Below are 115,343 nucleotides of genomic sequence, written 5' to 3' on the forward strand. Positions count from 1 at the left end.
TAGAAACTGAACATAAAGAAACACCCTTCAAAGCATCATAAAACTGCTTTGAAGGGTAAACAAATCATTCAATATTGATCGACGAAAATTCATCACCAACGTCATTTGACAAAGAGCCAATTAAAAGTGCGATTTAGCTTTGCGTAAGTAAAAAAGACATCCATGAGGCCTGTGCTTCATAGGATGTCTTTTTACTGTATATATTCTTCTATATCGGCTAATAAACTATTAATTAGTATTTCCTTGTCTCCTATAACCTGATAGCAGAGCCAAGTGCTTGTAATGCATCGCCTTGAATTTGTGCTTCGATTAATAGTTGTTGTTCATCTGTTAAAGTTTGTGTCGTTTGTCCAATAGCTGTGAGTCCTTGGCCAACAGTCATAATCCACTGTCCAACTACGTTTGTAAGCTCACCACTTGTTTCTGGCTGAATGGCGGAGAGTTGGGATAGATAAATCGCATTAGCCAATTGGCCAATAAATTGAATCCATTGTGAAATAGTTATTTTCTGATTGAGCTCCTGGATTAATTCATTTTGCCTTGTCTCCTCGACATTAGGTTGTGATTGCTTCTTCACCATAAATCTCACCTCAATTAATCCTGCCACTTGCTAATGTTATATTATATTTCGATTTTTATATTTTGCAATGGAAATTAGGGTAGGTTGGTGAAAAATAGGCATAAAGGACAGTTCAATGCCTTCTAAATAAATGAAATAGGTATGATAGGGCTGGGTGAAGCAAATATTATATAGATAAGATTGATAAAGTGAGGATGATCATAAATGTTTCATAAAAAAAATTCCGGTTGATAAGGGAATCGATCATACGTTGGCATTACTTAAAGAGGGTTATTTATATATGGCTAATCGGTTTGAACGGTTTGATAGTAATATCTTTGCAACACGTCTGTTAGGTGGTCAAAAAGTTATTTGTATGACTGGTAAAGAAGCGGCTAAGGTCTTTTATGACAATGCAAGGATGATAAGATCAGGTGCCGCACCAAAGCGATTTCGACAAACCTTATTAGGTGAAAAGGGAATCCAAACGATTGATGGATTTAACCATGAAAATAGAAAAAGAATGTTTATCTCATTGATGACGGAAAAGCGGATTCAGGATATCGTGAGAATTTATAGAAGAGAATGGGAATCGGCAATTTTCCGATGGGAGAATCAAAAAGAGGTTTTGCTATATGATGATGTGACAGTCATCCTGACGAAAACAGCCTGTGAGTGGGCGGGTATCCCAATAGCTGAAGATGAAATAGTGGAAAGGGCAGGTCAATTGAGCTCCTTATTTCAATCCGGTGCTAAGATTGGCCCAAAGCATTGGCAAGGACGGATAAACCGCAACCTGTTGGAGAATTGGATTCAAAAATTAGTTGAAGATGTCCGCGATAAAAAATTGGAGCCCAAAGAAGAGACAGCCCTATACCAAATTAGCTGGTTTCAGGACGGGAATGGTAAGCTCCTAAATACTGAAGTTGCTGCTGTTGAGGTGTTAAATGTTATTCGGCCAATTGTAGCGATCGCTATTTATATTGTTTTTATTGCATTGTCCCTATATAATTATCCTGCAGAAAAGAATAAGCTATTAACAGGTGATCGTACATTATATGAGATGTTTGTCCAAGAGGTGCGTCGTTACTATCCGTTTTTTCCATTTGTAGCTGCTAGGGTAAGGAAAGATTTCCTTTTGGAGTACTATCCTTTTAAAGCAGGGACACTTGTTTTGTTAGATCTTTATGGAACAAACCACCATCCGGACCTTTGGGACAAACCTGATCAGTTTCTTCCACAGCGTTTTAAGGCCAGGAGGGAAAATCCTTTTGATTTCATCCCCCAGGGTGGTGGGGATTATATTAAAGGCCATCGATGTCCAGGTGAACAATTGACGGTTGAGATGATGAAAGCAAGTTTAGATTTATTGGTTAACAAGATGGATTACCAGGTGCCAGCGCAAAATTTAACGCTTGACATGGCTAAGATCCCAAGTTTCCCAAACAGCAAGTTTCTGATCACCCGAATAAAATCTCGCATACACGAATAGGTATTTAAGCAGATATAAATATTCTTGCCCTATCGCAGATGAATGGACTATGAGTTCCCTCCTTCAATAGTAAAAAGAAAACAATCTGACGATAGGAGGTTGTTAAATAGCTTGTAAAAAGTCAATTCGTTTAACCAACACTGAGTGGGTGAGGGGACTCTGACTGAGTGTAAGTTTACTTTAGGTAAAAGTATTTTGATGAAGGTGACGATTATGAAATATATGAGAAATATTCTTTTTATTGTGCCTGGCTTTATATCATTTGGCATTGGAGTTGCTGGGGTAGTTCTACCAGTAATACCGGGTCTGCCCTTTTTCTTAGTATCTTCTTATTGCTTCGCAAAGAGTTCACAGCGAATTGAGAACTGGTTTAAAGAGACAAAAGCCTATAAGAAGTATGTGTTAGCTTTTCGAGAGAAGAAAGGGATGTATTTAAAGGAGAAGATCCGAATTAATTTAATTGCGGATAGTTGTATTATCTATTCAATTTTTATAGTGGAGTTCCTTTGGGTTAGATGTCTAATGGTTGCACTGGGTTTATATAAGCACTATTACTTTTTCTTTAAAATGAAGACGATTAAGCCAAAGATGATTAATAATGATTAAATAGGTTTGCTTAAGCATTTTTAATATGAATATAACTTAGCCATCAATCTTATTTTAAAACTAATTTTATCGCAGATTAACTGACTATGACCTATTGGGTGAAGCCTCACTTTATTAAAGCATAGTTATCTGATTTTCACCAGAAGACTCCTAACTGAAATTTTTTTAGAAATTAAGTGGTGACTCGTTTAATGATTAAAAAAGTTGTTATATAGCACTTTTTTACTGAACGTGTTAAGCTAAAGAATGAATTTAGTCTTCTAGGATGTGAGAAAAATGGCAACTATTTTAGTCGTAGATGATGACCCGAATATTCGTCAGCTAATCACCTTATATTTATCAAATAGTCACTTTGATGTGATTGAAGCTAGAGATGGTCTTGAAGCAATAGATAAACTTGAAAAGGAGCCGATCGATTTAGCGATTATTGATATTATGATGCCTAAAATGGATGGGATTTCTTTGACAAAGGAGATAAGGGACTTTTATAAAATTCCAATTTTAATGGTAACGGCTAAGGGGACCTCCCAGGATAAAGTAAAAGGATTCGAGGCAGGGACGGATGATTATTTGGTCAAACCGTTTGATCCAATAGAATTAATTTTAAGAGTACGCGCTCTGCTTAAACGTTATAATGTCTTAACAGAGAAAAAGAATAAGATTGGTTCAGTTGAAGTTGATCTTGACCGATTAACTGTATCTAATGGACAGGTTGTCATTGACCTAAAAAGAAAAGAGTGTGAGCTTCTATTTGAGTTATCTACTGAACCTGGCCGGATATTTACAAGGACGCAATTAGTCGAAAAAATTTGGGGCTTTGATTATGAAGGTGATGAAAGAACGGTTGATGTTCATATAAAACGCCTACGAGAGAAGTTAAAGCCTTTCGAAGAAATTAACATTACCACCGTTAGAGGGTTAGGTTATCGGTTAGAGGATGTGTCTTAGTTGCGGCGGAGTTTATATTGGAAATTTGTTGTTACTTTTATTACTGGGGTAATCATTAGTTTGTTAGCTTCTTATTTTATTACTTCGCTGTTCTTTCAAGAGGATATAATTTTTGAACGTGAGTTGGAACAGGCATCAAGTTATGCAGAAGATTTACTAAGGATTATTGACACAGAGGACCTCCCGCAGTTACTTAACTTATTCCGTGAATTTGGAATTGATGCTGTTGTGCTTAATCAAGATGATGAGCCGATTTTATCTGAAATGGATCCTTCGTTTATCAGTGAAGAAATGATTGATGAAGTTAAGACCTTGCAAGGAAAAGAAGTGGTGTCGTTTGTTCCGAGTCGTAGAGGGACAGTACGTTACATTGGGACAAGTTTAAATGGTGAGCACGATGCTCAAACATTATTTTTAAAAATTGACGTTTCAAATGAATTAGCCGATACTAGGCAACTCACAATGCATGTCTTATTATTGGTTCTATTAATCGGAAGTCTGTTTATCATTCTTATTTCACGCTATTTTGTGGGGAGTATTCGTTCTGTAACAAAAGCAAGTGAACAGCTGGCAACAGGGGACTTTTCCGTTCGTTTACAAACTGAACGCCAAGATGAGGTTGGTCGTTTAATGAGGAGCTTTAATGATCTGGCACAAGCACTAGGAAATATGGATGAGGTGCGTGAGAGCTTTGTCAGTAACGTATCACATGAAATCCAGTCCCCATTGACGTCGATTAAGGGCTATGCGAGGGCAATTCAGGATGGCTTGATACCTATAGAAGATCAAGCGGAATATATTGCTGTTATTTATCGAGAAGCAGATCGATTGTCAAGGTTATCAAATAGTTTATTAAAAATGGCTTCATTAGATGCAGAAGAACATTTGATTAAATTAGAGCATTATCGATTAGATGAACAGATCAGGCGTGTCACCTTATCTACCGAGCCGTTTTGGCGAGAAAAAAACATTACCTTTGATCTTGATCTGACCAAAATATATATTTATGCTGATCAAGACTTATTGGAACAAGCCTGGTTGAATTTGATTACAAATGCGATTAAATATAACCGTGAGAATGGAGAAATTCACATTTCCTTTTATAAAGATGAAGAATATCATATTATTCGCATAAATGATACGGGAATCGGAATTAGCCAATCCTCAATTCCTTATTTATTTGATCGTTTTTATAAAGAGGATCAATCACGGTCGGAATTCAGCGGTGGTAATGGTTTAGGTCTCTCCATTACAAAGAAAATTATTTTGCTACATGGTGGCACAATTGATGTCGTTAGTGAAAAAGGTGTTGGCACGACTTTCTTTGTTCGATTACCAATTCGTTAAAAAAGTTTAGCACAGTTCATATTCAGTTCATAATGTTTGGCTATACTAAGATCAAACATAAGGTGAATCTTTAATTGATGAGGCGAGTAATTGTCCTAGGATAGTTAGTGGATGAATACTTTTAGTCTGAATTCTAGTCCGAGTCATAAACATAATTTAGACGTTTATGCCTCTGCTGAGATGAACAAATTGGACCTTTGCTGGCTTTAGTTTCCTAGCTGATCTAACAAGTTCAAGTAAGGGATACTTATAGCTAGTTAAATGGTAAAAAATTGAGGTGACTAACTTTTGAGTAATCGAAACTCAAATGTAGAACTGGAGAAGAATGAAGTGGCTAACTTAAAGACTAAACGAAAGTCAATTATGAATCAACTCGTAGCTTCACTATGTGCAGAAGGCATCGATGCGAAGCTAGTTAAAAAAATTAATTATCAATAGAGGTGAGTTTGACAATGTTTTTATATCATCCAATGATGGATTTATTAATCTTGCTTGCTTTTGGAATTGCTGTATGGGCACAATCTAGTGTCCAAAATAACTTTCATAAATATTCACGAATAGAATCAAATGCCCAAATCACAGGTTTACAAGTAGCACGTCGAATTTTGGATCATAACGGGCTATATGATGTTACAATTGAACGTTCAAATCGTGGCGATTTATCTGACCATTATGATCCACGGACGAAGACTGTTCGTTTGTCAGGACCTGTCTATAGTGGCTCTTCGATTTCATCCTTAGCAGTTGCTGCTCACGAAGTTGGTCACGCAATTCAACATGCTCAAGGATATGCCTTTTTATCATTCAGAACTGCACTTTTACCGGTGGCTAGTCTTGGTTCTAGTATGGCCCCGATCCTCTTGATTATGGGTTTTCTATTTAGTTACGGACCATTAGTCGGTGTCGGTATTGGCTTATTTGCTGCCGCGGTATTGTTTCAGTTGGTGACATTACCTGTGGAATATGATGCGAGTGCACGAGCGAGAAATGAGTTATTAACGCTAGGCATTGTGACAAACAACGAGGAAAGAGGCGTTGGCAAAGTATTGAATGCTGCGGCATTAACTTATGTTGCAAGTACATTAATTGCCGTTCTGCAATTATTTAAATTTATTTCAATTTTTGCTGGCCGTCGTGATTGAGAGAAGTGAACATATGCTTGATACATTGAAAAGCCTAACAGAATATATTTTGTTAGGCTATTTTATTTATATTTTATTAACTGGAGTTATTTTGTTTTCATTCTCCCCACAAACGGGATCCTTAGCTAGTGATTTGATCAACCCTTGGATCAAAGAAACAACAGAGAAGGCAGTATTAATAGAAGATCGTGCGGAGGCACTAAAAGTTCGTTTGGATCTAATGAATGAAGCGGAAGAAACCCTAGATATTGCTTACTATTCAATGCAAGGTGGAGAAACTGTTGATCTTTTTTATGCACATATTTTACAAGCGGCTGATCGGGGAGTAAAAGTTCGCTTTTTAGCTGATGGACTTTTTCATAATATGCGTTTTGGCCATCGGGATGTCATTCGCTTATTTACAGAACATCCAAATATTGAATTGAGTTTCTATGAACCCCTTGATTTAATTCGACCATGGACCTGGCATAATCGCCTTCATGATAAATTTATGATTGCTGATCAGTCGACAGCATTGATGGGTGGACGAAATATTGGTGATAAATATTTTGCCCCTGATCAATATCAAGGTGTAAGCAATGATCGGGATCTTTTATTACTAGGTCAAAGTCAGAACGAAACACCGATAATTGGTCAAATGCAAACATATTTTGATTTTTTATGGTCACACGATTATACAGAGCAACAAACAGATCGAAGGCTAAATGCTGTGGAGAAAAAACGGGCACAGCGGATCAAAACGAAGATAATGGCTACATATCAAGATTATTTCGACACGAATCAAGATTTCTTTACTGAATCTATCGACTGGGAAGAACGCTCACATGAAATTAATGGAGGCTTTATTGCTCATAATTCTGTTGAACGTTTATTTAAACAGCCACAAGTTTGGTGGCAATTACTTGAATTATTTGCGGAGGCTGAGGAACAAGTTGTTATTCAGAGTCCTTACATCATCCCAAGTCGTTTAATGCGTGAGGATATGAAACAATTTGAATTGGACTTAAATCAAGGGCTTATTTTAACAAATGGGCTGGCAGCAACACCAAACATAATTGCCCATAGTGGTTATCGTAATCATCGAGAGGGTTTGGCCCAAACATATTTTGATTTATATGAATACCAGGATGATAATCAATCACTCCATATGAAATCGATAGTTATTGATCAACAAGTAACAATAGTTGGATCATTTAATCTTGATCCAAGAAGTGTTTATTTGAATACTGAATCCATGCTAATTATTGATAGTCCAACATTATCACAAGAAATAATCGCTACGATAGAGGAAGAATATTTGCCGGAAAGTTTGTTAATTGAAGAAACTGATCACGTAAGAGAAATGAATAAGTATGTCTCTGTCCTTAAAAAGATGCTTGTCCTCATACTAAGACCATTAACACGATTAGTTGAATTTTTACTTTAGAATAATCAGATATTGAGAAAAAGTGAAAAAGCAGTTAAATACTTTTATTTCTTGCCGATATAAAAGGAAAGAAAATCTATAGAGGAGTTGGCATGGGCATGGATGTCAGTAAAGTTATCTCTGGATCAAGTTATGCTCCACAAACAAACAGTGGTGAAGTGAATATAGGAACGGAAAACAAAACCCTTCAACAAAAAACCTTATATACACAGGCACGGAAGTCAGGGGTTCAACAAGGTAGCGAACTTGTCAATAAAGCTGATATTGAAGGAATGGTAGAAGGGTTAAACGAATTTTTACAACCGATTAATACGTCGATTAAATTTGAGTTTCATGATAAGCTCGATCGCTATTATGTTAAAGTTATTGATTCCGTAACAAAAGAATTAATCAGAGAAATTCCACCAAAGCAAATGTTAGATATGTATGCAGCGATGGCAGAATTTATGGGATTAATTGTAGATGAGAAAATTTAAAAGGAGTGGTGGATAATGGGGATGAGAATCGGTGGTTTGGCGACTGGAATGGATATTGATGGTATCGTTAATGATTTAATGAAAGCGGAACGGATTCCTTTAGATAAGCTCCAACAAGATAAAACCAAATTGGAGTGGCAACGTGATGCATTTCGTGAGGTTAATACCTTGTTCCTTGAATTAGATAAGATGATGCTTGATATGAAATTAAGCAAAACATACAATACAAAAACAGCGACATCATCTAACTCAGCCGTAACGGCGACAGCAACTTCTACCGCCTCAAATGGTAGTTATAATATTGCGGTAAAAAGCCTAGCAACGAGTGCGATTAATGCTACATCAGGAACGGTCTCAGCTTCAGCGGAGAATAAGATTGATCCATTTGCTTCATTGAGTAGTCAAGTGGACAAGTTAGCTGGTCAATTTGATGGTGAATTTCCAACGACGATAAAATTTAAAACCTATCATAATGGTGAGGAAGTTCATGAAATTGAAGTGACTGAAGAAGATACTTTAAATAGTGTCTTAACAAAGATTACGAATCAAGATAATGGTGTTCGGGCTTTTTACGATGTCCAATCTGATCGTGTAATTATGGAACGGACGAGTGCAGGCCAATTTAATCCGAATGGACCGGAAATTGACTTTAGTGTAGATGATTCTGGTTTCTTTACAGGAGTATTTGGTTTGACAGGTGAGGAAACAGGTGGAACGGATGCCGTATTTGATTATAATGGTGTTGAGTTAACATCTAAAACAAACACAACAACTTTAAATGGGATTACATTTACCTTTAATGATGTAACAGATGGAACTTATGTAAATATTACAAATGACACAGAGGCAGCCTTCGATAGTATTATGAATTTCGTTAATAAGTACAACGAAATTGTTGAAAAGGTAAATGGAAAGGTAACTGAAGAAGTTTATCGTGATTACCCTCCATTAACATCAGAACAAATGGAGGAAATGTCTGATCGTGAGATTGAATTGTGGGAAGAGAAAGCAAGAAGTGGTTTACTTAAAAGTGACCCAATCCTAAATAATTCTTTATCACAAATGCGCCTTGCATGGACGGGACGAGTTGATAATGATGGACCATACTCTCATTTTTCTGAAATTGGAATCTCCACGTCAGCTAATTACTTAGACGGTGGGAAATTAGAGGTAAATGAAGATAAATTAAGAGCAGCACTTGAAAAGGATTCTACCGCTGTTTATAATTTGTTTTCTAACAGTAGTGAGGGTGCAGAACGTGGGATCATGAATCGATTGGAAGATGCGATTGATCAAACGACTAATCGAATTAGTCAACAGGCCGGTCGAACAACCTTACAACCTCATCAATATGCGATGGGGCGTCGATTGGAAAGTATGGACGATCGCATTGCTGATTTCCAACGTCGTTTGCAACAAGTAGAAGACCGCTATTGGCGTCAGTTCACTGCAATGGAAACAGCGATACAACGGATGAATGAGCAATCCAATTATTTATTTTCCCAGTTTAATCAACAATAGGGAGTAAGGGATTAAAAGTAAGGGGTGCTAAAGATGAGTCAGCAATATTATCAAGCATATAAGAATAATTCAGTTAATACAGCTTCACCAGGTGAACTTACCCTAATGCTTTATAATGGTTGCCTAAAATTTATCAAATATGGTAAAAAGGGAATCGAAGATAATAATATGGAGTTTAAAAACACTAATATTCAAAAAGCACAAAATATTATTAATGAATTAATCGTTACATTAGACCAAGAGTCACCGATAGCAAAAGAATTGCTATCACTTTATGACTATATCAATCGATTGCTAATTGAGGCCAATATTAAAAATGATCTTGATAAATTAACGGATGCCTATGGTTTAGTTGAAGAATTCAGGGATACATGGAAAGAAGTCGTTAAACAAACACGAACACAAGAATATAAACAAGGTGTTCAAGCCTAATGAGTGTCTTAAATGAATTAAAACTAGTAACGGAAGAATTTCTTGAATTAATTGAACAGCCAATCACAGCTAAAAATCGTGAACAAGTATTAGAAGAAGTTGATCAATTTTTGAATAAACGTTCACAACTATTAGCAGAAGTAAGGCCCCCTTTTTCGGAAGCAGAAACTGAATTGGGAACACTAATAATGGAAAAGGATAAGGAAATTCAGTTAAAACTCAATCATTTATTTTTAGAGTTAAAAAAGGAATTACGTGATGTTAAGAAACAACAAATATCAACGGAGAAGTATCTCGATCCATACCGACAAGTTGCATCAAATGATGGCTCTTATTGGGATAAAAAACAATAAGGAAACTTTCACTCAATAGGAGCCCTTTCGTCCCTTAATCATTTTTAGTGTTCCTTGATTATTATTTTAAATGAATGTCTTAGGTGGAGTTGAGATTAGAGAAAATAAATGGACTCCTTAAGTTTATCTTAGTGAAACTCAAGGAGTTTTTTGTTATACTATAGGTAAGCGCTTTATTTACTCTTTAATCCTTTTTTTCTAGTTTACTCGAAGTGAAATTAGGGTATTAAAGAATTATAGATATAGAAAGGAGGACACTTTTATGAACTATAACATTCGTGGAGAAAATGTAGAGGTGACTGGTGCGATTAAAAGTTATATTGAAAAGAAAATTAATAAATTAGAACGCTACTTTGATACACCTCAAACTTCAGATGTCAATGTTAACTTAAGTGTCTATAATGAAGAGCAAAGAATAGAAGTTACGATTCCGATGACAAATCTATTACTAAGAGCGGAGGAGAAAAATCCAGATCTATATGCAGCGATAGATTTAGTGGTAGACAAGCTTGAACGTCAAATTCGAAAATATAAAACAAAAATCAACCGAAGAACTCGCCAAAAAGGTGCACCTAAGCATGTTCTTGCGGAGATGGAAACAAACTCTTTTGATCAGACAGAGGAAGAAGATGATGGTCTAGAGATTGTTCGTACTAAACGTTTTAATTTAAAACCAATGGATTCAGAAGAAGCAATCTTACAAATGGATATGTTAGGCCACAGCTTCTTTGTCTTTACTAACGCTGAATCTGGTGATACAAATGTTGTTTATCGCCGTCACGATGGTAAATATGGCTTAATTGAACCGAATTAATGAGCGAGATAATTTAACTTTAATATACAATAAAAATGGATGTAGAAACTATTGTTTTCTACATCTATTTTTATCGTCTGCACAGATATTACAATCTTTGGCGTGTCAAGTATTTTTCATAAAAATTAAGTGTCGTAAACAAAGAGATCATCCTATTCTTGAGTTGTTTTCCTATCAAAGAGAAAACCTTCGATGACAAAGGCGGCCATCCCTGAAACAGGTGAATAAATTCCAAGCTTGGCTGAATCAATTTTCAACTTGTTTTGGTGAAAACCAATGGCATGGTCATGAATGTAAGCTTCGATTACTGGATAAATCCATTCTTTTGCCTTCATTAGTTTATTACCAATTATAACGTGTTCAGGGTTAAATATATTGATACAGTTTGTTAATCCAATCGCAATATAGGTTCCGATTTCCTCAAATAGTTTTATTACTTCTTTATCTCCTGCTGCAGCAAGTTTAATTAGTTCATCAAGGGGTTCGGCTTGATCATTTGTAATTAATTGGCGGTTTAGCCCTTCATCAATCAATGCTTGTTCTGAGGCGTATCTTTCCCAACAGCCATGATTACCGCAACGACAGCTTCGTCCATCCTTAATGATTGTCATATGTCCTAATTCTCCAGCAAAACCACTTAAGCCGTGGTATAGTTTACCATCTAGAATCATTCCGGTACCAATCCCAATCCCTAAACTAGTATAAATCATATGTTTTGATTCTTGGCTTGATCCATAGCGCATTTCCCCATAGGCACCAGCATTAGCTTCGTTTTCCACATAGATTGGTAAGTGGAATATTTCACTTAGCTTTTCTTTTAAATTGATATTTTTCCAATCTAAGTTTGGTGCTAATAATATTTCGCCTTTTTGACTGACGACAGCTGGGACCCCAATCCCAAGACCGACAATACCGTAACGGCTTTTAGGAGCTTGTTGGATTAGTTTTTTTATTAGCTGAGTCATGATCGGAAAGATTGTATTAAAATCAGTCGTTTGTAATGGGATATTTTCTTCATTAACAATTTGACCATTTAGGTCGGTAATCACACCTAGGATATTGCCGATTGCTAGTTCAATTGAAATAGAGTAACCTGCATTTCCATTGAACAGAAGCATTACCGGCCTCCTTCCACCACTTGATTCACCTGGACCTAATTCTTTTACTAATTCTTCATCGATTAATTCACTTACAAGGGAAGAAACGGTTCCTTTATTCAAACCTGTTACTTGGGCAACATTGGCTCTTGATATGGGCATATGATTAATAATAGTTGTTAAAACAAGGGTTTTGTTTTCCCGTTTAACAACATATTGATTCCATGTTCGATTCATCCTTCTACACTCTCTCTAGGTTAGAAATTACCTGTTCATTTTAGTCTAGATATACTTTATCATAATTGTTTTCACATTGCTATTGAGTTTGTTTAATAATTAGACAAACTTGTTTTACGCTGATATAATTTGACATAAATAGAGCCCAGCCCTCATCTTCGCGGAATAACAGACTGTTAGCCCCGCTAAGTGAAGGTAGGTTTTGTATTGTAAGCGTTATCGTATTTGAACTAATCATCTAGTATCTTGATTAAAGAGGTTCAACTAAAAGAAAAGCAGTGACGATGACCTTTAGTTTTTAAGATCCAACTAAATTAATTTAAGGAAGAACGATTCATTTAGTAGAACATCTATTGTTAGATAACAGGCTATAAAACTCGTATATCAAGGACGGATTTCAAACCAAACGATCTAAGTAAAAAAGGAGTTAATTAAATGAATATAGAAAAAAGCAATCATCCATCAAGAGGAATATGGCATGATCAACCTGCGACAAAGTGGGAAGAAGCTTATTTATCAGGAAATGGTGAACTAGGTATGATGGTCTTTGGTGACCCGACCAATGAAACAATTATCGGTAATCACGCAAGCCTATTTTTGCCGATGGGAACTAAATTTAAAGTACCTGATTTGAGAGAAGATTTACCGGAATTTAGAAAGATCATTAGAGAAGAGGGTTATGAGAAAGCCTTATCTTTTCATTATCAAAAAGCGTTAGAAAAAGGCTATCCTGGTTTAACGATGAGTGACCCGTATCATCCAGCCTTTCACCTTCGAGTAAGAACAGGGGTCACAGATATTATCGAGTACTCCAAAAGTATCAATTACCAAACTGGCGAGATTACCGTTCAATACCAAGGTGATCACCATTTCTATCAAAGTCGATCATTCGTTTCTAGAGCGGATTCACTAATTGTGTATCAAATGAAAAGTGAGAATAGTGCTCTTTCCGTAAAAGTGGAACCGGAAATCTATCAAGTTCCGCAATTAGATGGTGATCTAACTTTTTTTGATGATGGTTTCCGTTTAAGATATCATTATACAAAAGAAGATGGTGGCTACACGGTAATCGGGAAAGTCATTTTACCATGTGGATCAATTATCAAAAGTAATCAGGATTTAACGATTACAAATACTGATCAATTTCTTTTAGTCATTAAGATTAGCCCAAATTTAGATGAGGAAACGATTGAAGAGACAGATTTAAGTTATCAACAGTTATATAATCGACATTTTCCTCTTCACCAGGAGTTATTTGATCGGGTACAATTAAAGTTAACAAGTGATCAAGAAAGGCAAAGAAGTTTCCAATCTTTAATGGATGAAGCTCAAAGACAAGAACAGTTGCCAAAAACATTAATTGAAAAAATCTATGATGCTAGTCGATATATGTATATTTGTAGTTCAGGTGCTGCTACTCCTAATCTTCAAGGGATCTGGAGTGGAACTTTTCATCCCGCATGGAGTGGGGATTATACTTTTGACACAAATGTACAACTTTCGATTGCATCAGCCTTATCAAGTCATTTAGAAGAAGGGCTCCACGGCTTATTTGATTTAATTAAATCATTGTTACCAGGATTCCGGGAAAATGCTAAGCATTATTATGGTTGCCGTGGAATAATGGCGCCAGCTCATGCTAGTAGGTTCGGTCAACACCTTCATTGGAATGAAGACTGGCCATTACAGACTTGGACATGTGGGGCTGGTTGGTTGGGACATTGGTATTTTCAATATTATCGCTATACAGGTGATCGAGATTTTCTGAAAAATGTAGCTCTTCCTTATTTAGAAGAAGTGGCTCTATTTTATCAAGATTTCTTAGTTGAAGACCACGATGGTACTTATCGTTTTACACCTTCTTATTCAGCGGAGAATGGTTGTGCTGATAATGCGACTCAAGACGTTGCCGTAGCAAAAGAGGTCTTAACAAATTTAATTGAAAGTTACCGAATCTTGAACATAGCTTCTGATAAAATTGAACGATGGCAAGATATGATTGAGCGATTACCAAAATACCAAATAAATGAAGACGGTGCTTTAAAGGAGTGGTTAACGCCTGAAAAAGGGGAGAATTATAATCATCGTCATTTTTCACATTTATATCCGATTTTTCAAAGCCGTGAGTTTACTGAAGAAATGGATCCAGTGATGTTTAAGGCAAGTCGGCTGGCTTTTGAAAAACGTTTGGAAGCCTGGTTATTGAATGAAGATGGGGATACGACTTCAACACATGGACGCATGCATACTGCTTTATGCGCAACTCAATTTCATATGCCTGAGTTAATCAAAGAAGTGATCATGCTAGTGATAAAAAATAACTGTTTTTATCCATCGCTAATGATGAGTCATTATAATCATTTAGAGGTCTTTAATGTCGATGGTAACGGTGCTTTTCCACAGGTTATTCATGAGTCATTAGTTGACTATCACCATAAAACACTGTACTTGATGCAGTCCCTACCTAAGGAACTAGACCAAGGTGAACTAAGTGGTGTTCGTTTACCAGAACAGATTGTCGTTGAACACATGGGCTGGAATCTAACTGAAAAAGTAGTTAGGTTAACTTTAAATAGTAAATTTGATCAGCAGATTAAAGTGAAATTACCCTTATTTCCAGACGGAAAAATAAACAACCAATCACAACAAGACTTTAGCCTTAAGCTAGTGGCAAATCAGCCATACTTATTAGAAGTAAGATTATAAGCTTAATCAGTCTAAGGCCGATTAACTAACTGTAAGCTCCACCTTTAATCAGTTAAGAGGTAGGGTTGAATGAAAGATGGGACTCAACAGGTAGTATAGCCCCGAATGATTTAACTAACATACAGTTGGGGAAAGATAGAGTGGCTGAATCCAGGTTTACCTTATTTCATTTTTTGATCCCTACTAATCCGAGGAGGTAAGGTCATGAACTCGCTAAGGGATAGAATACTAGATTTGAAAATTAGTCATAAGTTAATGGGTGTCTACCTCCTCGTAACAGCTATACCAATTATGGTCGTGGGGATTTATTTAAATGTTGCTGTAAGAGATGTGTTGATTAATAATGCTATTTTTGAAACAGAGTCGAATCTAGATAAGATTGGAATTCGCTTGGAAACAATTTTAAATCGAGTAACTCAAATATCAGACTTAATCTATATTAGTCGTGACATCGATCGCCTTTTAAGCGAAAATTACCAAACAACTTTAGATATGTATAATGCTTATTCGAGTTATCCAATTTTTGATGATTACTTAAAATATTATGATGAAGTTGAAACGATCCAATTTTATATGACGAAACCAATGATTACAAACTCTTATTTTATTCATGCTGATGAGGAAATGCAGGAAAAGAAATGGTATCAAGAAGCGGTGGATAAGCGTGGTCGTATTAGTTGGATCGTCAAAGAAGAGCAATGGACAGGTGAGCGATACTTAACTTTAACGCGATCTGTCTATAATCAACAAGATCAATTATTAGGTGTATTAGCTATATACTTATCACAAGAGAAATTAAAAGAGATCATTGATAGTGAAATACATGATGTCTTTATTACACTCGATGAATCACAAGTTATTTATAATCATAATCAGGATTTACTGTTTACCTATCCAAGTTTTCTAAAGGGATTACCGGGGGACAGTGAAGAAAATGAACTCTATGATTATCGCTACAAGGATAAAGACGTCAAGATTAATCTACATCGCTTGAGACCGCATAAAAGTTTATCTAATGAATTGCAAATTGTTACCATTATTCCGATTGAAGACTTAATGAAACAATCTAATGCAATTTTTAAGCGGGGGTATTGGATAATCACCATTGCACTTATGAGCTCAATATTGGCCTTTTGGATATTTAGTAAGATATTCAATTCAAGAATTAATCTATTAAAGCATGCGATGACAAAAGTCGCACGCGGGAAATTTAATATTAAACCTACGATTAGAGGGTCTGATGAAATCGGTGAGGCATATGGAGAACTTTACCAGACATCACAGAGCCTGCAGAAGTTGATTGACGAGGTCTATGTTCATAAAATAAAAGAGGAACGATGGCGCAGGCAGCAGAAGGAATCTGAATTCAAAATGCTTTCAAGTCAAATCAACCCACATTTTCTATACAATACATTAGAAATGATTCGTATGAAGGCGATTGTAAACAAAGATAAAGAAGTGGCTACACTGATTCAAAAGTTAAGTAAAATGATGCGGTCTGCACTTGAGCGCACTGATCGTCCTGTTCCATTAACAGATGAACTCGATTTAATTAAAACCTATTTAGAAATTCAAAAGATGCGTTTTGGTGATAAGCTAGACTATGAGATTAATATTCAAACTGACCTATCAGACTATCGAATATTTCCGCTTCTTATTCAGCCACTAGTGGAAAATGCCATTATCCATGGTTTGGAGCCAAAAATTGACTTGGGTAAATTATCAATCACAGTTGTGGAAAAACAAGGCCAATTAAAAATCGTCGTTTGTGATGACGGTGTCGGCATGGATGCCAACCGTTTATCAGAGGTCAGAAAGCATTTGAATACATTAGATGACAAAGAAGGGAAACGAATAGGGATTCGGAATGTCCATCAGCGAATAAAATTATATTATGGAGACTTATATGGTGTAAACATTTCAAGTCAGTTAAATCAAGGCACAAGGATTACGATTACTTTGCCTATAGATGAAATGAACTGATTGCCAAATCAGGGTGTGTTGAAGACGGGTCAGCTAATTTACAGAAAAAAATAATAAGGAAATAATGTTGAGTCCTATATGTAATATCAGGACAGCTCTAATTCTAACTCTGAGTCTTTAAGTTTCAGTGGGATGAGTAACCGAAAAGCCAAGTTCTGGTCTCAAAATGTCAATCCCTAAGTTAGACGGGTAGTTAAGTTAGGATAAATAATTACTAAAGGAAGGGATTTAACATGTATAATGTATTGCTTATTGATGATGAGCCGATTATTCGGGATGGAATGAAACATGTCATCGATTGGGGGAAATATGGATTTACAATCTGTGGCGACAGTGAAAATGGCCAAGAGGGTCTCCATTTGATCCGTACACTAGAACCCGATCTTGTTTTTGTGGATATTCGGATGCCTGGCATGTCAGGAATTGAATTAGTGGAACAAGCAAAAAAGGAAGGTTTTGAAGGGAAATTCGTTATTCTATCAGGCTATTCAAGCTTTAGCTATGCCCAGGAGTTAATTAAGCTAGGGATTCATTCATATTTGCTAAAACCGATCGATGAAGAAGAATTAGTTGAAATATTAATTGAAATTAAACAAATAATCGATGAAGAACGGATGATCTATTCAGAATTAACAGCCTATTATGACTTAACTGAAGAAAAGGCATGGAGAGCAGTTATTGATGGGAGAATCGATGATTGGCAACACTCCGTTTATGTTAAAAATCAACGGGGTCCTTTCAGATTAGCAGGTATTAAATTTAGGGAAAATGTTAAAAGGTTAAAAATAGAGGAACGATTGTTTAAAGCAAATCAACCGAATGTAAAGGTAATCTTAAAGGATCAAATCATTTATCGCCTTTACCTTGATTTTAAATTGAAAGAGATGGAAGAAGACCTTCAAGCTATTTTAAGCAGTTTTCAAACTGAGGTTGACCCTTACGCTTGTGCTTGTTTATCTGAAGAATTTGATGAACTTGAAGAAACGATGAAGGCGATCGAACAAATTAATGATACACAAGATCGTGCTTTCAGCTTTTCAAATAAACAAATTTTCCAGTTCCCAATTCAAAGATCAGAAACAAATAGGGATCCCCTTAACTTTGAAGCGTTTGGTGCAAAAGTTATCCAAGCTCTCGAATTTAAAGATCGTATCCTCCTGACTGAACAGGGAGAGAAAATGATGGACTATTTCCAAAAGTCAGCACTGGAAAAGGCGAGAGTTCAAATTGAGGTAACCGAGTTAGTCTTATCAGTCGCACGAATGATAAAAAGTCAATATCCAGATATTCCGATGCTGAGCAAAAATGAATGGCTCGATCACATTTATCACCAATATAATTTAAGAGAGCTGGTTGATTATTTAATTGAGGAATGGTGGTCTTTATCTAAGGAAATCAAGGGTTTTGCTACTTCAGGAGAAGAAGATAGTATGGAGAAAATCATCAACTATATTGATCAATATTATGCTCAAGATTTAAGTTTAAAAGTTTTAGCGGATTTATTTAATTACAACAGTTCTTATTTAGGGAAGAAATTTAAAAAGCATACCAATAAATATTTCCATGAATATTTAGAGCAAGTTAGAATTGAAAAGGCTAAGTTTTTACTTGCGAATAGCCAAGAGAAAGTATATGTGATTTCAGAATTAGTCGGTTACAGTAATATGGACTATTTTTATAAGAAATTTAAAAGTTATGTAGGAAAGAGTCCAAAAGAATATCAAAAATATTTGCAAGAACAAGAAGTGCAAAATTAGCAATCTATGTTTTCCTAAATTGCATCCTACTAATTAAGTCATGTAAAATATGTTGTTTAGTTCATGACTGGAATGAGAACTGTTAAATAACTCTTCCTTCAGCTAACTTATAAAGGGACAAATCATTCATCACAGGAATAAAGGTGTGATGCATGTTTGGATAGTGAATTTAAATATAACGAAGGTGAAATCATGAGTAAATCAATTATGGAACGCCCTATTTATCGAATTACAAGCTATATCTACGCTTTTTTTATCACAAATCTATACTTTTTATTACTTATCAGTCCATTTATTATTGTTTATTATCTGGCGGAATTTACGGTTCAGAATATTCTACTGTATTATGTAACTTTAATTCCTTTTGGCCCGGCACTGGCAGCTCTTCTAAAAACGATGGACAAATTAGTTATTGATAAGATCATTCAACCAACCGCTGATTTTTGGCACTATTTTGTCCAGAACTTTAAAGTATCAATGAAATATTGGTTGATTCAGTGGACAATCTTTGTCATATTAATCATAGATATTTACTATGCGAATTTAAATTTTTCATCTATCTCAATCATCTTTTTGATTTTTATTCTTTTCTTCTTAATCCTGATGCTCTATGCCTTTCCGATTTTAACTCGATTTGAAGTTAAGATGAAAAATTTATTTGTGATATCATTCTATTCAATGTTTCGTTACATAAAGAAAACATTCTTAAATGCCTCAACTCTTGTGGCTTTTGCTATCATTTACTATGCCTTTCCAGGCGTTTTTGTTCTTTTCTTTATGAGTTTGCTTTGCTTTTTTCTTATGTATAACTTACAGCCTGTTTTTAAACAATTGCAAGAACAGTTTTTAAAACAAGAGGAATAATGAGGTGTTGTGGATGAAGCGATTAAGTAAAAAGACAAATCTATTGATTATAGGGTGTCTCGTAATTTTGACAGTCATTCTGTTCTGGGTACTTCGTTTTGAAAAAAATACGGTAGAGGATGAATACCAATTTATTGACCAAATAGATCAGATTGAGTCAATTTCAATACAAAGCGACCAGGGTTTTACGATAGAAAAGGAAAATCAAAACTGGCAGGTTGTTGATCGACTTGAAGTGACTGATCAAGAAGCAGTTGATCAGGGATTAGCAGCCTTGGGGCAATGGGTTGGTAAAGAGGTAGATGTGAAACGGAAGGATGTTGGTTTAGAATTTCCAATTTTAAGTCTTAAAATTAATTACAATGACGAGACGGCTAATCGTTTGATGATTGGTCATTTAGATTCGGCAGGGACAGGATATTACATTGAAGATCGCGAACAAGGCAATATTTATTTGGTCAAGCGTTCTTTAGTTGAGGCTTTTTCTTTTTATCCCCAGGCATATCTTGATAGTAAAATACTTCCTTGGCCAATAAATGAGATTGAGAGTATTTTGATCGATAATGGTACAGAAAAAATTCATTTAACAAAAAACAGCCCATATCCTGAGGAAGAGACACGGGCTAATATAACGGGTTGGTTTATTGAAGCGCCTTATCATCATTATTACCATACGGCCTATTCAAAAATGGAGGAAGTTTTACAAGGTCTTCAATCATTCGAAATGTTAGAATTAGTTGCAGAAGATGTTTCTGATTGGGAGGAATATGGTTTAGATTCAAGTGAATTCACCATTGAATTTGTTACGAATAATGACCGAATAACCTTGATGATGGGCACGCCAGCAACAAGCCAAAGTTATTACGCGCGTATCGATGGTGAAGACCAAGTATTCACTTTATCAAATCAACTATTGGAGGCATTTAGTTATCCAGCCAGCGATTATCATGATGGATATGTAAAGCTCCTAGCGCTTGATGTGATGAGTCAATTGGAAATCAAATCTGATCAATTATCTTTTGATATGACGATCGATCAGATTGATGACGAGACTAGAGATTTTATAGTTGATGGGAAGAAAATTGATGAAGAAACTTGGCGTAAAGCATATTTATCACTAGCTGGTTTAACCGCATCAGGGATTGCAGAGGATGCAAGTTATCAGGAACCGGAAGTTGTGATCAAATCAACAATTATTCATGAAAAAGGTGAGAAAGAAATTACTTTGTCACTTGTAGATTATAATGAAGATCAATATGCGGCATTTATTGATCAAGAGAGTGATTTTTTGGTAGATAAAGCTGATGTAGAAGAGATGCTTACGACAATTGAAGAGGCTATAAAGTAACCTTCACAGGCAAAAGTAATTTGTTCTAAACACCACCTTTGATGGCCAGCTCCTCTAAAAGGTAGATATGCAGTTGGTGAGGAGAGACAGAATGGAAGGGTATCTAATGCTGAGTGAGACTTGTCTAGGTTGCTAGTCAGTGAGAGATAAGGAATTAGGCGACTCCGTCAATCATCTATGACTCCTAAGAAGGATTGATTTGGGAGCATTACAGTCAGTTAAACCGAGGTAAAGGGGAAAATTCGATTTAGGTATGGAAAAACAAGTTTGTTTTTCCATACTTTTTTTAGTGTAGCCCTCTTTAATTAGGGATTCTATAGTGATCAACTCTAATTTTGAATGGTTTTTATGTCTTAAAATGCAGGTTTTATATGAAAGCGTTTACTTATATAATTAAAGTAACAAAGTTAGAGAGAAATCCAGTTTACAAGAGGGAGAGAGAAAAAATGAGCGATAATTTAGCACCAGTCTCGCAACAAGTAGGTAGACCAGTCGCTCCGACGATTGGTCAAACTGGTAAGAAGGGGAACAAACCACAATACTCGCCGGGTGAAAAAAGCTTTTGGAAAAAAGTTAAAAATCAGAAAGCCCTCATCTTTATGTCATTACCCTTCGTCATCTGGCTCATTATCTTTAGATATGTGCCTGTTTTTGGCTGGACGATGGCATTTCAAGATTATAAACCACAGACCCCCTTTTTTGAGCAGGAATGGGTTGGTTTTAAACATTTCAGAGACTTATTCAATGAACAAACTTTTTATCGGGCACTTGAAAATACATTGGGCATGGGAATTTTAGGTTTAATCTTTGGTACCTTAGCTGCTATCCTCTTTGCCTTATTATTAAATGAAATGCGTTTTAATAAGTTTAAGAAGTTTACTCAAACCGTTTCATATTTACCTCATTTCGTTTCATGGGTAATCGTTGCTAATATTGTGATTACAATGTTATCGATTAGCGGTCCAGTCAATAATTTATTAATGTCGATTGGAATCATTGATAATCCAATTAATTTCATGGCACGACCAAACATGTTTTGGGGTGTTGTTACAGCTGCTGAAGTTTGGAAGTCAACAGGTTGGAACGCAATTATTTATTTTGCCGCTATGGCGGGAATTGACCCTCAACTCTATGAAGCTGCTAAAGTAGACGGTGCTTCCAGATGGCGACAGATGTGGCATATTACCTTACCAAGTATTCGACCAGTGATCATCGTTCTGTTAATATTAAATATCGGTAATCTAATCAATATTGGTTTTGAAAAACAAATGCTACTCGGGAATAATATTGTTTCTGAACGAGCCTTAGTTATTGATCTATACGCCCTGAATTATGGGATTGGTATGTTCCGTTATTCATTTGGTACGGCGATCGGGATCTTTAAATCTGTTATTAGCGTCGTCTTAATTTTAATTGCCAATACTTTTGCCCGTAAAATAGGAGAAGGTCGTGTATTTTAGGCAAGGTCAAATCGACGCGTAGATAAATTGAACAGAAGGGGCGAAATGCGATGAAAAAACGTAAATTTACTTTATTTGATATCTTTTTATTAATATTAATGACTGGAGTCATTATCATTACGCTTTATCCATTCTTAAATATATTAGCCATTTCATTAAATGATGCGACAGATACTGCCCGTGGTGGACTTCATATCTTTCCAAGACAGTTTACTTGGGCGAATTATCAAGAGATTTTCGGTGGGACAGCCGATCTATGGTCAGCTTTTGGTATGTCAGTGTTAAGGACAGTTGTTGGAACGATTACTGGGATTATTGCCAGTGCAATGTTAGCGTATACATTGAGCCGAAGAGATTTTATCTTTAATGGGCCAATCAGTTTTATTCTTGTTCTCACCATGTTTATCAGTGGTGGTATGATTCCGGAATATATGTTGATTCGAAATTTAGGGTTAATGAATAATTTTCTTGTTTATATTCTACCTATGCTATTAAATGCATTTAATGTAATTGTGATTCGATCATTTATGGACAATATCCCAATTGCTTTAACAGAGTCAGCAAAAATTGATGGGGCAAGTGATTTTACGATTTTCTGGAAGATTATTATCCCCTTAAGTTTACCTGTTATTGCAACTGTTTCCCTATTCTTAGCTGTTGGCCAATGGAATAGTTGGTTTGATACTTACCTATATGCACGTGGAAGTTCAAACTTATCCACATTACAATTTGAATTGATGAAAATATTAGATAATACAAATATTTCATCAGGGGATGTCACTTCAGCCAATGCGGAAGTCATTGCGAGAAAAACGAATCCACAGTCTATTCAAATGGCGATAACGATCATTGCCACTGTTCCTATTTTGCTAGTTTATCCATTTTTACAACGTTATTTTGTTACTGGATTAACTTTGGGTGCAGTTAAATCATGATATTAATGAAAATTAATATAATATTTTTTAAAAATGGAGGGGTATAATTATGAAGAAACGTTTATTGGTATTATGGCTACTGCTAGTTGCAGGATTACTTGTTTTCACTGCTTGCGGAAGTGATGATGGCACAGTGGACAGCGATAATGGCGGTGATTCAGATACAACAGAGGGACAAACAGAGAAACCTGATGAACCAGTTACATTGACTTTCTATAGTGAGGATGGATCAGAAAAAACATTTGATGATCCAGTCGCTCAAAAAATTACTGAAGCAACAGGAGTTATCCTAGAAATGGATTATCCAGTTGGTGGTAGTGATGAAACAATTCCATTGATGATTGGAAGTGGAGATTATCCTGATTTAATTTTTGCTAAAGGTGATCTTGGCATGTTAATTGATGCTGGTGGTGTCATTAAGCTAGACGATTTGATTGAAGAACGTGGTGATAACTTAAAAGCGATGTATGGCGATCAACTCGATCGTTTACGTAATTCAATTGATGATCCAAGTATTTACCAAGTAGGGACCTATGGTGTTCATGATCAACCATTAGAGACATCAGGTACCTTCCAAATTCAATTAGATGTTTTAAGAGAATTAGGTTACCCTGAAATCACAACTTTAGAAGAGTTTGAAGATGCTTTAACACAATATGTTGAGAAGTATCCTGAAATTAATGGTGAGAAGACTTTACCACTATCATTATTAGGAAGTGATTGGCGCTGGTTAATCACAGTAGGTAACCCGGCTGGTTTTGCAGGTGGTTTCCCGGATGATGGTCAGTGGTCTGTTGATACAAATACAGGTGAAACGGTTTATAAATTCCTTGAACCTGAATACCGCGAATACTTTAAATGGTTAAACGGAATGAATGCCAAAGGATTACTAGATCCGGAATCATTTACTCATACGTATGATACGTATATTTCTAAACTTTCATCTGGTCGTGTTTTAAGTGTTGCAGACCAAGATTGGAATATAACTGATGCACGTTATGCATTGATTGATGCAGGTATGGAAGAACGTACTTTTGCACCACTTCCAGTAACCCTAGGTGAAGAATATGTCCATCAAGGACTAAAAGATTATGGTTTTGCTGGTGGTTGGGGAATTGCCATTTCTTCAACGTGTGAATACCCTGAATTAGCTTTTGACTTCCTTGATTGGATGGCTTCTGAAGAGGCGCAAATTCTAATTAACTGGGGAATCGAAGGTGAACACTACGAAATCGTTGATGGCGAGCGTGTCTTATTTGAAGAAGTCCGCAATAGTTTGAATACTGATGCTGATTATTCTAAAGAGTCTGGTGTAGGTTATTATATTTATCCATTCCCGAATTGGGGGACTGCTGCAGTCGACTCAAATGGACAATCAATTACAGTTAATACGAGAGAACAGGTCATTGAAAATCAATTAGATGTCGAAAAAGAGGTATTAGATGAGTATGGTATGGAACTCTGGATTGACTGGTTCCCACAACAAGATGAATTGGAACAATCAAACCATGGTGCCGCATATAACTTCTCAATTCCAGCAGGGTCAGATATTCAAGTCATCCAGCAAAGAGCTGATGATATCACTGAGACAAGAATTACTCAAGCTGTCCTAGCTGATCCATCTGAGTTTGATGACCTCTGGGATGCAATGCTAGTTGAATTAGAAGAAGCTGGCGTTGATAAACTAAATGAAGAGATGACTGGCCTAACACAAGATATTCTTAAATTGTGGAGTGGTGAAGTCGAATAGACTGACAGAGTAAGTCCTAATTGAATGGGATTTGGTCAAATAAGTAAATCGAATTTTCATTCATCACTAGGAGTCAATCGATATTTTGTAATATTTAAGTAGCTATAAGATGAAAAAGCATTCTAATTAAATCTTAATTTGAGCCTGTTTTCCTACCCGAAATCAGGCTCGAATTATTCAATACTTTTCAGCACTTAACTAATGGTTTGGTTTGAAGAGGTTTAACTTATGCAAATACATAGGATATGAGGGGGAGAGCTAATGTTAAGTAAGAAATTGAATAAAATTTGGTATGGCGGAGATTACAATCCTGAGCAATGGGATGAGGAAGTTTGGAAAGAAGATAATCGCTTATTTAAGCTTGCAGGAATCGATCTAGCATCAGTCAATATTTTTGCATGGGCTTTGATTCAACCTAATGAAACCACTTACGATTTTACAAGTCTTGACCAAACGATTGACCGTTTGTATCAAGATGGAATTTATGTATGTTTAGCAACAAGTACAGCTGCTCATCCGGCTTGGATGGCTAAAAGGTATCCCGATATTAGACGGGTTGATTTTGAAGGGCGAAAACGGAAATTTGGTGGGCGTCATAATTCTTGTCCGAATAGTCCAACTTATTTAAAATATGCAAGTCAATTAGCTGGGAAGTTAGCTGAGCGTTATAAAGATCATCCGGCTGTTTTAGCCTGGCACGTTTCAAATGAATATAGTGGATATTGTTATTGTGATCATTGTGAAAAGGCTTTTCGTGTTTGGTTAAAAAAGAAATATGCTAGAATTGAACACTTAAATCAAGCGTGGAATACAGCTTTTTGGGGCCATACATTTTACGATTGGGATGAAATTGTTGTTCCAAATGGGCTAAGTGAAGAATGGGAAAACGGCAATAATACCAATTTTCAAGGGATTTCTCTTGATTATCGTCGCTTCCAATCCGATTCATTATTGGAGACCTTTAAATTAGAACGTGATCAAATTAAAAAGCACACGCCTGATATCCCAGTAACTACGAATTTAATGGGATTATATCCTGAATTAGATTATTTTAAATGGGGTAAAGAAATGGATGTTGTCTCGTGGGATAATTATCCTCAAATTGATACGCCAGTTAGTAAAACAGCAATGACTCATGAGCTGATGCGAGGATTAAGAAATGGGCAACCATTTATGTTGATGGAACAAACGCCTTCCCAACAAAACTGGCAGGCCTATAATGCCCTTAAGCGCCCAGGCGTAATGAGGTTATGGAGTTATCAAGCCATTGCGCATGGTGCGGATACAGTTCAGTTTTTCCAACTCCGTCGTTCACGTGGTGCAACAGAGAAATACCACGGTGCAGTGATTGAGCATGTTGGACATGAACATACAAGAGTTTTTAATGAAGTAAAACAATTAGGTGAAGAGCTACAGTTATTAGGTGACCAAATTATTGATAGTCGAACAAATGCTAAGGTTGCGATTGTTTTTGACTATGAAAACCGTTGGGCAATCCAGCTTTCAAGTGGTCCATCGGTTGCTCTTGATTACGAAGAGGAGGTCCATAAATACTATCGTGCATTTTATGACCGAAATGTTCCAGTTGATATGATTGGTGTTGATGCAGACTTAAGCCAGTATGATCTTGTCATCGCCCCAGTTCTGTATATGATGAAAGCCGGTCATGCTGATCGTTTGAAGGCTTTTGTTAAACAAGGGGGAACTTTTGTCACCACATTTTTTAGTGGGATTGTCGATGAAAATGATCTTGTCACTTTAGGAGGGTATCCCGGTGAACTAAGGGAACTTGTCGGTATTTGGGCGGAAGAAATTGATGCTCTAGAACCTTCAATAAAAAACCAAATCGTTTTTAATGAAGACTATGGTCATTTATCAGGCGAGTATCAATGTAGCACATTATTTGATTTGATTCACGCTGAACATGCAGAAGTTTTAGCTAGCTACGGTAAAGACTTTTATCAAGGTATGCCTGTGCTAACTAAAAACAAATTTGGGCAGGGCACAGCTTATTATGTCGCATCGAGCCCTGAACAAGATTTTATCACTGACTTTGTTGCTACACTTATGACTGAAAATAAATTGACCCCTTTGCTTGATTCTGATCAAGGGGTAGAGGTAGCCGTAAGAGAAAAAGAAGGAAAACGCTATCTATTCGTATTGAATCACAATCATACTGAGGCGAAATTCTATTTGCCGGAAACATCTTATCGTAATTTGATTAAAGGAAATGAGTATCACGGTGAATCAAGAATAGCTGGGCATGATGTTTTAATTTTAGTTGAAAAATAAATGACAAGCGAAGGAGAATCATAATGAAATTTACTGATGGAAACTGGTTAGTGAGGGAAGGATATCAGATCCATTTCCCTAAAATTGTCTATGATGTCAAGCAAGAAGAGAAAGCATTAACATTATATGCTCCATGTAAGTATATTAATCATCGTGGGGACACGCTGGATGGCCCTCTATTGACGGTTAAACTAACTGCGCCACTCGAGGATGTCATACGTGTTGAAACCTGGCATTACCAAGGTGAGAAACCAAAGTATCCGAATTTTGCTGTGGCGAATGAAGATCAAGATTTAGATATTGTGGAGACAGACCAACAGCTGACCTTTCAAAGTGGTGAACTGAAATTAACGATTGATAAGGATCACTTCAATATAATATTTGAAAATGGACTGGGTGAATTAACAGTTCTTGATCAAAAAGGCTTGGCATGGATTGAAGGACCGGAAGATAAGACTTATATGCGTGGTCAGTTAAAACTATCTGTTGGCGAACATTTATATGGTTTAGGTGAACGATTCACTCCATTTGTTAAAAATGGCCAGTCTGTTGATATTTGGAATGAAGATGGTGGAACAAGTTCAGAGCAATCTTATAAGAATGTCCCTTTCTACTTGTCTAGCAAAGGCTATGGTGTCTTTATCAATCATCCAGAGAAAATCAGTTTAGAATTAGGTTCAGAGCTTGTATCACGGTCACAGTTTAGTGTAGCTGGTGAAAAATTAGACTACTACTTGATTAATGGTCCGACGCCAAAAGAAGTTGTCCGTCGTTATACAAAATTAACCGGTCGTCCAGCATTACCACCAGCTTGGTCATTTGGATTGTGGTTATCCACTTCCTTTACAACCAATTATAATGAAGAAACAGTCAATCATTTTGTTGATGGAATGGCGGAACGTGGTATTCCCTTAAGTGTTTTCCACTTCGATTGTTTTTGGATGGATGCTTTTGAATGGACGAGTTTTATCTGGGATCGCAAAAATTTCCCTGATCCAGAGGGCATGTTAAAACGATTAAAAGCGAAGGATTTAAAAATTTCTGTTTGGATTAATCCTTATATTGGTCAAAAATCACCGCTATTTGCAGAAGGACATGAGAAAGGTTATTTAATCAAGAAGGCAAATGGCGATACATGGCAATGGGATCGTTGGCAGGCAGGCATGGGAATTGTTGATTTTACCAATCCTGCTGCTGTTAAATGGTATCAAGATCATTTAAGAACTTTAATCGCAATGGGAGTAGATTCATTCAAGACAGACTTTGGTGAGCGTATTCCGACAGATGTCGTTTATCATGATGGATCAAATCCAGAGAAAATGCATAATTACTATGCTTACCTATTTAATAAGGTTGTCTTTGATCTATTGAAAGAGGTAAAAGGAGAAAATGAGGCGGTTTTATTTGCTCGTTCTTCAACGACAGGTGGTCAACAGTTCCCAGTTCACTGGGGTGGAGATTGCGATTCAACCTATGAAGCGATGGCTGAAAGTTTACGTGGCGGTCTTTCATTAACGACGTCAGGTTTTGGCTATTGGAGTCACGATATTGGTGGTTTTGAAAATACAGCTTCACCAGATGTCTTTAAACGATGGACGGCTTTCGGCTTATTATCTAGTCATAGTCGCTTCCATGGAAGTACATCATATCGCGTACCTTGGGCATTCGATGAAGAAGCCGTTGATGTTGCTCGTCATTTTACAAAACTGAAAAACCGCTTAATGCCTTATCTCTATCGCCATGCTGTGGCAAATAACCAAACAGGTATTTCAGTGATGCGTCCGATGATTTTTGATTTCCCAGATGATCCACTTTGTGAAACTTTAGATCGTCAATATATGCTTGGTGATGATATTGTCGTCGCACCAATTTTTAACGAAGAAGGCCTAGGCTCATTCTACTTACCAAAAGGAAAGTGGACACACTTATTAACAGGTGAGGTGGTTGAAGGCGGAACCTGGATTAAAGAACATTATGATTACTTCAGCTTGCCATTATTTGTGCGTGAAAATACAGTTTTACCAATTGGCTCAAATGATTTAAAACCGGTCTATAATTATACAGATCATGTTACCTTGCGCCTCTATCAAATTCAGCAAGGCGTCCGAGTAGAAACACCTATTTATAACTCTACAGGCAAATTAGCAAAAACATTTACGGTAACAAGAGAAGATGATACAATTGAAATAGTTGTTGATCAGCCAGCTGAACCATTTACGGTTGAATTAGTAGGAATTCAATCAATTAAAAATTCATCAGTCGGAGAATTTGAATCCTCTGAAAATGGTATTAAGCTAAAGATACCAGCTGAAGAAAAAACGATAACTATAGCACTTGAATAAATGAACTAGATTAAAAAGCGGGCATTTAATTTTAATTGCTCGCTTTTTCTACTTTTATTATTAAACACAATTAAGCAAAGTTGAGAGCAAAATGTGAAAGTTGAGAGCAAATTCGAAAAGTTGAGAGCAAAACGCGAAAGTTGAGAGCAAATTCGAAAAGTTGAGAGCAAATCGCGAAAGTTAAGAGCAAATCGCGAAAGTTAAGAGCAAATCGGAGAAGTTGAGAGCAAATCTCGGAAGTTGAGAGCAAATCGCGAAAGTTGAGAGCAAATTCGAAAAGTTGAGAGCAAATTTGAAAAGTTGAGAGCAAAACGCGGAAGTTGAGAGCAAAACGTGGAAGTTGAGAGCAAATCCGGAAAGTTGAGAGCAAATCGCGAAAGTTGAGAGCAATTTCGAAAAGTTGAGAGCAAATCTCGGAAGTTGAGAGCAAATTCGAAAAATTGAGAGCAATTTCGAAAAGTTGAGAGCAAATCGCAGAAGTTGAGAGCAAATCTGAAATTAGGTTTTTCTAACCGTAAACAACGAGGTGGATCATGGCAAAATTAAGAGAAGTATTAAAGGGTATGTCAAGAAAAGAGCAATTAGATTATATTTGGGAGTATTATAAACTCCACATCATTGGTTTTATTCTTTTAATCATATTCGGATGGTTAATGATTGATGGATTTATGAATAAAGGGAATGAACCGGTTGGGATTACCGTTGTCAGTGAAGCGACGATAGAAGTAATTGATGAACTAGAATTATCGATTAACTCACTTGAATTTACTGATTTTGATCTGTTTTTTGAGCATATCTATCATCAAGGTGGATTAATCGAAAATAATGCTTACGATATGATGGAACGGCTATCGATGAGGATTGCCGTTGGACAAGTTGATATAATGGTGACCGATGATCTGTTTGCTGAGCAACTAATCAACGAGGATATTTTTCTACCTTTAAAAGAGGTAATCGAACCTGATCAAATTGATTCTTTTGAAGAGGAGGGACTTGTTGTCAATGGTGTTTTATATGGGATAAAAACAGCCGACTTAAAGATATTTGATCAATACGATGTTTATCAGGATACTTACCTTTTAGTTCCTGCATCAGGGAGACACAGAGAAGAAGCCAAACAGGTGATTGAATATTTGACTGAGTAATGAGTTCGTGATAATTGGTTAAATCTTGTACTATATAAATCCAAGTGTTATTATAGAGGATAGATATTTAGCTCAAGGGAGCTATTTTGGGAAGTAGAGGAGCGTATAAGATGCAAGGATTATTAAAAAGGGTATTTGATGGTAATGAACGTAGACTAAAAAAACTTCAAGTAACTGTTGATCAAATTGAAGCCCTAGAGCCTGAATATGAACAATTGTCAGATCAAGAGTTGCGAGCAAAAACAGATGAATTTAAAAAACGATATCAAGCTGGTGAAACACTTGATGAATTATTAGTAGAAGCATACGCAGTGATCAGAGAAGGATCGAAGCGGGTTTTAAATATGCGTCCATTCCCTGTCCAATTGTTAGGAGCCATCGTTTTACATGGTGGCGATATTGCTGAAATGAAAACGGGGGAAGGAAAAACGTTAGCTTCAACGATGCCAGCCTACCTAAATGCTTTAACTGGGAAAGGTGTACACATTATTACAGTGAACGAATATCTAGCTGATCGTGATGCTCGTGAAATGGGTGAACTTTTTGAATTTCTCGGTTTGACCGTTGGATTAAACCTAAACAGCATGTCTAAAGAGGAAAAAAGAAAAGCGTATGAAGCGGATATCACTTATGGAACAAATAATGAATTTGGTTTTGATTATTTGAGAGATAATATGGTCTTATATAAAGAGCAAATGGTACAGCGACCACTTCATTTTGCCATTATTGATGAAGTTGACTCCATATTAATTGATGAGGCTCGAACACCGTTAATCATTTCAGGTTCGGCACGGAAGTCTGCATCGCTCTATCAACAAGCAAACTCTTTTGTTCGTACACTTAATAAAGAAGTAGATTATACTTACGACGAAAAGACAAAAGGTGTACAACTTAATGAAGAAGGTATTACAAAAGCGGAGAACTTCTTCAGTGTTGAAAACTTATTTGATTTAAATCATGTTACGCTAACACATCATATTAATCAAGCGCTTAAAGCACATGCCTCGATGCACCGTGATACAGATTATGTTGTTGAAGAAGGAAAGGTCGTTATTGTCGATCAATTTACTGGACGTTTAATGGAAGGACGCCGTTATAGTGACGGACTCCATCAGGCAATTGAAGCAAAAGAAAATTTACCAATTCAAAATGAAAGTATGACCTTAGCATCAATTACTTTTCAAAACTTATTCCGAATGTATGATAAATTAGCTGGTATGACTGGTACAGCTAAGACTGAAGAAGAAGAGTTTAGAAATATTTATAATATGAATGTTGTAGCAATTCCAACAAACAAACCTATTATTCGTGAAGATAGACCTGACTTAATTTATAAAACAATGAATGCAAAATTTAAGGCAGTTGTTGAGGAAATTAAGGAAAGACATGAAAATGGCCAACCTGTTCTAGTGGGTACAGTTGCCGTTGAGACGTCAGAATTAATTTCTCAAATGTTGAAAAAAGCAGGCATCAAGCATAATGTACTTAATGCTAAAAATCACTTCCGCGAAGCTGAAATCATTGAAAATGCTGGTGAGAAAAATGCCGTTACGATTGCTACAAACATGGCCGGTCGTGGAACGGATATCAAATTAGGCGAAGGGGTAAAGGAACTTGGCGGTCTTGCTGTTGTAGGTACTGAACGACATGAGTCACGTCGAATTGATAACCAACTTCGTGGACGTTCTGGACGTCAAGGTGATCCAGGTGTAACACAATTTTATTTATCAATGGAAGACGATTTGATGCGCCGATTTGGCTCAGATAATATGAAGGCAATGATGGATCGCTTTAAAATAGATGATTCACAGGCGATTGAAAGTAAAATGGTTTCAAAAGCTGTTGAATCATCACAAAAACGTGTTGAAGGAAACAACTTTGATGCACGTAAAAATGTTCTCGCCTATGATGATGTTTTAAGAGAACAACGTGAAATTATTTACAAGCAACGCTATGATGTAATTGCTTCGGATAACTTATATGAGATTATTATCAATATGATTGAAACGGTCGTTAATGATACTGTTTCATTGCATACTCAAGACGATGATGAGACATTATGGGATCTAGATGCGATTATTGATTATGTACATGCTAATTTAGTTGAAGATAATTATCTAATTAAAGCAGATTTAGAAAATAAATCGCCTGAAGAAATTCAAGAATTGATTATGGATAAGGTGATTCAGAAATATAAAGCGAAAGAAACGGATCTTGGTTCTGAGCAAATGCGTGAATTTGAAAAGGTTATTTTGCTAAGAACAGTTGATACTAAATGGATGGACCATATTGATCAAATGGATCAGCTTCGTCAAGGAATTCATTTACGTGCCTATGGTCAAGATGACCCACTCCGCGAATATCAGATTGAAGGTTTTGCCATGTTTGAAGCCATGGTTGATTCGATTAATGAAGAAGTCGCGCGTTATATTATGAAGGCACAAGTTCGTGAAAACCTGCAACGACAAGAAGTAGCTAAAAATGTAACGGCAGTTACTGGTGATCAATCGAAAAAGGAAAAGAAAAAAACACCTTATGTTAAAGGCGAAACGGTAGGAAGAAACGATCCATGTCCATGTGGAAGTGGTAAGAAATATAAGCACTGCCATGGAAAATAACGAGACAGTGGATTAAACAGGTATGAATGGACATCCAGATCAAGGGTGTCCATTCTAATGAGAAAAAGATTTTATTAAGAGGTGAAAAAGTATGGAATTAGTAGAAATCAGACAAGAATTAACACAGATGAATACCCGTATGGATGAATTTAGGGGGTCTCTTTGACTTAGAAGAAAAGAGAACTCGTATTGCAGAACTTGAGACAGAAATGACCGATCCTGATTTTTGGAATGATCAAAAAGCTGCTCAAAAGATAATCGATGAAGCAAATGACTTAAAAGAATTGGTTCAGACTTTTGATAAACATGTTGTTTCATTAGAGGACCTAGAGGTAAGCTACGAACTTGTTAAAGAAGAAGAAGATCAAGAATTGCAAATGGAACTTGAAGAGGAGTTAAGCCAACTAGCTGAAGCCCTCAACCAATTTGAACTGTATATGTTGCTAAGTGATCCTTATGACAAGAGCAACGCTATTCTAGAGCTTCATCCTGGAGCAGGTGGTACAGAATCACAAGACTGGGCGAGTATCTTGTTACGGATGTACACACGTTGGGCAGAAAAAAAGAATTTTAAAATAGAAACATTAAGTTATTTACCAGGTGAAGAAGCTGGGGTGAAAAGCGTTACCTTATTAATTAAAGGGCATAATGCTTACGGCTATCTAAAAGCTGAGAAAGGTGTTCATCGCCTCGTGCGAATTTCACCATTCGATTCATCTGGACGTCGTCATACATCTTTTGTTTCCTGTGAAGTAACTCCGGAAATAGATGATGATATTGATATTGAAATTAAAAGCGAAGATATAAAAATAGATACCTATCGAGCAAGTGGGGCAGGAGGACAACACGTTAATAAAACGGATTCAGCAGTAAGAATGACCCATATCCCAACAAACACGGTTGTCACTTGTCAATCGGAACGGTCGCAAATTAAAAACCGCGAGCAAGCATTAAAACTTCTCAAATCAAAGCTCTATCAAATTGAAATAGAAAAAAAACGAGCAGAAATGAACGAAATTCGCGGTGAACAAAAGGAAATCGGTTGGGGAAGTCAGATTAGATCATACGTATTCCATCCATACTCAATGATTAAAGATCACAGAACAGACCTTGAAATCGGTAATACTCAAAGTGTCATGGATGGAGATATCGATCCGTTTATTGATGCTTATCTCCGCCAACATTTGCATTAAAACAAACAGATTTCTAAACAGTCACTAAGAAAATAGGTGTAGAAAAGGAGCCTCCCTTTCTATACCTATTTTTTTGAGAATCTAGAATTATTATCAATGATCGAATACAAAAGTTGAGAGCAAATCGCGGAAGTTGAGAGCAAATCGTGAAAGTTGAGAGTAAATCTGGGAAGTTGAGAGCAAAACGCGGAAGTTGAGAGGAAATCCGGAAAGTTGAGAGCAAATTGGAAAAGTTGAGAGTAAATCGCGGAAGTTGAGAGTAAATCCGGGAAGTTGAGAGCAAATCTGGAAAGTTGAGAGCAAATCGCGAAAGTTGAGAGCAAATCCGGAAAGTTGAGAGCAAATCCGGGAAGTTGAGAGCAAATCCGGGAAGTTGAGAGCAAATCGTGAAAGTTGAGAGCAAATCCGGAAAGTTGAGAGCAAATCGCGGAAGTTGAGAGCAAATCGCGGAAGTTGAGAGCAAATCGCGGAAGTTGAGAGCAAATCGCGGAAGTTGAGAGCAAATCTGGGAAGTTGAGAGCAAATCGCGAAAGTTGAGAGCAAAATCGAAAAGTTGAGAGCAAAACGCGAAAGTTGAGAGCAAAACGCGAAAGTTGAGAGCAAATCTGGAAAGTTGAGAGCAAATCCGGGAAGTTGAGAGCAAATCGTGAAAGTTGAGAGCAAATCCGGAAAGTTGAGAGCAAATCGCGGAAGTTGAGAGCAAAACGCGGAAGTTGCGAAGAAATTATCATATAGATTCAATTCTCTCTATTCTTGTTAGATTAGTTTAAAAATGGTATACTCCGATAGGTTGGATGTAAGGAAATGAGGTGAGTAGTGATGATTGCAAAATATCGTCGTCAGCCACTACCAAAAAATTGGTTGACGTGTATTGAATATGGACTTGTTTTATTAGGTAGTTTTTTTGTTGCGGTTGGTTTTAATTTATTTTTGTTACCGAATGATATAGCTTCAGGTGGAGTAGCCGGGATAAGTACAATCCTATATGCATTGTTTAATTTTGAGCCATCGATTGTTCAATGGGCAATTAATATTCCACTATTTATAATTGGCACATGGATATTAGGGAAAAATTTTGGTTTAAAAACCTTGGTTGGTACGGTTATGGTTCCACTCTTTGTTTCATTAACTAGTCAATGGCCACCTGCAAGTTCAGATCCATTGATCGCAGCAATATTCGGTGGTATGGCCTGTGGCTTAGGGATAGGAATTGTATTCCGTGGAAAAGGATCGACTGGTGGAATCGATTTAGCAGCTCAGATCCTTCATAAATTTATCCCACTGCCTTTTGGACTTTGTGTAGCTTTATTTGATGGAATAATTGTTTTGACAGCGATGTATGTCTTTTCTGTTGAACAAGGTTTGTACGCATTGATCGGTTTATTTGTTACGAGTCGCACGATCGACCTAGCGCAAGTAGGTTTGAACACATCTAAGAGTATTATTGTTGTGACCGATCATGTGGAGGAAATCCGAATAGCCCTATTAAATGAAATTGATCGTGGGGTGACCGTCTGGCGTGCAGAGGGAGGTTATACGAAAACAAAAAAAGATATGATTATGTGTGTTGTTAACCAAAATGAATTTAGTCGAACAACTCAAGTGATTAAACAAATAGATTCCAAAGCTTTTATTGTTGTTATGAATGCTAGTGAAGTAATCGGAGAGGGATTTACCGTCAATTAATAATTCATTTTTACTAGGTATAAGGAATCTATAAGACTAGTTCTAAAAGACTAGTTTTATTTTTTTATGCATTTTTTAACAGGATTTGAAATGAAAATGTAATAATAAATCGGTAAAAAAGGTCGATTTAGATGTTATAATGTAAGTTATAATGTAATATGTAAAAAGTTGAAAGTCTTAAAAATAAGATTGTTAGAAAATAATCTGAAGATAAAGGTGAATTAATTTATGATAGAAATGGTTGATGTAAAGAAAACATACCCTAACGGGGTTATTGCCTTAAACGGCGTAAGTATAAAAATTGAACCTGGTGAATTTGTCTATCTTGTTGGTCAAAGTGGTGCAGGTAAATCTACTTTTATAAAGCTAATCTTTCGAGAGGAAGTAGCCACAAGTGGCGAAATAAGAGTAAATGGTAAAGATCTAGTTAAAATGAAATGGCGAGAAGTTCCTATGCTACGAAGAGAAATAGGCGTTGTATACCAGGACTTCAAGCTACTACCGAAGTTGACTGTATATGAAAATGTTGCATTTGCGCTAGAAGTTGTGGAGGAATCACCACGTCAAATTCGTAGTCGAGTAATGGATGTTTTAGAGCAAGTTGGCTTAAAAAATAAAGCACGCTTTATTCCTGACGAATTATCAGGTGGTGAACAACAACGGGTTGCGATTGCACGCGCAATTGCTAATTATCCAAAACTATTAATTGCAGATGAACCGACAGGAAACTTAGATCCTGAGACTTCATGGGAGATTATGAGAATCTTAGAGGAAATCAACGCATCTGGTACGACCATAATCATGGCGACCCACAGTAAAGAAATAGTAAATACGATCAGAAGACGAGTCATCGCTGTAGAAGATGGCTTAATTGTCCGCGATCAGTACAGAGGTGATTATGGCTATGAAGCTTAGAACTTTTAAACGACACTTTAGAGAAGGATTTAAAAATAGTTGGCGTAATAGTTGGATGACTATAGCATCTGTTGGTGCCGTCACAACCACATTACTTTTAGTAGCTGTTTTTTTAGCTTTAATGATGAATTTAAATCATGTCGCCGATAATATTGAAGAAGATGTTCAAATTAAAGTTTTAGTAGATGTAACGGCCACTGAAGAAGAGACGGTAGAACTTGGTGAAAAAATAGAAGCGATGAGTAATATCGAATCAGTGGAATTTTCCTCTAGAGATGAGGAACTTCGTAGTTTGATTAGCAGTATGGGCGACGAAGGGAGTCCTTTTGAACTCTACAAGGAAGATGATAACCCATTAAATGATGCTTATATCGTTAAAGCACTTGATCCACATGATACGATCACAATTGCTAGTGAAATAGAGACATTTGATTATGTTGATAAGGTGAATTTTGGACAAGATGTTGTTGAAAATATCTTTTCTTTTAATAGTTATGCAAGAAATATTGGGCTTATCTTAATTATTGCTCTAGTGTTCACTGCGATCTTCTTAATCTCAAACACAATTAAAATAACGATTATCGCTCGTAGAAAAGAAATTGAAATTATGAAGCTTGTAGGAGCTACTAACTGGTTTATTCGCTGGCCATTTTTCGTTGAGGGCTTGTTATTAGGTGTGCTAGGAAGTGTTATTCCAATAGCACTGCTATTTACAGGATATTACTACTTAGATCAAAATGCAGCAGTAATTAACAAATTTGATTTTATAACGATCTTGCCATTTAGTCCGTTTGTCTGGCAACTATCAGGGATTATTTTGTTAATCGGGGCAGTTATTGGCGTTTGGGGTAGCGTAATGAGTGTTCGTAAGTTTCTTAAGGTATAAGTTTCTTAGTTTAAGAGACTTATACCCTTATAAATAAATGATTAATTTAAAGATTTAGCTGAAATGGAGGATTCTAATGATGAAACGTTTATTAAATTACATACTTATTGTCACATTGTCAGTTGGTATCGTTGGACCGGGAGCAGTTTCTGTTTCAGCAAAAAGTATTGCTGAGTTAGAAAAGGAATTAGCAGATTTAGAAAGTGAACGATCAGGTATCGATAGTGATGCAAGTGATGCAAAGGCAAAAATAGCAGAAAATGAAAAACGTCAGGCTAAAGTAAAAGAGAAAATTGCTGAAATTGACAGGGATCTTGAGGTAACTGAAGCGAATTTAGAGGATAAGCAAACTGAAATTAATGCAACAAATGCAGAAATCTCAACCTTAGAAGCATCAATTTCCGAAACAGAAGGTCAAATTACTAAGACCGAGGAAGAATTAGATGTTTTAGCAGATGAGATTGATGAGTTGATTAAACGCATTGAAGAGCGAGATATTTTAATAAAGAATCGTTTACGTTCGATTCAATATAATGGTGGTAATATTAACTATTTTCAAGTTCTCTTTGGTGCACAAGACTTTGGTGATCTGATTAATCGAGCAACTGCTGTAACGAAGATCTTTGAATCAGATCAATCGATTATGGATGCACAACAGCAAGACAAGGCAAATCTAGAAGATAAGCGGCAAAGCGTTAAGGAGAAAAAAGAACAATTAGTTGCAGATAAAACAAAATTAGATGATCAAAAAGCTGAACTCGAAGATCAACGCGCAACCTTGCTTGCCCAACAGGACGAGTTATCAAGCTTACAAGACCAATTAAATCAACAACGTGATACCCAAGTCGCTGTTGTGGATGAATTGGAAGATGAACATGCTGATTTAGAGGAACATACGATGTCGATTGAAGAAGAACGTCAAGTGTTAGCAGACCAAGAGCGGATACTTAAAAAAATGAAAGAAGACAAGCTAGCTCAATTAGCTAAGGACAAAGAAAAAGAGACTAAAACAAATACAATTAAAAATGTATCAAATGGAAGTGGAACACTTATTTGGCCTAGTAATGGTTCAACCAGTTCAGAATATGGCTGGAGATTCCACCCGATTTATAAAGAAAATAGATTTCATGGTGGTTTAGATATTACTAGCGATAGCGGTTTATCGATTGTTGCAGCAGCTGATGGTGTAGTTACTGGAACCTATTACTCTGGTGAAAATGTAGGGTATGGTAATTATATTGTTATACATCACGAAGATATAAATATGACAACACTTTATGCTCATCTCGCTTCAGTTCAAGTAAGTGCAGGTCAAATTGTTAAGCAAGGTGAACAAATAGGTATAATGGGTACAACTGGCGGTTCGACAGGTGTTCATCTTCATTTTGAAGTATACGAAGGTGGATATGGTGTTAACAAGGTAAATCCTAGAAAACATCTACCATGATATTAGTTTAAGTGAAGTTAGGCTAGGAGGCTTTGGTAATCCACAAAATCCAAGAAACTTTATAAAGTGATAATTACCCAAACTCTCTCATAAACTATTTATAAGCATCGCACAAATGTTGCGATGCTTTTTCTATTGATCATTATGTTCATCAAATATTTTTTAGAATAAAATTTCAAAGGGGAAGATAGATTTTACTGATTGAATTTTTATTTTGTGTTACACTATATAAACAAGATTTTTAAATTTGAGGTGAATAATGTGCGTGTGAAGAAAAGTGTCCTTGCTCTTTGGTTAGGATTAGCTTTTGTTATTGGTGGACTAGGTACATATGTGATTATTGAGTTTACATTATTACAAGAGCAGGAAGATTTAACAAATCAATCAACTCGAACGACGAATGATGAAATGCTAGCTGATTTGGCGGAGTCAATTTCATTACCAAAGGTTTCTCAGGCCTTTGCTCTAATACAAGAAAATTATATTGAAGAGATATCAGAAGAAGACCTAGTAGAGGGTGCTGTTCGTGGCATGTTGGCCTCATTAGATGATCCATATAGCGAATATATGGATCAAGAAACAATGGAGCAGTTTAATGAACAAATAGAATCCTCCTTTGAAGGAATCGGTGCTGAAGTCAGTATGGTTGACGATAGAGTGACGATTGTGGCACCAATTAAAGATTCACCAGCGGAAAAAGCTGGGCTGAGACCGAATGATCAAGTTTTAACGATCGATGGTGAAAGTGTTGAAGGATTAGATTTATTAGAAGCTGTTGGAAAAATTAGAGGGGAAAAAGGTTCAGAAGTAACCATTGAAATTCAACGTCCTGGTCTCTCTGATCCAATTGAATTTACCCTAGTTCGTGATACGATACCACTTGAAACTGTTTATGCTGATATTGAAGAAGTTGGTGATAACAAAGCCGGTGTGATTCAAATCACTTCTTTTTCTGAACAAACAGCTGAGCGTTTTCAAGAGGAGTTAGAATCTCTAGAATCAGAAGGAATAGATGGCTTAGTGATTGATGTTCGTGGGAATCCTGGTGGCTTATTAGATGTCACTGAGGATATTTTAAAATTATTTGTTACGAGTGATCAACCTTTTATGCAAATTGCAGACAATGAAGATAATAAGCAACGCTTTTTCTCAGATTTGGAGGAGCCAAAAGATTATCCGATCAGTGTGTTAATTGATGAGGGAAGTGCTTCAGCTTCGGAGATCTTAGCAATTTCACTTTATGAAACAATTGATGCTGAACTTATTGGCCGAAATAGTTTCGGTAAGGGAACTGTTCAGCAGACTGTTCCGATGGGGGATGGAAGTACAATAAAATTAACGATCCTAAAATGGTTATCACCGGAAGGAAACTCAATTCATGAGATAGGGGTTAAACCAACAATTGAGGTTGATCAACCAGACTATTATTATATTTCACCCATTCAACTTGAAGAAACATTAGCTTATGATGAAAGTGATCCGAATATTGAACTTGCTCAAATTATGCTAGAGGGACTTGGTTATAAAGTTGATCGGAAGGATGGTTACTTTAGCAAACAAACTGAACAAGCGATTAAAAGTTATCAAACGGATCAAGATACTAAGGTAAGTGGAGTACTAGATCAAGAAACAGCAGACTTATTATTAACAGATATTATTGAAAAAATTAGAAATGAAGCAGATGATTTACAAAAAGAAAAAGCATTAGAAGTCTTGTTTGAATAAAGTAAGTAAACCGCTCGCTCCTTGGGCGGTTTATTTATTTTTGTAGATAACTGACCAGGAATATAAGATTTCAAAAATAAGTGGGAAATAACAGCCGGTTGTCGATAAGTCAATAATAACTCAATCTTAATCAATGGGAGGGATTAAAGCCCTTCAATCACAGAGCTTTTTGCTAACTTCATTTAGAAAAAAATATTATTAATAATGATGCGAGCTGTTCATATAAAAAGTAGTCTTCACTTAGCGATGATCTAAAAGTCAGTTAATCTGTGCTAAAAAACTCACATCTTGTGCTTAAACATGTGGTATAGTTGAAGTAATAAGAAACTTTTGCAGGAATATTGCCTGTTGATGTCGAATTAGGCAGTAGCTATTTTAAGAGAGTGAAAGTGGGGATTGACAGGATGGAATCTTGGTTGTTGGAAATTGGAAGGTCAATTGGCCGATTTTTATTAAACCCTTTATTATATTGGTATATCATTATTTGTTTGCTAGCTTCATTTACTCGGATCAAACAGGAAAGAAGCCAATTTGGTCGCAAGGTTTTCCCGGTATTTGATGAATTATATGGGCAACGATTAAGAGGACTTATATCTGGTTTGCTTATCTCCATTGTAATGCTGGTCTTGGGAGTTGCTTTACATCCACTACTATTAATCGGTATCATTGGATTCACAATTTTATTTTCCTTAAATAGACGTTTTACCTGGTTATCAAGTGCTTATACATTTGGTTTTACCGCAATTGTCTTATTATTTTACCCTTATTATCAAGCAATCTTACCGCCTATATTTCAGACCGAATTAACACAACTCGATTGGGTTATCTTCACAACAATAATGGGAGTTTTATTAATTATTGAAGCATTAATGATCAATTCCCTTTCACATAATCAAACCTTTCCCGAATTGTTCATTAGTTCCCGTGGGAAAGTGGTTGGACAACATCGGTTGAAAAAGTTAACACTCATTCCACTAGTGATGCTGTGGCCAGTGGGTTCACTTAGTTTTGTTTCTGGTTGGTGGCCGATTATCGAATGGAATGAAGAACCATTTGGACTCGTGATTTTCCCTGTTTTAATCGGTTTTGATTTTACAATAAGATCTGGATTACCGACTAAAGTAGCTAAACGCTTTAGTGAATATCCCTTATTGCTGGGGCTTTTAGTTATTGCTTTGTCATTAATGAGTTATTATATTAAGTTTCTATCGTTAGTTTGTATACTAGTTGCGATTATTGGACGAGAATGGCTAGCATACCGATTAAAGGCTAAAGACCAAAGCCAGCCACCTATATTTAGTCCCTTAACTACGGGCTTGAAGGTTTTAGCTGTTTTGCCTGGGACACCAGCAGTTGACCTTGGGCTAATGGTTGGTGATACAATAACGAAAGTAAATGGTCAAGCTGTTTCTAATCCAATGGAATTTTATCGAGCACTTCAAATTAATCGTACCTTTTGTAAATTAGATGTTGTTGATGAAAGAGGGGAAGTTCGTTTTACCCAACGTGCATTTTATGAGGGAGAGCATCATGAATTAGGCATTATTTTTGTTGAAAGTCATCAGGAGCGAATCATAGATTAAATTTTATTGATGATGAGAACGGAAAGCTGGTGGAAATGAGTCATCTTGTGATAAGCGGACAAATCTTACAAGCAATCCATGAGCTATCTGCAGAACTTCTAGGTAGCTTGCAGGGTGTAAAAGTAGAATTAGAGTAGAAAATAAAAGATGTAAAAACAGAATTGCAGCAAGAAATGCAAGAGCTAAAAACGGAATTACAGCAAGAAATGCAAGATAAAAAGTGGACTTAAGACAAGAAATCCAGGAGAAAAAACAGAGTTGCGTCAGGAATTTACCATGACAAATCAAAAGATTGACTGCTTTGATAAGAAGCGATCGATATTGACGGATAGTTTGATGACGACATAGGCAAAAGTTAAAATTTAAAAGAAATCGATCTGATCTTATCGCTAGCTAAATGATGACAGGTCTTCTAATTTAGAAATATTGCAGGATGACTAGAATCAGCTGGAGGCTGATCTAATTCAATCTTCTACCACTTAGAGATGAAGACAAGTTTTCACGCAAGTGGACAGAGCGGAAGAACAATATATTTCGACTCTTTAAGTTATTTATCGCCAAAAAACACTACCTATCTACAATGAAAAAGGGTGATTATTTCCCAGGAAATGATCACCCTTTTTTTACCACATCCAGCCTCCTAGCTTCAATCATAGGAGGAATCAAGAGGGGGTAAAGCTCTGATTCAACTTTAGTTTCACTTTATCTATCATAGGTGAGTAATTCTTTTAACTCTTCTTTACTTAAGGAAGAGAGTAGCGTTTCACCTGGTTGGATAATTTCATTAACTAAATTGCGTTTCTTTTCTTGAAGCTGAAAGATTTTCTCTTCAATGGTTCCTTCTGTAATTAAACGAATCACCTCAACCTTCTTAGTTTGTCCAATTCTGTGGGCGCGTCCGGCTGCTTGTTCCTCAACAGCTGGATTCCACCAGAGATCAAACAAAATGACGGTATCGGCACCCGTTAAATTTAAACCTGTTCCCCCCGCTTTTAGAGAGATAATAAAAATTTCCCCTTCGCCATCGTTGAAGGCATCTGCCATCTTGACCCGATCCTCGACTGGTGTTTGACCATCCAAATAGAAGGTTTGGTAATTCTCTTGGTCCAATTTACTTTGAATGATTTTTAACATGCTTGCGAATTGGGAGAAAATCAAGATTCGACGATTATCAACCCGCAAGTTTTCTATAATTGTCATTAGAAGTTCTAGCTTACCGGATTCCCCTTGATAATTTTCTAAGAATAAACTAGGATGACAACATATTTGTCTGAGACGCGTCAAACCAGTTAAGATTTCCAGCTTTTCTTGTTCAAATTGATCGGCTGCAATGACGGTATCAAGTTGTTGCTGCATGCGTTGTAAGTAGGCGAGGTAGACTTGTTTTTGGTCTTTTGTTAATTCGCTATATTGTTCAAATTCAATTTTATCTGGTAAATCAGGTAACACATCTGTTTTTAAGCGTCTTAAAATAAATGGTCTAGTAATTTGTTGGATATAGTCATTTGGATATTGAGTAAATTGCTTTTTTGAACCTAGAAAGCCAGGTGATAGGGTCTGGAAGATTGACCATAGTTCATCCAATCTGTTCTCAATCGGTGTTCCGCTCAAAGCAAAATGCTGTTTGGCTTGTATCTGCCGAGTTGCTTTAGCCGTTTGAGTCAAATGATTTTTTATCGCTTGGGCCTCATCTAAGATTAGAACATCAAAAAATATCGATTGATATAATGAAATATCCTGTCTAATTAAGGGATATGACGTGATCCAGACATCTGGCCTGTTGCTGGATGTTATTTTACTTTTACGTTCTGCTTTTGTTCCAACAACAACCTCAACAATAAGTGATGGTGCGAATTTCTCAAATTCCTTTTTCCAATTGTAAATAAGTGATGCTGGTGCAATGACTAACGATGGAAAAGGATCTTCTATTTCCTTTTCACTTAAAATAAAGCTAATCGCCTGAATTGTTTTTCCTAGTCCCATTTCGTCAGCTAAAATACCCCCAAGTTGATAACGGGCAAGTGATTTAAACCATTGAAAGCCAATTGCCTGATAATCCCTTAAGTTAGCATTCAATGTATTAGGAACTTGATATTCAATCGCTTGTGGATCTTTCAAGGTTTCTAATAATTGTTTAAAGGTATCTGAATAGCTGGCTTGATCCTCTGTCAAAGCATGGTCAACTTGAAGACTTTTTGCTGGACTTAGTTCGAGACGGAGTTGGTCAATATCACGTTTTTTCAAATTTAGCTGCTCAGCTAGTGCTTGAAAATCTTGAAAGGACTGATTTTTCAATTGAATCAAGGCACCATCGGTTAAACGATGATAGGATTTCTTTTCTATCAAAGCCTGTAAGACATCACGAATATCCTGATTGGAAATGCCATCAATATTGAATTCTACATCTAACATGCCAGTGTTTGCATTGACTTCAATATTTGTTTGAAGCTGGTGTGGATGCTCAGCTTTTAGTTCTTTAACTGAATCAGTTAAATAGATAGTTGCTTCTTGATAAAGTTCAGGTAAAGTATAATAAATAAAATGATAGATTCCTTCTTCATTAAAGAGCCAGTAATTTTGATTTAAATAACGAAAACCACTCGCTTTTATTTTATTAAGCATGGATTGTTCAGTTTGGAAATCCCTAATTAAAACATCGCCATCTTCAGTTTTTGATTGATGAGGATAGATCGCTTTATCCCCATATTGAAAAATAACGGATAGACTCAAAGCATCTTTTTGTGTATCAAGATATAACTTTATTTCAAGTGGGGCTTTTGAAATGACTTGCTCAGCTTCTTGGCTAAATGTAATCTTTCCGATTGTTTTTAATTTAGGTAGAACATAACCGATAAAATAGGTCATTTTACTTTTACTGATTTGATAAAGATTCTTCTGGCGATAAGGTAACAAGCCGTGAATCTGCGCTAATGTATTCTCTTGTTGGTCTGATAGGAAGTAAAAGTGTTCACCTCGATTGAGATATTGATAATAGCTTGAAAATTGATAGCTGAATAAATCCTTGAAATTTATTGTAAAGCTCTGATCTTCTTCCAAGTTAATTGGAAAGGTAATATTAGGTAACTGTTCATGAAGGTGGATTTCAGTTGCTAGGACTTGACCATTTTTTATTAACTGTAAGGATTGAGATTGAACCTTATTAAAAAACGCTTTGATTAAAAAAGGTGGTAAAGCCAATTCGCGCTTATCACTTGATAAAAAATCAGATGAATAAAGCTTAGCATGAGTATTGGCTTCTTTAATTAAAGTTAATAGTTCCATATCAGTCTCATCGATGAAATGCTTTGTCGGTTGGTAAGAAAATGTTTCAGTCACTTTGAACTTTTGTTTTAGATCAAGGGCTTTAAGAAATGCTGATAAATCCTTTACGATAAACAGTTGATTTTCGCCAATCTTTAAACTGACGGTATAAAATGAATCGTGATTAGAGTTGTGCTGTTTTTCGATCAGTTGATAATTAAATTTGACTTGCTTCTCTTTGGTTAATGAATTGATCTGTTCAGCTTCAAACATCTCGATCATTCGCATTGGAAAGGGATCCGTGACAATGGCTGATGTTTCTTCTGTTACTGTTGTATTTTGTAAATGGTATTTACTAATCGCCAATAAAACAGCGGCAATGTGCTTACAGGTAAAATGGGTATGATAGGCAGGACAGTCGCACTTAGCTTCGAGGTCATCATCATTAAAGAAAAAAATTCTCACCCGATAATGATTCCCACCTTTAACAGTTGCACTCCAGGAATTGATTGTCGGATTATAGCTTAATTTAATCACTCTACCTTTATTAAATAGATCGACACCCCGTCTATAAAAGCGTTGACCAGTAATTTTTAAAATATCTTCAGTTTCTAAATAGAATTGTGCCATAATTTGCTCCTTGTATAAAAATCTCTATCCAATTAGTATAACAAATATTTAGGAAAAATGATTGGATCTTTTTTCGATTCATATTTGACAGATTAAAGTTAAATATGCTACTTTCAATTACGATATTAAAATAAAATATATAGAAGGTTATCAAATGACATTAATAGAAGAAGTAAAAAAACGAAAAACTTTTGCAATCATCTCACACCCGGACGCCGGTAAGACGACAATGACTGAAAAATTATTATTATTTGGAAATCAAATTCGAGCTGCGGGTACCGTAAAAGGAAAGAAATCAGGAAAATTTGCGACCTCAGACTGGATGGAAATTGAAAAGCAACGGGGAATCTCAGTGACATCAAGTGTGATGAACTTTTCATATCATGGTTATCATGTAAATATTTTAGATACGCCAGGACATGAGGATTTTAGTGAGGATACTTATCGTACATTAACAGCGGTTGATAGTGTGATCATGATTATTGATGCAACAAAAGGGATCGAGGTCCAAACCATTAAGCTGTTTAAAGTGTGTAAAATGCGAGGAATTCCAATTTTTACTTTTATAAACAAACTCGATCGAGAAGGACGGGATCCTTTTGACTTGTTGGAACAAATTGAAGATGTATTGGAGATCGAAACTTACCCGATCAATTGGCCTGCAGGAATGGGAAAACGGTTTTTAGGCATCTTTGACCGATATCATGAACAATTCATTAAATTTAATGGGAATGAAGAGGAAGTGATCATCCCATATCAAGATTTGGCTTCAGGAAACCATCCGGATTTAACAGACCATCCAACTTATCTGGAAACAGAAGAAGAACTTGCCCTATTAAATGAAGCCGGTGATCCCTTATCGATGGATAAGGTTTTACAAGGTGAACAAACACCTGTTTTCTTTGGGAGTGCGCTTGCTCCATTTGGTATTGAAAGCTTTTTTAATACATTTATTGAAATGGCACCTAGTCCAAAGCCTAGAAAAACAAATGAGGCCTTAATTCAACCAGAGCAAGAAGAATTTTCTGGCTTTATTTTTAAAATTCAAGCGAACATGAACCCAGCGCATCGTGATCGTATCGCATTTTTGCGTGTCTGTTCAGGTCGATTTGAGCGGGGGATGACTGTTAAGCTGGCTCGAACAGATAAGATGATTAAACTAAACCAAACACAACAATTTATTGCTTCTGCAAGAGATACTGTAGAAGAGGCTTATCCTGGGGACATTATCGGGATTTATGATCCTGGGCATTATCGAATTGGTGATACGCTAATTGCTGGAAAAGATAAGTTTTATTATGACGAGCTTCCTCAATTTCCGCCAGAGTTATTTAAACGCGTTATAGCAAAAAATGTAATGAAGGCAAAGCAATTTAATAAAGGACTTGAGCAATTGGTTCAAGAAGGGGCCATCCAATTATTTACGAGTCATCCGGTAGGAACGCCTATTATTGGCGCAGTGGGTGAACTCCAGTATCAAGTATTTGAACATCGAATGAAACATGAGTATAATGTAGAAGTTAGCTTAGAGTCAATTGGTGAACGGATTCCACGTTGGCTTGATCAGGAAAAAGTTGATTTAAGCTTATTTGATGAGCGGAATATGTTGGTGAAGGATCGAGAAGGGAACTTTTTAGTTTTATTTAAAAATGATTTTGCCTTAAATTGGTTTAAAGATAAACATAAAGAAATTCAGTTGATTGATTTATTTGAAGTCAACCAATATAGCCAATCTTACTAAGTTAAAACTTGAGGAGCAGTCCTCAAGTTTTTTCTAAAGTTTAAATGATTAAACAATAGGAAAATAAAACGAATCTCCTATTAAATGTTAGATAAATGAGAATGTTGGAACCTGCTCAACATGGAATGTTATTTTTAATATTCTTGGAGAAGGGGCTTTTCAATGAGTTAGTTTGTAAGAAATAGGATTCTGATCGAATGTTCGTTCGCTTTTTAAATTGATTTCTAGTATAATAGGTTTAGTTAATTGATCTAGAGGTAAAGGATAGATAGAACGGAGGCGTAAATGATGGGACAAGCATTTGAACTCGTTTCAAATTATAAGCCCCAAGGTGATCAACCGAAGGCAATTAAAGAATTAGTGAAGGGTGTTAAAGATAATAAAAGGGCCCAAACTTTACTTGGAGCGACTGGGACAGGAAAGACATTTACGGTTTCGAATGTCATTCATGAAGTCAGAAAACCAACCCTAGTGATCGCTCATAACAAAACGCTTGCTGGACAACTTTATAGTGAATTCAAAGAGTTTTTTCCAAATAATGCAGTCGAATATTTCGTTAGTTATTATGATTACTATCAGCCTGAAGCCTATGTTCCATCGACTGATACATTTATCGAAAAAGACGCTAGCATAAATGATGAAATTGATAAATTACGACACTCTGCAACGTCAGCCTTATTTGAACGGGAAGATGTCTTAATCGTTGCAAGTGTATCTTGTATATATGGTTTAGGTTCACCAGAGGAATACGGTAACCAAGTTCTCTCGCTTCGAGTGGGGATGGAAAAGGATCGTGATCAACTATTAAGGGATTTAGTTGACATTCAATATGCCCGTAATGATATTGACTTCCAGCGCGGAACATTTAGAGTACGGGGAGATTCCGTTGAGATTATTCCCGCTTCCAGGGAAGAACATTGTGTACGTGTTGAGTTTTTTGGTGATGAAATTGATCGTATTCGTGAAGTTGATGCATTAACAGGTGAGATTATCGGTGATCGAGAGCATATTGCGATTTTCCCTGCCTCACACTTCGTGACGGGTGAGGAAAAGTTAAAAATCGCGATGAAAAATATTGAAGCCGAATTAGAGGAACAACTTAAATATTTTCGTGACAATGATAAGCTCTTAGAAGCGCAACGCCTTGAGCAACGTACACGTTATGATTTAGAGATGATGGCAGAGATGGGCTTTTGTTCAGGAATTGAAAACTATTCCCGTCACTTGACATTACGTGAGCCCGGCTCAACGCCATACACTTTGATCGATTATTTTCCAGATGATTTCATGATTGTGATCGATGAGTCCCACGTCACCCTACCACAAATTCGGGGGATGTATAACGGTGACAGAGCTAGAAAGCAGGTTCTTGTTGATCATGGCTTCCGCTTACCATCTGCTTTGGACAACCGACCTTTAACATTTGAAGAATTTGAAGAAAAAGCAGGACAACTTATTTTTATTTCTGCTACACCAGGACCTTATGAATTAGAACACACACCTAAAATGACTGAACAAATCATTCGACCAACCGGTTTGCTTGATCCAAAAGTCGATGTAAGACCGATTGATGGCCAGATTGATGATTTAATTAGTGAAATTAACAAACGAGTGGAAAGAAATGAGCGTACACTTGTGACCACTTTGACTAAGAAAATGTCAGAGGATTTAACGGATTATTTAAAAGAAATTGGAATGAAGGTCGCTTATCTACACTCCGAGATAAAAACGCTTGAACGAATTGAGATTATTCGTGATTTACGTGTCGGGAAATATGATGTTTTAATAGGGATTAACCTATTACGGGAAGGATTGGATCTTCCGGAAGTGTCATTAGTTGTTATTTTAGACGCTGATAAAGAAGGTTTCCTACGGTCAGAACGTTCATTAATTCAGACAATGGGGAGAGCGGCGAGAAATGAATCTGGTCAAGTTATTATGTATGCTGATCGGATCACAGACTCGATGAAAACAGCTATCGACGAAACGGAACGCCGACGTGAAATTCAACAAGCCTTTAATAAAAAACATCATATTACACCAAAAACAATTAGAAAAGAAGTGCGTGATGTTATTCGGGCTACGATGGTTGCTGATGAACAATCAGAATATCTAGAAGAGCATCCAAAACTAACTGAATTAACGAAAAAAGAACGTGAAAAAGTCATTGAACAAATGGAGCAAGAAATGAAACAAGCTGCTCGAGAGTTAAACTTTGAAAAAGCAGCTGAATTACGGGATCTTGTACTTGAATTGAAGGCGGAAGGGTGAACGAATTGACAAAGAAAAAGATATCGATCAGAGGGGCACGGACACATAATTTGAAGAATATTGATCTTGATATTCCAAAAGACAAACTTGTTGTTTTAACCGGTCTATCTGGATCTGGAAAATCATCATTAGCATTTGATACAGTTTATGCTGAAGGTCAAAGGCGTTATGTTGAGTCACTATCAGCCTATGCCCGGCAATTTTTAGGTCAAATGGATAAACCAGATGTTGATTCAATCGTCGGTTTATCACCGGCCATTTCAATTGATCAAAAAACGACAAGTAATAATCCAAGGTCAACAGTAGCAACAGTGACCGAAATTTATGATTACTTGCGTTTATTATATGCTAGAATTGGGCGGCCAACATGCCCGAAACACGGGGTTGAAATTACCTCCCAAACGATTGAACAGATGGTTGATCGAGTATTAGACTATCCAGAACGAACGAAATTACAAATTTTAGCGCCTGTTATTTCTGGTCGAAAAGGGGAACATATAAAACTAATAGAAGGATTAAAAAAAGAAGGCTACATCAGACTCCGTATTGATGGTGAAATGATGGAAATTAGTGATGATATTAAATTAGAGAAAAACAAAAAACACTCAATTGATGTCGTGATTGACCGAATCATTATTAAAGATGGTGTAAGGACCCGATTGGCAGATTCATTAGAAGCAGCTTTAAAACTAGGTGAAGGTCGAGCAATTGTTGATTTATTCGATGAAGGGGAGCTTCAATTTAATGAACATCATGCCTGTCCCATTTGTGGTTTTTCGATCACGGAGCTTGAACCTAGACTCTTTTCCTTTAATGCACCATATGGAGCTTGTAAACAGTGTGATGGCTTAGGTCATAAACTTGAAGTTGATCAAGAGCTTGTGATTCCAGACCCAACCTTAACATTAAACGAAGGGGCAATCCTTGCTTGGCAACCGACAAGCTCACAATATTACCCTCAATTACTAGCGAGTGTTTGTAAACATTATGGGATTGATATGGATAAGCCAGTCAACCAGCTCCCTAAAGAACAGTTAGATAAAATACTACACGGGAGTGGTGATGAAACCATTCATTTTAGTTATCAAAATGATTATGGTGTAAGGCGAGAAACAGATATTCAATTTGAAGGTGTTCTAAATAATATTGCTAGACGCTATCACGAAACATCGTCTGACTATACCCGAGATCAGATGGAAAAGTATATGCTTGAAAAGCCTTGTCCAGCATGTGATGGCTACCGTTTAAATGAAGAAGCAAGATCCGTTTTAATCGATGGTTGTCATATTGGCCAATTTACACAGCGGTCGATTATCGATGCAATTGAGTTTTTAAACCATTTGACCCTAACTGAAAAGGAAATGCAGATTGCACGATTAATTTTAAAGGAATTAGAGAGTCGCCTAACTTTTTTAAAGAATGTTGGATTAGATTATTTAACATTAGATCGAACAGCAGGAACACTTTCTGGAGGGGAAGCGCAAAGAATCCGGCTTGCTACCCAAATCGGCTCAGCTTTAACAGGGGTCCTTTACGTTCTTGATGAGCCCTCAATCGGTTTACATCAACGTGATAACAATCGGTTAATTGATACATTGAAAGAGATGCGAGATTTAGGCAATACACTAGTTGTTGTTGAACACGATGAAGATACAATGCTTGCTGCTGATTATTTGATTGATATTGGACCAGGTGCAGGTGAACACGGAGGGGAAGTTGTCGCTAGTGGCACACCTAAACAAGTCATCAAACAAGCAAAGTCTTTAACCGGACAATATTTGTCAGGTAAGAAATTCATCCCAATACCATTAGAACGTCGTCAACCAGACGGACGCTATATTGAAGTCATTGGTGCAGAAGAAAACAATCTAAAAAATATTGATGTCAAAATTCCGATCGGTGTTCTAACAACGGTGACAGGGGTATCTGGCTCTGGAAAAAGTAGCTTAGTCAATGAAGTCATTCATAAAAGTTTAGCAATGGCATTAAACCGAGCACGGAAAAAGCCCGGAAAGCACAAACAAATTAAGGGCGTTGAACATTTAGAAAAAGTAATTGATATTGATCAATCACCGATTGGCCGTACACCACGCTCTAATCCTGCTACCTACACGGGAGTATTCGATGATATTCGGGATGTTTTTGCGCAAACAAATGAAGCGAAGGTTAGAGGTTATAAAAAAGGGCGTTTTAGTTTTAATGTTAAAGGTGGCCGTTGTGAAGCCTGTCGTGGTGATGGTATAATTAAAATAGAAATGCATTTCCTACCTGATGTCTATGTTCCCTGTGAAGTTTGTCATGGTAAACGTTATAATCGTGAGACGCTTGAGGTAAAATATAAAGGAAAAAGCATTGCTGATATTTTATCAATGAGAGTAGAAGAGGCTTTAGAATTTTTCAAAAACATTCCTAAAATCCAAAGGAAGTTACAAACGATTCAAGATGTTGGATTGGGTTATATTCGGTTAGGCCAACCTGCTACTACCTTATCGGGTGGTGAAGCTCAACGTGTGAAATTAGCCAGTGAGTTACATCGTCGGTCAAATGGTAAAACACTCTATATATTGGATGAACCAACAACGGGTCTTCATGCTGCTGATATTGAACGATTATTGCAAGTAATCCAACGTTTAGTTGAAGGCGGAAATACAGTGATTATCATTGAACATAATCTTGATGTCATTAAAGCCGCTGATTATATTATCGATCTTGGACCAGAAGGTGGGCAAGGAGGCGGTACGGTTGTTGCGACTGGGACACCAGAAGCTGTTAGTGAGGTGGACCAATCCTATACAGGTTACTATTTAAAACCTATCTTAGCACGTGACCGTAACCGAATGTCAAAATTGGTTAAGCAAGCAGAAAATAAAATAGAGGAGGATGTTAAATGACTAAAAAAAAGTTATATCGTTCAAACAATAATGCGATGTTAGCAGGTGTTTTAGGTGGGATTGCTGAATATTTTAATGTCGATCCAACTATGATTCGTCTTATATTTGCCGTCTTGTGGATCTTCACAGCCTTACCATTGACAGCTCTTTATATTGCTGCTGCCATTATCATTCCAAAAAGTGATGTGTATGACCGATGACTAGATGGATACTTTCACTCATATTAGATGCTGTCACACTGCTAATTGTAGCTGAGATCTTTTCTGGTTTTCATGTAGAGACATTTTGGGTTGCTATTTTGGCCAGTTTAATTTTATCGATTTTAAATATAATTGTAAAACCAATTTTAGTTTTCTTTACTTTACCGATTACCATTGTTTCGCTAGGGTTGTTTCTGTTCGTCATCAATGCCATTACATTGATGCTTACCCAGGCCATAATGGGACCCGATTTTGTGATTGAAAGTTTTGGTTTGGCAATAATTGCTTCAATTTTCATTTCAATTATTAATTTATTTCTCAATAAACTTGTTAAAGATACAGTTTTAATGAGTAAATAATAAACAGAGGCCAAGACATAATCCGGCTAAAAATAAAAAAGGAATTCAGTTGATACTGGATTCCTTTTTCTTACCAGGTAAGTTGTTTGACTTTTAATGACTAACCTTGAATTAGGCTTTTAGTCATCTTATACATCAAAAAAGCAACCTAGATCTGACCTTACAGATCCAAGCCGTTTTTTTATTTTTCCAGTAGCCTCGAAAAAGGGCATCTTTTACTATTCCAAAACGAAAAAATAAGAAAGTTAAACAGCTTAGGAGGGAGTTGGGTGAAATGGTTTAGCCCCTAGCTCTTTTTTTGCCTAGTTATTTTGGGGGAAATTCTTTTTAGAACATTAAATTATGATAAAATATGGTTAGGAAATTTTACGAAGCAATGGAATTATTCACTAGGGAATCGAGGTGCAGTATGGGGAAAATTTTATTACAATTTGATTTTAAAGCGGATGATGGATCTGATAAACCCATTCAGTTTACTAGGCCGAATAAGATTTTTACAACAAATTCAATTGATGAGGTAAAGCCACTTCTTCAAGCATTTGAAACAGAGCTTGATCAAGGAAGATATCTGGCTGGCTACTTATCATATGAAGCGGCTCAGGCCTTTGAACCTGACTATCGAACAGATAAGCGTTTAACAATGCCGCTCATGTGGTTTGCAAGTTTTGATCAACCGATAGAGAAAAAGGAACTGTCGCGAGGCCGGGTTTATAGTCTTTCATCATGGCAAGAGACCTGCACGTATCAAGCCTATCAAAAAGGAATCCAATTAATTAAAGACGCCATCGATATGGGTGACACTAATCAGATCAATTATACGACTCGATTAACAAGTCAATTTACAGGTGATGGATTCGGATTCTATCAGCAACTACTTCAAAATCAACAAGCTTCTTACAGTGCATATTTAGAGATTGACCGTTTCCAAATTCTATCCGCCTCTCCTGAGTTATTTTTTAAAGTTAACCAGAATCAAATCACAACCCGACCAATGAAAGGAACAATCAAAAGGGGGAGAACTTTAGCTGAAGATCTTAAATATAAACAGTATTTAACCCAATCGGAAAAAGAACGTGCTGAAAATTTAATGATTGTCGATTTATTGAAATATGATTTAGAGAAAATCGCGGTGCCTGGAACAATTAAAACACCAGAGTTGCTAACGGTTGAAACCTATCCAACCGTTCACCAAATGACCTCAACAGTAACAGCAAGTTTATCTAATTCTACACAAGTGATCGATTGGTTTGAAGCTTTATTTCCTTGTGGGTCAATCACAGGTGCACCAAAGTTAAAAACAATGAAGTATATTGATCAATTGGAAGATAGGCCGCGTGAAGTCTATTGTGGTGCGATTGGTTACATCACTCCTGAACGGAAGGCGATCTTCAATGTCCCGATTCGTACGGTGGTCATCGATCGGGAACAAAGTATAGCTACATACGGAGTCGGTGGAGGCATTACCAGAGCATCAGAGGCAGAAAATGAATATGCTGAAATTCAAGCAAAAGCAGCTATCCTCACTAAAGAAAAACGGGAATTTTCTTTGTTAGAGTCCTTATTGTTAACGGATGGATCTTATCCTTATTTGACATATCACCTTGAACGTTTAGCACAATCGGCACAATACTTTGGCTACCCATACCAAGTTCAAGTGATTAGACAAAGATTAGAACAATATGCCATTGATTACGGAAAAGGGAATTATAAGGTTCGTCTCCTTCTCCATCAGGATGGAACAGTTGACTTGCAGTCAGAAAAACGAACAGAAATAACAGATAGGGTGACAACGTATTTAGCAAAAAAGCCAGTTGATGTCGATGATCCATTTTTATATCATAAGACAACAATTCGAGACCAATATCAAAAGTTGACGATTAATCGACCAGATCAATTTGCATGCTTGTTGTGGAATGATAAGAATCAGCTCACGGAATTTACAATTGGTAATCTCGTTTTAAAAATTGATGGTCAATATCTTACACCACCAGTTACTTCCGGACTACTTGCAGGAACATTTCGCCAGTATTTACTCAACAAAAATCAAATCAAGGAACAGGTTTTAATGAAAAGTGATCTTGATCGCGCAAGTGAAGTATGGTTAATAAATGCTGTTCGAGGCTGGGTAAGGGTCAAGGAAGTAGTATGAACTGTGGGAAATGAACCAAATGGTTAGATAAAGTTGAACCAGCAAAGACCTGCGGTTAAAAATAGGTGATGATAAGGTGACCTTTCTCTCAGTGGGGATGGTCTTCATCCACCACCTAACATCTGGTTTCCCTTCTACTATCGAGGTGAGGATCTTACAGGTTGGTTATCCTGCAGATAAGTTCGTTAGACTACACACAAGTAAGAAAAGACCTACCTTTGACCTAGCTTGAATACTCTTCTGTATGGATGGGAAGGAAAAAACCATAGATGATGGGACTGGGGGATGATTAATAAAGTTTAGATATTTTTTTATTAATAAAGTAGTTTTCTGGGTCAATTATCGTGCGATTCTTTTTAAAAAATGCTACAATAAAGAAACTAATGTCTATAGCTAAGATAGATGGAGGGAAACCTGATGACTAAAGTACAAACAAAAGATTTAATTAAACAATTTAATTTGGAGTTAATCTCAGGTGAGGCCGGACTTGATCGAGAGTTCATAATGAGTGATATTTCTCGACCTGGAATCGAATTAACAGGATACTTCCGATATTATCCGAAAACACGCATCCAGGTGCTTGGAAAAACAGAAATATCTTATTTTAATGAATTGTCCAAAGAGGAAAAGATTGATCGATCTAAAAGACTATGTACAGATGTCACACCATGTATTGTGATTACACGGGGTTTGGATGCTCCGCAGGAATTGATCGATGAATGTGAAAAAGAAAATGTACCTTTACTACGTTCACCATACAAAACAACCCGAGTTGTCAGTCGTTTGACCAATTTCTTAGAGGCAAAATTTGCACCTTTTACCGCTATGCATGGTGTTTTAGTTGATATTCATGGGGTAGGTGTGATGATCACTGGGCAAAGTGGTGTTGGTAAGAGTGAAACAGCATTGGAGCTTGTTAAACGTGGTCATCGTTTAGTTGCAGATGATAGTGTTGAAATCCATCAAGAAGACTATGATCGTTTAATTGGGACTTCTCCAGAATTAATTGAGCATTTACTTGAAATAAGAGGGCTAGGGATTATTAATGTGATGACATTATTTGGGGCAAGCGCCGTTCGTTCACATAAGGAAATTGACTATGTCATTAATTTGGAAATCTGGGATGACAAAAAGCAGTACGATCGAATTGGGATGGATGACGAAAAGATTCGAATTATTGATGTCGAGATTCCGAAAACTACATTACCTGTTCGACCAGGGCGAAACTTAGCTGTTATTATTGAAGTCGCAGCAATGAATTTCCGTTTGAAGCGGTTAGGTGTGAATGCAGCCGAAGAGTTTTCAAATCGCCTAACACAAATGATTGATCAAGAGAAAACAAATCTAGAGAATGGTGTTTCATTCGATTAATATGAAGGAGGAAATATGTTGGTATTACTAAATACACCACTAAATCCAATATTCCTTGAGCTAGGTCCAATTACAATTTATTGGTATGCGATTATTATCGTCACAGGTGTGATCATTGGTCTGTGGTTAGCAACAAAAGAGGGGACACGTTTAGGTTTACCTAAAGAACTTTTTAGTGATTTGTTATTATGGGCATTACCGATTGCGATTATAAGTGCACGACTTTACTATGTCTTATTCGAATGGGATCGGTTTGTTGGAAGACCCTGGTGGAGCATATTTGCAATTTGGGAAGGCGGAATTGCTATTCATGGCGCATTAATTGGTTCAGTTGTTACAGCCTATGTATTTGCAAATCGAAGAAATATTCCGTTTTGGAAGATAGCAGATATTGCTGCTCCAAGCATTATCATCGGACAAGCAATTGGTCGTTGGGGTAACTTTATGAATCAAGAGGCGCATGGAGGACCTGTATCGGATGTGGCCTATGAAAATTTTATCCGTTTCCTACCTGACTTTATTGAGAATCAAATGGTGATAGATGGTGTCCTTTACCATCCAACCTTCTTATATGAATCGATTTGGAATTTACTTGTTTTTGCGGGTTTATTGTGGCTTAGAAAACGGAACCCACTTCGAGGTGAGGTCTTCATTAACTATGTTATTTGGTATTCAGTTGGTCGCTTTTTCATTGAAGGATTAAGAACAGATAGCCTTTACATATTTGATTTGTTAAGGACAGCACAGCTCATGTCAATTATCCTCATTATCTCAGGTCTTGTATTAATTGTTTATCGACGTAAAGACGATCGAGTTAATGTTAGATATAACGGCAAAAAGGTTTAGTCATCAGACCTGCTAATTTTAAACTAAATTAGCAGGTTGTTTGTACATATAATATGGGACTAATACCTTATGAATAGAAAGTAGCTTAAATAAATAGAGATATTAGTTAAGACGAGGGGTAGAATAATTTGAAAATAAAAACTTTATTATTTGATTTAGACGGAACATTAATTGATACGAATCCATTAATTATTGAGTCATTTATATACACAATAAAAAAACATACTGGACAGATCTATTCAGAGGAAGAAGTTCTCCCGTTTATTGGGCCGCCATTAATTGATTCGATGACAAAGATAGATGCTGAACAAGCAGAAGCTATGATGGCTACATATATCGACCACAATCTAGCTATTCACGAAGCTTATGTTAAACCCTATCCAACAGTTGTTGAAACAATCAAAACATTACATGAAAGAGGCTACAAATTAGCGATTGTGACGACAAAAATGACTGATACAGCTCGATTAGGATTAAAGATTGCAGGTTTAGAACAGTATTTTGATGTTGTTATTGGTTTGAATGAAGTTGAACATGCTAAGCCACATCCAGAGCCAATCTTTAAAGCGCTAGAGGAGTTAAATAAGACCCCTGTTGATGCCTTAATGGTTGGTGATAATTACCATGATATTGAAGCTGGTCAAAACGCAGGTACCAAAACTGCAGGTGTTGCTTGGGCTATTAAAGGAAGAGAAACTTTAGCTGCACTAAGACCGGATTATATGTTAGAAGAACTAGCTGATTTATTAACCATATTAGAGGTGGATTAAATGAGAAAAACTGAGCGTTTTCCAGTAGAAGGTTCAAATTCGCTTTGGCAAATCTACCAAACGGTCCCTTTTTTCAAAGTGATCAAAAACTTTCTGGTCATCCAACTCGCTCGCTATACACCTTGGTTATCAGTGAAAAATTGGCTGTACCGAAATTTACTTGGTATGAAAGTTGGAGATAAGACTGCTTTTGCTCTTATGGTTATGGTTGACCTTATGTTCCCAGAGCGAATATCAGTTGGCAAAGACACGATTATTGGTTACAATACGACAATTCTAACTCATGAATATTTAATCCACGAGTACCGTTTAGGTTATACGAAAATCGGTGATCAAGTGATGATTGGTGCAAACTGTACGCTATTACCGGGAGTGACGATTGGTGATGGTGCAGTTGTTGCAGCTGGAACGATCGTGACAAAGGATGTAGAAGCAGGGAGCTTTGTTGCAGGTAACCCAATGAGAGTTGTACAAACAGCAGAAGAAATGGCGAAAAGTAAAAAAGATTAACTTTACCATGACATAAGGGGGGCATAAAAGATGGGACTATCTAATCGAAATCGTATAGAGACAAGACAATTATTACAAAGTCAAACATTTGACCTACTTATTATTGGTGGTGGATTAACTGGTGCAAGCATCGCACTTGATGCAGCAACTAGAGGGATTAGCACGGCCCTCTTAGAGATGAATGATTTCGGTTCTGGTACTTCTGCTCGTCTATGTATGTTAACTTCCGAGCAAGAAAATGACGATTATAAAACGTGGAAACAATTAGAGATTGAGAAAGCTGTAATTGCAGAAAACTTCTCAACATTGTATCGACCAATCGATGGACTCCATGTTAAATATAAAGGCGATCTCGATATTAAAGATTTTAACATAGTGAAAAAAGGGTTCTTGTTCCCCTTTAAAAGAAGACATGGCAATAATCCATCACAACTATTAAGAAGAAAGGAAGTATTGCAACTTGAGACGCAGCTAACACCTGCTAAATTAGAAGGTGGTTTACTATATAAAAATGGTCTAATTGATCGTTCAACTATGACAGTTGAGTTAATTAAGAAAGCAGATCAATTGGGAGCTAAGATGATGAATTATTCAAAAGTAACGCACTTCATTTTTGATGAGAATGATTCCATCACAGGTGTAGAAGTAGAAGATCAGATAACAGGTGACTTGTCTTTCATTTACGCCCGTCAAATGATCAATGCGACAGGCCAGCCGATTGATCAAATCAAAGGCGTAAAGCAGTCATTCCAAAAGGTGACTCCATTACAAAATGTAAACAAGCAATCACAAATTCTGATAAATCATCCACCATTAACTAAACATGTTTTATCATTTAATGACAATGATAGTGAGGCATTTTTAACTGTTATTCCATTAGGAAGTCAGTTTTTAATTACTGCTACAGAAGAAGTAAAACAACCGATTGATTTTGAGCAGACACTCAAGGTAGAAAAATTAGAGCAATTTTTAAGAGCCTATAATCGGATCATTCCAGGCCAGGATTTGACAGTAGAACAAATTTCAGATGTGAAAGTCGCTTATGAGAGAAAGTATCAATATAAGGATGATCTTACTGATCTTGTTTTATTTTCAAAGTCTGGTTTAATCACAGTTTTAGGGACTTCAATTACATCTTACCGTTTATACGCAAGTGAAATTGTTGATGTCGTGGCTAAGGGATTGAAAAAAGAGTTAAATATACTTTATTCTGAATCAGATACAAAGATTATTTCAATTAATAAAGCGCCTAAAAAGTTGATGGAAGATTTATATCAATCATCGGAAACAATGTTGATAAGCGATCAGAAATTGGCTGAGATCATTGTTTCCTATGGTGACCAAGCTGCCGATGTCTTATCATATGTTAATCAAAGTGACCCATATATTAAACGTTATCAAATTGACAGATTATTGTGTGTTGAATTGTTATATTGCATAGAGAATGCAGCAATCTATACACCTTTAGATTTCTTTATACGTCGCTCTAGATTAACCTATGATCGAACTGATTTAATCAATCAGTCAAGTGGGATCTTAAATTTATTAGCGGACCAACTCGCTTGGACAGAAGAAGAACGTTCTTACTTTGAGAGAGAACTAAGAATTTGGTTGCATGACCTAAATCGTTAAATTCTAAAGTAGATTGTTTGTAAAAGTTTTAAGATGGAAGTCGTGTCGCAAACCAAGGTTTACATTGGATTTGTTAATCCCTATACGCAAAGGGAGTATTTTAAGAGCAATTCATCGAAGGATAATACTCCACTCTCTTTTGACAAAATATAAGAAAACTATAAAAGAGGCAACAGATGACGAAAACGAATAACGACCAAATAAATAAACATACTAAAGCTGTCATCCCCTTTATCCCGGAAGCTGATTTTTATTTCTCTAAAGGGGTTGATGCTTTTTATAAAAGGAAATTTGACCTTGCTTTAAAGTGGATGAAAAAGGCGGCAGAGGCTGATCCAAATGAAGCACTTTATCCAGCTCAAATGTCGATCGTCCACACAGAAATGGGCGCTTATCATTTAGCCAATCAAATCTTAACAACACTTCTAGAAAACCATAGTGAAGATTATCCGGATTGTTACTATTTAATCGCCAATAATTGTGCCCATCTTGGTTTATTAAAAGATGCACAGAAATATGCCTCGATTTATTTGGATAAACAACCAGATGGGGATTTCAAATCGGAAGCTGAGCAACTGCTGACATTATTAGAACTCAGCCTAGCTGATTACGATGATGAGATTGATATTCTACAAGAAGATGAGCTGATGATTTATCAGGAAACAGCCTTTTATCACTTACAGAGGAAAGAATGGGAATCTGCCCGTGCGATTCTGACCGAAATGATCGGCCGTTTTCCCAGTCATATCATCGCACAGCATCAGTATCACTATGCTCTTTTCTTTACGGGTGAACGAAAGAAAGCAATCGAATTGGAGGAAGCAATTTTTCGGCAACAGCTTGATTCCACACAATCAATGACAAATTTAATTGTCTTTTATTATGAAGAAGGAAAAATCGATCAGATGGAAATCATTTTAAAACAATTAGAAAATATCTATCCAATTCATTTTGATCAATCCTTGCGTGCTGCTGCTACATTTGCTCATGTTAACTATTTCGATCAAGCTTATCAGCGTTTTAATTTATTGCCTAAAGCCAAACTTAAAGCTAATCTAGATTATTTCCGTTACTACGCTAAGACAATACATGCATTGAAATCAGAATATCAAGCAGAGAAGATTTGGGCTGAAGGTTGTAAACTGCATCCTGATTTAGCCTCTGAATCAGTACCCTGGCTAGATTGACAAATCTGTGAGCAGATAAGTAGACGGCTTTGTTTTAAAATACGATAATGGGTATATAAATGAATCTTCTTTAAGGATTTTGAATAGAAGGGATGAAAGTGAAAATGTCAGAACAAGAAATTTATGACGTGATTATTATTGGAGCTGGTCCTGCTGGTATGACGGCTGCTGTCTATGCCTCACGAGCCAACCTAACGACATTAATGATCGAACGTGGCATACCAGGTGGCCAAATGGCAAATACAGAAGCTGTTGAAAATTACCCAGGTTATGAAAGTGTCTTAGGACCTGATCTATCAAATAAAATGTTTGAACACGCTAAAAAGTTTGGCGCAGATTATGCCTATGGTGATATCACAGAAATTATTAATGATCAACCCTATAAAACGGTCATTGCTGGTGATAAAAAATATCAAGCAAAAACAATCATTATCAGCACTGGCGCTAAACATAAAACAATCGGAGTCCCAGGAGAAGAAGAACTGGCTGGACGTGGTGTTTCTTACTGTGCAGTATGTGACGGTGCTTTTTTTAAGGATCGGGAACTCATTGTTGTCGGCGGAGGAGATTCTGCGGTTGAAGAGGGCGTTTATTTAACACGCTTTGCTAGTAAGGTAACAATCATTCACCGAAGAGATGAACTAAGAGCACAAAAAATTTTACAAAACCGAGCATTCAAAAATGAAAAGGTTGATTTTATTTGGAATACCATTCCAAAATCAATCAATGAGCGTGACGGGAAAGTTGGTTCAGTCTCTTTAGAAAATGTCAAAACGGGTGAAATATTCGAAAAGGAAGCAGCTGGCGTCTTTATCTATATTGGACTCGAGCCACTGAGTGAACCTTTTAAAGCATTAGGGATTACAAACGAAGAAGGCTATATTCCAACGAATGAAAATATGGAAACGAGCATTCCAGGAATTTTTGCTGCAGGAGATATTCGTGAAAAAACATTACGCCAAATCGTGACAGCCACAGGTGACGGCAGTATCGCTGCAGAAAGTGCTCAAGCCTATATTGAACAGCTAGAAGAACAACTCGAAAAAGTAAACTAATCCCTATCTAGAGATTGAAATTAAAAAGATAAGAAGCTTTACCTGATCTTAACCAGCCTGTAACACGACTGAAACAGAGATAAGTTATACTAAAGATAATTAATTAACCCCCTTTTTTAAATATATTTTATTGATGCACAGACAAAATTTTGTCTGTGTTTTTTTTGTTCAATGTTAATAAAGGAAAGCGGAGTTGGCAAAGTGACTTATTTGAATTGATGGTTATTTAGAAGAAATAGGTGGTTTTTTATTTGTTTCTACACTTCTGATTTTAAAAAAACTAGCGGAAAAGATTCATCATTTGTGTTGATTAACTTTTAAAAATTAAAAAATATCCCTTTCCTTTTAAATGTTTTTTAATAACAAACATTGATATGGATGGGTTCTCCTTAATTTACTCTATGGACACATTGATGCTATTTAGATACGATTTATTTGCGATAAATGATCGACTTATTATATTAAATGCTAAAGGAGTCCGGAAAAAATGGGCGAAGTAGTGACAAACAAACAGATATTACAAGCCGTTTTGGATTTAGCAAGTGGACAGACTCCCTTAGAGAAAAAATCGATACAGTTGAAACTAGGCTGAACGCAAGAATTGATGAGGTCACTACTAGGTTGGATGCAACACATACTAAAATCGATGCTGTCGAAGCCAAATTAAGTGAAAAAATTGATGCAGCAAGAATCGAATTAAAACAAGGGATAGAAAAGGTGGATAAAACAGTAGATTTGACAAATAGAAAATTTTCGATTGTTTCTGAAGGTCTGATGACGTCACAGGCTGAGATAAGAGAGTTACAAAGTGTTAATAACTTGCTTTAATCTACTCCCTATTAACCGAACGTTTTTCTCATAGTGTGCCTTCCTATATCATCACGTTCTAAAAAGTTACCAGCATTTCTTAACATTCTATAAACTTGCGATGTTGTAATGTGATGATTGCCTTTTTGGCTCTTAAACAAAAACTTATCTTCATGTTTATCCTTTGTGTAAATATCTAATTCATTTAAATAAAACATTAATTTAAATGTAAAATAGGGAAGGGTAGCTGAAAGAAATAATCAAGGTGGATACTCTATTTAGATAAATAGGTTTAGAATGGTTTTTCTAGAATAGAAATTCAACAGATGTAAAGGTATTTTAAAAGTATAGAATGTAATGAAAAGTAAAAAACAAACATTGCACTTCTAGTCATAATTATAGAAAGACAATGCTTGCTATTCCTTGTACATAGTTGAAAGTGTATCGAAATGTTGTGATTATGATTTATAAAAAATAGTGTTTCATAAAGTAACTATTTCTATTTATCCCCATGTATAAACAGCATTATAGATAATACAGCCAAATACAATAGTCCAATGTGTATGTTAATTACATTCAAGATATATTTAATATAATAATCGGTTGTTAACATTAGGCCGCCTTCAGAATTCAAAAAAGAGAGTTCAAAGTAACGAATTAGTTATCTAAAAAATAGTAGGTATTCTACAGGATTTATGAGTCATTAAGTATATGTTTTTTCACAAAAGATATCTTATTTAGTGGTTCTGTTTCATGGGTGGTAATAATTATACCTTTATCCATAGAAATAAGATTATTAAATTGATCACACATGTACTCCTTACCGCTAGTATCAACACCTGAAAAAGGTTCATCAAACAAATACCAATCTCTGTCTAGACAACAAATTGTTGAAAAGTAAAGCCTTTTTCGTTCGCCACCAGATAAAGATCCAATTCTCTTATTCCAATTACTTGTAAACTCTTCTGTTAAACCATATTTTTCAGCGTATTCAAAAAATAAGGTTTTATAGTTTTTAATTCCTTCCAATGAAAAAACAAAGTGCACAAAGTCTTTAAATTTTAACTTATAAGAAAAGTAGAGGTTCTGATTTAAATAAACAAGGCTATCGTTCCCACTTATTTCTCCAGTATATTTCTGATTAAGGTTACTAATACAATCAAGCAGCGTTGATTTCCCTGCACCATTCGGTCCATATATGTAATTGAATCCCTTATTTAACGTCATATTCACATTATGCAAAATATCTTTGTAAGTCACACTATTAATCTTTATCATAATTATCACCTGCTTTCTAGTGATATCACAGAGTATTTTTTCAGACTAAATAAGCCGAGTATAATCGAGGAAATGGAAACAATTGAATATAGAATGTATCCATTAAGTGTATGATCAATTAAAAGGTCCCCAACTATTCTAATGAGGTTGAAATGATTAAAATCAGTCGAGAAGAGAGTAATAAATGATACTAACATTAATATTGAGACAATAGTACTTACGTCATTTGCGTTTATTTTTGTGATCAGCGTTAAAGTGAATGACAAAAATGCTATAGGTATAGAAAGAATTATTAAAAAAGTTGAATAGTATGTCAACTGAAACATATTGAATTGAAAAATTATACTGGCAGTTATATTAAAAAGTAAGAAACTAAAAAAAATAAACGTCATTTGTGTTAATATGTTAGCAAAAAAGAATTCGTATCTAGATTCTGTTATTGAAAAGTAAGTTTTAAGTAATCCCTCATTTCTCAATTTTGCAGCATGGATTCCAACTCCGTAAAAAAAACATGAAATAATGATAAATGCCCAAAAGAAACGAAGGTCATACAAAGAATGGATATTATTGATGTTTAGAGTCAAAAATATAACTGGCAACAATAGTGACCATATTAAAGTGAAAATTTCATTTCTTAACATCTTAAGATTCAATATATAATAAGCTTTAACTACTCTCATAATAAGCTCCTTTCTTTTATGGGAATGGAATTACCACGATGTTTTAGTCCAATGATAATCCCATATTATCTTCAATAAAATCATATATTGAAGAAGGATATAGTTTTGGATTCAAATGTGGGATCAGTTTTCATCTTGTGAAATGTTGTTTAATGGAGAAAGTGGATTGTCTTTATTTAGTCATTCTAATAGTCTAGCTTCTTGGAGTGCTTGGTTTCCTTAGAGCTTCTTCATCGTTCTTATCTATCCCAGTTCTTGATGTAATGAGCTTATTCTCGGAGAGTAAAATGACAAAATAAACCGAGGAACTTGTTAGATTTTTAGCTCGAAACAGTTCAACTTTTTCGCTAGAATAATATATCTTTATTATCAAATGATTAAATTTTTCCTCTTTCTTTATATAGACTCCTGGGTATTTATACCAAAATAACATCATTTCATTTTTCTCTATAATATCAAAATATCTAAAAGTAAAATATCAATAGCTTTTAGATAATCCATTGCTTCTAATTCTTCTTCCCTTAATAAACATACTTCTCTATAAAATTTCAAAATCCTTCTTTAATTCTGAATAAATTGCTAAATCTCTTAAAAATTACGAATAGGTTTTTACCTTTAGTATATCGTATAAAATCATTGTTTATGAGAATTCTTGTGAACCAAGTACCGCAAAGAACCACAAAAAATCCAATTTGATGAGGTTTGAAATAAGTTTATCCATATAACTAGCCTTAATCCGATGTAACAAATATAACCCCCAATACCTTTAAGGATTGGGGGTTATATAGCAGCTTGATTCGTTTATCTTACACTAAGCAAGGGGAGAGTTCCTCAACTATAATAAAACGGATCAACCGCTCTAGGTTGGGAATAACAATCGATCATTCCCATATGCATTTTAAATAGATTATTTCAGGCAGTGAAAGTGATTTTGAATATTTACCGTTTCGCCTTATAGCCGAGTAAGCGCATGGCATTGAGGATGACGGCAAGGATACTTGCTTCATGAACGAGCATTCCAATGGACATATTCATCCAATCACTAAAGAATACACTTGCTAATAGGACGAGGACAACCCCAATGGCAATGATTATATTTTGTATCATATTATGAGCAGTTGCCTTCGTTAAGCCTAAAGCATGTGGTAAACGACTAAAGTCTGAATTCATCAACACAAGATCAGATGTTTCAATCGCGACATCTGTTCCGTTCCCCATTGCAATACCGATATCTGCCAAGGCTAAGGAAGGACTGTCATTCACCCCATCACCGACGAAGGCTACAATTTCACCCTTAGCTTGTAAATTTTTCAGATAAGCTGCCTTATCTTCGGGTAACATATGCCCATGCGCTTCAGTTAAACCAAGTTCTGAACTGACTAAATCAACTGTTCCCTGATTATCACCTGAGAGAACGACTAAGTTTTTTACACCTAAGCGTTTTAGTTTTTGTAGATCATCCTTTACTTTTTGACGGATTTGATCCCGTATACCCAGCAGAATTTTTAATTCTCCATCAACTGATGTAAGAACGAGGGAATTTCCATTTGCCTCATATTTTTTAATATCTGTCCGAATTTGTTCATCTAATCTAACATTTTCAATTTCCATTAAAGCAAGATTTCCAACCGCAACTCGGTGGTCATTGACTGTTGCAACAATCCCTCCACCTTTTATCACTTCTGTGTCCACCACTGTAGAAAGTTCTACTTCACCAATATCATCCAGAACGGCTTTGGCTAAGGGGTGATCAGATTCATGCTCGATACTCGCTAGGTAGCCCCGTGCTTCTTCTATATTTGACCCATAATATTTTTTTTCAGCAACTTTTGGGTTGCCCACTGTTAATGTTCCTGTCTTGTCAAAAATAATCGTATCGACCCGACTAAAATCATGAATGACTTCGCTCCCTTTTAAAAGAACACCATGACGTGCCCCATTACCGATTCCAGCCACGTTTGAGACAGGGACTCCAATGACTAAGGCACCCGGACAACCTAAGACTAAGACTGTGATGGCTAATTCAATATTTTGTGAGAACAGCCAAACAAATATGGCTAAAACTAATACAGCGGGTGTATAGTATTTTGCGAAGCGATCGATAAAGCGTTCTGCTTCAGATTTTGAATCTTGTGCTTCTTCGACTAATTCAATGATTCTACCGAATGTCGTATCTTCACCAACTCGATCTGTCTTAATTTGAATTGTCCCATTTTCTAAAATGGTCCCAGCAAATACATGGGCATCTTTACTTTTTCGAACCGTTTCTGATTCACCTGTGATACTCGCTTCATTAATGTATCCCTCACCTGTTAAAACAGTTCCATCTACTGGTACTTTGGCACCTGTTTTAACGAGCAAAATATCACCCTCATCCACATCATCAACTTCTACTTCTATAAATTGCCCATCATCCATTTGCTTTAAGGCACTTTCAGGGGCAATTTCTGTTAATTCTTTAATCGCTGATCGTGTTTGGTTTAATGTACGTTGCTCTAGGTAACTACCAAATAAAAATAAAAATGTTACAATTGCTGATTCTTCAAAGTTTTGAATTAAAAAAGCACCAACAACAGCAATGGTTACTAATACATCAATACTAACAACTTTCACTTTTAAAGCTTGATAGGCTTGAATGGCAATTGGTGCTACACCTAGAATTGAAGCAATAATTAAGGTTCCATTAAAAAGGGTCATATTATCTAGAGCAAATCGACCAAAAAAACCAAAAATAATGAGTAATCCACTTATCCATGTCAATCGTTTTTTTTGTTGCAGGATCATTTTTTGCATGAATTCTCCTCCTCTTTCTAATCACATTTTAAATTGATATTCATTTTTCTTTATAGATTAACTATATCGTGTTAATAGTTTAGAAAAATTGATCCCTATCAAGATCTGAAATTAAAATTTGAAATGTAATTGAAGACTAAAATTTGAGATAAAAAAACTAGAGCTTAGTGTTTTGTCATGATAAATAATCATTTAAAAATGATCTAACTTATCTAAGCCCTAGAAGATAAATATGATAGTTTAATTAGGCATTCTTATAGAGTTGCTCTGCTTCTTTTAATAAGTCAAATGTAGCAACAACTGTTCCACAAGTATCATCTGGTGCCTGGTAATTGTTTGTCAGTTCACGTATTTTTTCAAATTCCGGTCTTAAATCTGCCTCTTTATCTTGTTTGTATTTTTCACTAATATTTTGGAAGGTACTTCGAAGTTCTTGGAATTCTGGGTGATGTTCACCGTGAGCACGAATGATTGCCTTTGTATAAAGATTTAATGTATCGAACTGTTCTAATCTAAATTCTGAAAAGCTTTTAGCCATTTGTTGTTCATCCTTTCTAAATTTAATATCTGACTTTTACTAGGCCTTTTTCACTTTTGAATGGATAACTGAGTAACCTAGTTTTTCAATTGCTTTTTCAATTGTTTCAATCGATGTGATTTCAGAGTCGAAATTCAATTTAACCTTACTTGAATTGAATAAAACCTTAACACTATCTGCATCAACACCGTTTTGTCCTTTAACGGCGTGTTCGATTTTTTGTAGACATGATGGACATGATAATGTTTCTAGTTGGAGCATTGCTTTTGACATAATGATATTCTCCTTTGTATTATTATTTTTGTTGATTGTGTTTCACTTGATAGTTAAAGTATATCCTGATTAGCTGGATTAAAAATTGACGAAGATCAAGTTTCAGAATTTTTTCGAGATTAATTGACTATAAGGCCCAGCTTCAATCTTACTGGGTCATCCAATTGCATGATAAATGTGGGCCAACAGTCAGTAAAAGCCCGAAAGGTTCATCTAATCCATTCACTTTTTTCGTCGTTATGACGTAAAAAAATATATTAATGAAACAAGTATGCTTTCCCTAGTGACACGATCGATGATGATTTCGATAAACGTGATTGCTAGTCAGTGTTAAGCAGTTATAGTATAATGTAGAATGAATATAGTAGAAATGAGTGAGTCAAAATGCAACGTGTAACGAATTGTTTAATTATAAATGGTGATGAAGTTCTGCTGTTAAAAAAACCACGTTATGGATGGTATGCGATGCCAGGTGGGAAAATGGAACCTGGTGAATCTATATATGAATCCGTATTAAGGGAAGTAAAAGAAGAAACAGGATTAATGATTGATACACCTCAACTATATAGTGTTGCTACAATGACAAAGGCCTCAGCTCAATCACCAAAAGATGAATGGATGATGTTCACTTTTAAAACAGAACAATTTTCAGGAGATTTGGTTACGGAAACTCCTGAAGGTGAACTGGAATGGATTCCACTTGTAAAATTAGATCAAATCCCCACAGCACCGAGTGATCGGTTGATACATCAGTATATATTACAGCATGATAAACATCTTTATGGTAGCTTTGATTTAGATGAGCAGGACCAATTGATTAGTTATCGTTTGAACGACAATTAATCAGGGAGGATGGATAAAATGACAGAAAGTCAAGAAACAAAACTAGTGATCATAACAGGTATGTCTGGTGCAGGAAAAACTGTAGCCGTTCAAAGTTTTGAAGACCTCGGTTACTATTGTGTCGATAACCTACCACCAGCTTTATTACCCAAGTTTTTAGAATTGATGAAGGATGCAAATAATACGATTAATAAAGTAGCACTTGTGATGGATTTGCGCGGCCGAGAGTTTTTTGATTCCTTATTTGATGCTCTTGACCATTTAGCTGAATCGGATTGGTTGGAGGAGCACATTTTATTTTTAGATGCTCAAGATAAGATGCTTGTATCAAGATATAAAGAAACAAGACGTAATCACCCGCTAGCGCCAGAAGGCTTACCTTTGGAAGGGATTCACCAAGAACGTCAGATATTAGCTGATTTACGGGGAAGAGCACAATTCTTTATTGATACAACCAACTTAAAACCAAAGGAATTACGGGAAAAGATTATTAGCAAGTATGGTGAAGAAGAGCAGAGGATATTTTCACTTCATATGCTATCTTTTGGCTTTAAATATGGAATGCCAATTGATGCGGATCTTGTCTTTGATGTTCGGTTTTTACCTAATCCACATTATGTTGATCATTTACAACCAAAGACAGGCTTAACAAAGGATGTTAGTGAATATGTTTTTAAATGGACAGAAACACAAAAATTTATTGAAAAGTTATTAGATTTATTAAGCTTTATGTTACCTCAGTATAAAAAAGAGGGTAAGTCCCAGCTTGTTGTGGCGATTGGTTGTACTGGTGGTCAGCATCGGTCGGTTGCCATCACTGAACATTTAGCCAAGTATTTTTCAAATCAATATATCACCCATGTTTCTCATCGGGATATAGATAAAAGAAAGGGACATTAAATGATGGAATCCAATAATCAAAAAAAAGTAACCGTTATAGGTGGTGGGACGGGAATGCCCGTCCTTTTACGTGGATTAAAGCATTACCCAATTGACTTAGCAGCTATTGTTACAGTTGCTGATGATGGGGGTAGTTCAGGACGTTTAAGAGCCGATATGTCTATGCCTGCTCCCGGTGATATCAGAAATGTAATTGCAGCTCTGGCAGAAGTTGAACCGATGATGGAGGAATTATTCCAACATCGATTTACCAATGGAGACGGCTTAGTCGGTCATTCAATGGGAAATTTATTTTTAGCGGCAATGACTGCTGTAACTGGTGATTTCTATACAGGCATAAAAGAAATTGCCCGTGTATTTAAAGTGAAAGGTAAAATTTATCCGATTGCCAACCAAAATCTATTTTTACATGCTGAAATGCTTGATGGTGAAATTATTGTTGGAGAGTCTAAAATCCCTTTAGCCAATAAACAAATCAAGCGTGTATTTGTTGAGCCGAAATCAGTTGTTCCACTCCCTGAGGCCATTACCGCAGTGAGAGAATCAGATTTGGTTGTGATTTCACCTGGGAGTTTATATACGAGTACTTTACCAAATCTTGTTGTGCCAGAAATCGCTAATGCACTTCGGGAAGCGAAAGGGAAGGTTGTCTATGTTTGTAATGTCATGACCCAGGCTGGTGAAACTGCGGGTTATACAGCTACCGACCATGCCCAAGCGATTATCGATCATGTCGGAGAAGGTTGCCTTGACAAAATTATTGTTCATAATAAAGAAATTACAAAGGCAGTTAAGCAAAAGTATGCAAAAGAAAATGCAGAACCAGTAGAATACGATCGTGAAAGGTTAGAACAATTAGGGTTAGAGATTATTGAACGAGACATCATTGATGAACAACAACAGTTTTTGCGTCATGATACAAAAAAAGTAGCGGAAGTTCTATGTTCTTTAATTGGTATCGATCCTAAAGAATAGGGAGGTGAGATAACCATGTCGTTTGCATCAGAAATAAAAAAGGAATTAACTCAAATTGAAAATAGTGATTGTTGTAAAGAAGCTGAATTAGCTGCCCTTATTCGAATGAACGGTGTGATATCAATCGCTGGGTCTTCGTATGTTTTAGATATACAAACTGAGAATGCAGCCATTGCCAGGCGAATATATACATTGATCAAATCACTTTATCCATATCCGATTAAGCTTCTTGTTCGAAAAAAGATGCAATTAAAGAAGAATAATGTTTATATTGCACGAATTGAAGAGGGAGCGAAGGATATTTTACAAAGTTTAGATATTTTAGGCGAACCCTTTATCTTTATTCGAACGATTTCTAAGAAGTATTTAGAAAAAGATTGCTGCAAGCGTGCCTATTTACGTGGTGCCTTCTTAGCCGGTGGTTCAGTTAACAATCCTGAGACTTCATCATACCACTTAGAAATTTTTAATTCTTATCAAGAACATAATGATTCACTATGTGAATTAATGAATACATTTGGTCTTCGAGCTCGAATTTTAGAGCGGAGAAATGGTTATATTACCTATATTAAAGAGGCGGAAAAAATAACTGAGTTCCTGAATTATACAGGTGCACACCAAGCCCTCTTTAAATTTGAAGACGTTCGTATTATGCGTGATATGAGAAACTCCGTTAATCGAATTGTTAATTGTGAAACAGCAAATTTAAACAAAACAATTGGTGCAGCATTTAGACAGGTAGAAAATATTAAGTTAATTGACAAAGTTGTTGGGTTAGAGACCTTACCCGATAAGCTACAGGAAATTGCTAAGCTGAGAATTGAACATCAAGATGCTTCATTGAAGGAATTAGGTGAGTTAGTTACTGGAGGAACGATTAGTAAATCAGGAATTAATCATCGTCTGAAGAAAATTGATAAGATCGCCGATCAACTTAGACAGGACCATGGACTTGACTAGAAATATAATAGACAGTTCATTGAACATGGCTAGATTGAAGACTTGCTAAACCCTGTAGTAATCTCTTGAATATGACGACTACTATTTTTCGCTCAATTTCCTGGTATGGAAGTTGAGTGGTTGCAAATCTAAATATCCCCTTAAAAAGGGCAATTTCTCAAGTATTGAGGCTTTGTCTTTTTTTAAAAGGGGGCCTTACATGAAAAAACTAATCATAAGGGACCATCAATTGGTTAGAAGCGTTAAGTAAACATCATTTTTATGCGACTGATAAATAAATCATTAGATGTGTTTTTTTAGGGTTATAATCGGGTATTTATAAACATATAATTCTATCGTTGGTCAATGATCTGGTCAAATATGTGTATGATCACAGGATTACAATCTCTGGATCAAAAATTCTCAATATCAAGAATAACTGACCAATATTCTTGTTTTTGATTTGGGATAAGGTTCAGTAAAGCTCAACTAGTTCATCTTTATTCATTTTAGGAGGAGATTTCCTCATTGAATGGGGATTTACTATATTTAATAAACAGTGTGAAGGAATTTATCTACTGTTTAATGAGTTTCATCACTATTTAGTTAATATGATCTAATTGAGAGGAGCACAATGGAATGGTGGAAAAGTCATTGGTTGTAGGAGTTGAACCAGGTATACAAGCAGATATCGCTGCACAGTTTGTTCGCGAAGCTAGTCAATTTATAGCAGAGGTTTTCTTGGAGAAAAAAGGTCGCCGGATTAATGCAAAAAGTATCATGGGTGTTCTAAGTCTGGCCATTGCGCGTGGCGAAACAATCACTTTATTTATTGATGGTCCGGATGAGCAAGAAGCAATCAACGCTTTGACAGCATTTTTAACGGAAGAAAAATAGTTTTCCGTGGATGAACTGACTGTAAGCTCCCAATTTTAATAACAGCAGGGAAACCAGCGGTAATGATAGTTGCAGCGATTAAACAAGTCATCATTTTTAACTGATGGCTTGTTTTTTGTTAGCAAGGAAGGTTGCCTTTTCCCAAAAAAGTTTTGTTTAAATGATCAAAGTAAGATAAACTGAAACTATAGAAAGGATATCTGAAATATTGAACTACTTAGAATTTTCAAACAATAGAGGCAAAAAATAATGAATAGGAGAGGAGTAAGCGGATGACCTTAAAAATTGAACAGGTGACGAAGCGATTTGGGGATTTTACCGCTGTTGATCATTTATCACTGGAAATTCCAAGAAACCAAATTTTTGGTTTCCTTGGATCGAATGGGGCAGGCAAAACCACGACTTTTCGGATGATTTTAGGTCTCATTGATCAAACGGAAGGGAAGATCACTTGGGATGGGGAAGCTATTAATTATCAAAGAACGGATCAAATTGGTTATTTACCAGAAGAACGGGGACTATATCCCAAGTTAACAGTTAAAGATCAAATCATTTACTTGGGCCGACTGAAAGGGATGAAAAAAGGTGCTATCTTAGGCGAATTGGATAAGTGGTTGGAACGTTTTAAAATATCGCATTATATGGATAAAAAGGTTGAAGAACTTTCAAAAGGAAACCAACAGAAAATCCAATTTATTTCTGCGGTTATTCATCAGCCTAAATTATTAATTTTAGATGAGCCCTTTAGTGGTCTTGATCCTGTTAATGTTGAACAAATGAAAGATGCTGTTGTTGAATTAAAACAAAACGGAACAACGATTGTTTTTTCATCCCACCAAATGGCTACGGTTGAGGAGTTATGTGAATATTTGTGTATTATCCAGGATGGAAAGCCAGTTATACATGGTAGTTTAACAGAAGTCAAACGTTCCTTTGGAAAGAAGAATCTATTTATCCATGCAGATTTTGAATTGACCTTTTTAAAAGATTTACCTGGTGTAGTGAACCAAAAAATAACTTCTGAAGGTTGCATTCTACAAATAGAAAGTGAAGAAGTCTCACAATCTATATTAGAAGCTGTACACCAAAAAGGTATGGTCCGGCTGTTTGCTTTAGAAGAACCCTCCCTGAATGATATTTTCATCGAGAAAGTGGGGAAATCATATGAATAAGTTTTGGATTGTACTCGCTCACACTTATTTAACTCGCATTAAATCTAAGTCATTTCTTGTAACGACAGCAATATTTCTGGTTTTCATCGTTGGTTTAGGCAATATCGATCGGATCATTGATTTATTTAGTGGGGATCGGATAGATCAAGTAGCTGTTATTGATGATACAAATCAACTTTTTCAAGAATTGGTTCAGCAAAATGAACTTGCGGATACCAGTTTTGAATTAGTTGCTTATCAGGACACACTTGCTGAGGCGGAAGAGGAAATCTTGTCTGGAGAGTTAACGGGTTTACTCCATATTCAAACAGAAGAGGAAGGGTATTTTTCAACAATTTATTATACAGATCAATTAATTGATCAATCGATTCAACAACAATTGACGAATGACTTACAACAAATTAAGGTTGCTTTGGCAACGGCTGATCAAGGCATTGACCAAGCTGTTCTTGAAGAAATCTATCAACCTATTGAATTTGAAACGCTTGCAGTTGAACTTTCTGATGGTAGGACGGCTCGCACGGAAGAGGAAATTGGTGCCGCCCGTGGTTTAGTTTACGTCATGTTGTTTGTTCTCTATTTTTCAGTCATTCAGTATGGGAATATGATTGCAATGGATATAGCCAATGAGAAATCCTCCCGTGTGATGGAAATATTAATTTCAAGTTCATCACCAATTAGCCAAATGTTTGCTAAAATCACAGGGGTTGCTTTGCTAGGCTTAACGCAAATCTGTTTATTTATCGGTGCTGGCTACTATGTTATTGAAAGTAGATCGGATGTGATGGAAGGGGATATGTTCCAGTATTTTGGCTTTTCAGATGTAGCTATGTCGACATATCTATATGCGATCATCTTCTTCCTGTTAGGTTATTTACTTTATGCAACCCTTGCGGCCATGCTTGGTTCACTTGTTACTCGTATGGAGGATGTTGGGCAGATTATGTTACCAATGACCTTGTTAATTGTTGTTGCTTTTATGATCTCAATGTTTGGAATTAATATGCCAGAATCAAGTTTGATTACAATCGCTTCTTATGTTCCGTTTTTTTCTCCATTAGTTATGTTTCTGCGTGTTGGTTTACTAGAAGTACCTTTATGGGAAGTTGCCCTTAGTATCGGCTTATTATTGTTAACGACTTTTGCTTTAGCCATCATTGGAGCGAGAGTTTATCGAGGTGGGGTACTGATGTATGGTAGAAGTACATCGCTAAAAGATTTTAAACAGGCTTTACAATTATCGAAGAAAGATTGATAGAATTGACGACCCAATTTACAGGATTACAGTAAATTGGGTTATTTAATCTTCATTTCATCGAACGTGCATTCGTTCTAGAAGTTTGGTAAAATGATAGCATAAAGTAAACTTTCACTCGGTAAGGCTTATCCAGTCACTTAATTTGTGACAATATAGTGGTGAGGGGAATAGAATAATGACAGAAAAAATAAAATTTATCCATTGTGCTGATTTACATTTAGATAGTCCTTTTAAAGGGATGAGCACTTTGCCTGATTCTCTATATCAGGAGTTAAAAAACAGTACATTTGCAGCTTTAGACAATCTTGTGAATCTTGCGATTAAGGAACAGGTTGACTTCGTCTTAATTGTTGGCGACCTTTTTGATCAATCCGTTAAGAGTGTCTATGCTGAAATGCAATTTATCATTGCCTGCCAAAAGTTAAATAAAGTGAATATCCCAATCTATCTGAGCTATGGAAATCACGATTATTTAGAAGCGCGCCAACATACATTTACATATCCTGAAAATGTACATATATTTGAATCTGATCAAGTAGAAGTCAAGGTTTTTAGCAAGAATGGTCATCCCCTTGTAGGCATTCACGGTTTTAGCTATTCAGAACGGGCTGTATTGGACAATAAAACAACAGAGTTTCAGCCAGTTGAGGGCCTAGCTTACCAAATAGGAATGTTGCATGGGAGTATTCAGCAATCAACAGAACATGATTACTATGCTCCTTTCCAATTGAGTGATTTGCAAACTAAAAATATCGACTACTGGGCACTCGGTCATATCCATAAGCGTGCCATTTTAAGTCGCAATCCTGCGATTGTTTATCCGGGTAATACACAAAGTCGCTCAATCAAAGAATCTGGTGAGAAGGGATGTTATTTAGTGGAGCTTAATCAAATGGAGACAAAGCTAACCTTTAAAGCCCTGCATGCGATTCAATTTGACCGTTTGTCTGTTAATGTCAGTGATTGCCAACAAGTCGACCAGCTATACGATCTCCTATACCAGCGATTATCATCGTTGAAAAAACAAAAATCAATCATATTTCTAACTCTAACAGGCGTCAATCAGACCCTTGTTTCTCATTATTATCAAGGGGAAATCGATGAGATCATTATGCTTCTAAATGAACAGCAACAAGACCAAGAAAACTGGCAATGGATTCAGGCTGTTGAAATAGAGCGAGAAAGACAAGTAAATGAAGCCCGGTTGAAAGAAAATGATCCTTTTATGAATCAACTGTTAACTGACTTTGAAGATATTAATTGGGGACAATTGTCAAAGGATCTATGGCAACACCGTCAAGCCAAGCGATTCTTGGTTGAACTGAGTGAGGAAGAGAAAATAAAATTGGTTAATGACGCAAAAGATCTAGCACTATATCATTTACTAGGGATGAATAATGATGAGAATAAATAGTTTACATATTTATGGTTTTGGGAAATGGATCGATCAGAAAATTGATTTTAACCATTCTTCCTTTATTACAATTGTTGGTGATAATGAAACGGGTAAATCAACGATTCGGAGTTTTATTTTATTTATGTTATTCGGTCTATCCCCCCAACAAAGACAACATTTCTTACCTAAGCATGGGGGACAACTTGGGGGTAAATTAAGCATAGTCGCAGCTGATGGGAATGACTATATGATAGAGAGATTTCATGATCGCAATAATTGTGAAGCGATTTGTTATGATCAAGCCGGTCAAAGACTTCCATCAGATTGGCTAACAAATCAACTTCATGGTGTTGATCGGTCCCTTTATAATAAAATTTTTAACTTTGACGTTTTTTCATTACAGGTAGAAGGAGGATTATCAAAAGATCAATTGGGACAGGTCTTGTTAAGTGTAGGAATGACCGGTTCTGATCGAATTTATCAAGCAGAAAAACAATTACAGACTGTTATTCAGACAATTTTTAGACCAAGGGGAACCAAACCAGAACTAAACCAAATTTTAAAACAATTAATTGATAAAGAACGTCAATTAAAGCAACTTGAAGATTCCATTGCCATTTATGAAAAAAGCCAAAAACAAAGAATGGTTTATCAAAATCAAATCGCAGCAAAGCAAGAAGAGTTGGCCAAGGAAAATGAGCAGTTTGTTTTATTTAAAGAACAGGAGCGTATCTATCAGTCAATCGAAGACTATCACTTAGTTGTGGAGCAATTAAAACAATTGCCAGACACCGTTTATTTTCCAGAACAAGGGGAAAAGCGCTATCAGTCTTTAAAAGAACAATTACAACCACTTCAAACAGATCAGAGAGTTGCTGCCCAAAAGTTAATTGAACTTAAAGAGGAACTAGAACAAATACAGGCACAGCTTTTACCGACTGATATTCGTAACCAGCTGGTCAATCGTCTGGATGAAATAGCTAATTACCAGAGCCATTTTAATGAATACCAACAGTTGGAGCGACAAATAGCTGAGAAGACAAGAATGATTAAGGAAGGGCTAGGTCAATCTAAATTAAACATAACCGAAGCTGACTTGTTAGATTTACCAATTAATTTTACAACAAAAGAAATTTGGCAACAGTTAGCTGATCAATATACAAGACTGACTGAACAAGTCCCTAATTTAGATCAAAGCCTTCTTAAGTTAGAGAAAAACGAACAACAATTAACAACTAAGCTTAATGCCCTTAAAGAAAAAACTTTGTCAACAGTCGAAAAAAATATTTTAGAAAAAGAACTTGAACAAATGGACAGGACGTTTGTTGATAGTCCAGGGAAAAAGTCTAATCCCTTTAATCAGTTCCAAAAGAAAAATCGCTATCTAAACTTTATTTCAATCAGTGTGATGTTCCTTAGTTTAGCGCTGATGATCTTTAATAGGCAAGAAGAGTTTCTGATTCTTCCTTTTGTAATCATATTTATCGTTGGATGCTTTATTCTGTTCAAGCCAATTAAATTTAAAGGTGAAATGATTGAGGCATTAGAGAAGCAAGCTGAACAAGAATCGGAGCAGTCCATAAAAAGAAGGGATGATTTAATTAGAAGAATTGCTCAACATGATGAAAACCGAGACGCAGTTCTTCTCATTCAACAAGAATTAAAACAAATTAATATTGAAAAAATGAAGTTAACAGAACAATTGGCTATTTTAACTATGGAAAATGAGAGAATGGAACAATCTATTTATGAACAACAAGATAATTTCTCCTTTTTGGCCCATATTCCGGTTGAGTTTTGGCCGGACTTAGCGAAACAGTTAATCGAAGTGATTGATTTAATCGAACAGCGACAACAGTTGGATATCGATCGGGACCGAGAATTAGTATGGTTAAATTCATTCGAAGAAAAGATAAGGGCTAATTTTGCTGACTTGATTCAAGAAAGTCAACTTTCATTTCAGCAAGTCCTTAATCAATTACAAGAGTTATCTATTCAACAGCAGAATTTCTTTGTTCAAGAACAAAGAATTCAACAAAGAATAAGTCAACAAGAAGGAATCCATAATGAAATAAGAGCAAAAATGGCCCCCCTTCAAGAAGAGATGGAAGGGCTTCTTGAGAAAGTCGGGGTTGAGACCGAAGAACAATGGACTAAATTAGCCCAGCAATATGAACGATGGAGCATTTTAAAAGAACAGAAGGCAGAGTTGATTCGTCAAATTAAACTGCATCTACCTGACCATCTTGTGGGCAATATTTTAGCAGGGCAATATGATTCACTTAGTCAACTTGAGATTAAAATCAAAACAAGTCAGGTTAAAATGACTGAACTTAATCAGGAACTAAATAGCCTATATCAAAAGGAAGCAGAGCAACAAGCGATTTTAAAACAACAAGAGCAATCTAAAAAAGTCCTGAATCTTAAGCATGATTATTATTTTATTAAAGAAAAGTTCAATGAAGAAGCAAAAAGATGGCTGACTTATCAACTTGCTTTAGAACAAATTCAACAAACAAAAGAAAGATTTCAAAGATCATATTTACCTTTTGTCTTAGAAAAAGCAACTCATTACCTCAATGAAATAACGGATGGTCGCTATGTTCTGGTGGAATTTGATCAAACATTACAACAATTATATTTATTAACGAATGATGGAGATGCCTATCAAGCAAATGAGTTATCACAAGGAACATTAGATCAATTATTTGTTGCGATTCGATTGGGGATTAGTAGTTGGTTGGCTAAACATATTCAACTTCCTTTTCTTATTGATGATGGCTTTGTTCATTTTGACTCTAACCGTCAGAAGCAAATTTATGCTATACTTAAAGACTTAAAAGATATTCATCAAATCATTTATTTTACCAAGGAGAATAGTGATTTTGTTCAGGATCGTGATAGGGAAGATCAATCCATTATCTATTTAAGCTAATCTTGGTAGGATATGATGAAAAGTTGCATAACAGAATAAGGTAGTGTGAAATAATTTGATACAAATGGTGCTAAAGTAGACAAGGATTTGTCTGGTTTAGAAAAGGTATAACCAATTCTCTTGATAAACACAAGAATTCACTTCATGAGAGAGGGATCGTTGATGGAAAGCAAGAATAGATCGGAAGAATGGTTATTGTATGAAGAAACAATTGATCAATTTATTCAGATGATTGCAAAAAACATGGGGTTATATGGTATTACCCCTTCAATTGGGCGTTTGTATGGCAAGCTATATTTTAGTGAGGAGCCCATGTCTTTAGATGATCTGAGAGATGCATTAAAAATGAGTAAGACAAGCATGTCAACAGGAGTTCGTGCTTTAGCAGAAATGAATATGGTTGAACCAGCATTTCGCAAGGGGGTTAGAAAGGATTTGTATCAATCGGAGGAAGATTGGTATCAATCGTTTACGTCTTTGTTTGGCAATCGTTGGCGCCATCACACAGAGCAAAATATTGAAGAAGCGGCTCAAGCAATTTTAGTACTTGAAGAATTAGCTGAGCAGTCAACTGATCAGTTACTGAAAACCAACATTGCATTGGATATCGAGCGGCTGCAATATGCCCAAAATTATTATCGTTGGTTGATGAAATTTATTGAAGTCATCGAATCAGGGGAAATCTTCGAATATGTACCCAAAGAGGAAGAATAGTCCTGTCCACTAATTTATCGAAAAAATAAACAGAAGGAACTGCATTTACTATTTTATAAACTTTAGAAAAGTTAACGATTCGTGATATAAATAGAGGCTGGGACAAAACTCAGCTAAAATGAAAAAGGAATTCAGTTGCTACTTGATTCCTTTTTCTTATGATCATCATTTAAATAGAATCATCACCTCTTAAATGTTTTTGAGGTGTCACTCCCTGATTTACACTCTGGGTGGACGCTTTCCGCGGGTGTAGCCTCGGGCGCACAGGATGTGGGTCAGTTAGACCTTGCCACAGGACGTGGCGGTTTTAGTCTAACATTCCTTATTGCTCCACTACCGTGTCGCAATAAGGATTTTCGGACTCGTGGGACTGGGACTGGGTCTGGGACTGCGGTTACTCGTCCCACCGAAGATATTTGCGGTTACTCGTCCCATCGAAGACCGTTTACTGTTCCCAAAGGAGTCGCCACCCGCCGTTCCAATCACTGGCTGGGCGCTCCTAATAATGGATCATAAGAAGAAACACAAAAAGAAGAGATGAGAAGAAAGCTTTTAGAAGAAAAGACTGGCGAAACTTACGTTCAAGTTAAAATTGATGTTGAGCCGTTCTTTGAGTTTTTGAAGGCTAATTTGCATTTCACTCGTTTATCTTTAAGAGATAAATCCAAAGTACATAATGAACTAGGATTTGCGTTATTGGCTGTGAACTTAAGGAAATTCACGGCTAATAACTCTAAGACTCCAAAGAACTCAAACCACTACAAAATGAAAATGGTTCTATTTACGAAAAAACCGTAAATAGAACCATTTTTTACTCGGTGAGACTAGTTATATCCCAGCATCAATTTACTATTTAGTTGAAATCGATTAATTAGCATTTTCATAACGACTATCTAGATAATCAACAATATGAATTAAATAGCCTTCTAATGTTTGGGGTTGTCTGACGGCAGCTCCCCATTCAGGTAAGCCATGATGACATAGAATACAGTGGCTAATTTCATGAATGGTTTCAATGTCAAAGATTAATTCGAATTGTTCAATTAATTTAGTGAAAAGGAGTAATCCGTATGGAATATGTCCGATCATGACGCCAAGGGGATCCATACTTATTCCTGCCTGTTTCCGCTTGTTTAAAGTATCTTTGTTGGCAGTTGGATAAAGGATATCAAAGGCCTGATTTGAATTACCGGCATGATCATACTCCAATATCTTCCCGATATCATGAAGGAGAATGGAGATCATTAACACATTATAATCAGGTTTCTGCTCCTTAAAGGCCATTGCACCCTTGGTCATCGTATAAAGGTGGTCGATGGTTTGCGTCCAAGTTGAATATTGGTTGGCAACTACATCATTTTTGTAAGCAAGATAGAGATCCTTTTTATAGCTCTTCTCCACAAGTTGGATCAGTGTAATAACAGCTTCGATATGTCCCTTTTCTTCATTCATAATATAGCGGGCAATCCGCATTAATCCAATTGTATGTTTTAATAGTCCGCCTAGATAATTATGGTGGTGGCTTTTAGCGGCTGGAACAATACAAAAGTCTGCCCATAATAATTGTAATGTTTCTAACGCTAGCGATTGATAGGGTTCATCCAATTCACTAAGATAAACAAAGAGCTCAACAATCAGGCTAGGATAGTGTTCATCCGTAAATGGAAGGAATGAAAAAGGATTGATCGCTTCTTCCACCTGCTTTAGTCGATTAACTGTTAGTGATTTTTGATTATTATAATCATCGACGATCGCTTCAACATCAAAAACTGAATATTGTTCAAGTAGGGGTAGAACCTTATTAATCATGCCTTGGTTATCCCACATTTTCGCTGAGATCATTCCTGCATTATTGCTAAAGGAAAGCCGTAAATAGGGCTTGTTTGTTCGTGTTAATTTTACCTCATGATCATTTAATAATAAGCGTTGTTTGATCAGGCTACCTGCTGTTTGATCATCGATTTTAAATGTGTTATTTCCACTAGGTAAGTTAGGAGCGGGGAAATTGTCTAGGATCTGCTCAACTTCTTCCTCATTCATCTCAATATGAATCGGGATATGATCAAAAAAATAAGTTAAATCTATATTCATTTATTCCACCCCTTGGCCATTATATATTTTCTTTACTAAGAGAAACTACGGTTATGAAAAAAATTTCATAACCACTTCTTTTTATATTTAATGTCCTATCCATTTTAACCTAGTTTTAACAAAAAGACTATCGTTTATCTTTGAAAGGTAAATTCAAAGCCCATCATGAACTAGGATTTACATCATTGACTGTTCATTTAAGAAAAATAGGGACTGATCACTCGAAGAATCTAAAGAGGCAAAAAGAAAATGGTCCTATTTACGTTTCTTTCGTAAATAGAACCATTTATTACTGAGTAGGACAAGTTATGTCCGAGCCTCTTTAATTAGATTCATTATTCATTTTCAGCGTCTTCGGTTTCCTCATCTTCATTATCAGCATTTTCATCTTCTGCATCATCAGCTTCTGTATCGGCATCTTCGGTCTCAGTTTCACCATCGTCAGTTGCTGCAGGATCATCAAAGTTGAATAAATCTTCAAATTCTTCAATATTTACTTGAATATTGGCTTCTTCAAATAAACTTTGCATTTTGTTCATAGCGACTTCTTGATCAACTTGAGATAAAGCAATTTCTGTTCTTAAAGTATCTTTCATGTCTTCCAATGGTTCGATTTCTTCATCAGTTTCTCTGATATCAGTTACTTTAATGATATGCCAACCGTGGGTAGATTGAACTGGCTCACCAATTTCGTCAACACCTAAGCTATATGCCTTATCTTCGAATTCAGCAACCATATCTCCAGCACTGAAGTATCCAAGTTGTCCACCTTCACTAGCTGAACCTGTATCAGTTGAATGCTCCTCAGCTAGTTCGGCAAAGTCTGCGCCATCTAATAGTTGATCATAAAGATCATTAGCTGTTTCCTCATCTTCCACTAGAATATGACTTGCTTCAATTTCTGTAGACATACGTTCGTAACGGGTTTCAATTTCTTCATCTGTTACTTCGATATCTTCAGTGATTGCTTCTTGTTCGAGCAAGTGTAGTCTTAATGCTTCTCGATAATCTTCTTCAGATTGAAAGCCACTTTGTTGTAACGCCATCTCAAATGATTCGCCGTATTGATCTTTCATTGAATCTATTTGTTCGTCCACATAGTCTTCGTCAATTTCATACTTATCCTCTAAGATAAGAGAATAAACCATGTTTTGGAGAACAGTTTCTCCACTTGTTTCTTTTAACTTTTCATAAAATTCCTCTTTTGTAATGTCTCCTTGATCCATTTCCACCACAGCTTCGGAATTATCAGAGGAACAGGCAGATAGACTGATGACCCCTGCTGTAATTGTTGCTAAAATTGCTAACTTCTTCATTTTTGTAACACTCCCACTTTAATTAAGACAAATCTGTCTAAAATTTTTATTCTTAATTGCTAATATACCATAGATTAGACTTAAATAAATCATAAAAAATAAAAATTCCATTGTTTTTACTTATTCATAATGGATTCGCCCATGCCAATTTTTTGGTTAAACATATGTTGATAGTGAAAATGTGGAGGAGGTAGAAAAATGAGTTATCAATCAAATTATGGTGGGTTCGCTTTTATTGTTGTCTTGTTTATTTTACTAGTTATCGTTGGAGCGGCATGGATTTAGGAGTTTCCAATTGTAAAAAAAATAAAACATGAGATAAAAAAAGCTGATCTTCTGAAAGGACCTGTGTTGTAAAGGGTCTTTTCAAATTTAGATCAGCTTTTTTGATCGGGATTTTCCCGAAAGTGAGTCATTTAAATTCTTTTCTTTGTTTGATTATGCATCTCTTTAAAAGTTTCCTCAATTAATGAGTGAAACTTGAGCATTCTTTTAATCCGATCCTCAATTAAATCACCTTGAGAGCGCTTGTTTGCCTTTTCCCTAATTTGAGTGATCGTTTGTTTTTGTAGATTAATATGTCCCATCCATTTATTTAGATAAGCTTGCATAAAGCGTTGATAGAGGTCTTCATCAGCTGTATAAAGATTTTTCCTTACTCCTTTTTTCCAAACTTGTTTGACTAGGTTTAGGTCAAATAAATTTCGAATTCCTGTATTAACTGAAGTTTTACTTTTACCTGTAACTTGGCTCATTTCATCCAAAGTCATCGGTTGCTGATTTAAATAGAGAATCGTAAATAGTCTTGCATCTGATGGTGAGATGCCGAACATTTCAATCGTTTTTGAAAATTCATGAATCAGCTCATCTGTAATCGTCTGCTCTAAAGTCATCAGGTCGCCACTCCTTTCTGAAGTGAAATATACCACTATAAAATAGGATACACAATTTGAATGAAAAACAGAAATCAGATAATTGACCGGAATTTGGAGCATTACAAAGCTATTCTAAGAAAATACATAATAAAGTTTGTTCAGTTTAAACTGTACGTAAAATACGTACGAAATCAAACGAATTTGTTGTTTGAATGATTGAATTGGAAAAGGGTATAGTATCATAGTAGCAAATTTTGCGTGAATGACTTTATCAGACAGCTGATCGTAGAATTTAAACAACTTTACAATAGCTTTATACTGATTGAATAAGAGAGGTGAACGAAATTGTCAGTTATAGAAGTGAAAAATCTATCTAAGATATTTGGTAAAAATATTAAACAATCACTTCAGCTTTTAGATGAAGGTAAGAAAAAAGCTGAAGTATTAAAGCAAACTGGGGACACTGTCGGAGTTAACCGTGCTTCTTTTGAAGTGCAAGATGGTGAGATCTTCGTCATTATGGGGTTATCGGGTAGTGGAAAGTCAACTCTAATTCGATTGATCAATCGTTTAATTGAACCTACAGAAGGTAGTGTAACAATCGATGGGGAAAACTTAGCTACAATGAATAAGGAAAATTTACGCCGTGTCCGCCGAGAAAAACTAAGTATGGTTTTTCAAAAATTTGGTTTATTTCCCTTCAGGACGATATTAGAAAACACTGAATATGGATTGGAGATTCAAGGAATTGATAAAGGAGAGCGGACGGAAAAGGCTAAAAAGGCGCTTGATTTAGTTGGTTTAGCCGATTATGCAGATCAATATCCAGATCAGCTATCCGGTGGGATGCAGCAACGCGTTGGATTGGCACGAGCTTTGGCGAATGATCCGGAAGTTTTATTAATGGATGAGGCCTTTTCTGCATTAGATCCATTGATTAGAAAGGATATGCAGGATGAATTGATAGATTTGCAACAAAAAATGAAAAAGACAATTATCTTTATTACCCATGATCTTGATGAAGCCTTGAGACTTGGTGATCGAATTGCTTTAATGAGGGATGGGTCAATTGTCCAAGTAGGTACACCAGAGGAAATATTAGTTCATCCCGCAAATGATTATGTTGAGCGTTTTGTTCAGGATGTTGACCGTTCAAAAGTTTTAGTAGCTGAGAACATTATGCGACGTCCCGAAACAATTAATATTGATAAGCATGGTCCACGTGTAGCACTTGAGCGGATGCGTGAGGAAGGGCTATCTGGTATATATATAACGGACAGTAAACGAAATTTAAAAGGGTATATTACAGCAGATGAGGCTTCCGCAGCATTAAATAAAAACATCCGTGATTTAAATAAGGTGTTAAATACTGATGTTCCAACTGTTGCACGAGACAAGCCGATGCAGGAAATCTTTGATATGATTCATGATTCACCAATTCCAATTGCAGTAGTAGATGATGAGAAATTAGTTGGTATTATTATTAGGGGTTCTGTTTTGGCAGCATTAGCAAGAGAAAGTGGGGTGCAGATCAATGTTTGATTTTATCCCTGAAATTCCAATTTCTGATTGGATTGATGTTGCTGTAGATTGGATTACGAATTCATTTTCTTTTATATTTAATCCACTTCGAAATGAATTTGGTGACTTTATGTCGTGGACCGCAGATTTACTCGCACAGATTCCGGCATTTATTGTTGTGTTGATTGTTTTTATCGGAGCTTTCTTTATCACAGGCAAGAAATTTGGTTTAGCAACCTTTTCGTTAGTTGGACTCATTTTAATTTATAATCAAGGACTTTGGGATGAGTTAATGTACACATTTACACTTGTACTGATTGCTAGTCTATTATCTGTTTTAATTGGTGTTCCAACTGGAATTCTCATGTCGAAGAACAAAGTTTTTGAAACAATCATGTTACCGATTCTGGACTTTATGCAGACAATGCCTGCATTTGTTTATTTGATTCCTGCTGTTGCTTTCTTTAGTATCGGGATGGTTCCAGGTGTGTTTGCCTCATTAATTTTTGCCACACCACCAACGATAAGATTTACCAACTTAGCTATTCGACAAGTATCAACAGAGCTTGTTGAGGCAGCAGAAGCATTTGGTAGTACAGGTTTCCAACGTTTGTTTAAAGTCGAATTACCGATGGCTAAATCAACGATCATGGCTGGTGTTAACCAAACGGTGATGTTGTCATTGTCAATGGTTGTTATTGCTTCAATGATTGGTGCACCAGGATTAGGTCGACCAGTATTATCAGCTCTTCAACGTGCTCAAGCGGGTCCGGGCTTTGTAGCTGGTATTTCAATTGTGATTCTAGCGATCATTATGGATCGATTTACGCAAAATATTTATCAGAAAAAATAATTTGATGTTTGGTAAGCTTACAAACACAAAAATATATTGTTAGAAATAAAATAACTGAAAAGGAGACTTTTTAATGTTTAAATTTTCTTGGAAAAAGATAAGTCTATTATTTGTATTGTCATTATCACTCATTTTGGTTGCTTGTGGCGAAGGAAATGATAATGGTGCAACAGGTGATGAAGAAGGAAATGGTAATTTAGGTGAAACTAATATAGAACTTGTATATGTTGAATGGGATTCAGAAGTTGCTTCAACCCATGTTGTTGCAAAAGTTTTAGAAGAACAAGGTTATAATGTTGTCACAACTCCAATTGATAATGCGATTATGTGGGAAGCTGTCGCTAGTGGTGATGCTGATGGTATGGTTGCTGCTTGGTTACCAGCTACACATGGTGATCTTTATGAAGAATATCAAGATCAAATTGATCAATTAGGTGTTAATTTAGAAGGCGCTAAAATAGGTTTAGTTGTTCCTGAATATATGGAAGACGTTAACACAATTGCTGATTTAAATGATTTTACAGATGACTTTAACGGAACAATTACTGCAATAGAACCAGGCGCTGGTGTTGTACAAGCTGCTGAACGCTCAGTTGATGAGTATGGTTTAGAGGGTTGGACAGTTGAAACATCATCAAGTGGTGCTATGGTAACTGCATTAGGCCAAGCATATAGTAATGAGGAACCAATTGTTGTGACAGGTTGGACACCGCACTGGAAGTTTGCTGAATACGATTTGAAGTATTTAGAAGATCCAGATAATGTATTTGGTGAAGCTGAAACAATCGAAACAATGGTTCGCTTAGGTCTTGAGGAAGATAGCCCACTTGCCTATCAAATCCTTGATAACTTCCATTGGGAAGCTACTGATATGGAAGAAGTAATGTTAGATATTTCAGAGGGTACATCAGCTGAAGAAGCTGCTGAAACATGGATTGAAGCAAATCGTGACAAAGTAGATGAATGGATTGCTGATGCTGAATAAGTAACGATAAAAACTGCCAAGCAAATTGCTTCGGCAGTTTTTTGATTGACTAGATTTGCAGTAGAAGAAGGGACGATGATATAGATCCCTTTTCACATTTTATGCTTAAGTTTGTGTCTGATCTTCTAATTCTTTTAATCGTTCTTCAATTTGAGCTAAGTAAAGTTGAATTTGTTTTTGATGTGGTTCAATTGTATTTTTCCAGCTTTCGATTGAATTTTTAACATCTAATGAAAGTTCTTTAATTAGTAAAGCGCCTTCTTTTGACGTTTTAATTAGTTGTTCGGAAAGCTCCTTGCCATTTTCTTTTACATTCTCAATTGAATCTCTAACATCATCAATTTGTGCTTTAATATCTGCTCTTGTTTCTTTACCGGATTTTGGTGCGTTTAATAAAGTAACAGCTGCACTGATCACGCCTCCCGTAAATAGTCCAAGCATGATTGATTTACTTTTAGCCATTTCAATACTCCTTTCTACTTATTGCTACTTACTATTATCTTCTCTTTAATTCATTGAGTCAAACATCAAAAATTAAAAGGGTAGCACTAAAATTAAGAAAAGCCTTATTTTTAGTGGGTGGGCTTGTAGTTTCTGTGGTATTTCTACCTAATAAACGTATAATTCTGGCTTTCTTGATAAAAGAAAATAAGAAGATCATCATGAATGAAAAGTAATTCTTATCAATTGGTGGATTGAGACCCCACTTAATACTCGCTCAAGAACTTCGTTTAACTTTGCTGGTTAAATCTCCAGTTGAGGAATCCCAGCAGTAGTGACTGATAAAACAGAGAATGTTGAAGGATGATATCTTAGAAAATTAAAATAAGTATCCACTAGTTTATCCGGTGGATACTTATATATTTCAAATTAAGCAAATTCAAAGTTTGATCGTTTCATAATCGACTGTATGATTGGATATAAAATCATAGTGAAAACGACGTTAAATAGTACTGCTGGCAATACAACGCCAACGAACATTGGAATAAATGAACCCCCCATTAAACCAACAACATAAAGGGCCATTACTAAAAAGATAGATCCACTCACAATAGTTCCGATAGTAATTAAAATGGGTATTGAAACTTTTTGGTTAACCTGCTTAGGAATAATTAAAAATAAGGCAAAAAAGATAAAGGCGGTGATTGGCTTTTCAACTAGATTAGAAATTTGCCCTCCTGGTGCAGTAGTTGTTAAAGCAGAGATAACTCCTGTCGCAATACTAACTATCAAGACATAATTAACTTTTGGAAATAGGATAATCCCAAGAAACATCATCGGTAACATGATATCAGGTTTCATTCCAAATAAAATCGGTGGTGCAATCATATGGAGAACAGCACCGATGCCCATAAATAATGCAAGTAGTATTAAATCTTTTGTTTTCATTCTCTTCTCTCCTCAGCTAAACTCATTTTTCTTCCATTTGTGCACTAATTGCCAAATGCGAAGGTTTTATTCAGTATATCATATTGAATTGAAATGTAAATACTAAATATTCTGAGAAATTAAATTTGCAATTTCGGCTAGATCTTCAGAACTATAATCATCATTATGTGTGACCCATTTTGGATTGAAGCCATCTGTTTGGTCATATCTTGGAATCAGGTGGAGATGTAAATGAAAGACAGATTGCCCTGCTAATTCACCTGTGTTGCTTAATATATTTATTCCCTTTGGTTTGAAGCTTTTTTCAATAGCTTGACATATCTTTGGTACACGTGCGAATAATTGACTTGCAATGTCTTCATCTGTTTGATAGATATTTTTAACATGTGCTTTTGGGATGACGAGTGTATGACCTTTAGTTACTTGGCTAATATCGAGAAAAGCATACACATCCTCATCTTCATATACTTTTGCAGACGGGATTTCACCATCAATAATTTTACAAAAAATGCAGTCTTCATTTGCTGACATAGCTGTCACTCCTCATTTTAAGTTTTCCTATACCCACTATCTTACCATTAATTGATTAGGGTTAGCAAAAGACAATTTTGAGATAGCCTTAGTTTGCATTAGGAATAAAAAATGGTAAAATTTAAATATATTGACGATAGTCAAATGAAGATAACTTTTTTACTTATTAGATTTATTTTATCGCAGATTGATCTCCCAATCATACTAGGGAAATGACTGGATGCTTAGGGGATCCAAAGCTCGATTTATTCACCGAATCATTAAGTGGAGTTTCACTTTGAAAATAAAAAAGGCTCTAGGAGGAAGTATAATGCCAGATTTACTACAGATTGAAAATCTTAAAGGTGGCTATACACATAAAGATGTTTTGCATGGTGTATCGTTTGATGTTAATCAAGGGGAAATCATCGGTTTGATTGGATTAAATGGTGCAGGGAAAAGTACGACAATCAAACATATTATTGGTTTAATGGAAGCACGTGCTGGTGAAATTAAAATATCAGGTTATACCAATCAAGAGGATACGGATTTTTATCGTAAACAATTTAGTTATATACCGGAAACCCCATTACTATATGAAGAATTAACTCTATTTGAACATTTGAAATTAACCGCAATGGCTTATGAGATAGATGAGGCAACATTTGAACAAAGATTACCGCGCTTGTTAAAAGCTTTTCGATTAGAAAAACAAATCAATTGGTTTCCTATCCATTTTTCAAAAGGGATGAAACAAAAGGTGATGATTATGTGCGCCTTTTTAGTTGAACCTCCTTTGTATATTGTTGATGAACCATTTGTTGGTTTAGATCCATTGGGAATAAAGGCTTTTTTAGATATGATGGTAGAGCAGAAAAAAAGAGGAGCGGGTATTCTGATGTCGACACATATCTTGGCTACTGCTGAGCGTTATTGTGATCGTTTTATTATTTTGCATGATGGTGGAATTAAAGCATCAGGTACGATCGCTCAACTGAGAGAACAATTTCAGATGCCAACAGCCACATTAGATGACCTTTATATTCAACTAACAGAGGAAGGGTAAAATGATGATGGAGAGTAAAGTATTATTTAAAAAACGATTCCAAGCTCATTTGAAAGAGACGATCCGCTATTTTCAATATATTTTAAATGGCCACATTGCAATTGCAATTCTTTTTCTAATTGGTGCAGGTGCTGTTTTCTATCAGCAATTTCTAGCCCATTTACCAGCTAATTTTCCGACAGATTGGATTGTTAGCTTGCTGTTTAGTCTAGTCGCACTCCACAATCCGATCCAAAATTTACTTAAAAAGGCTGATTTAGTTTTTCTATTACCTGCCGAGAAAAGATTAACGACCTATTTTAATTATACCTTATTGTATAGCTTCTTGACCCAGTTCTATTTGGTCGCACTAGTCATTGCAATATTTGCTCCGCTTTATCAGGTGAGCTATTCAAATAAAAGCTATTTTTCACTTGTGCTTATTCTTATTCTTTTTAAGTGTTGGCATTTTCTAATGAGTTGGTGGATGCTTAGGGTAAGAGATAAGGCGGTTCATTGGCAAGATAAGGCGATCCGCTTTTTGCTTCAGTTTCTTATTTTTTATTGTTTTATCAATACACATTTATTAGTAGCCCTTCTATTTACAGTTGGCTTATTCGGTTATCTATTCTACGGCTATCGCTTTAGTCATCGAAATGCATTAGCCTGGGATCTGTTGATTGAGAAAGATCAACAGAGAATGCAAGCTTTCTATCGCTTAGCGAGTATGTTTACAGATGTCCCACATTTCAAGGCAACAATAAAGAAGAGAGCCCTTCTAATTAAATGGTTGACCGGTAAGATCCCTTTTAAGCAAAAAAATACATATCGTTTTTTGTACCAGATTACCTTTATTCGGTCAGCTGATTATTTTGGACTTTATGTCCGTTTAACTATTATTGCAATTTTCTTATTGGCTTATTTTAATCAAACTGTTATTATACTTGGTTTAGTGTTCTTATTCTTGTTTTTGACAGGTGTCCAGCTCATTTCAATTTGGTATCACCACCGGACTAATATATGGAAGGAACTTTATCCCGTCAATTACAGTGACCGGCAAGAAGCGATTGTGAAGTTGATTGAGCAATTATTGTTTGGTCAACTCTCGTTATTTGTAATCACAGTTTTATTAGCTGGTGAAGGCTGGCAAGCTCTTTTGACAGCCCTGCTTGGATTTGCCTTTATCATCAGTTTTAGTAAGATTTATCTTGTTGATAAAATTAAACAATAAATCATTAAAGTGATTCACGCAATCGGTAAGACTTGATCTGATGAATCACTTTTCACCCTAGTGCAACTGTCAGTATGACTCCCATTTCAAGCATTCGAATAAAACTAAGTATGGTAAATGGGAGATCAACTGATAGTAAGGGCCCCCTTCTTGTTAGTAACAAATGTTTTCGCTGGGACGAGTAAGCCTAGTCCCAGTCCCCATTGATTAAAGTTTCACTTTATCGTTTATTTTGAAAAAAGTATGGAAAAATCATTCTTAAGACGGAGATAAAACCCTGCTAACGTTTGTTTAAAGAAATGAAAATAGTTAGTATAATAGACTTATCTCACCTTTACTGGTATTAAATTTGTTCCTTTGATAAAAAATTACCAAGAATAAATATGGAGTATTGGCCAGTGATGCTAATCTAGGAGATATTTGTAGTGATCCGAATGATTGCTAGTGGTGGGGTGTGAAGGATTTACAGTACAAAAAAGTGTTATTCTTTTATTTTAGTTTAGGATCGTTTATCGCAGGCTAAATGATTGTAAGACCTTTACCTTAATCGTTTAACTGGAATGATTGGATGATAGATGTGGCAATAGTCAGTAAAAGCCAAATCCATCCGCTTCCACCGAATGAAGTTTCACTTTATTAATAGGAAGAATGAATAGGACGACAGTAAAAAAGAAAGGGTGAATAAAAAGTGCAAAGTCGTTTTTTTCGTCATATAATAGCGATATTTATTATTTTGTTAGGTGTTATTCTAGTCTTAGAAAACTTAGATATTGTGACATGGTCGATCGTTGATTGGTGGCATTATATTTATCCAAGCTTCTTTATACTATTGGGAGTAAAATGGACTTTTAAAGCATTTAAAGGGTTTAATGGTTTTGGTACACCAGTATTTTTAATTATATTTGGTACCCTTTTGCTACTTGATCAATTTAATTATATTACCTTTAGTTTTTGGGATATTTATAAACTTTGGCCACTTATCCTGATTTTTATTGGTTTTTCCTTTTTGGGTATTCGCCCCCGCAGTAAATTTAAGTTTATCTATGATTCAAATGGTAGAGAGCCATCATTTGCTCAGGATAAGAGACCTAGTAAAGTAATTATCGGAGATTATAACTATAGTACAACAAATTGGAAGGTTGAGCCTATTAATATTTGGAATGCTGTTGGAGACCATACGATGGATTTCACCAAAGCATTTATTCCGGATGAAAATACACCGATAACAATTCATGGTTTAGCTGGAGATATCAATATTATCTTGCCTGATCATATTGACTTTTCCATAAGGGCAACTGTTCATGCTGGTGAAATTGTGTTAATGGAGCAAACTTCCCAAGGAATCAATCGCGTGTTAACTTATGAAACTCCAGGTTATGAAGAAACCACTCGTAAGCTCACCTTTAATTTAAAACTAAATGCTGGGTCAATTAGGGTTGATCGTATTTAAATTTTTTATCACAGTGCAACTGTCAGTAAGACTCTAACTTCAAGCATTCGAAGGAAAGTAAACATCGTAAGTGGGAGATCAACTGACAGTAAGGGCCCGATTGGTTTAAGGGCCTGTAGATTATATTTTTTTGGTCGTAACAAATGTTTTTGCAAGGCCAGTTGGAAGATAAGTGTGGGGATCAACAGGCAGTAGAGGCCTAATTCCCTCATCAAATATTCAGTGAATGATGGACCAGCGGCTAAATGAAGATTTAATTTATCAGGGTTATTGAACATCCTCCTAGGGAAGGTGAAAGACATGTTTAAAAGGCTTAATTCAATTCGTTATTCATATATACAAGCACAACTCACAACGGTTTTTTTTGTTTCAATTACCCTGCTTATTGTGTTAACTTTTATTGATATCACTGTAGATCTGGAGTGGCTTAATCAAATCAATATTATCTTGTTTTCATTGGTTCATTTTATGGTGGGTTCAATATTTGCTATTTTGATCGGTTTTAGGTCAAGTGGGAGATTAAAATCACAAATTGATGATTTGTCGGTAATGATTATGCAGTTATCACGTGGAAATTACCATTCTCGCTTTCGTTTGGAGGAGGCCGGTGAGGTCTCTAGAATTGGAGTAGAATTGAATGAGTTGGCAAAAAAGTTAGATGATCAAGTTCATTATTTACAGCGATTAGCGGATGAAAAGGCTGCTTATGCTGAAAGAGCACATAAAATTGCAACAATTGAAGAGCGTCAACGTTTAGCGCGTGATCTTCATGACTCTGTGAGCCAGCAACTTTTTGCTTTAACAATGATGTCTAAGGCAGTTGTGCGTGGAATTGAAAAACATCCAGAAAAGGCCCAACAACAGGTTGCAGATCTTGCAGAAACTGCAATGAAAGCCCAAACAGAAATGCGGGCGCTTCTGTTACATTTAAGACCCATCCATTTATCTGATCAATCATTGACGGATGGTATTCATAATTTGATTGCTGAATTAAAAACAAAAAGTGCAATTGAATTTCAAGTGAAGATTGATCAAATTACTGACTTGCCTAGATTTACTGAAGAACATCTTTTTCGAATCATTCAGGAAGGGCTATCGAATACATTACGTCATGCCGATGCGACGGTAGTTAAAATTTTCCTTAAACAAGAGCCCGAACATCTTTTTGTCCATTTGGCTGATAATGGTCATGGTTTTGATTGGTCTTTGGCAGATCAAAAGAAGACTTCGTATGGTTTAAAAACAATGCGAGAGCGAAGTGAAGAAATCGGGGGACAATTTAATTTAAGAACAAAGAAAGGTGAAGGGACATATATAGATATTCGTGTTCCATTTCCAAGACAGGAGGCTAATACATGATTCGAATTATTGTTATTGATGATCATGATGTTGTCAGGAAAGGGGTCATTGCTTATTTAGAAACAGAAGATGACTTTCAAGTGATAGGTGAAGCTTGCAGTGGAAATGAAGGTGTTGAAATTGTATTAGAGAAAAAGCCGGACGTCGTGTTAATGGATTTAATTATGGAAAACGGGAATGGGATTGAGGCAACGAAGCAAATTAAAACGGTCTTTCCTGATTGTAAGGTGATTGTTCTAACAAGTTACTATGATGATAAACAAATTTTCCCTGTATTAGAGGCAGGTGCTTTTAGTTATTTATTGAAAACGGCATCGGCTGAGGAAATTGTCAGTGCGATAAAAAAAGCGTATCATGGTGAAAATGTAATTGAACCCAAAGTCGCTCATCGGGTGATGAATCGTTTTCAAGGAAAGCAACTGACTTTGCATGATCAACTAACAGAAAGAGAACTTGAAGTATTAATTTGTCTAGCGAATGGTGCAACTAATCAGGAAATAGCAGATCAATTATTTATCGGGATAAAGACGGTAAAAACACATGTTAGTAATATATTGAGAAAGCTAGATGTTCACGATCGAACACAAGCAGCAGTTTATGCCCATCGCCATCGTTTGTTGTAATCGACTCTGTTTTAAATACTTACATAGAGATTTTATCGCAGTGTAACTGTCAGCAAGACTCTCACTTGGGGAATTTGAAGGAAAGCAAGCATTATAAGAGAGAGATCAGCTGTCAGCAGGGGTCCGATTGTTTCAAGGGCCTTTAGGTCATCCCCCTGTGACTGTAACAAGTGTTTTTGGTGAGACGGGTAACTGAAGTCGTTTCGGTGAGACGGGTAACCGCAAATATCTTCGGTGGGACGAGTAACCGCAGTCCCAGTCCCAGTCAGTGATGAATAAAGGAAGGAAGACCAAAGCCACCAGGTCCTATGGTAGGATCTACATGGCATAGATCCTGTAGGTCCAAGCCCACTGATTGAAGTTTCGCTTTATGGATTTGTGAAATCATTCTTCTATCCCTATGGGGCATGATAGAGAGGGGATGAATGATCCAAAAACCCATTACAAGGAGATTAATAATGCTTCTGAATATGGGGGATATTTTTAAAATTACGATATAGACACACTTTAAAGGACCTATAAAAGGTGCTAGGTAGTGGGTGGGGTTCATTAGGAGGAGACTTAGCTTTTTGCTTTGTCTCCTTTTTGTGTTATAAAAGGATAGTAAAGTGAATTAATTGCAATGTAACTTTTAATAAGACCCACTTCAAACATTCGAAAGAAACTAAGAAGTGTAAGTGGAGATCAACTAACAGTAAGGGTCTGATTGGTTCAAGAGCCTTATCCTTGTGGTCGTAACAAATGTTTTTGCTAGGATGAGTAACCACGAATCACTTCGATGGGGATAGTAACCGCGGTTCCAGACCGAACAAGTGGGGGATGGGAATGCAGACTAAACCGACCAGGTCCTGTGTAAAGTCTGCATGAACTAGGTCTACCCCTAATGATTGAGGTTTCATTTTATAAGAAACAGATTTTTAGAGGGGTTAGGATGGAGTAAAATCCTCTTTATACAAATGTCTTTGAGTATTAAAATAAGGATAATGATATAATTAATATCATTTTTGTAGGAGTAATGGAGTGTTTTTATGAATAAATTCAATGATTTAATAGATAAAAATTGGGTACTTCTAAAGCGCCCGTGGTTTAAATGGCCGCTTCTAATCCTATTAACTTTAATTGGATTCAGCATCATGGTATTTTTATTTATTATCTTTGGTGGCCGTCTAATTGTTGATGAAAAAAAGCTTGTTTTACCGGCGACGACATTAGTTGTAACAGAAGAGGGAGATTATGCTGGTCGCTTGTATCAAGAGAATCGCCATCTTATTGAATTAAATGAGGTTCCAGAGCATGTTCAGGAGGCTTTTATTGCTGTAGAGGATCGACGCTTCTATTCACATGCAGGCATAGATTTTAAATCCGTTATTCGTGCACTTTATCAAGATCTAATGGCATTTGATAAAGTAGAAGGTGCTAGTACAATTACACAACAACTTGCCAAAAATCTTTTTTTAACAAATGAGAAATCATGGATGAGGAAAACAAAAGAAGTGATGGCATCAATTTATTTAGAACGTCATTATACAAAAAATGATATATTGGAGTTATATTTGAATCAAGTTTATTTTGGCCATGGAGTGTATGGGATAAGGACTGCAAGTGATTATTATTTTAACAAGTCTGTCGAAGAATTATCGGTGGCCGAGGGAGCGCTTTTAGCTGGGATTATCAATGCACCGAACTATTACTCACCACATATAGATCAGAATCGGGCCTATGAGCGTAGAAATCTTGTGATTAGTCAAATGGAACAGGCTGGCTTCATTAATCCTGAACAGATGTTATCGATACAAGGCCAAACGTTAACAGTGGTTGATCCTATTGATCGTAATAAACCTTGGATTGATGATTATCTTGAACTTGTGATTCGAGAAGCAGAAGAACTCTATAATATTTCGCGTTCAGAACTACAAAGAGGGGGTTATCGGATTACTGTTTATCTAGATCCGATAGCACAAAAGGTGGCTTATGAGCAGGTTCAGCAGGATAACTTTTTTCATGGATCTAAAGATAATATTGAAGCCGCTTTTTTATTACTTGACCAGGAAAGTGGCCAGTTACGGGCAGCATTAGGAGGGCGTGATTTTTCAATTGGTGATCATCATCGTGCACTCGTAGAAAGACAGCCAGGATCGGTAATCAAACCACTAGCTGTCTATGGTCCTGCGCTTTCTGAGGGTTACAGTCCCTATGCTATGTTAGAAGATACTAAGCGAGATTATGATGGCTATCAAGTGCGGAATGCTGATGAAATATATCAAGGAGAGGTTTCGATGTATGATGCCGTTACTGTATCTAAGAATACTTCAGCAGTATGGCTCCTTGATGAGATTGGGATTGAAAAAAGTAAAAGTTATTTAGAAAAGATGCAGATTACTTTATCGGATGATGGCCTTGCTATTGGGTTAGGTGGCCTGAAATATGGGTTAACGCCTTTGCAAATTGTAGAAGGCTACCGTACATTTGCTCATCAAGGAGAGTGGATTGATGCCCACACGATCGCGGCAATTGAAGATCGCAATGGTCAAGTTATCGCAAAAGCGAATCCAAGTACCAATCAAGTTTTTACCAAACAAGCAGCATGGTATATGTTGCGAATGCTCGAGAATGTAATCGACCAGGGGACAGGTCAAGCCGGTAGCTATTCAAAAGCATTAGCCGGGAAAACGGGAACAACTCAGCATCCACAAGCTCCAGGGAAAGTTAAGGATAGTTGGTTTGCCGGAGTGACACCAGATTATGTCACTGCACTTTGGATTGGCTATGATACAAGTGATGCCGAACATTATTTAACCGTAGGAAGCGAAGCCCCTACTGAACTTACAAAAGCTATTTTAGTAGAGATTGATCGGGAGCAAGACTTAACAAGCGCATTCACTTTGCCAACAGATGTCGAAGAACTGCCTGAACCGATTGAATTGCCTGAAATCGAAAACCTTGATGTATCTTTTAAACTCGGTGGTTGGCATCTTATCCGTGGTGAGTTGACTTGGACACCAGCTGATGATAAAAGAGTAATCTATCATATTTATCAAGTAACTGAAGATGGTGAAACAGATCAATACCTCGGACAAGTAGAAGGAAAAGGGCAATTCTCCCTTACGGACATCTCCATTTTCGATGAGTCAACATTTTATATTGTCCCTTACAATCCATTGACCGATCGAATGGGGACACGATCAAACACTGTAACACTATCATTATTAAACTAATTAAAAACTCCTACCTCATTTTTATGAGAACGGGTTTTTCCCCGTAATGAAGTTCTATGCTCGTTTGGTGGGGGGCTATGCTCGCCCGCGGTGGTTTTATGCTCGGAAACTGATGTGCTATGCTCGGAAATTACAGTCTATGCTCGGAAATCGATGTTCTATGCTCGGAAACTGATGTTTTATGCTCGGAAATCGTTTATGCTCGTTCGCGGTGGTTCTATGCTCGGTTGTGCGATTCTATGCTTGTTTGGTGCGGGGCTATGCTCGTTCGCGGAATTCTATGCTCACGATAGTAATTGTATTTTGGATTAATTACTATTAAATGTGTTTTATCAATTTAGATATAGGGTAACATTGTTATTGTGATAAAGCTACTTTGGTAGAGGGAGGTGTGATTAAATGAAGGTTACGGTTGTTGGTTTTTGGGGGGCATACCCTGCTGGGTCAGAAGCAACTTCTTGTTATTTATTTGAAAAGGATAATTTTCGTCTATTGATTGATTGTGGAAGTGGGGCGTTGGCTCAACTGCCGAAGTATGTTGACCCTTATGATCTTGATGCGGTTGTTTTATCGCACTATCATCCGGATCATGTTGCTGATATTGGTGTATTACAACATTTAATTAAGGTCCAAAATTTAATTCGAGAGCAGGATCATAGTTTGAAAATATATGGACACACTGATGATCAAGTTGCTTTTGCTGGACTTGCTAGTAGTGATACAGAGGCTATTGCTTATCAGCCCAATCAGCTTTTGGCCTTAGGTCCATTTAAAATTGAGTTTCTAAAAACAATTCATCCAGTTCCTTGCTATGCGATGCGAGTGACTGATGGAGATAAGGTTGTTGTCTATACGGCTGACTCAAGTTATCAGGATGCTTTTATTCCTTTTAGTAGAAATGCTGATTTACTTATTACCGACTGTAATTTTTATCAAGGCCAAGATGGGACGGCGGCAGGACATATGAACAGTGAGGAAGTCGGCATGATTGCTAAAAAGGCAAATGTTAAAACTTTATTGTTGAGTCACCAACCTCATTTTGGTGAGCGAAAGCAATTGATGGTCGAAGCCGGTGAAATTTTCTCAGGAAAGATTAACCTAGCGTATACTGGCTATCAATGGACTGGTTTTTCCTAGATTAACTGACTGTAGCTATTTTTAATTATAGGAAATAAAATCTGAAGTTAATCGTAAGTTAAAGTGTGATTCGTCATTTAACATTCAATGACGGAAGAAACTTAAGTTAGTGGTGCAACAGTCTAAAAGACAAATTCCTTGCTTTTAAGGAATTATTTAAATATTATGATATTAATGACTACTGTGAGGGGGAGATAAAATGAAGTTTATTGACAATCAAGGTATTACAGATCCATATATAAACCTTGCGATTGAAGAGTATGTTTTAAATAACTTTGGTGAAAAGGATACATATCTTCTTTTTTATGTAAACCGTCCATCAATTATTATAGGACGTAATCAGAATACAATTGAAGAAATTAACACCAAGTATGTTGAAGAAAATGATATTCGAGTTGTTCGAAGACTTTCTGGTGGTGGAGCAGTTTACCATGATGAGGGAAACCTTAATTTTAGCTTTATTACAAAAGATGATGGTGATAGTTTCCACAACTTCGCTAAATTTACAGAACCTGTAGTAGAAGCACTTAAAGCTTTAAATGTGCCTGCAGAACTCCATGGTCGCAATGACCTAGTTGTTGATGGCCGAAAAATTTCAGGAAATGCTCAATTTGCAACACGTGGTCGGATGTTTAGTCATGGGACATTAATGCTTGATTCAGAAATTGAACATGTTGTTTCAGCGTTAAATGTTAGTGATGAAAAAATCAAATCTAAAGGGATCAAATCGATTAGAAGTCGAGTAGCGAATATCTCTGAATTTCTGGATGAAAAAATTACGATGGACCAATTCAAAGAACACATTTTGAAATTCTTATTTAATGTTGATGATGTAGCGGATGTTCCACGATATGAATTAACTCAGGAAGACTGGGATAAGATAAATAAAATTTCTGAAGAACGTTATCAAAAATGGGAGTGGAATTATGGTAAGTCACCAACATTTGATATTCAAAAAACACATAAATTCCCATCTGGTTTAGTTGATGTTCGAATGGATGTCTCAAAAGGAACGATTAAAGATTGTAAGATTTATGGTGACTTTTTTGGTGTCGGTGAAGTTAAGGTTATTGAAGATAAATTAATCGGTATTCAATATCGCCGCCAAGCACTAGAAGAGGCCCTAGCCGAGATAGATGTTCCACATTACCTAGGTAAGATTTCAAAAGAAGAATTTATTAATTTAGTATATTAAAATAGTATCATTATCATATATTAATTTAGCGACTAGCGAAAGATAGATCCCTTTCACTGGTCGCTATTTTTTTAATAAGGTCGTTTAGATGTAACTAAATGGTCCTTTTTATTCAGGAAGAATTCCTCATGGGGACGATAATCAATTAATTTTTTCTTCATTAATTTATGATAGCTTACTTTGAAATAAGGATCACCATGTATAATGGGAAGTTCACCGGTAAGATCGTAATAATGGTCAACAGCTTTTTGAATAATATCGTGATCATATGCTAACTGATATTGATCTTGATTAAAGACCTCATAGGTTTCTCGTGACATATAATAGGTTTCAATCGGAATACGTTTTAAATAAGGTGCAAGTTTTTGATAATTGATCGTTAGATTTTCATTTATTAATGTACTAAGTGGGATACCGTTAGGGAGATCCTCTGTATATTTATTAATCGCTCGCTTTAATTCATCCATGGAAACGTTAGCAATTGGGTATTCGCGTTGCTTCTTGAAAAATTTAAATGGATTCCACATATCATTCGACTCCTTTTGTAAAATTCCTGCTAATAACTAGTTAAAAAGTAGGAAGACTATATAATTATGTCTAATTTCTGAACTTTCACAAAAAATCTGGTTTTATATGGGTAGTTGTGTATAATTTACTTATAGAATATTTTTACATAAAAGTTCTATAAAATTAAATGTGAGAAAGGATGTTTGTTATGACTGTAGAAATTAAAACATCTCATGAACTATCACATTCAACTATGGCTTTTATGGCAACTAAGACAGATAGCTCTTGGGGTACCTTGATTTATGAGGAAGAGGTGACTGAACCGATTTTTGTTGATGTTCCTCCTAGAAAATTGATCGAGGCGGCTTGTCGACAATATGGAGAAGAGTTGATAGCGAGGATTGATAGTGCGAAAATACTGTGTGGTTTTAATAATAAATCCCCAATTGCTATTAGTGTTACAAACGAATATTATTTTTTTCCGATTCATTCACCTTCCAACATAGACTGTTCTTGGCTTTCACATACCCATATTAGGAAAATTTCAAAAGAGAAATATAGTAGCTCTACCGTTCTTTTTAGAGACGGTCGAAAAATATCAGTCCCCGCCTCAAAAGGGACAATGTTAAATCAGCTACATCGTACAGCCCAATTCCGATTTGCCTTGGAGCAACAGATTAAACCTATACAGCAAAAAAAGGCTATTGAAGCAATTCTTATGGTTTTAGGGTATGATAAAAATATTAGGTATTAATATTATTATAGCACAGATCCTGATAGAAAATGGTCTATACTGGATCTGTTTTTTTATGAATTTTTAAGACGAAAGTTCATGAAAGCTTGTTTTTTCCTTAGTCGTTTTTCAACCTTAATTTTGCTAAAATAGATTCAACTTTTTTCTGAATCAGCGGATTGAAAAATCCCTTTTTCCCATATGATTTTTGTAGATAAAAAGATCAGCAGCGAAGCTATCGTTTCGTTCTAAAACAATCACAGTAAGCCTTTGTACGTGTATATATTTACCTAGTTGTTGACCTACAAGTAATAGGTCTTGCTTCAGTCACTGCAAGAGAGTAAGGTAGAGTTCCTTGATTTTTAAACTGACTCTTTTCAATTGCGGCAATTGCCATGAATATGAAAAAGAATCCTGAGGCTAAAGCATGCTTTTCCTCTGTTAAATAAGGCCTGTGTTATCATTCTTTCAATGTCGGGATGGATGTTCCGTTATCAACTAAAAAAAGGCAATAGATTTTTATTAAAAATGCAGTAACTTTTTAACTGAATCTAACGTCCTTTTTAAAAGGAAATATAAGATAAATAAGCCAAGCTAATATTAAATTTTTTGATTGCAGGCTATAATGAAAATAGATCATATTTTAAAGAAAGATTTAAGGTGATAAGTAATGAAAATATATATGACAACTAGGACAAAATCGATTGATTCCTAGCGGGTCTATTGCTTGTAACAAGTGAAATAAGTCCTGGATTTAATTAACTACAGATGAAAGCTCTTTTTAATTTTGAAAAAGATATGTTCCTGAGAGATTAGTTTTGTCATAAATCGGGTTATGATCGATAACTTTTCGGGAAGGGTAAATAATAACTATAATATGAAGAAGGAATGATCATATTGATTCTACTAACAAATAGTTCTATAACAATTGTGCAAATTCGCGAGCTTCTAGAAACGAATCAGTATGATACGTTAATAGAAAAGATGTTAGTTTTCTATGAGGGGTTAGGTCCGATACCGGGGATTTTATTACCGTTTATTGAAGCACTCTTGCCATTCTTGCCTTTGATGGCAATTGTGGTAACAAATGCAGTTGCCTATGGTTTATTTAGAGGATTTTTCTATTCCTGGCTAGGGGCATCGTTAGGGGCGATTACAGTTTTTTTAATTATTCGCCATTTTCGACATATCAAAGTATTGGCATGGATACATAATAATCATCAAGTCCAACGCGTGACGGGTTGGATAGAAAGACGCGGTTTTGGTCCACTATTTATTCTATTATGTTTTCCATTTTCACTCTCATCGGTAATTAATTTAGTCTCTGCATTATCTGGTGTGAGCCTTTTTCAGTTCGCTTTAGCGATTTTGTTTGGAAAAGCAGTGATGATTTTTTCAGTTGCATATGTTGGGGATAGTTTAACATCCTTTGCTGAAAGCCCAATTAAAACGATTTTAGTCGCGGTCGGAATTGTGTTATTTTGGTTATTAGGTAAGTGGATTGAACGCAGAATAAGCATAAATGACATAGAGCCAAAACAACTACGGAAACGGCAATAATTGGATTATTACTATGGCGAAGCCTTTTTAGCTTCACAAGTTTTTGTTCTATGTTAAAATAGTTATACAGAACAAACGATCGATTCATCTATCGAATAAAAATAAATGAGAGGAGCAAAGGGAATTGTCTATTCGTATTTTAGTTGGTCCAGCGACCGTATCAAAAAGTGAACGATGTATTGATGAGATAAGAGCAGAGTTAATGAAGAATCCATATGGTCGTCCGATTATTTACCTTGTTCCAGAGCAAATGACTTTTCAACAAGAATATCAACTGTTATCAGATAAACAAATTAAAGGAAGTGTTCGAGCTCAAGTTTTGAGTTTTTCACGTCTTGCTTTTCGAATTCTTCAAGAATGTGGTGGTGCAACGAAGGCTTTTATTAGTTCAACGGGTATACAAATGATGTTAAGGAAAATTATTGAACAAAGAAAAACGGATTGGTACATTTTCCAAAAGTCAGTTGAGAAGAAGGGTTTTATCGAGCAGTTAGAGGCGATGATCACTGAATTTAAGCGTTATCGAATTACACCAGAAATGTTAGCTGATCAGTTAACTACTGTTGATGATTTCAAGCATACAGGAACACTTAATAAAAAATTAGCTGATTTACACTATCTCTATCAATCTTTAAATGAGCTCCTTGCTAACCAATACATAGATGGGGAAGACCGGCTTACCTTATTAGCCGAAAAGATACCCCAATCAACTTATTTAAAAGATGCAATTGTTTATGTGGATGGCTTTCATCGCTTTACTCCACAGGAGCAGGTTGTTATTGGGCAATTAATGGATCATGTCGAGAGTATAACATTCACGTTAACTTTAGATCCTTCAGAACTCAATCAGGAGATCCCGTTTGATATTTTCAGTCAAACAAAAGAAACATTCAGACAAATAAAGGCACTTGCATTTGAACGAAAAAAGGAATTTCAAGTAGATAAAATTGAACCACCAAAGGATTTAGCCCCACATATTGCTCATTTAGAAGGTTATTTTGATCAACGGCCGGCACCTGTTTATGAGCAAGAGGCCCCGATTCAACTTGCTTATGCAGTTCATCCGCGAGCAGAGGTGGAAGGGGTAGCACAAGAGATATTAAAACTCGTTCGAGACCAAAAATATCGCTATAAAGATATAGCGATTTTAATGCGTGATGGTGACCTTTACCATGATTTAATTCGGACGATTTTTGCTGATTATCAGATACCCATCTTTATTGATGAGAAAAAAGCGATGGTACATCATCCCTTAATTGAACTTATTCGTTCTGGTTTAGATGTTATTTTGACAAACTGGCGCTATGATGCTGTCTTTAGAATGCTTAAAACAGGTCTTATTCCTGCATTTGAAGAAGAATTCCCTCTTGATCAAGAGGCAATAGACACATTAGAGAATTATGCACTTGAATATGGTATTCGTGGTCGGGCACAGTGGCTTAGTAAGGAGCCATGGGTCTTTCAACGTTTTAAGGGATTTGACCAAGCTGTACAAACAGACCAAGAAAAACAAATGGAAGAGAAAATTAATATCTATCGTGCACAAGTCATTGCAGGAATGGCGGACTTTGATCGAGACTTTCGTACAGCAAATACAGTTCGTGAAAAGGCAACAGTGCTCTATCAATGGTTAGAGATGTTAGGTGTGGGTGACAGGCTAGAAGAATGGCAAACCCAGTTAGATGAGGAAGGAAGAATAGAGCAAGCCCGCGAACAAGAGCAGGTCTGGCAAGCGGTGATCAATTTATTAGATGAAATGGTCGAAATGATTGGCGATGAGTCGGTAACAAATAAGTTATTTTACCAAACCTTAGAAGCTGGCTTGGATACATTGACCTATAGTCATGTTCCGCCAACTCTTGATCATGTTGTTGTTGGTTCAATTGACCGTTCTCGACTTACGCGAGTGAAAGTAGCTTTATTACTTGGTGTGAATGAAGGGACTTGGCCAGCCAAGCCGCAAGTAGATACCATTTTGACAGAAGAGGAACGTTATCATTTGGAAGGTAGTGGGATTACCTTAGCTGATAGTGAAACCCAACAATTAATCGATGATTGGTTTTATATCTATTTAGCTGTAACTTTAGCAACAGATCGGCTTTGGATCAGTTATCCATTAAGTGATACCGAGGGGAAGGCGAAATTACCTGCATCACTTATTAAGCGAGTAACAAATCTATTTTCGCAATTAGCACCCCCTATTTTGCTACAGGATCCAGAGGAAATGATTGAGGCTGATCGTTTTGTGACAACCCCTAAGAAAACCTTATCTGCCCTTACATCACAATTAGCCAAGTACCAACGTGCTTATCCAATCGATTCGATTTGGTGGAGTGCATTGAACTGGTTTTTAGTTAGAAAAGACCAGGATCCGATGATTCACGATATTTTACAAAGCTTATTTTACCAGAATAACCCTGTAGATCTTACTCCAGAAACAACAGGGAAAATTTATGAAAATAAAATCCAAGCAAGTGTTTCACGTATGGAAATGTATTATCGTTGTTCTTATCAACACTTTGCCCAGTACACACTTAAATTAAGTGATCGACCAACATATAAACTTGATGCGCCTGATATCGGTCAATTATTTCACGAGGCATTAAAAATAATTACAGAATGGATTTCTCAAGAAGGCTATAGTTTTAGTGATTTAAATCAAGAGCAAGCAAATGATTATGCAGAACGCGCGATGAAAAAGTTAGCTCCCGTTCTACAACATCAAATTTTGCATAGTTCAAATCGATATCAATATATGCAAACAAAACTAGAACAAATTGTCGCACGAGCAACTTATATACTAAGTGAGCAAGCACGAAAAAGTGATTTTTCACCTGTGGGTTTAGAAGTTGGCTTTGGCTTAGATCAGCAATCACTTGAGCCTATTCGTATGAGATTACTAAATGATGTTGAGCTTATTTTAAGAGGACGGATTGATCGAGTCGATCGTGCACAAATTGATGACCAGTTATATTTACGTATCATTGATTATAAATCAAGCACGAAAGGTTTAAATTTAGTCGAGGTTTATTATGGTTTAGCTCTACAAATGCTTGCATATCTTGATGTTATTCTAACGAATTCTGAGCAATGGCTTGGTTTAAAAGCATCACCGGCTGGTATGCTCTACTTTCATGTTCACGATCCACTCTTAAGTGAGCAGGAAGCACTAAGTCAGGCAGCGATTGAGGATAAGCGATTTAAAAAATATAAGATGCAGGGTCTATTAATCGATCAAGAACAGATTGTCAAAATGATGGATACAGAGTTAGAGTCAGGGATGAGTGCGATAGTCCCTGCCGGTTTTAAAAAAGATGGAAGTTTTAGAAGTGGCTCGCAAGTTGCAAGTAAGGAGACATTTCAAATGCTCCAAGACCATGTTCGACAAATGATTGCTAATGCAGGTTTGGCAATTACAAATGGAGAAGTGAAATTAAATCCATATCAGCAAGCTGATCGAGTTGCTTGTCAATTTTGTCCATTTAAATCAGTTTGTCAATTTGACCCAAGTTTACCAAGCCATCACTATCGAAAACTACCTATACTAAAAGATGACATCGTTCTTGATAAAATGCGTGAGAGAGGTGATCGATTATGACAAGATGGACAGAAGAACAGACGCAAGCTATATATACTGCCGGGCAAGATATTCTAGTCGCTGCAGCAGCCGGTTCTGGTAAAACAGCGGTACTGGTTGAACGAATTATCCAAAAAGTAATTAATGAGGATCATCCGATTAATATTGATCAATTATTGGTTGTTACTTTTACAAATGCTGCTGCCCAGGAAATGCGTAATCGAGTATCACAAGCACTTGAACAAGCTTTAGAGGCAAAGCCTGATTCTAAGCATTTAAAACAACAACTAACACTATTACAACAGGCTTCAATCTCGACTTTACACTCATTTTGTTTAGAACTCGTCAAACGTTATAGTTATTTAATTGATATTGATCCGAGTTTTCGTATTGCAGATGATATTGAAGCAGATCTTTTACGTCAAGAAGTGATTGAGGATTTATTTGAGGATTGGTATGGTGAATCAGATGAAAAACAAGAGGCCTTTTTTGCAGTAATCGATCGATTCTCAAGTGATCGAAGTGATCAAGAAGTCGAGCTATTGATTTTGAAATTATATGATTTCGCGATGCAAAATCCTCAACCGGATCAATGGCTTGATCAAATTGTTGACCAATATCATTTAGTCGATTCAGTAGATGAAGATGAATTGGCCTGGCTAAATATTTTAAAACAAGAAGTAAGCGATCAGTTGGATCAATCGATTATTGATTTAGAGCAAGCGTTAGAGATAACCCGTGAAAGTGATGGGCCTTATCACTATGCCGAAGCTCTAGACTCAGACCTCATTTTAATTCGGGAATTAAAGGCAAATCTGGCCCTGAGTTGGGACGACTTGCAAGTTGCTTTTCAGACTTTATCATTTAAAGCATTATCAAGAAAAAAGGTCGATTGTGAGCCAGGTAAAAAAGATCGAGTGAAACATCTTCGTGATCGAAGTAAAAAACGTTTAAATGATTTGGCCAAACAATTATTTACACGTGATCTTAACGCCCACTTTCAAGATATTCATGCATTAGAACCAACGATTAAACAACTTGTAATTTTGGTTAAAGATTTTAAAAGACGTTACCAGGAATTAAAAAAGGAAAAAGGCTTGGTTGATTTTTCTGATTTGGAGCATCACGCACTGAGTATTTTACGTGATAACACAGTGGCTAATGATCAAATACACCCCTCCAGTGTGGCTGAAGAATTACGCCACAAGTATGAAGAAGTATTAGTTGATGAGTATCAAGATACAAATATGGTTCAAGAAACACTTTTAAAATTAATCTCAAGAGAGGCGCCTGGCAATCTATTTATGGTTGGCGACGTAAAACAAAGTATCTACCGATTTCGCCATGCAGAACCGTCTTTATTTATTGAAAAATATAAACGTTTTTCAAAAGAGGTTCATTCAGGTAAACGGATTGATTTAGCAAAAAACTTCAGAAGTAGAGAACAAGTTTTAACAGCAACAAATTATATTTTCAGACAAATTTTAGATGAGGAAGTTGGAGAGATTAGCTATGACCAAGATGCTGAGTTAATTTACGGTAATATGAGTTATCAAGAGGCTAATCAAACAGATGTTGAAGCGGAACTTGTTATCATTGATCGCTCAGATCAGAAAAGTGACGAAGATGAAGAGGGGACGGCAGTTGACCTAGCCAAAGCAGAAATTGAAGCTCGTGCATATGCTAAGCGGATCAAAGATTGGATTGGGACAAACGGATCAGAACCAAGGCTTATTTTCGATAAAGATACGGGGATCAGTCGTCCAGCCCAATATCGAGATATTGTTATTCTTTTAAGATCGATGACTTGGGCATCAACAATTATGGAAGAATTAAAAAAACAGGGGATACCTGTCTATGCTGAATTAGCAACAGGTTACTTAGAAGCAATTGAAATTAAAGTCATGTTAAATTTATTAAAAGTCATTGATAATGCCAAGCAAGATATTCCGATCGCTAGTGTACTAAAGTCACCAATTGTCGGTATTAATGAAGAAGAATTATCTCAAATTCGGTTAGCAGATCAAAAGGTAAGCTACTATGAGGCATTACAAAAGTTTGTATCAACCTCTGCAGAAGGTGCTTTGAAAGCTAAATTAAACCGATTTCTCGAACAACTATCAAATTGGCGCAGCTTAGCAAGACAAGGGAGTTTGTCAGATTTAATTTGGCAGATTTATCGGGAAACAGGCTATTATGATTTTGTTGCAGGTATGCCTGGTGGACGTCAGAGACAAGCAAATTTACGAGCACTCTATGATCGGGCAAGAGGTTATGAACAAACGTCATTTCGAGGTTTATTTCGCTTTTTACGGATGATCGAACGAATGGAAGATCGTGGTGAGGACCTAGGAGCGGCTCGTGCTCTTGGTGAACAGGAAGATGTTGTCCGAATTTCAACGATTCATAAGAGTAAAGGGTTAGAATATCCAATTGTTATTTTGGGAGCAATGGATAAGGCCTTTAATCAACAGGATTTACGCCAACGTTATCTCCTCCATAAGGATTTTGGGTTTGGAAGTCGATATATCGACCCAAACAATCGAATTATGTATCCGACCCTTCTCTATTATGGGATCAGACAATATATGAAGCGTGAACTTTGGGCCGAGGAGATGCGCGTTCTCTACGTAGCTTTAACACGTGCAAAAGAAAAACTCCTGATGGTGGGAACTGTTAATTCCTTTGAGAAAAAACAGGCAAGATGGTTAGAAGTTGTTGATCACCCAGATTGGATTTTACCAAGTGCGATGCGTCTGGAAATGTCGACCTATATGGATTGGGTAGGTGCCAGTTTAATTCGCCATCGACAAGGGGAAAAGTTAAGGGAAAATCAACAGGAAGTTAAGATTCCTGAAGAGATTTTTAATGATCAATCACAATGGAAAATTACTATAGAGCATGCTAAAGATTATCAGACTATATATTCAGATCAACAGAAAGAGGAGTTAATTGATTTAAAACATAAAATAATGAATGAAGAAATGATTGAAAATCTTGATCCAATTCAAGATCAAATGGTTACTGAACGCTTGGCTTTTCAATATCAGCATATACAAGCAACGCAACACCGTGCAAAACAATCCGTAACAGAAATCAAACGGCAACATGAGGAGATTGATGAGAATGCGGCAACCGAAATCATCCAACCCTATCAGCGCCAAATTATTGAGCGACCCGTTTTTATGCAAAAGGAAAAGTTCTTAAGTAGAGCAGAAATTGGGACGGCAATGCATACGGTTATGCAACATATTTCCTTCGATCGAGATTGGGACCTCAGCGGTATCACCAAATTTGTCCAACAGTTAGTCGTTCAGGAAATTCTTACACAAGAACAGGCAGATGCGATTGATATCCATGGTATTCAACAGTTCTTCAATAGCGAGGCCTTCCAGGTTATTAGTAAAGCCGAAAAGATTGAACGTGAAGTTCCTTTTAGTGTGATGATTCCGGCGGGCCAAGTTTATCAGGATTGGCAAGCTGGTCAGGAGGAAGAAGTCTTTTTACAAGGGGTGATTGATCTTCTAGTTAAAACGAGTGAAGGTTGGATCATCATTGATTATAAAACCGATCGTGTTGCCCGACTTATTGATGATAGGGAATTAAGTCGACTAAAAGATCGTTACTATACCCAGATCAAGCTATATAAAGAAGCGATTGAGACAATCTTACAGGTAAAAGTTGATCAAGCCTATTTGTACTTTTTTGACCAGTCCTTATTAATTAAATGGTAGGGGAGTTTAGAAAAGAAGCTGTACTAGGGTTAGACTACTTAGAAAAAGTAAATAAGTTAAGTAAAAAAAGCCGAGCGATAATTGTTAATATTACCGTTCGGCTTATTCTTTATGTCTAAGGGAATGGTCACGCCATTATTCTATTGTTATCTCTGGTCATAAAGGTATTTCGTCAATTGATAAAAACCTTCCTAAAGTCCCGTTAAATTTCCGACTAACCCAAGGAAGAAAGAATTCTCTTATCTAAACAAAGATTTGCTGTCGACAAATCCATTGCTTATAGAAAGCATAATTGGAATTTACCGCAGTCCCATTCAGTGGGGGAGAGGATGCAGATTAAAGTCACTAAGCCCTACGGTGAGATCCACATGCACTAGGTCCTGTAAGCCCACCACCCCACCACTGATTGAAGTTTCACTTTACCGGCCTGTATAGCCCATTTCAACCGTACAAGGACTAATGATCGTATTAAGGAAAAGTAAAATTAAGTGAAAGGCCATCTTTTTTAAAAAAATTTAAGAAAAAGACTTTATAACTAGTCGAAGATAACCGAAAATACAAGTATGGATTAAAAGTTGTGGGCTAAAAGGTATATTTAAATTGAGCTTTTATTAGAGAAGGGGATAGTTATGACTGTAAAAACAACTGACATCAATGAGCTAATTAAAGAGGTTTACAATGGAACGATATTTGCGGTAAAGAATATAATACCGCTTAAGCCAAATATAGGTGTACCACAACTAATTAATCCACCTTTAACCGTTAATTTTGGTGTAATGATTGGGTTTACCGGAGGATTAAAAGGAGAGCTTGTTTTACGGTCGAACACTGATTTTATTAGCGAAATCGGAGAAACAATGTTTGGTATGTCCCTTTCTGATGATATGTTAGAATCATTTGCTGGTGAACTAGGAAACATGATTGCTGGAAGTCTATCAACCTATCTTGCTGAGAAGAATATAAAGACAGATATCACTCATCCAACGGTTTTGAAAGGTGACGTGCAACTTTCTGGCTTTAAACGTGCATTACTAGTTGAAATTGAATATTCAGAGGATAAAAATTTAGTGATTCATTTGTTACTAAATCAATAAAATAGTAATCAACCTGACAAAAGTCACAGTTGTTAAATGTAATTAATAAGGTTATGCTTACTTTATCGTGTTATCTAGGTAATTGGTTGTGCATTATTAGATGATAGAGATATTATAATGAAATAAAGGGGTTAAGCATATGAGTACCGAAAAGTTTATTGTTTTTCAATTAAATGGACATGAATATGGAGCGAGTATTCAACAGATCGTTTCGATCGAACGTTTACAAGAAATCGTACCATTACCAAAGGTTTCTGATTTTATTGAGGGGATTACAAAGTTACGGGGAGATGTGATTCCGGTTATTGATTTAAAGACTCGAATGGATTTGAAAAAAACAACCGAAACAGACCAGTCTAGAATGCTTGTATCATTAGTTGATGGAGTTTCTGTTGGCTTTCTTGTCGATGCTGCTTCTGATGTTATTGATATTGATGATGCAATAATTGAACCTGCTCCAACGACAATTAAAGGGATTGATACGAATTTTCTAAGTGGTGTGGCTAAACTTGATGAACGTTTATTATTAATTATTGATTTATCTTATGTATTAAATTATGAAGAACTAACAGAAGTCAAACAAGTTGTTGAAGAAGAGAATTGAAGATAAGGGAGAAATAGAGACATGGCTCGAATTTTAGTAACAGATGATGCAGCTTTTATGCGTATGCAATTAAAAAATATTTTTGAATCATTAGGACATGAGGTTGTAGGGGAAGCTGAAAATGGTTTAGTAGCGATTGACTTATATAATGAATTAAAGCCTGAACTTGTCACTATGGATATTACAATGCCTGAAATGAATGGGGTAGAAGCAGTCAAGGAAATCAAGAAAAGTGATCCAGATGCAACAATTGTGATGTGTTCAGCTATGGGGCAGCAACAAATGGTATTAGAAGCTATTCAAGCTGGTGCCAAGGATTTTATTGTCAAGCCATTTGATCAGGAACGAATTAAACAAGCGATTGAAAAAATTATTTAAATATA

General features: G+C 36.2%; 89 protein-coding genes and 1 pseudogene. 75 read left to right on the top strand and 15 right to left on the bottom strand.

The genetic code is table 11. The features are described from left to right. Window positions 1-250: 250 nt before the first annotated feature. Window positions 251-577 carry a hypothetical protein gene (locus tag KQI76_RS02060; RefSeq protein WP_216398642.1) on the bottom strand — a complete coding sequence of 109 codons (327 nt, stop codon included), beginning with the start codon at window positions 575-577 and terminating at the stop codon, window positions 251-253. 223 nt (window positions 578-800) lie between these two features. Between KQI76_RS02060 and cypC the strand changes: the two genes are divergently transcribed. The 12 genes from cypC to hpf all read left to right on the top strand — a co-directional run bounded on the left by cypC (window position 801) and on the right by hpf (window position 11,116). Then, window positions 801-2,051: a CYP152 family fatty-acid peroxygenase CypC gene (cypC, locus tag KQI76_RS02065; RefSeq protein ID WP_483860897.1), complete on the top strand. Its 1,251-nt coding sequence runs from the start codon at window positions 801-803 to the stop codon at window positions 2,049-2,051. A 213-nt stretch (window positions 2,052-2,264) separates the two neighbouring features. Beyond that, window positions 2,265-2,657 (top strand): YbaN family protein, encoded by a 393-nt coding sequence (locus KQI76_RS02070; RefSeq protein ID WP_216398643.1) that lies wholly within the window; start codon window positions 2,265-2,267, stop codon window positions 2,655-2,657. A gap of 276 nt (window positions 2,658-2,933) precedes the next feature. After that, complete coding sequence (locus KQI76_RS02075; protein WP_216398644.1) at window positions 2,934-3,605, top strand: response regulator transcription factor; 672 nt, start codon at window positions 2,934-2,936, stop codon at window positions 3,603-3,605. Next, window positions 3,606-4,952, top strand: a complete 1,347-nt coding sequence (locus tag KQI76_RS02080; RefSeq protein ID WP_216398645.1) for a sensor histidine kinase — start codon at window positions 3,606-3,608, stop codon at window positions 4,950-4,952. 288 nt (window positions 4,953-5,240) lie between these two features. Further along, complete coding sequence (locus tag KQI76_RS02085) at window positions 5,241-5,390, top strand: hypothetical protein (protein WP_216398646.1); 150 nt, start codon at window positions 5,241-5,243, stop codon at window positions 5,388-5,390. Between the two features lie 14 nt (window positions 5,391-5,404). Beyond that, window positions 5,405-6,094 (top strand): zinc metallopeptidase, encoded by a 690-nt coding sequence (locus tag KQI76_RS02090; protein ID WP_216398647.1) that lies wholly within the window; start codon window positions 5,405-5,407, stop codon window positions 6,092-6,094. A 13-nt stretch (window positions 6,095-6,107) separates the two neighbouring features. Further along, window positions 6,108-7,520, top strand: a complete 1,413-nt coding sequence (locus KQI76_RS02095; protein ID WP_216398648.1) for a phospholipase D-like domain-containing protein — start codon at window positions 6,108-6,110, stop codon at window positions 7,518-7,520. A 98-nt stretch (window positions 7,521-7,618) separates the two neighbouring features. Further along, window positions 7,619-7,996, top strand: a complete 378-nt coding sequence (flaG, locus tag KQI76_RS02100; RefSeq protein WP_216398649.1) for a flagellar protein FlaG — start codon at window positions 7,619-7,621, stop codon at window positions 7,994-7,996. A gap of 15 nt (window positions 7,997-8,011) precedes the next feature. Beyond that, complete coding sequence (locus KQI76_RS02105) at window positions 8,012-9,517, top strand: flagellar hook-associated protein 2 (protein WP_216398650.1); 1,506 nt, start codon at window positions 8,012-8,014, stop codon at window positions 9,515-9,517. Between the two features lie 33 nt (window positions 9,518-9,550). Further along, window positions 9,551-9,949, top strand: coding sequence for a flagellar export chaperone FliS (gene fliS / locus KQI76_RS02110; protein ID WP_216398651.1), 399 nt, complete (start codon window positions 9,551-9,553; stop codon window positions 9,947-9,949). Beyond that, window positions 9,949-10,302, top strand: coding sequence for a flagellar protein FliT (gene fliT, locus KQI76_RS02115; RefSeq protein ID WP_216398652.1), 354 nt, complete (start codon window positions 9,949-9,951; stop codon window positions 10,300-10,302). Before fliS ends, fliT begins: the two co-directional genes overlap by 1 nt. Before the next feature lie 262 nt (window positions 10,303-10,564). Then, window positions 10,565-11,116 carry a ribosome hibernation-promoting factor, HPF/YfiA family gene (hpf, locus tag KQI76_RS02120; RefSeq protein ID WP_216398653.1) on the top strand — a complete coding sequence of 184 codons (552 nt, stop codon included), beginning with the start codon at window positions 10,565-10,567 and terminating at the stop codon, window positions 11,114-11,116. A 152-nt stretch (window positions 11,117-11,268) separates the two neighbouring features. On the opposite strand, the gene KQI76_RS02125 is transcribed toward hpf, so the two are convergent. After that, on the bottom strand, window positions 11,269-12,450 hold the full coding sequence (locus KQI76_RS02125) for an ROK family transcriptional regulator (protein ID WP_216398654.1): 1,182 nt from the start codon (window positions 12,448-12,450) through the stop codon (window positions 11,269-11,271). A gap of 435 nt (window positions 12,451-12,885) precedes the next feature. On the opposite strand from KQI76_RS02125, the gene KQI76_RS02130 reads away from it, so the two are divergent. The 19 genes from KQI76_RS02130 (at window position 12,886) to KQI76_RS02220 (ending at window position 43,085) form a co-directional block, all read left to right on the top strand. Further along, window positions 12,886-15,156: a glycosyl hydrolase family 95 catalytic domain-containing protein gene (locus KQI76_RS02130; RefSeq protein WP_216398655.1), complete on the top strand. Its 2,271-nt coding sequence runs from the start codon at window positions 12,886-12,888 to the stop codon at window positions 15,154-15,156. A gap of 204 nt (window positions 15,157-15,360) precedes the next feature. Then, complete coding sequence (locus tag KQI76_RS02135) at window positions 15,361-17,139, top strand: cache domain-containing sensor histidine kinase (protein ID WP_216398656.1); 1,779 nt, start codon at window positions 15,361-15,363, stop codon at window positions 17,137-17,139. A 233-nt stretch (window positions 17,140-17,372) separates the two neighbouring features. After that, window positions 17,373-18,896, top strand: a complete 1,524-nt coding sequence (locus KQI76_RS02140) for a response regulator (protein ID WP_216398657.1) — start codon at window positions 17,373-17,375, stop codon at window positions 18,894-18,896. Window positions 18,897-19,088: 192 nt separating this feature from the next. Further along, window positions 19,089-19,760: a YesL family protein gene (locus KQI76_RS02145; RefSeq protein WP_216398658.1), complete on the top strand. Its 672-nt coding sequence runs from the start codon at window positions 19,089-19,091 to the stop codon at window positions 19,758-19,760. A 13-nt stretch (window positions 19,761-19,773) separates the two neighbouring features. Next, window positions 19,774-21,108 carry a DUF4340 domain-containing protein gene (locus tag KQI76_RS02150; protein ID WP_216398659.1) on the top strand — a complete coding sequence of 445 codons (1,335 nt, stop codon included), beginning with the start codon at window positions 19,774-19,776 and terminating at the stop codon, window positions 21,106-21,108. Between the two features lie 446 nt (window positions 21,109-21,554). Further along, window positions 21,555-22,568: an ABC transporter permease gene (locus KQI76_RS02155; protein ID WP_216398660.1), complete on the top strand. Its 1,014-nt coding sequence runs from the start codon at window positions 21,555-21,557 to the stop codon at window positions 22,566-22,568. Between the two features lie 50 nt (window positions 22,569-22,618). After that, complete coding sequence (locus tag KQI76_RS02160; protein WP_216398661.1) at window positions 22,619-23,503, top strand: carbohydrate ABC transporter permease; 885 nt, start codon at window positions 22,619-22,621, stop codon at window positions 23,501-23,503. A gap of 49 nt (window positions 23,504-23,552) precedes the next feature. Then, window positions 23,553-25,253 (top strand): ABC transporter substrate-binding protein, encoded by a 1,701-nt coding sequence (locus tag KQI76_RS02165; RefSeq protein ID WP_216398662.1) that lies wholly within the window; start codon window positions 23,553-23,555, stop codon window positions 25,251-25,253. Window positions 25,254-25,514: 261 nt separating this feature from the next. Beyond that, a complete protein-coding gene (locus tag KQI76_RS02170) occupies window positions 25,515-27,545 on the top strand; it encodes a beta-galactosidase (RefSeq protein ID WP_216398663.1) in 2,031 nt (676 codons plus the stop codon). Between the two features lie 23 nt (window positions 27,546-27,568). Then, the gene (yicI, locus tag KQI76_RS02175) at window positions 27,569-29,887 is read left to right on the top strand and encodes an alpha-xylosidase (protein ID WP_216398664.1); all 2,319 of its coding nucleotides are present in this window, start codon (window positions 27,569-27,571) and stop codon (window positions 29,885-29,887) included. Window positions 29,888-30,420: 533 nt separating this feature from the next. Continuing rightward, entirely contained in the window at window positions 30,421-31,032 is a 612-nt protein-coding gene (locus KQI76_RS02180; protein WP_216398665.1) for a hypothetical protein, read from the top strand. A gap of 110 nt (window positions 31,033-31,142) precedes the next feature. Further along, window positions 31,143-33,650, top strand: a complete 2,508-nt coding sequence (gene secA, locus KQI76_RS02185; RefSeq protein ID WP_216398666.1) for a preprotein translocase subunit SecA — start codon at window positions 31,143-31,145, stop codon at window positions 33,648-33,650. A gap of 91 nt (window positions 33,651-33,741) precedes the next feature. Beyond that, window positions 33,742-34,843, top strand: a protein-coding gene (prfB, locus tag KQI76_RS02190) for a peptide chain release factor 2 (protein WP_216398667.1) whose coding sequence is annotated in 2 segments (ribosomal slippage) — window positions 33,742-33,813 and window positions 33,815-34,843 — 1,101 coding nt in all. Because the reading frame shifts where the segments join, the coding sequence is not laid out codon by codon here. An 819-nt stretch (window positions 34,844-35,662) separates the two neighbouring features. Next, window positions 35,663-36,529 (top strand): YitT family protein, encoded by an 867-nt coding sequence (locus KQI76_RS02195; RefSeq protein ID WP_216398668.1) that lies wholly within the window; start codon window positions 35,663-35,665, stop codon window positions 36,527-36,529. A gap of 228 nt (window positions 36,530-36,757) precedes the next feature. Beyond that, entirely contained in the window at window positions 36,758-37,444 is a 687-nt protein-coding gene (gene ftsE / locus KQI76_RS02200) for a cell division ATP-binding protein FtsE (RefSeq protein ID WP_216398669.1), read from the top strand. Further along, on the top strand, window positions 37,434-38,330 hold the full coding sequence (ftsX, locus tag KQI76_RS02205) for a permease-like cell division protein FtsX (RefSeq protein WP_216398670.1): 897 nt from the start codon (window positions 37,434-37,436) through the stop codon (window positions 38,328-38,330). The genes ftsE and ftsX overlap by 11 nt, the downstream gene beginning before the upstream one ends. Before the next feature lie 79 nt (window positions 38,331-38,409). Continuing rightward, window positions 38,410-39,777, top strand: coding sequence for a murein hydrolase activator EnvC family protein (locus KQI76_RS02210; RefSeq protein WP_216398671.1), 1,368 nt, complete (start codon window positions 38,410-38,412; stop codon window positions 39,775-39,777). 261 nt (window positions 39,778-40,038) lie between these two features. Then, window positions 40,039-41,502: a S41 family peptidase gene (locus tag KQI76_RS02215; protein WP_216398672.1), complete on the top strand. Its 1,464-nt coding sequence runs from the start codon at window positions 40,039-40,041 to the stop codon at window positions 41,500-41,502. A gap of 404 nt (window positions 41,503-41,906) precedes the next feature. After that, entirely contained in the window at window positions 41,907-43,085 is a 1,179-nt protein-coding gene (locus tag KQI76_RS02220) for a PDZ domain-containing protein (protein ID WP_216398673.1), read from the top strand. A gap of 702 nt (window positions 43,086-43,787) precedes the next feature. Here the strand turns inward: KQI76_RS02220 and KQI76_RS02225 are convergent. Continuing rightward, entirely contained in the window at window positions 43,788-46,976 is a 3,189-nt protein-coding gene (locus KQI76_RS02225) for a DEAD/DEAH box helicase (protein WP_216398674.1), read from the bottom strand. Window positions 46,977-47,130: 154 nt separating this feature from the next. Between KQI76_RS02225 and KQI76_RS02230 the strand changes: the two genes are divergently transcribed. The 14 genes from KQI76_RS02230 to KQI76_RS02295 all read left to right on the top strand — a co-directional run bounded on the left by KQI76_RS02230 (window position 47,131) and on the right by KQI76_RS02295 (window position 64,786). Continuing rightward, window positions 47,131-48,717, top strand: a complete 1,587-nt coding sequence (locus tag KQI76_RS02230) for a peptide chain release factor 3 (RefSeq protein ID WP_216398675.1) — start codon at window positions 47,131-47,133, stop codon at window positions 48,715-48,717. A 288-nt stretch (window positions 48,718-49,005) separates the two neighbouring features. Further along, window positions 49,006-50,988, top strand: a complete 1,983-nt coding sequence (gene uvrB / locus KQI76_RS02235; protein WP_216398676.1) for an excinuclease ABC subunit UvrB — start codon at window positions 49,006-49,008, stop codon at window positions 50,986-50,988. A gap of 5 nt (window positions 50,989-50,993) precedes the next feature. Continuing rightward, complete coding sequence (gene uvrA / locus KQI76_RS02240) at window positions 50,994-53,879, top strand: excinuclease ABC subunit UvrA (protein WP_216398740.1); 2,886 nt, start codon at window positions 50,994-50,996, stop codon at window positions 53,877-53,879. Beyond that, window positions 53,876-54,079 carry a PspC domain-containing protein gene (locus KQI76_RS02245; RefSeq protein ID WP_216398677.1) on the top strand — a complete coding sequence of 68 codons (204 nt, stop codon included), beginning with the start codon at window positions 53,876-53,878 and terminating at the stop codon, window positions 54,077-54,079. The genes uvrA and KQI76_RS02245 overlap by 4 nt, the downstream gene beginning before the upstream one ends. Then, window positions 54,076-54,438, top strand: a complete 363-nt coding sequence (locus tag KQI76_RS02250) for a phage holin family protein (RefSeq protein WP_216398678.1) — start codon at window positions 54,076-54,078, stop codon at window positions 54,436-54,438. The genes KQI76_RS02245 and KQI76_RS02250 overlap by 4 nt, the downstream gene beginning before the upstream one ends. A gap of 409 nt (window positions 54,439-54,847) precedes the next feature. Further along, on the top strand, window positions 54,848-56,587 hold the full coding sequence (pabB, locus tag KQI76_RS02255; protein WP_216398679.1) for an aminodeoxychorismate synthase component I: 1,740 nt from the start codon (window positions 54,848-54,850) through the stop codon (window positions 56,585-56,587). Window positions 56,588-57,004: 417 nt separating this feature from the next. After that, complete coding sequence (hprK, locus tag KQI76_RS02260) at window positions 57,005-57,958, top strand: HPr(Ser) kinase/phosphatase (protein WP_216398680.1); 954 nt, start codon at window positions 57,005-57,007, stop codon at window positions 57,956-57,958. Between the two features lie 15 nt (window positions 57,959-57,973). Continuing rightward, window positions 57,974-58,804, top strand: a complete 831-nt coding sequence (gene lgt, locus KQI76_RS02265) for a prolipoprotein diacylglyceryl transferase (RefSeq protein ID WP_216398681.1) — start codon at window positions 57,974-57,976, stop codon at window positions 58,802-58,804. Window positions 58,805-58,932: 128 nt separating this feature from the next. After that, on the top strand, window positions 58,933-59,574 hold the full coding sequence (ppaX, locus tag KQI76_RS02270) for a pyrophosphatase PpaX (protein WP_216398682.1): 642 nt from the start codon (window positions 58,933-58,935) through the stop codon (window positions 59,572-59,574). Then, a complete protein-coding gene (locus KQI76_RS02275) occupies window positions 59,575-60,084 on the top strand; it encodes an acyltransferase (RefSeq protein WP_216398683.1) in 510 nt (169 codons plus the stop codon). It begins immediately after the preceding gene. Between the two features lie 30 nt (window positions 60,085-60,114). Beyond that, window positions 60,115-61,716: an FAD-dependent oxidoreductase gene (locus KQI76_RS02280; protein ID WP_216398684.1), complete on the top strand. Its 1,602-nt coding sequence runs from the start codon at window positions 60,115-60,117 to the stop codon at window positions 61,714-61,716. A gap of 176 nt (window positions 61,717-61,892) precedes the next feature. Then, entirely contained in the window at window positions 61,893-62,903 is a 1,011-nt protein-coding gene (locus KQI76_RS02285; protein WP_216398685.1) for a tetratricopeptide repeat protein, read from the top strand. A gap of 104 nt (window positions 62,904-63,007) precedes the next feature. After that, complete coding sequence (gene trxB, locus KQI76_RS02290) at window positions 63,008-63,958, top strand: thioredoxin-disulfide reductase (RefSeq protein ID WP_216398686.1); 951 nt, start codon at window positions 63,008-63,010, stop codon at window positions 63,956-63,958. Between the two features lie 621 nt (window positions 63,959-64,579). Then, window positions 64,580-64,786 (top strand): hypothetical protein, encoded by a 207-nt coding sequence (locus tag KQI76_RS02295; RefSeq protein ID WP_216398687.1) that lies wholly within the window; start codon window positions 64,580-64,582, stop codon window positions 64,784-64,786. Between the two features lie 672 nt (window positions 64,787-65,458). Here KQI76_RS02295 and KQI76_RS02300 read toward each other — a convergent pair. The 4 genes from KQI76_RS02300 to KQI76_RS02315 all read right to left on the bottom strand — a co-directional run bounded on the left by KQI76_RS02300 (window position 65,459) and on the right by KQI76_RS02315 (window position 70,327). After that, complete coding sequence (locus KQI76_RS02300; protein ID WP_216398688.1) at window positions 65,459-66,043, bottom strand: ATP-binding cassette domain-containing protein; 585 nt, start codon at window positions 66,041-66,043, stop codon at window positions 65,459-65,461. Window positions 66,044-67,662: 1,619 nt separating this feature from the next. Continuing rightward, the gene (locus KQI76_RS02305) at window positions 67,663-69,516 is read right to left on the bottom strand and encodes a heavy metal translocating P-type ATPase (protein WP_216398689.1); all 1,854 of its coding nucleotides are present in this window, start codon (window positions 69,514-69,516) and stop codon (window positions 67,663-67,665) included. A 244-nt stretch (window positions 69,517-69,760) separates the two neighbouring features. Then, on the bottom strand, window positions 69,761-70,054 hold the full coding sequence (locus KQI76_RS02310; RefSeq protein ID WP_216398690.1) for a hypothetical protein: 294 nt from the start codon (window positions 70,052-70,054) through the stop codon (window positions 69,761-69,763). 39 nt (window positions 70,055-70,093) lie between these two features. Next, on the bottom strand, window positions 70,094-70,327 hold the full coding sequence (locus KQI76_RS02315; protein ID WP_216398691.1) for a heavy-metal-associated domain-containing protein: 234 nt from the start codon (window positions 70,325-70,327) through the stop codon (window positions 70,094-70,096). A gap of 384 nt (window positions 70,328-70,711) precedes the next feature. Between KQI76_RS02315 and KQI76_RS02320 the strand changes: the two genes are divergently transcribed. The 11 genes and pseudogenes from KQI76_RS02320 to KQI76_RS02370 all read left to right on the top strand — a co-directional run. Further along, window positions 70,712-71,170 (top strand): 8-oxo-dGTP diphosphatase, encoded by a 459-nt coding sequence (locus KQI76_RS02320; RefSeq protein ID WP_216398692.1) that lies wholly within the window; start codon window positions 70,712-70,714, stop codon window positions 71,168-71,170. Between the two features lie 18 nt (window positions 71,171-71,188). Continuing rightward, window positions 71,189-72,070 carry an RNase adapter RapZ gene (gene rapZ / locus KQI76_RS02325; protein ID WP_216398693.1) on the top strand — a complete coding sequence of 294 codons (882 nt, stop codon included), beginning with the start codon at window positions 71,189-71,191 and terminating at the stop codon, window positions 72,068-72,070. A 3-nt stretch (window positions 72,071-72,073) separates the two neighbouring features. Beyond that, on the top strand, window positions 72,074-73,045 hold the full coding sequence (locus KQI76_RS02330) for a gluconeogenesis factor YvcK family protein (RefSeq protein WP_216398694.1): 972 nt from the start codon (window positions 72,074-72,076) through the stop codon (window positions 73,043-73,045). A gap of 15 nt (window positions 73,046-73,060) precedes the next feature. Then, entirely contained in the window at window positions 73,061-74,005 is a 945-nt protein-coding gene (gene whiA, locus KQI76_RS02335; protein WP_216398695.1) for a DNA-binding protein WhiA, read from the top strand. A 618-nt stretch (window positions 74,006-74,623) separates the two neighbouring features. Continuing rightward, window positions 74,624-74,881, top strand: coding sequence for an HPr family phosphocarrier protein (locus KQI76_RS02340; protein ID WP_216398696.1), 258 nt, complete (start codon window positions 74,624-74,626; stop codon window positions 74,879-74,881). A 272-nt stretch (window positions 74,882-75,153) separates the two neighbouring features. Continuing rightward, window positions 75,154-76,053: an ABC transporter ATP-binding protein gene (locus KQI76_RS02345; protein ID WP_216398697.1), complete on the top strand. Its 900-nt coding sequence runs from the start codon at window positions 75,154-75,156 to the stop codon at window positions 76,051-76,053. Next, window positions 76,046-77,308: an ABC transporter permease gene (locus KQI76_RS02350; RefSeq protein ID WP_216398698.1), complete on the top strand. Its 1,263-nt coding sequence runs from the start codon at window positions 76,046-76,048 to the stop codon at window positions 77,306-77,308. The genes KQI76_RS02345 and KQI76_RS02350 overlap by 8 nt, the downstream gene beginning before the upstream one ends. Window positions 77,309-77,486: 178 nt before the next feature. Next, complete coding sequence (locus KQI76_RS02355; RefSeq protein ID WP_216398699.1) at window positions 77,487-78,725, top strand: metallophosphoesterase family protein; 1,239 nt, start codon at window positions 77,487-77,489, stop codon at window positions 78,723-78,725. Then, window positions 78,712-81,642 carry an ATP-binding protein gene (locus tag KQI76_RS02360; protein ID WP_216398700.1) on the top strand — a complete coding sequence of 977 codons (2,931 nt, stop codon included), beginning with the start codon at window positions 78,712-78,714 and terminating at the stop codon, window positions 81,640-81,642. Before KQI76_RS02355 ends, KQI76_RS02360 begins: the two co-directional genes overlap by 14 nt. A gap of 162 nt (window positions 81,643-81,804) precedes the next feature. Then, window positions 81,805-82,356, top strand: coding sequence for a GbsR/MarR family transcriptional regulator (locus tag KQI76_RS02365; protein WP_216398701.1), 552 nt, complete (start codon window positions 81,805-81,807; stop codon window positions 82,354-82,356). A 519-nt stretch (window positions 82,357-82,875) separates the two neighbouring features. Continuing rightward, window positions 82,876-83,154: pseudogene (locus KQI76_RS02370) on the top strand (transposase); the annotation flags it as partial. Between the two features lie 69 nt (window positions 83,155-83,223). Here the strand turns inward: KQI76_RS02370 and KQI76_RS02375 are convergent. Continuing rightward, window positions 83,224-84,447 carry an HD domain-containing protein gene (locus tag KQI76_RS02375; RefSeq protein WP_253288767.1) on the bottom strand — a complete coding sequence of 408 codons (1,224 nt, stop codon included), beginning with the start codon at window positions 84,445-84,447 and terminating at the stop codon, window positions 83,224-83,226. 335 nt (window positions 84,448-84,782) lie between these two features. After that, window positions 84,783-85,763 carry a peptidylprolyl isomerase gene (locus KQI76_RS02380; protein ID WP_216398702.1) on the bottom strand — a complete coding sequence of 327 codons (981 nt, stop codon included), beginning with the start codon at window positions 85,761-85,763 and terminating at the stop codon, window positions 84,783-84,785. Between the two features lie 198 nt (window positions 85,764-85,961). Here KQI76_RS02380 and KQI76_RS02385 point away from each other — a divergent pair, with 198 nt between their 5' ends. Further along, window positions 85,962-86,048, top strand: a complete 87-nt coding sequence (locus KQI76_RS02385) for a YjcZ family sporulation protein (protein WP_216398742.1) — start codon at window positions 85,962-85,964, stop codon at window positions 86,046-86,048. Window positions 86,049-86,179: 131 nt separating this feature from the next. Here KQI76_RS02385 and KQI76_RS02390 read toward each other — a convergent pair whose 3' ends face one another. After that, window positions 86,180-86,656: a GbsR/MarR family transcriptional regulator gene (locus tag KQI76_RS02390; RefSeq protein WP_216398703.1), complete on the bottom strand. Its 477-nt coding sequence runs from the start codon at window positions 86,654-86,656 to the stop codon at window positions 86,180-86,182. A gap of 327 nt (window positions 86,657-86,983) precedes the next feature. Here KQI76_RS02390 and KQI76_RS02395 point away from each other — a divergent pair, with 327 nt between their 5' ends. The 3 genes from KQI76_RS02395 to KQI76_RS02405 all read left to right on the top strand — a co-directional run bounded on the left by KQI76_RS02395 (window position 86,984) and on the right by KQI76_RS02405 (window position 89,997). Continuing rightward, window positions 86,984-88,180 carry a quaternary amine ABC transporter ATP-binding protein gene (locus tag KQI76_RS02395; RefSeq protein ID WP_216398704.1) on the top strand — a complete coding sequence of 399 codons (1,197 nt, stop codon included), beginning with the start codon at window positions 86,984-86,986 and terminating at the stop codon, window positions 88,178-88,180. Beyond that, window positions 88,173-89,012 carry an ABC transporter permease gene (locus KQI76_RS02400; protein ID WP_216398705.1) on the top strand — a complete coding sequence of 280 codons (840 nt, stop codon included), beginning with the start codon at window positions 88,173-88,175 and terminating at the stop codon, window positions 89,010-89,012. The genes KQI76_RS02395 and KQI76_RS02400 overlap by 8 nt, the downstream gene beginning before the upstream one ends. A gap of 73 nt (window positions 89,013-89,085) precedes the next feature. Further along, complete coding sequence (locus KQI76_RS02405; RefSeq protein WP_216398706.1) at window positions 89,086-89,997, top strand: glycine betaine ABC transporter substrate-binding protein; 912 nt, start codon at window positions 89,086-89,088, stop codon at window positions 89,995-89,997. Between the two features lie 105 nt (window positions 89,998-90,102). On the opposite strand, the gene KQI76_RS02410 is transcribed toward KQI76_RS02405, so the two are convergent. The 3 genes from KQI76_RS02410 to KQI76_RS02420 all read right to left on the bottom strand — a co-directional run bounded on the left by KQI76_RS02410 (window position 90,103) and on the right by KQI76_RS02420 (window position 91,917). After that, entirely contained in the window at window positions 90,103-90,459 is a 357-nt protein-coding gene (locus KQI76_RS02410; protein WP_216398707.1) for a YtxH domain-containing protein, read from the bottom strand. Window positions 90,460-90,867: 408 nt separating this feature from the next. Beyond that, window positions 90,868-91,386, bottom strand: coding sequence for a tryptophan transporter (locus KQI76_RS02415; protein WP_216398708.1), 519 nt, complete (start codon window positions 91,384-91,386; stop codon window positions 90,868-90,870). A 102-nt stretch (window positions 91,387-91,488) separates the two neighbouring features. Then, window positions 91,489-91,917 carry an HIT family protein gene (locus tag KQI76_RS02420; RefSeq protein ID WP_216398709.1) on the bottom strand — a complete coding sequence of 143 codons (429 nt, stop codon included), beginning with the start codon at window positions 91,915-91,917 and terminating at the stop codon, window positions 91,489-91,491. Window positions 91,918-92,227: 310 nt separating this feature from the next. On the opposite strand from KQI76_RS02420, the gene KQI76_RS02425 reads away from it, so the two are divergent. From KQI76_RS02425 to liaF, 3 genes are all read left to right on the top strand, one after another. Then, entirely contained in the window at window positions 92,228-92,962 is a 735-nt protein-coding gene (locus tag KQI76_RS02425) for an ABC transporter ATP-binding protein (RefSeq protein WP_216398710.1), read from the top strand. Window positions 92,963-92,966: 4 nt separating this feature from the next. Then, on the top strand, window positions 92,967-94,172 hold the full coding sequence (locus KQI76_RS02430; protein WP_216398711.1) for an ABC transporter permease: 1,206 nt from the start codon (window positions 92,967-92,969) through the stop codon (window positions 94,170-94,172). A 688-nt stretch (window positions 94,173-94,860) separates the two neighbouring features. Next, on the top strand, window positions 94,861-95,622 hold the full coding sequence (liaF, locus tag KQI76_RS02435; protein ID WP_216398712.1) for a cell wall-active antibiotics response protein LiaF: 762 nt from the start codon (window positions 94,861-94,863) through the stop codon (window positions 95,620-95,622). Between the two features lie 8 nt (window positions 95,623-95,630). Here the strand turns inward: liaF and KQI76_RS02440 are convergent, their stop codons facing one another. Beyond that, entirely contained in the window at window positions 95,631-95,900 is a 270-nt protein-coding gene (locus KQI76_RS02440) for a hypothetical protein (RefSeq protein WP_216398713.1), read from the bottom strand. A 22-nt stretch (window positions 95,901-95,922) separates the two neighbouring features. Between KQI76_RS02440 and KQI76_RS02445 the strand changes: the two genes are divergently transcribed. From KQI76_RS02445 to lplA, 5 genes are all read left to right on the top strand, one after another. After that, window positions 95,923-96,981: a sensor histidine kinase gene (locus KQI76_RS02445; protein WP_216398714.1), complete on the top strand. Its 1,059-nt coding sequence runs from the start codon at window positions 95,923-95,925 to the stop codon at window positions 96,979-96,981. Continuing rightward, the gene (locus KQI76_RS02450; protein ID WP_216398715.1) at window positions 96,978-97,604 is read left to right on the top strand and encodes a response regulator; all 627 of its coding nucleotides are present in this window, start codon (window positions 96,978-96,980) and stop codon (window positions 97,602-97,604) included. Before KQI76_RS02445 ends, KQI76_RS02450 begins: the two co-directional genes overlap by 4 nt. A gap of 1,028 nt (window positions 97,605-98,632) precedes the next feature. Beyond that, window positions 98,633-100,819: a transglycosylase domain-containing protein gene (locus KQI76_RS02455; RefSeq protein WP_216398716.1), complete on the top strand. Its 2,187-nt coding sequence runs from the start codon at window positions 98,633-98,635 to the stop codon at window positions 100,817-100,819. 399 nt (window positions 100,820-101,218) lie between these two features. Beyond that, window positions 101,219-101,956 (top strand): MBL fold metallo-hydrolase, encoded by a 738-nt coding sequence (locus tag KQI76_RS02460; RefSeq protein ID WP_216398717.1) that lies wholly within the window; start codon window positions 101,219-101,221, stop codon window positions 101,954-101,956. A 199-nt stretch (window positions 101,957-102,155) separates the two neighbouring features. Further along, window positions 102,156-103,151 (top strand): lipoate--protein ligase, encoded by a 996-nt coding sequence (lplA, locus tag KQI76_RS02465; RefSeq protein ID WP_216398718.1) that lies wholly within the window; start codon window positions 102,156-102,158, stop codon window positions 103,149-103,151. Between the two features lie 71 nt (window positions 103,152-103,222). Here the strand turns inward: lplA and KQI76_RS02470 are convergent, their stop codons facing one another. Then, entirely contained in the window at window positions 103,223-103,678 is a 456-nt protein-coding gene (locus KQI76_RS02470; RefSeq protein ID WP_216398719.1) for a DUF3939 domain-containing protein, read from the bottom strand. A 188-nt stretch (window positions 103,679-103,866) separates the two neighbouring features. On the opposite strand from KQI76_RS02470, the gene KQI76_RS02475 reads away from it, so the two are divergent. The 7 genes from KQI76_RS02475 (at window position 103,867) to KQI76_RS02505 (ending at window position 115,338) form a co-directional block, all read left to right on the top strand. Further along, window positions 103,867-104,412: a competence protein ComK gene (locus KQI76_RS02475; RefSeq protein WP_216398720.1), complete on the top strand. Its 546-nt coding sequence runs from the start codon at window positions 103,867-103,869 to the stop codon at window positions 104,410-104,412. Between the two features lie 867 nt (window positions 104,413-105,279). Continuing rightward, window positions 105,280-105,951, top strand: coding sequence for a TVP38/TMEM64 family protein (locus KQI76_RS02480; RefSeq protein ID WP_216398721.1), 672 nt, complete (start codon window positions 105,280-105,282; stop codon window positions 105,949-105,951). Window positions 105,952-106,075: 124 nt separating this feature from the next. After that, the gene (gene addB / locus KQI76_RS02485) at window positions 106,076-109,549 is read left to right on the top strand and encodes a helicase-exonuclease AddAB subunit AddB (RefSeq protein WP_216398722.1); all 3,474 of its coding nucleotides are present in this window, start codon (window positions 106,076-106,078) and stop codon (window positions 109,547-109,549) included. Continuing rightward, window positions 109,546-113,262: a helicase-exonuclease AddAB subunit AddA gene (addA, locus tag KQI76_RS02490; protein ID WP_216398723.1), complete on the top strand. Its 3,717-nt coding sequence runs from the start codon at window positions 109,546-109,548 to the stop codon at window positions 113,260-113,262. Before addB ends, addA begins: the two co-directional genes overlap by 4 nt. Before the next feature lie 629 nt (window positions 113,263-113,891). Next, entirely contained in the window at window positions 113,892-114,356 is a 465-nt protein-coding gene (locus KQI76_RS02495) for a chemotaxis protein CheX (RefSeq protein ID WP_216398724.1), read from the top strand. A 139-nt stretch (window positions 114,357-114,495) separates the two neighbouring features. Continuing rightward, on the top strand, window positions 114,496-114,960 hold the full coding sequence (locus KQI76_RS02500; RefSeq protein ID WP_216398725.1) for a chemotaxis protein CheW: 465 nt from the start codon (window positions 114,496-114,498) through the stop codon (window positions 114,958-114,960). 21 nt (window positions 114,961-114,981) lie between these two features. After that, window positions 114,982-115,338, top strand: coding sequence for a response regulator (locus KQI76_RS02505; RefSeq protein ID WP_216398726.1), 357 nt, complete (start codon window positions 114,982-114,984; stop codon window positions 115,336-115,338). The last annotated feature ends 5 nt before the right edge of the window (window positions 115,339-115,343 follow it).

The sequence above is a fragment of the Amphibacillus sp. MSJ-3 genome, from assembly GCF_018919165.1.
GTDB lineage: Bacteria > Bacillota > Bacilli > Bacillales > Amphibacillaceae > Amphibacillus.

Bases quoted from the DNA above. Each gene is read 5' to 3' on its own strand.
- KQI76_RS02070 (WP_216398643.1), top strand. From the start codon at position 2,265: ATGAAATATATGAGAAATATTCTTTTTATTGTGCCTGGCTTTATATCA.
- KQI76_RS02075 (WP_216398644.1), top strand. From the start codon at position 2,934: ATGGCAACTATTTTAGTCGTAGATGATGACCCGAATATTCGTCAGCTA.
- KQI76_RS02090 (WP_216398647.1), top strand. From the start codon at position 5,405: ATGTTTTTATATCATCCAATGATGGATTTATTAATCTTGCTTGCTTTT.
- KQI76_RS02095 (WP_216398648.1), top strand. From the start codon at position 6,108: ATGCTTGATACATTGAAAAGCCTAACAGAATATATTTTGTTAGGCTAT.
- flaG (WP_216398649.1), top strand. From the start codon at position 7,619: ATGGATGTCAGTAAAGTTATCTCTGGATCAAGTTATGCTCCACAAACA.
- KQI76_RS02105 (WP_216398650.1), top strand. From the start codon at position 8,012: ATGGGGATGAGAATCGGTGGTTTGGCGACTGGAATGGATATTGATGGT.
- fliS (WP_216398651.1), top strand. From the start codon at position 9,551: ATGAGTCAGCAATATTATCAAGCATATAAGAATAATTCAGTTAATACA.
- fliT (WP_216398652.1), top strand. From the start codon at position 9,949: ATGAGTGTCTTAAATGAATTAAAACTAGTAACGGAAGAATTTCTTGAA.
- hpf (WP_216398653.1), top strand. From the start codon at position 10,565: ATGAACTATAACATTCGTGGAGAAAATGTAGAGGTGACTGGTGCGATT.
- KQI76_RS02125 (WP_216398654.1), bottom strand. From the start codon at position 12,450: ATGAATCGAACATGGAATCAATATGTTGTTAAACGGGAAAACAAAACC.
- KQI76_RS02130 (WP_216398655.1), top strand. From the start codon at position 12,886: ATGAATATAGAAAAAAGCAATCATCCATCAAGAGGAATATGGCATGAT.
- KQI76_RS02135 (WP_216398656.1), top strand. From the start codon at position 15,361: ATGAACTCGCTAAGGGATAGAATACTAGATTTGAAAATTAGTCATAAG.
- KQI76_RS02140 (WP_216398657.1), top strand. From the start codon at position 17,373: ATGTATAATGTATTGCTTATTGATGATGAGCCGATTATTCGGGATGGA.
- KQI76_RS02145 (WP_216398658.1), top strand. From the start codon at position 19,089: ATGAGTAAATCAATTATGGAACGCCCTATTTATCGAATTACAAGCTAT.
- KQI76_RS02150 (WP_216398659.1), top strand. From the start codon at position 19,774: ATGAAGCGATTAAGTAAAAAGACAAATCTATTGATTATAGGGTGTCTC.
- KQI76_RS02155 (WP_216398660.1), top strand. From the start codon at position 21,555: ATGAGCGATAATTTAGCACCAGTCTCGCAACAAGTAGGTAGACCAGTC.
- KQI76_RS02160 (WP_216398661.1), top strand. From the start codon at position 22,619: ATGAAAAAACGTAAATTTACTTTATTTGATATCTTTTTATTAATATTA.
- KQI76_RS02165 (WP_216398662.1), top strand. From the start codon at position 23,553: ATGAAGAAACGTTTATTGGTATTATGGCTACTGCTAGTTGCAGGATTA.
- KQI76_RS02170 (WP_216398663.1), top strand. From the start codon at position 25,515: ATGTTAAGTAAGAAATTGAATAAAATTTGGTATGGCGGAGATTACAAT.
- yicI (WP_216398664.1), top strand. From the start codon at position 27,569: ATGAAATTTACTGATGGAAACTGGTTAGTGAGGGAAGGATATCAGATC.
- KQI76_RS02180 (WP_216398665.1), top strand. From the start codon at position 30,421: ATGGCAAAATTAAGAGAAGTATTAAAGGGTATGTCAAGAAAAGAGCAA.
- secA (WP_216398666.1), top strand. From the start codon at position 31,143: ATGCAAGGATTATTAAAAAGGGTATTTGATGGTAATGAACGTAGACTA.
- KQI76_RS02195 (WP_216398668.1), top strand. From the start codon at position 35,663: ATGATTGCAAAATATCGTCGTCAGCCACTACCAAAAAATTGGTTGACG.
- ftsE (WP_216398669.1), top strand. From the start codon at position 36,758: ATGATAGAAATGGTTGATGTAAAGAAAACATACCCTAACGGGGTTATT.
- ftsX (WP_216398670.1), top strand. From the start codon at position 37,434: ATGAAGCTTAGAACTTTTAAACGACACTTTAGAGAAGGATTTAAAAAT.
- KQI76_RS02210 (WP_216398671.1), top strand. From the start codon at position 38,410: ATGAAACGTTTATTAAATTACATACTTATTGTCACATTGTCAGTTGGT.
- KQI76_RS02220 (WP_216398673.1), top strand. From the start codon at position 41,907: ATGGAATCTTGGTTGTTGGAAATTGGAAGGTCAATTGGCCGATTTTTA.
- KQI76_RS02225 (WP_216398674.1), bottom strand. From the start codon at position 46,976: ATGGCACAATTCTATTTAGAAACTGAAGATATTTTAAAAATTACTGGT.
- KQI76_RS02230 (WP_216398675.1), top strand. From the start codon at position 47,131: ATGACATTAATAGAAGAAGTAAAAAAACGAAAAACTTTTGCAATCATC.
- uvrB (WP_216398676.1), top strand. From the start codon at position 49,006: ATGGGACAAGCATTTGAACTCGTTTCAAATTATAAGCCCCAAGGTGAT.
- KQI76_RS02245 (WP_216398677.1), top strand. From the start codon at position 53,876: ATGACTAAAAAAAAGTTATATCGTTCAAACAATAATGCGATGTTAGCA.
- KQI76_RS02250 (WP_216398678.1), top strand. From the start codon at position 54,076: ATGACTAGATGGATACTTTCACTCATATTAGATGCTGTCACACTGCTA.
- pabB (WP_216398679.1), top strand. From the start codon at position 54,848: ATGGGGAAAATTTTATTACAATTTGATTTTAAAGCGGATGATGGATCT.
- hprK (WP_216398680.1), top strand. From the start codon at position 57,005: ATGACTAAAGTACAAACAAAAGATTTAATTAAACAATTTAATTTGGAG.
- lgt (WP_216398681.1), top strand. From the start codon at position 57,974: ATGTTGGTATTACTAAATACACCACTAAATCCAATATTCCTTGAGCTA.
- KQI76_RS02275 (WP_216398683.1), top strand. From the start codon at position 59,575: ATGAGAAAAACTGAGCGTTTTCCAGTAGAAGGTTCAAATTCGCTTTGG.
- KQI76_RS02280 (WP_216398684.1), top strand. From the start codon at position 60,115: ATGGGACTATCTAATCGAAATCGTATAGAGACAAGACAATTATTACAA.
- KQI76_RS02285 (WP_216398685.1), top strand. From the start codon at position 61,893: ATGACGAAAACGAATAACGACCAAATAAATAAACATACTAAAGCTGTC.
- trxB (WP_216398686.1), top strand. From the start codon at position 63,008: ATGTCAGAACAAGAAATTTATGACGTGATTATTATTGGAGCTGGTCCT.
- KQI76_RS02300 (WP_216398688.1), bottom strand. From the start codon at position 66,043: ATGATAAAGATTAATAGTGTGACTTACAAAGATATTTTGCATAATGTG.
- KQI76_RS02305 (WP_216398689.1), bottom strand. From the start codon at position 69,516: ATGCAAAAAATGATCCTGCAACAAAAAAAACGATTGACATGGATAAGT.
- KQI76_RS02310 (WP_216398690.1), bottom strand. From the start codon at position 70,054: ATGGCTAAAAGCTTTTCAGAATTTAGATTAGAACAGTTCGATACATTA.
- KQI76_RS02315 (WP_216398691.1), bottom strand. From the start codon at position 70,327: ATGTCAAAAGCAATGCTCCAACTAGAAACATTATCATGTCCATCATGT.
- KQI76_RS02320 (WP_216398692.1), top strand. From the start codon at position 70,712: ATGCAACGTGTAACGAATTGTTTAATTATAAATGGTGATGAAGTTCTG.
- rapZ (WP_216398693.1), top strand. From the start codon at position 71,189: ATGACAGAAAGTCAAGAAACAAAACTAGTGATCATAACAGGTATGTCT.
- KQI76_RS02330 (WP_216398694.1), top strand. From the start codon at position 72,074: ATGGAATCCAATAATCAAAAAAAAGTAACCGTTATAGGTGGTGGGACG.
- whiA (WP_216398695.1), top strand. From the start codon at position 73,061: ATGTCGTTTGCATCAGAAATAAAAAAGGAATTAACTCAAATTGAAAAT.
- KQI76_RS02340 (WP_216398696.1), top strand. From the start codon at position 74,624: ATGGTGGAAAAGTCATTGGTTGTAGGAGTTGAACCAGGTATACAAGCA.
- KQI76_RS02345 (WP_216398697.1), top strand. From the start codon at position 75,154: ATGACCTTAAAAATTGAACAGGTGACGAAGCGATTTGGGGATTTTACC.
- KQI76_RS02350 (WP_216398698.1), top strand. From the start codon at position 76,046: ATGAATAAGTTTTGGATTGTACTCGCTCACACTTATTTAACTCGCATT.
- KQI76_RS02355 (WP_216398699.1), top strand. From the start codon at position 77,487: ATGACAGAAAAAATAAAATTTATCCATTGTGCTGATTTACATTTAGAT.
- KQI76_RS02360 (WP_216398700.1), top strand. From the start codon at position 78,712: ATGAGAATAAATAGTTTACATATTTATGGTTTTGGGAAATGGATCGAT.
- KQI76_RS02365 (WP_216398701.1), top strand. From the start codon at position 81,805: ATGGAAAGCAAGAATAGATCGGAAGAATGGTTATTGTATGAAGAAACA.
- KQI76_RS02375 (WP_253288767.1), bottom strand. From the start codon at position 84,447: ATGAATATAGATTTAACTTATTTTTTTGATCATATCCCGATTCATATT.
- KQI76_RS02380 (WP_216398702.1), bottom strand. From the start codon at position 85,763: ATGAAGAAGTTAGCAATTTTAGCAACAATTACAGCAGGGGTCATCAGT.
- KQI76_RS02385 (WP_216398742.1), top strand. From the start codon at position 85,962: ATGAGTTATCAATCAAATTATGGTGGGTTCGCTTTTATTGTTGTCTTG.
- KQI76_RS02390 (WP_216398703.1), bottom strand. From the start codon at position 86,656: ATGACTTTAGAGCAGACGATTACAGATGAGCTGATTCATGAATTTTCA.
- KQI76_RS02400 (WP_216398705.1), top strand. From the start codon at position 88,173: ATGTTTGATTTTATCCCTGAAATTCCAATTTCTGATTGGATTGATGTT.
- KQI76_RS02405 (WP_216398706.1), top strand. From the start codon at position 89,086: ATGTTTAAATTTTCTTGGAAAAAGATAAGTCTATTATTTGTATTGTCA.
- KQI76_RS02410 (WP_216398707.1), bottom strand. From the start codon at position 90,459: ATGGCTAAAAGTAAATCAATCATGCTTGGACTATTTACGGGAGGCGTG.
- KQI76_RS02415 (WP_216398708.1), bottom strand. From the start codon at position 91,386: ATGAAAACAAAAGATTTAATACTACTTGCATTATTTATGGGCATCGGT.
- KQI76_RS02420 (WP_216398709.1), bottom strand. From the start codon at position 91,917: ATGTCAGCAAATGAAGACTGCATTTTTTGTAAAATTATTGATGGTGAA.
- KQI76_RS02425 (WP_216398710.1), top strand. From the start codon at position 92,228: ATGCCAGATTTACTACAGATTGAAAATCTTAAAGGTGGCTATACACAT.
- KQI76_RS02430 (WP_216398711.1), top strand. From the start codon at position 92,967: ATGATGGAGAGTAAAGTATTATTTAAAAAACGATTCCAAGCTCATTTG.
- KQI76_RS02440 (WP_216398713.1), bottom strand. From the start codon at position 95,900: ATGTTCAATAACCCTGATAAATTAAATCTTCATTTAGCCGCTGGTCCA.
- KQI76_RS02445 (WP_216398714.1), top strand. From the start codon at position 95,923: ATGTTTAAAAGGCTTAATTCAATTCGTTATTCATATATACAAGCACAA.
- KQI76_RS02450 (WP_216398715.1), top strand. From the start codon at position 96,978: ATGATTCGAATTATTGTTATTGATGATCATGATGTTGTCAGGAAAGGG.
- KQI76_RS02455 (WP_216398716.1), top strand. From the start codon at position 98,633: ATGAATAAATTCAATGATTTAATAGATAAAAATTGGGTACTTCTAAAG.
- KQI76_RS02460 (WP_216398717.1), top strand. From the start codon at position 101,219: ATGAAGGTTACGGTTGTTGGTTTTTGGGGGGCATACCCTGCTGGGTCA.
- lplA (WP_216398718.1), top strand. From the start codon at position 102,156: ATGAAGTTTATTGACAATCAAGGTATTACAGATCCATATATAAACCTT.
- KQI76_RS02470 (WP_216398719.1), bottom strand. From the start codon at position 103,678: ATGTGGAATCCATTTAAATTTTTCAAGAAGCAACGCGAATACCCAATT.
- KQI76_RS02475 (WP_216398720.1), top strand. From the start codon at position 103,867: ATGACTGTAGAAATTAAAACATCTCATGAACTATCACATTCAACTATG.
- KQI76_RS02480 (WP_216398721.1), top strand. From the start codon at position 105,280: ATGATCATATTGATTCTACTAACAAATAGTTCTATAACAATTGTGCAA.
- addA (WP_216398723.1), top strand. From the start codon at position 109,546: ATGACAAGATGGACAGAAGAACAGACGCAAGCTATATATACTGCCGGG.
- KQI76_RS02495 (WP_216398724.1), top strand. From the start codon at position 113,892: ATGACTGTAAAAACAACTGACATCAATGAGCTAATTAAAGAGGTTTAC.
- KQI76_RS02500 (WP_216398725.1), top strand. From the start codon at position 114,496: ATGAGTACCGAAAAGTTTATTGTTTTTCAATTAAATGGACATGAATAT.
- KQI76_RS02505 (WP_216398726.1), top strand. From the start codon at position 114,982: ATGGCTCGAATTTTAGTAACAGATGATGCAGCTTTTATGCGTATGCAA.